91 protein-coding genes and 4 tRNA genes are annotated in these 88,973 nt (G+C 64.2%); 46 read left to right on the forward strand and 49 right to left on the reverse strand.

All coding sequences use genetic code 11. From position 1 onward, the window contains the following. Positions 1-164: 164 nt before the first annotated feature. From AC1DIX_RS14365 to AC1DIX_RS14390, 6 genes are all read right to left on the reverse strand, one after another. Entirely contained in the window at positions 165-824 is a 660-nt protein-coding gene (locus AC1DIX_RS14365) for a DUF3841 domain-containing protein (protein ID WP_477325208.1), read from the reverse strand. A 12-nt stretch (positions 825-836) separates the two neighbouring features. Further along, entirely contained in the window at positions 837-1,643 is an 807-nt protein-coding gene (locus AC1DIX_RS14370) for a LytR/AlgR family response regulator transcription factor (RefSeq protein ID WP_477325210.1), read from the reverse strand. Continuing rightward, the gene (locus AC1DIX_RS14375; protein ID WP_477325212.1) at positions 1,640-2,791 is read right to left on the reverse strand and encodes a sensor histidine kinase; all 1,152 of its coding nucleotides are present in this window, start codon (positions 2,789-2,791) and stop codon (positions 1,640-1,642) included. The genes AC1DIX_RS14370 and AC1DIX_RS14375 overlap by 4 nt, the downstream gene beginning before the upstream one ends. 48 nt (positions 2,792-2,839) lie before the next feature. Then, entirely contained in the window at positions 2,840-3,256 is a 417-nt protein-coding gene (locus AC1DIX_RS14380; RefSeq protein WP_442124843.1) for a DUF2141 domain-containing protein, read from the reverse strand. A 192-nt stretch (positions 3,257-3,448) separates the two neighbouring features. After that, complete coding sequence (locus tag AC1DIX_RS14385) at positions 3,449-3,634, reverse strand: hypothetical protein (RefSeq protein ID WP_442124614.1); 186 nt, start codon at positions 3,632-3,634, stop codon at positions 3,449-3,451. 144 nt (positions 3,635-3,778) lie between these two features. After that, a complete protein-coding gene (locus tag AC1DIX_RS14390; protein ID WP_442124615.1) occupies positions 3,779-4,426 on the reverse strand; it encodes a TetR/AcrR family transcriptional regulator in 648 nt (215 codons plus the stop codon). Between the two features lie 115 nt (positions 4,427-4,541). Here AC1DIX_RS14390 and AC1DIX_RS14395 point away from each other — a divergent pair, with 115 nt between their 5' ends. From AC1DIX_RS14395 to AC1DIX_RS14410, 4 genes are all read left to right on the forward strand, one after another. Continuing rightward, positions 4,542-5,705, forward strand: coding sequence for an HlyD family secretion protein (locus AC1DIX_RS14395; RefSeq protein WP_477325214.1), 1,164 nt, complete (start codon positions 4,542-4,544; stop codon positions 5,703-5,705). Positions 5,706-5,715: 10 nt separating this feature from the next. Beyond that, positions 5,716-7,305, forward strand: a complete 1,590-nt coding sequence (locus AC1DIX_RS14400) for a DHA2 family efflux MFS transporter permease subunit (protein ID WP_477325216.1) — start codon at positions 5,716-5,718, stop codon at positions 7,303-7,305. Between the two features lie 103 nt (positions 7,306-7,408). Continuing rightward, positions 7,409-8,896, forward strand: a complete 1,488-nt coding sequence (locus AC1DIX_RS14405) for an efflux transporter outer membrane subunit (protein WP_477325218.1) — start codon at positions 7,409-7,411, stop codon at positions 8,894-8,896. A gap of 126 nt (positions 8,897-9,022) precedes the next feature. Beyond that, positions 9,023-9,352 (forward strand): TM2 domain-containing protein, encoded by a 330-nt coding sequence (locus tag AC1DIX_RS14410; RefSeq protein WP_442124619.1) that lies wholly within the window; start codon positions 9,023-9,025, stop codon positions 9,350-9,352. Positions 9,353-9,358: 6 nt separating this feature from the next. On the opposite strand, the gene AC1DIX_RS14415 is transcribed toward AC1DIX_RS14410, so the two are convergent. Further along, entirely contained in the window at positions 9,359-9,631 is a 273-nt protein-coding gene (locus tag AC1DIX_RS14415; RefSeq protein ID WP_477325220.1) for a hypothetical protein, read from the reverse strand. Between the two features lie 108 nt (positions 9,632-9,739). Here AC1DIX_RS14415 and AC1DIX_RS14420 point away from each other — a divergent pair, with 108 nt between their 5' ends. The 7 genes from AC1DIX_RS14420 to AC1DIX_RS14450 all read left to right on the forward strand — a co-directional run bounded on the left by AC1DIX_RS14420 (position 9,740) and on the right by AC1DIX_RS14450 (position 19,076). Beyond that, positions 9,740-10,777: a WD40/YVTN/BNR-like repeat-containing protein gene (locus AC1DIX_RS14420; protein WP_477325222.1), complete on the forward strand. Its 1,038-nt coding sequence runs from the start codon at positions 9,740-9,742 to the stop codon at positions 10,775-10,777. Positions 10,778-11,123: 346 nt separating this feature from the next. Further along, positions 11,124-12,851, forward strand: coding sequence for an ABC transporter permease (locus AC1DIX_RS14425; RefSeq protein WP_442124622.1), 1,728 nt, complete (start codon positions 11,124-11,126; stop codon positions 12,849-12,851). A gap of 24 nt (positions 12,852-12,875) precedes the next feature. Next, on the forward strand, positions 12,876-14,171 hold the full coding sequence (locus AC1DIX_RS14430; protein WP_477325224.1) for an ABC transporter ATP-binding protein: 1,296 nt from the start codon (positions 12,876-12,878) through the stop codon (positions 14,169-14,171). Positions 14,172-14,257: 86 nt separating this feature from the next. Beyond that, positions 14,258-15,997, forward strand: coding sequence for a dipeptidyl-peptidase 3 family protein (locus AC1DIX_RS14435; protein WP_477325226.1), 1,740 nt, complete (start codon positions 14,258-14,260; stop codon positions 15,995-15,997). Positions 15,998-16,188: 191 nt separating this feature from the next. Continuing rightward, a complete protein-coding gene (locus AC1DIX_RS14440; protein ID WP_477325228.1) occupies positions 16,189-16,890 on the forward strand; it encodes a hypothetical protein in 702 nt (233 codons plus the stop codon). Positions 16,891-17,011: 121 nt separating this feature from the next. Continuing rightward, complete coding sequence (locus tag AC1DIX_RS14445) at positions 17,012-18,103, forward strand: BON domain-containing protein (protein WP_477325230.1); 1,092 nt, start codon at positions 17,012-17,014, stop codon at positions 18,101-18,103. 136 nt (positions 18,104-18,239) lie between these two features. Next, positions 18,240-19,076 carry an HDOD domain-containing protein gene (locus AC1DIX_RS14450; RefSeq protein WP_477325232.1) on the forward strand — a complete coding sequence of 279 codons (837 nt, stop codon included), beginning with the start codon at positions 18,240-18,242 and terminating at the stop codon, positions 19,074-19,076. On the opposite strand, the gene AC1DIX_RS14455 is transcribed toward AC1DIX_RS14450, so the two are convergent. After that, positions 19,077-19,991, reverse strand: a complete 915-nt coding sequence (locus tag AC1DIX_RS14455) for a LysR family transcriptional regulator (RefSeq protein WP_477325234.1) — start codon at positions 19,989-19,991, stop codon at positions 19,077-19,079. A gap of 96 nt (positions 19,992-20,087) precedes the next feature. Between AC1DIX_RS14455 and AC1DIX_RS14460 the strand changes: the two genes are divergently transcribed. Together AC1DIX_RS14460 and AC1DIX_RS14465 are read left to right on the forward strand one after the other, a co-directional pair. Beyond that, a complete protein-coding gene (locus AC1DIX_RS14460; RefSeq protein ID WP_477325236.1) occupies positions 20,088-20,642 on the forward strand; it encodes a cysteine hydrolase family protein in 555 nt (184 codons plus the stop codon). Between the two features lie 95 nt (positions 20,643-20,737). Then, on the forward strand, positions 20,738-21,760 hold the full coding sequence (locus AC1DIX_RS14465; RefSeq protein WP_477325238.1) for a choice-of-anchor A family protein: 1,023 nt from the start codon (positions 20,738-20,740) through the stop codon (positions 21,758-21,760). Positions 21,761-21,767: 7 nt separating this feature from the next. Here AC1DIX_RS14465 and AC1DIX_RS14470 read toward each other — a convergent pair whose 3' ends face one another. The 3 genes from AC1DIX_RS14470 to AC1DIX_RS14480 all read right to left on the reverse strand — a co-directional run bounded on the left by AC1DIX_RS14470 (position 21,768) and on the right by AC1DIX_RS14480 (position 23,831). Beyond that, the gene (locus tag AC1DIX_RS14470) at positions 21,768-22,934 is read right to left on the reverse strand and encodes an MFS transporter (RefSeq protein ID WP_477325240.1); all 1,167 of its coding nucleotides are present in this window, start codon (positions 22,932-22,934) and stop codon (positions 21,768-21,770) included. A 142-nt stretch (positions 22,935-23,076) separates the two neighbouring features. After that, positions 23,077-23,682 carry an IMPACT family protein gene (locus AC1DIX_RS14475; protein WP_477325242.1) on the reverse strand — a complete coding sequence of 202 codons (606 nt, stop codon included), beginning with the start codon at positions 23,680-23,682 and terminating at the stop codon, positions 23,077-23,079. Positions 23,683-23,755: 73 nt separating this feature from the next. Further along, a tRNA-Lys gene (locus AC1DIX_RS14480) sits at positions 23,756-23,831 on the reverse strand. 178 nt (positions 23,832-24,009) lie between these two features. Here AC1DIX_RS14480 and ilvD point away from each other — a divergent pair. Continuing rightward, a complete protein-coding gene (gene ilvD, locus AC1DIX_RS14485) occupies positions 24,010-25,872 on the forward strand; it encodes a dihydroxy-acid dehydratase (protein WP_477325244.1) in 1,863 nt (620 codons plus the stop codon). A 15-nt stretch (positions 25,873-25,887) separates the two neighbouring features. Here the strand turns inward: ilvD and AC1DIX_RS14490 are convergent, their stop codons facing one another. Continuing rightward, a complete protein-coding gene (locus AC1DIX_RS14490) occupies positions 25,888-26,280 on the reverse strand; it encodes a hypothetical protein (protein ID WP_477252989.1) in 393 nt (130 codons plus the stop codon). 64 nt (positions 26,281-26,344) lie between these two features. On the opposite strand from AC1DIX_RS14490, the gene AC1DIX_RS14495 reads away from it, so the two are divergent. After that, positions 26,345-26,420, forward strand: a tRNA-Lys gene (locus AC1DIX_RS14495). 58 nt (positions 26,421-26,478) lie between these two features. Here AC1DIX_RS14495 and AC1DIX_RS14500 read toward each other — a convergent pair. The 3 genes from AC1DIX_RS14500 to AC1DIX_RS14510 all read right to left on the reverse strand — a co-directional run bounded on the left by AC1DIX_RS14500 (position 26,479) and on the right by AC1DIX_RS14510 (position 28,602). Further along, positions 26,479-26,892: a hypothetical protein gene (locus AC1DIX_RS14500; RefSeq protein ID WP_477252987.1), complete on the reverse strand. Its 414-nt coding sequence runs from the start codon at positions 26,890-26,892 to the stop codon at positions 26,479-26,481. A 195-nt stretch (positions 26,893-27,087) separates the two neighbouring features. Continuing rightward, positions 27,088-27,822, reverse strand: a complete 735-nt coding sequence (locus tag AC1DIX_RS14505; protein ID WP_477325246.1) for a hypothetical protein — start codon at positions 27,820-27,822, stop codon at positions 27,088-27,090. A gap of 33 nt (positions 27,823-27,855) precedes the next feature. After that, entirely contained in the window at positions 27,856-28,602 is a 747-nt protein-coding gene (locus tag AC1DIX_RS14510) for a helix-turn-helix domain-containing protein (RefSeq protein ID WP_477325248.1), read from the reverse strand. Positions 28,603-28,789: 187 nt separating this feature from the next. Here AC1DIX_RS14510 and AC1DIX_RS14515 point away from each other — a divergent pair. From AC1DIX_RS14515 to AC1DIX_RS14530, 4 genes are all read left to right on the forward strand, one after another. Continuing rightward, positions 28,790-28,865, forward strand: a tRNA-Lys gene (locus AC1DIX_RS14515). 733 nt (positions 28,866-29,598) lie between these two features. After that, entirely contained in the window at positions 29,599-31,167 is a 1,569-nt protein-coding gene (locus AC1DIX_RS14520) for an RNA-directed DNA polymerase (RefSeq protein WP_477325250.1), read from the forward strand. A 232-nt stretch (positions 31,168-31,399) separates the two neighbouring features. Next, on the forward strand, positions 31,400-31,828 hold the full coding sequence (locus AC1DIX_RS14525; RefSeq protein WP_477325252.1) for an HNH endonuclease: 429 nt from the start codon (positions 31,400-31,402) through the stop codon (positions 31,826-31,828). 195 nt (positions 31,829-32,023) lie between these two features. Then, positions 32,024-33,013, forward strand: coding sequence for a DUF6896 domain-containing protein (locus AC1DIX_RS14530; protein WP_477325254.1), 990 nt, complete (start codon positions 32,024-32,026; stop codon positions 33,011-33,013). 486 nt (positions 33,014-33,499) lie between these two features. Here AC1DIX_RS14530 and AC1DIX_RS14535 read toward each other — a convergent pair whose 3' ends face one another. Then, the gene (locus AC1DIX_RS14535; RefSeq protein WP_442124638.1) at positions 33,500-33,880 is read right to left on the reverse strand and encodes a GYD domain-containing protein; all 381 of its coding nucleotides are present in this window, start codon (positions 33,878-33,880) and stop codon (positions 33,500-33,502) included. 160 nt (positions 33,881-34,040) lie between these two features. On the opposite strand from AC1DIX_RS14535, the gene AC1DIX_RS14540 reads away from it, so the two are divergent. Then, positions 34,041-34,679 (forward strand): outer membrane beta-barrel protein, encoded by a 639-nt coding sequence (locus tag AC1DIX_RS14540; protein ID WP_477325256.1) that lies wholly within the window; start codon positions 34,041-34,043, stop codon positions 34,677-34,679. Between the two features lie 22 nt (positions 34,680-34,701). Here the strand turns inward: AC1DIX_RS14540 and tfpB are convergent, their stop codons facing one another. The 3 genes from tfpB to AC1DIX_RS14555 all read right to left on the reverse strand — a co-directional run bounded on the left by tfpB (position 34,702) and on the right by AC1DIX_RS14555 (position 38,025). Continuing rightward, positions 34,702-36,516, reverse strand: a complete 1,815-nt coding sequence (tfpB, locus tag AC1DIX_RS14545; RefSeq protein WP_477325258.1) for a type IV pilus assembly ATPase TfpB — start codon at positions 36,514-36,516, stop codon at positions 34,702-34,704. A 4-nt stretch (positions 36,517-36,520) separates the two neighbouring features. Further along, positions 36,521-37,357 carry a spermine/spermidine synthase domain-containing protein gene (locus AC1DIX_RS14550; RefSeq protein WP_477325260.1) on the reverse strand — a complete coding sequence of 279 codons (837 nt, stop codon included), beginning with the start codon at positions 37,355-37,357 and terminating at the stop codon, positions 36,521-36,523. Positions 37,358-37,509: 152 nt separating this feature from the next. Continuing rightward, positions 37,510-38,025 (reverse strand): glycine zipper 2TM domain-containing protein, encoded by a 516-nt coding sequence (locus AC1DIX_RS14555; RefSeq protein WP_442124642.1) that lies wholly within the window; start codon positions 38,023-38,025, stop codon positions 37,510-37,512. 320 nt (positions 38,026-38,345) lie between these two features. Between AC1DIX_RS14555 and AC1DIX_RS14560 the strand changes: the two genes are divergently transcribed. The 7 genes from AC1DIX_RS14560 to AC1DIX_RS14590 all read left to right on the forward strand — a co-directional run bounded on the left by AC1DIX_RS14560 (position 38,346) and on the right by AC1DIX_RS14590 (position 45,156). Continuing rightward, on the forward strand, positions 38,346-38,795 hold the full coding sequence (locus AC1DIX_RS14560) for a barstar family protein (protein ID WP_442124643.1): 450 nt from the start codon (positions 38,346-38,348) through the stop codon (positions 38,793-38,795). Between the two features lie 200 nt (positions 38,796-38,995). Beyond that, the gene (gene purN, locus AC1DIX_RS14565) at positions 38,996-39,613 is read left to right on the forward strand and encodes a phosphoribosylglycinamide formyltransferase (RefSeq protein WP_442124644.1); all 618 of its coding nucleotides are present in this window, start codon (positions 38,996-38,998) and stop codon (positions 39,611-39,613) included. Positions 39,614-39,628: 15 nt separating this feature from the next. Beyond that, positions 39,629-40,939: an RsmB/NOP family class I SAM-dependent RNA methyltransferase gene (locus tag AC1DIX_RS14570; RefSeq protein ID WP_477325263.1), complete on the forward strand. Its 1,311-nt coding sequence runs from the start codon at positions 39,629-39,631 to the stop codon at positions 40,937-40,939. 5 nt (positions 40,940-40,944) lie between these two features. Further along, positions 40,945-42,276 (forward strand): mechanosensitive ion channel family protein, encoded by a 1,332-nt coding sequence (locus AC1DIX_RS14575; protein ID WP_442124646.1) that lies wholly within the window; start codon positions 40,945-40,947, stop codon positions 42,274-42,276. 118 nt (positions 42,277-42,394) lie between these two features. Next, a complete protein-coding gene (locus AC1DIX_RS14580) occupies positions 42,395-43,606 on the forward strand; it encodes a DesA family fatty acid desaturase (RefSeq protein ID WP_442124647.1) in 1,212 nt (403 codons plus the stop codon). Positions 43,607-43,805: 199 nt separating this feature from the next. Further along, positions 43,806-44,036 carry a hypothetical protein gene (locus tag AC1DIX_RS14585; RefSeq protein WP_477325266.1) on the forward strand — a complete coding sequence of 77 codons (231 nt, stop codon included), beginning with the start codon at positions 43,806-43,808 and terminating at the stop codon, positions 44,034-44,036. Positions 44,037-44,085: 49 nt separating this feature from the next. Next, entirely contained in the window at positions 44,086-45,156 is a 1,071-nt protein-coding gene (locus tag AC1DIX_RS14590; RefSeq protein WP_477325268.1) for a GGDEF domain-containing protein, read from the forward strand. A gap of 5 nt (positions 45,157-45,161) precedes the next feature. Here the strand turns inward: AC1DIX_RS14590 and AC1DIX_RS14595 are convergent, their stop codons facing one another. The 7 genes from AC1DIX_RS14595 to radC form a co-directional block, all read right to left on the reverse strand. Then, entirely contained in the window at positions 45,162-45,443 is a 282-nt protein-coding gene (locus AC1DIX_RS14595; protein ID WP_442123346.1) for a hypothetical protein, read from the reverse strand. A gap of 86 nt (positions 45,444-45,529) precedes the next feature. Continuing rightward, positions 45,530-46,648, reverse strand: a complete 1,119-nt coding sequence (locus tag AC1DIX_RS14600; protein ID WP_477325270.1) for a hypothetical protein — start codon at positions 46,646-46,648, stop codon at positions 45,530-45,532. Positions 46,649-46,815: 167 nt separating this feature from the next. Continuing rightward, positions 46,816-46,983 (reverse strand): 50S ribosomal protein L33, encoded by a 168-nt coding sequence (gene rpmG, locus AC1DIX_RS14605; RefSeq protein WP_005665735.1) that lies wholly within the window; start codon positions 46,981-46,983, stop codon positions 46,816-46,818. Positions 46,984-46,996: 13 nt separating this feature from the next. Next, positions 46,997-47,233, reverse strand: a complete 237-nt coding sequence (gene rpmB / locus AC1DIX_RS14610) for a 50S ribosomal protein L28 (protein WP_025511730.1) — start codon at positions 47,231-47,233, stop codon at positions 46,997-46,999. A 168-nt stretch (positions 47,234-47,401) separates the two neighbouring features. Beyond that, positions 47,402-47,926: an NADPH-dependent FMN reductase gene (locus AC1DIX_RS14615; protein ID WP_477252964.1), complete on the reverse strand. Its 525-nt coding sequence runs from the start codon at positions 47,924-47,926 to the stop codon at positions 47,402-47,404. Beyond that, complete coding sequence (locus AC1DIX_RS14620) at positions 47,923-48,435, reverse strand: DUF2199 domain-containing protein (RefSeq protein ID WP_477325272.1); 513 nt, start codon at positions 48,433-48,435, stop codon at positions 47,923-47,925. Before AC1DIX_RS14620 ends, AC1DIX_RS14615 begins: the two co-directional genes overlap by 4 nt. Before the next feature lie 1,273 nt (positions 48,436-49,708). Next, positions 49,709-50,383: a RadC family protein gene (radC, locus tag AC1DIX_RS14625; protein WP_477325274.1), complete on the reverse strand. Its 675-nt coding sequence runs from the start codon at positions 50,381-50,383 to the stop codon at positions 49,709-49,711. 99 nt (positions 50,384-50,482) lie between these two features. Here radC and AC1DIX_RS14630 point away from each other — a divergent pair, with 99 nt between their 5' ends. From AC1DIX_RS14630 to AC1DIX_RS14640, 3 genes are read left to right on the forward strand one after another with little or no spacing between them, the layout of a single operon-like run. Then, entirely contained in the window at positions 50,483-50,938 is a 456-nt protein-coding gene (locus AC1DIX_RS14630; protein WP_442123351.1) for an FKBP-type peptidyl-prolyl cis-trans isomerase, read from the forward strand. A 3-nt stretch (positions 50,939-50,941) separates the two neighbouring features. After that, entirely contained in the window at positions 50,942-51,901 is a 960-nt protein-coding gene (gene ispH / locus AC1DIX_RS14635; RefSeq protein WP_442123352.1) for a 4-hydroxy-3-methylbut-2-enyl diphosphate reductase, read from the forward strand. An 11-nt stretch (positions 51,902-51,912) separates the two neighbouring features. Beyond that, entirely contained in the window at positions 51,913-52,422 is a 510-nt protein-coding gene (locus AC1DIX_RS14640) for an adenine phosphoribosyltransferase (RefSeq protein ID WP_442123353.1), read from the forward strand. Between the two features lie 77 nt (positions 52,423-52,499). Here AC1DIX_RS14640 and AC1DIX_RS14645 read toward each other — a convergent pair whose 3' ends face one another. Beyond that, complete coding sequence (locus AC1DIX_RS14645; RefSeq protein ID WP_477325276.1) at positions 52,500-53,915, reverse strand: OmpP1/FadL family transporter; 1,416 nt, start codon at positions 53,913-53,915, stop codon at positions 52,500-52,502. Between the two features lie 209 nt (positions 53,916-54,124). On the opposite strand from AC1DIX_RS14645, the gene AC1DIX_RS14650 reads away from it, so the two are divergent. From AC1DIX_RS14650 to AC1DIX_RS14665, 4 genes are read left to right on the forward strand one after another with little or no spacing between them, the layout of a single operon-like run. Then, positions 54,125-55,054 carry a branched-chain amino acid ABC transporter permease gene (locus tag AC1DIX_RS14650; protein WP_442123355.1) on the forward strand — a complete coding sequence of 310 codons (930 nt, stop codon included), beginning with the start codon at positions 54,125-54,127 and terminating at the stop codon, positions 55,052-55,054. 17 nt (positions 55,055-55,071) lie between these two features. After that, positions 55,072-56,280 (forward strand): ABC transporter permease subunit, encoded by a 1,209-nt coding sequence (locus tag AC1DIX_RS14655; RefSeq protein ID WP_477325278.1) that lies wholly within the window; start codon positions 55,072-55,074, stop codon positions 56,278-56,280. 8 nt (positions 56,281-56,288) lie between these two features. Continuing rightward, positions 56,289-57,059, forward strand: a complete 771-nt coding sequence (locus AC1DIX_RS14660) for an ABC transporter ATP-binding protein (RefSeq protein WP_442123440.1) — start codon at positions 56,289-56,291, stop codon at positions 57,057-57,059. Positions 57,060-57,073: 14 nt separating this feature from the next. Continuing rightward, positions 57,074-57,796 (forward strand): ABC transporter ATP-binding protein, encoded by a 723-nt coding sequence (locus AC1DIX_RS14665; protein WP_442123357.1) that lies wholly within the window; start codon positions 57,074-57,076, stop codon positions 57,794-57,796. A gap of 117 nt (positions 57,797-57,913) precedes the next feature. On the opposite strand, the gene phaP is transcribed toward AC1DIX_RS14665, so the two are convergent. After that, complete coding sequence (gene phaP / locus AC1DIX_RS14670) at positions 57,914-58,483, reverse strand: TIGR01841 family phasin (RefSeq protein WP_442123358.1); 570 nt, start codon at positions 58,481-58,483, stop codon at positions 57,914-57,916. A gap of 291 nt (positions 58,484-58,774) precedes the next feature. Between phaP and AC1DIX_RS14675 the strand changes: the two genes are divergently transcribed. The 3 genes from AC1DIX_RS14675 (at position 58,775) to pbpG (ending at position 61,711) form a co-directional block, all read left to right on the forward strand. Next, positions 58,775-59,719: a DMT family transporter gene (locus tag AC1DIX_RS14675; protein WP_477325280.1), complete on the forward strand. Its 945-nt coding sequence runs from the start codon at positions 58,775-58,777 to the stop codon at positions 59,717-59,719. Positions 59,720-59,735: 16 nt separating this feature from the next. Then, complete coding sequence (locus tag AC1DIX_RS14680; RefSeq protein WP_477325282.1) at positions 59,736-60,431, forward strand: nitroreductase; 696 nt, start codon at positions 59,736-59,738, stop codon at positions 60,429-60,431. A 167-nt stretch (positions 60,432-60,598) separates the two neighbouring features. Continuing rightward, positions 60,599-61,711 (forward strand): D-alanyl-D-alanine endopeptidase, encoded by a 1,113-nt coding sequence (pbpG, locus tag AC1DIX_RS14685; protein WP_477325284.1) that lies wholly within the window; start codon positions 60,599-60,601, stop codon positions 61,709-61,711. 52 nt (positions 61,712-61,763) lie between these two features. Here the strand turns inward: pbpG and AC1DIX_RS14690 are convergent, their stop codons facing one another. After that, on the reverse strand, positions 61,764-62,540 hold the full coding sequence (locus AC1DIX_RS14690) for an IclR family transcriptional regulator (protein ID WP_442123362.1): 777 nt from the start codon (positions 62,538-62,540) through the stop codon (positions 61,764-61,766). A 118-nt stretch (positions 62,541-62,658) separates the two neighbouring features. Between AC1DIX_RS14690 and AC1DIX_RS14695 the strand changes: the two genes are divergently transcribed. The 7 genes from AC1DIX_RS14695 (at position 62,659) to AC1DIX_RS14725 (ending at position 68,466) form a co-directional block, all read left to right on the forward strand. Next, entirely contained in the window at positions 62,659-63,045 is a 387-nt protein-coding gene (locus tag AC1DIX_RS14695) for a diacylglycerol kinase (RefSeq protein WP_477252954.1), read from the forward strand. A 36-nt stretch (positions 63,046-63,081) separates the two neighbouring features. Continuing rightward, a complete protein-coding gene (locus AC1DIX_RS14700; RefSeq protein WP_477252952.1) occupies positions 63,082-63,720 on the forward strand; it encodes a peroxiredoxin in 639 nt (212 codons plus the stop codon). Positions 63,721-63,824: 104 nt separating this feature from the next. Further along, on the forward strand, positions 63,825-64,598 hold the full coding sequence (locus AC1DIX_RS14705) for a sulfite exporter TauE/SafE family protein (protein WP_477252950.1): 774 nt from the start codon (positions 63,825-63,827) through the stop codon (positions 64,596-64,598). A gap of 114 nt (positions 64,599-64,712) precedes the next feature. Continuing rightward, positions 64,713-65,558, forward strand: a complete 846-nt coding sequence (cysT, locus tag AC1DIX_RS14710; protein ID WP_442123366.1) for a sulfate ABC transporter permease subunit CysT — start codon at positions 64,713-64,715, stop codon at positions 65,556-65,558. Next, positions 65,559-66,467: a sulfate ABC transporter permease subunit CysW gene (gene cysW / locus AC1DIX_RS14715; RefSeq protein WP_442123367.1), complete on the forward strand. Its 909-nt coding sequence runs from the start codon at positions 65,559-65,561 to the stop codon at positions 66,465-66,467. It abuts the gene before it with no gap. Then, the gene (locus tag AC1DIX_RS14720; protein ID WP_442123368.1) at positions 66,464-67,537 is read left to right on the forward strand and encodes a sulfate/molybdate ABC transporter ATP-binding protein; all 1,074 of its coding nucleotides are present in this window, start codon (positions 66,464-66,466) and stop codon (positions 67,535-67,537) included. Before cysW ends, AC1DIX_RS14720 begins: the two co-directional genes overlap by 4 nt. Next, complete coding sequence (locus AC1DIX_RS14725) at positions 67,534-68,466, forward strand: CysB family HTH-type transcriptional regulator (protein WP_442123369.1); 933 nt, start codon at positions 67,534-67,536, stop codon at positions 68,464-68,466. The genes AC1DIX_RS14720 and AC1DIX_RS14725 overlap by 4 nt, the downstream gene beginning before the upstream one ends. A gap of 92 nt (positions 68,467-68,558) precedes the next feature. On the opposite strand, the gene AC1DIX_RS14730 is transcribed toward AC1DIX_RS14725, so the two are convergent. The 5 genes from AC1DIX_RS14730 to AC1DIX_RS14750 all read right to left on the reverse strand — a co-directional run bounded on the left by AC1DIX_RS14730 (position 68,559) and on the right by AC1DIX_RS14750 (position 72,851). Further along, a complete protein-coding gene (locus AC1DIX_RS14730) occupies positions 68,559-69,605 on the reverse strand; it encodes an aldo/keto reductase (RefSeq protein WP_442123370.1) in 1,047 nt (348 codons plus the stop codon). 10 nt (positions 69,606-69,615) lie between these two features. Further along, a complete protein-coding gene (locus AC1DIX_RS14735) occupies positions 69,616-70,680 on the reverse strand; it encodes a quinone-dependent dihydroorotate dehydrogenase (RefSeq protein WP_477325286.1) in 1,065 nt (354 codons plus the stop codon). 65 nt (positions 70,681-70,745) lie between these two features. Then, positions 70,746-71,474 (reverse strand): arginyltransferase, encoded by a 729-nt coding sequence (locus tag AC1DIX_RS14740; protein WP_477252946.1) that lies wholly within the window; start codon positions 71,472-71,474, stop codon positions 70,746-70,748. 59 nt (positions 71,475-71,533) lie between these two features. Further along, positions 71,534-72,256 (reverse strand): leucyl/phenylalanyl-tRNA--protein transferase, encoded by a 723-nt coding sequence (aat, locus tag AC1DIX_RS14745; protein ID WP_442123373.1) that lies wholly within the window; start codon positions 72,254-72,256, stop codon positions 71,534-71,536. A 13-nt stretch (positions 72,257-72,269) separates the two neighbouring features. Beyond that, positions 72,270-72,851, reverse strand: a complete 582-nt coding sequence (locus tag AC1DIX_RS14750; RefSeq protein ID WP_477325288.1) for an NUDIX hydrolase — start codon at positions 72,849-72,851, stop codon at positions 72,270-72,272. Between the two features lie 172 nt (positions 72,852-73,023). On the opposite strand from AC1DIX_RS14750, the gene AC1DIX_RS14755 reads away from it, so the two are divergent. Next, a tRNA-Met gene (locus AC1DIX_RS14755) sits at positions 73,024-73,100 on the forward strand. Positions 73,101-73,257: 157 nt separating this feature from the next. Next, a complete protein-coding gene (locus AC1DIX_RS14760; RefSeq protein WP_477325290.1) occupies positions 73,258-73,671 on the forward strand; it encodes a T6SS immunity protein Tdi1 domain-containing protein in 414 nt (137 codons plus the stop codon). Positions 73,672-73,698: 27 nt separating this feature from the next. Here the strand turns inward: AC1DIX_RS14760 and AC1DIX_RS14765 are convergent, their stop codons facing one another. The 15 genes from AC1DIX_RS14765 to AC1DIX_RS14835 all read right to left on the reverse strand — a co-directional run. Beyond that, on the reverse strand, positions 73,699-74,775 hold the full coding sequence (locus tag AC1DIX_RS14765; RefSeq protein WP_477325292.1) for a hypothetical protein: 1,077 nt from the start codon (positions 74,773-74,775) through the stop codon (positions 73,699-73,701). A 9-nt stretch (positions 74,776-74,784) separates the two neighbouring features. Continuing rightward, positions 74,785-75,795: a hypothetical protein gene (locus AC1DIX_RS14770; RefSeq protein WP_477325294.1), complete on the reverse strand. Its 1,011-nt coding sequence runs from the start codon at positions 75,793-75,795 to the stop codon at positions 74,785-74,787. A 61-nt stretch (positions 75,796-75,856) separates the two neighbouring features. Next, on the reverse strand, positions 75,857-76,732 hold the full coding sequence (locus AC1DIX_RS14775) for a DNA-3-methyladenine glycosylase 2 (RefSeq protein ID WP_477325296.1): 876 nt from the start codon (positions 76,730-76,732) through the stop codon (positions 75,857-75,859). Next, positions 76,729-77,637 (reverse strand): DMT family transporter, encoded by a 909-nt coding sequence (locus tag AC1DIX_RS14780; RefSeq protein WP_477325298.1) that lies wholly within the window; start codon positions 77,635-77,637, stop codon positions 76,729-76,731. Before AC1DIX_RS14780 ends, AC1DIX_RS14775 begins: the two co-directional genes overlap by 4 nt. Positions 77,638-77,793: 156 nt before the next feature. After that, the gene (locus tag AC1DIX_RS14785) at positions 77,794-78,870 is read right to left on the reverse strand and encodes a M48 family metallopeptidase (RefSeq protein WP_477325300.1); all 1,077 of its coding nucleotides are present in this window, start codon (positions 78,868-78,870) and stop codon (positions 77,794-77,796) included. Positions 78,871-78,888: 18 nt separating this feature from the next. Then, the gene (gene dut, locus AC1DIX_RS14790; protein ID WP_477252933.1) at positions 78,889-79,338 is read right to left on the reverse strand and encodes a dUTP diphosphatase; all 450 of its coding nucleotides are present in this window, start codon (positions 79,336-79,338) and stop codon (positions 78,889-78,891) included. Between the two features lie 39 nt (positions 79,339-79,377). Beyond that, a complete protein-coding gene (coaBC, locus tag AC1DIX_RS14795) occupies positions 79,378-80,595 on the reverse strand; it encodes a bifunctional phosphopantothenoylcysteine decarboxylase/phosphopantothenate--cysteine ligase CoaBC (protein ID WP_442123441.1) in 1,218 nt (405 codons plus the stop codon). 16 nt (positions 80,596-80,611) lie between these two features. After that, positions 80,612-81,136, reverse strand: a complete 525-nt coding sequence (lspA, locus tag AC1DIX_RS14800) for a signal peptidase II (protein WP_442123382.1) — start codon at positions 81,134-81,136, stop codon at positions 80,612-80,614. Positions 81,137-81,212: 76 nt separating this feature from the next. Then, positions 81,213-84,104 carry an isoleucine--tRNA ligase gene (gene ileS / locus AC1DIX_RS14805; protein ID WP_477325302.1) on the reverse strand — a complete coding sequence of 964 codons (2,892 nt, stop codon included), beginning with the start codon at positions 84,102-84,104 and terminating at the stop codon, positions 81,213-81,215. 89 nt (positions 84,105-84,193) lie between these two features. Next, positions 84,194-85,165, reverse strand: a complete 972-nt coding sequence (locus tag AC1DIX_RS14810; RefSeq protein ID WP_477325304.1) for a bifunctional riboflavin kinase/FAD synthetase — start codon at positions 85,163-85,165, stop codon at positions 84,194-84,196. A 159-nt stretch (positions 85,166-85,324) separates the two neighbouring features. Then, on the reverse strand, positions 85,325-86,554 hold the full coding sequence (locus AC1DIX_RS14815) for a tetratricopeptide repeat protein (protein ID WP_477252927.1): 1,230 nt from the start codon (positions 86,552-86,554) through the stop codon (positions 85,325-85,327). Positions 86,555-86,624: 70 nt separating this feature from the next. Continuing rightward, positions 86,625-87,056 (reverse strand): ExbD/TolR family protein, encoded by a 432-nt coding sequence (locus tag AC1DIX_RS14820; protein ID WP_442123386.1) that lies wholly within the window; start codon positions 87,054-87,056, stop codon positions 86,625-86,627. A gap of 65 nt (positions 87,057-87,121) precedes the next feature. After that, a complete protein-coding gene (locus tag AC1DIX_RS14825; RefSeq protein ID WP_442123387.1) occupies positions 87,122-87,550 on the reverse strand; it encodes an ExbD/TolR family protein in 429 nt (142 codons plus the stop codon). A gap of 3 nt (positions 87,551-87,553) precedes the next feature. Continuing rightward, positions 87,554-88,471 carry a MotA/TolQ/ExbB proton channel family protein gene (locus AC1DIX_RS14830; protein WP_442123388.1) on the reverse strand — a complete coding sequence of 306 codons (918 nt, stop codon included), beginning with the start codon at positions 88,469-88,471 and terminating at the stop codon, positions 87,554-87,556. Between the two features lie 86 nt (positions 88,472-88,557). Further along, positions 88,558-88,973: energy transducer TonB (locus AC1DIX_RS14835; protein WP_477325307.1), on the reverse strand; the 416-nt coding region annotated here is incomplete at its 5' end.

Raw genomic sequence — 88,973 nt, forward strand, 5'->3', positions numbered from 1 at the left:
GCGTACCCTGTCCCCGATCCTCGCCTTCGATAAAGCGCTTCATGTGGTATCCGTCTTGATGAGATACTGGCTCAACGTTTACTGGGCCGGTTCCGTTTACCTGGACCTACGTTTTTACACGGCCTGGACCCATTCCAGACGTTAAGAGACCGGCCACATATGGGTTACAAGTTGGTAGGTGCGACAAGTTTTTGTTTCGGACGATTCATCCCGAATTCGACCGCATCAACAACGTACTCCGCGCGTAACTCCCAGAATGTTGCTTGTACGGATTGTTCGTCGAGCCGGATGCGCATTTTCTTGCGTATCGCAGCGAGATCGAAAATGGTTTCCCAAGATTGTTCCAACTGCGCTAACAGGCGTGGTTCCGGGAGCGGCCGATCACCGTACAAGTCAACCCCAGCCGCTTTGCATTGGCGTTCGAATTGATCGCTTGCTTTTGACGTGCCAAGGTAGATGTGATTGAGCGGATGGTGCCAGGCGGTATAGTCATGCAGGAGGACTCGATCGTCCGGTACGTCGAGCGTGAACATCACTTGCCGTTCTGTGCTTCCGCCGGCCTTCATGGCGGCATCGCGCAGGTCCGGTTTGGGTTTGTTCGGTCCTTCATAGTGATGCCAGGCCCATACAGGATAAGCATTCGGGTGCGGCCGCGACAAACCGCGCCGCACCATCTGATGACATAGCCAGTCATATGCAAATCTTGCCAAAGGCGCGTCCTCGAAAATCCAGTTCTTGCCTGCCTCGTGTGGACGGGGGCGAAAAGACCCCTTCGATAAAAGAATGTCGTACACGAAGCGAGGCTGGGACGAATACAGTCGCATTAAATACGCACTCTACATCTGCCTGAACAGCTCGGCGTAATTGCGGCTCACCACCAGCTCTTCCGGCCGGCCCTTGAGCTTGACCAGCAGCCGCCCGCGGAAGTCGGTGCGGGTGCCGGCCACATGATGGGCGGCGACGATGACGCCGCGGTGGATCTGCCAGAACTTCTGCTCGTCGAGCTGTTCGCGCAGCTGGCGCAGCGGGGTGCGGATCAGGTGTTCGCCGTCGGCGATGAAGACGCTGGTGTATTTGTCGTTGCTCTGGAAGTAGATGACTTCGTCGACCGCGATCAGGCGCGTCTCCTGGCCTTGCGCGGCGCGGATCCATTGCAGCGGTGCCGGCGCCGCCGCTGCCGGTGCGTTGGGGACGGGCACGCCGAGCTGGCGCAGCATCGCGGCCAGCTGGGCGGCCGTCTCCGGCGCGGGTGCCGATGCGGGGGACTGCGGCGGCTGCGCCAGCGTCTCCTTCAGGCGGTCTACGGCGCGCTGCAGGCGCTCCAGGCGGATCGGCTTGAGCAGGTAGTCGAAGGCTTCGCTGTCGAAGGCCTGCAGCGCGTACTGTTCGTGGGCGGTGGTGAAGACCACGCGTGGGGACGCGCCGCCGGCGCTCAGGCGGCTGGCTAGCTGCAGCCCGTTCAGGCCGGGCATCTGGATGTCGAGGAAGACGATGTCGGGCGCCAGCTCGTCGATCAGGCGCAGGGCCTCCACGCCGTTGGGCGCACGGCCGACCACCTTCAGGTCGGGCCAGGCCAGGGCGAGCTGCTCCTCGAGATAGGACAGCAGGTGGGGTTCGTCGTCGGCGAGCAGGGCGGTGGTCACGCTTGGTCCAGTGGTCGTGGCGGTGGCAGTGGCAACAGCAGGCGCGAGGTCACGCCGCTGGGTTGATTTTCCAATAATTGTAGCTGAGCCTTGGGGCCGTGCAGGCTGCGCAGCCGCTCGCGCAGGTTCGACAGGCCGACGCCGCCACCGGACCGTGGCGGCGCGGCGCCCAGTCCCATGCCGTCGTCGCTGACCTCGACGGACAGGATGCCGGCGGCGCAGGCGGCGCGCACCAGAATCTCTCCGCCTTCCATCTTCGGCTCGATGCCGTGCATGACCGCGTTCTCGACCAGCGGCTGGATCAGCATCGGCGCGATTTTCATGTCGCGGCAGCCTTCGTCGGCCTCGATGCGCCAGCGCAGGCGCGGACCCATGCGCACCGCCAGCAGGTCGAGGTAGGCGGCGGCCAGGTCGAGCTCGGCGCCCAGAGTCGCCTGTTCGGCGCGGCTGGCGGCCAGGCTGGCGCGCAGGAAGTCGATCAGGCGTTCCAGCATGTGCCTGGCGCGATCGGGCTCGCTGCCGATCAGGCTGACCACGTTGGCCAGGGTGTTGTACAGGAAGTGCGGCTCGATCTGGGCCTGCAAGGTGCGCAGGCGGGCTTCGGCCAGCAGTTGTGCTGCCTCGGCGATCTGCTGCTGGTGCTGGGCGGCGGCGGTCTCGCGCGCCAGCCGGCGCTCGTTGGTGGCCAGGATCGCCATCGTGATGGCGGTGACCACCAGTCCCATCGGCAGGATGGGCGCCAGCGCGCCCTCGATCAGCAAGGCGCGGAATGGGTTGACGCCGCGCAGCAAGGCATCCGGCACGGTAAAGCCGAGCACGGCGCAGGATTCGATCAGCAGCACCTGGCAGGCGCGCATCGCCCACGAGCGTCGCGCGGCGGCGGCGGGGAAGGCGCGTCGCAGCAGCGCCAGCCCGCCATGGATCAGGAAGCCGATCGAATTCGAGGTCAGCAAGGTCATGCCCAGCAGCTTCGGGATGGGGACGGCGCTGCGCGCCCCCGTGAGCGCGAACAGGACCGTCAATGCGATGCCGATCAGGCTGCTCCACAGGGCCGTATAGACCAGGTTGCGCCGGGTCGACGCGGGCCAGCGCCGGAACAGGGCGAACATGTCCAGCGGGTGATTGGCACGGACGGGGTGGGTCGGCATCGTTTCTCCTTGTTGAGCAACCGGGAAGTTACCACAAGCCTTGGAACCTCAACGCAGGCTGGCGCTGACGGCGGCGCCATCGGCCGGCACCGTGAACCTGGCGGCCTCGAAGGAGGGCGGACCCATGAAGCCCTGGGCGTCCTTGCTGAAGGCCACCGCTTCGGTCGGCCGGCCCATGCGGTTGGTGTCCATGCGGCCGTTGCCGTTCGCATCGTGCAGGACCGAGAAGGCGTAGTCGCCCGGCGCCAGGTCCTTGAATACCACCGTGGTGCTGCCGGCGACGGCATCCACCGAGGTTTTGCGGACCGGCTGCTTCAGGTAGCCGGCGGCGCTGTCGTACAGCGCAACCATCAGCTGGCCGTCGTTGTTCTCGACGTTGTCGATGCGGATCGTGAGGTCGGCGGCCTGGGCGCCGGTGGCGCCGAGGATGAGGGCGAGGATGGCGCCGCGGATGGCGATGTGCATGCTGTGCTCCCTTGTTGTCGTTGTCGATGGGGGCACTCTAGGCAATCCGGCGCCCGGCCGCGGCGGCTTGCGACGAAGTGCGGCGGTATGGCGCGAAATGCAGGCAGGCGGCGCGAAATGAGAGGCAAACGCGGCAGGACATAAAAAATGCCGCCCAGCGAACTGGGCGGCATGTCGGTAGCGTGTTTCAGCTCAGTTGTAACTGGTCCAGTGTTGCGGAATCTCGATGTGGCCCGACTGGGCCGCGTCGGCGTAGGCACGCATCTCGGCAACGACGGCCTCGAGTTGTTCCTTGCCCGGATTCGCAAGGAAGCCCTTCATGCGCTCCTGCACCGCAGCCTGCTGGTCTCGCCATTCGTAACGTGACGCCTTGCTCATGCTACCCCCTTGCGGCGAACTGCCGTCTTTGTACTTATCGTGTTCATGACATCCTCCTTCTTAAGACTTTCAGGATGCCCGAACCGGGTCGAGGCGGTCCGTGCGATGCCGCACACTGACTCGGCCGGCCAGGGGCAGGGGAGCTCAGGGCCGGGCCAGCACGGCGCGGTAGAACAGCGCGAGGCGGCGGTCGAGTTCGCGGAGCGCCTGGTCCAGAGGCTGTTTTTCGGGCGGGAACACGAAACGGCACAGCTGGTCGCCGGCGATGCAGCCCATCAGGTGGCCGGGCAGCAGGTCGATGTCGATGTCGGGGTGCAACTGGGCGCGGATGTCCGGACGGGCGAAGAAACGGCCCAGCATCTCGCGGGTCTGGCGCGGACCGCCGTTCCAGAAGGCTTCCGCCAGTTCGGGATTGGTCGGCGCTTCCGCCATCACGATGCGCTGCATGTCCACCGCTTCCTGCGAGATGAGCAGTCCATACATCTGGCGCGCGAAATCGTCCACGATTTCCTTCAGCGGACGGGTGTCCGTCTGCATCGGCTGGCTGCGGAAGAAGCGGTCGCGCTTGGCCGCCAGCACCGCGTGCAGCAGGCCGGCCTTGCCGCCGAATTTCACGTAGATGGTGCGCACCGCCACGTGGGCGGCGCGGGCGATCGATTCCAGGCTGGTCTTGGTATAGCCGTTCTTGAGGAAGAGACCGCCGGCAATCTGCAGCAGCTCCTGCGTGCGTGCTTCGACCTCGGCGGCCTTGGGCCGGCCGGCGGCCTTGCAGTCGTTTACGGGTTTGTCCATGACGACACTCTAGCCCAGAAAAAAATGAAATGCAACCGTTTCATTTCTTGACTTCGCCGATTCTTTGTCGAATAATGCGATGAACCCATTTCATTTTTTCTTCGGAGTCGTATTCATGGCAGATTCGCAAACCACGGTCCAGCAGAAACCGACCGCCGCCGTTCCGCCTGCAGCGCCGGCCGCCGCCAACGGCAGCAAGGGACCGCCGAAGCGCGTGCTGATGGTGGTCGGCGTGATCGCCCTGGCCGCGCTCGCCGCCGGTGGCCGCATGTGGTACCGCAGCAGCAACTTCGTCGAAACCGAAAACGCCTACATCACCGGTCACGTGCATCCGGTCTCGGCGCGCATCCCGGGCGTCGTCACCAAGGTCATGTTCGACGACAACCAGATCGTCAAGGCCGGCGATGTGCTGGCCGAGCTGGATCCGGCCGACCAGGGCGTAAAGGTCGAGCAGATCCAGGCCCAGATCGCCAGCGTGCAGCAGCAGATCGTGCAGGCCGATGCCGCCGTCGAGCAGGCCAGGGCCCAGGCCTCGGCCGCCGGCGCCCAGGTGGTGCAGGCCCAGGCCAACCTGGTGCGCGCCAGGCAGGACGCCGAACGCTACGGCCAGCTGTACAACACCAACATGAAGGCCGTCTCGAAGGCCGAGGTCGACGCCGCCACCGCGGCCCGCGCCGGCGCCACCGCCGACGTCAACGCGCGCCGCGACAACGCCAATGCCGCCAAGGCCCAGATCGCCGCCGCCGGCTCGGCGCGCGACGTGCTGAAGGCCCAGGTCAAGGTGCTGCAGGCCCAGCTCAAGGACGCCCGGCAGCAGCTCGGCTACAACCAGATCGTGGCGCCGGTCAGCGGCCGCATCGGCAAGCGCAGCGTCGAAGTCGGCGCCCGCATCCAGCCGGGCCAGCAGCTGGCCGCCATCGTCCAGGACGACGTCTGGGTCACCGCCAACTTCAAGGAAACCCAGCTGCCGGGCCTGGTGCCGGGCCAGGAAGTCAGGATCGAAGTCGACGCCCTGAAGGACAAGGAACTGGTCGGCCGCGTTGACAGCTTCTCGCCGGCCTCGGGCAACCAGTTCGCGCTGCTGCCGGCCGATAACGCGACCGGTAACTTCACCAAGATCGTCCAGCGCGTGCCGGTCAAGATCACCTTCAGGCCGGAAGACCTGAAGAAATACGCCGGCCGCCTGGTGCCCGGCATGTCGACGGTGGTCGAGATCGACCTGCGCCAAAAGCCGGCACAAGGCGCGCAGCAGCCGGCCCGCACCGCGTCGGCCCAGTAAAGGGATCGTCATGACGAGTTCCACCCAGACGATGAGCATGCCGGCCAACGGCACGCACGTCGACGCCCGCACCTGGATCGCGGTGGCCGCCGGCCTGCTCGGCGCCTTCATGGCGGTGCTCGACATCCAGATCACCAACTCCTCGCTGCGCGACATCCTCGGTACGCTGTCGGCCACCCAGGAGGAGGGCTCGTGGATCTCGACCGCCTACCTGTGCGCCGAGATCGTGGTGATCCCGATGACCGCGCTGTTCGTGCGCGCCTTCGGCCAGCGCCGCTACCTGATGCTGACCACGGCGCTGTTCCTGGCCTTCTCGACCCTGTGCGGCGCGGCCTGGAACCTGCAGAGCATGATCGTGTTCCGCATGCTGCAGGGCTTCACCGGCGGCGCCCTGATCCCGATGGCGATGACCCTGGTGATGACCCGCCTGCCTCCCGCCAAGCGCGCGGTCGGCATGGCGATGTTCGGCCTGACCGCGACCCTGGCCCCGGCCATGGGCCCGACCCTGGGCGGCTACCTGACGGAGCTGTACGGCTGGCCCTCGATCTTTTACATCAACTGGGTGCCGGGCGTGCTGCTGATCGCCGGCATGTACTGGGGCCTGGACAAGGAGCCGCTGAACCTGAAAATGCTGGCCAAGGCCGACTGGCTGGGCATCGCCTTCATGGCGGTCGGCCTGGCCAGCCTGACCATCTTCCTGGAAGAGGGCAATTCGAAGGACTGGTTCGAGTCGAGCTTCATCATCACCTTCGCCGCGCTGGCGCTGATCGGCATCCTGGGCTGGGTGGTGATCGGCTTCTGGCGCGCCGACCCCTTCGTCAACCTGCGCCTGTACGGCCAGCGCAACTTCATGGTGGCGACCATCCTGTCGGCGGTGATCGGCATGGGCCTGTACGGCTCGTCCTACCTGCTGCCGCTGTACCTGGGCCAGATCGCCGGCTATTCGCCGATGCAGATCGGCGAGGTCATCGCCTGGATGGGCCTGCCGCAGCTGTTCGTGATGCCCTTCGTGGCGCGCCTGTCGCAGAAGATCGACAACCGCATCATGTGCATGTTCGGCCTGGGCCTGTTCGGCATCTCCTGCCTGATGAACGCCTACATGGACGCCAGCACCGGCTACGACCAGCTGATGGTCACCCAGGTCATCCGCGCGATCGGCCAGCCCTTCGTGATGCTGACCCTGTCGAACTTCGCGATGAACGGCATCGCGCCGAAGGACATGCCGTCGGCCTCGAGCCTGTTCAACATGACCCGCAACCTGGGCGGCTCGGTGGGTATCGCGCTGCTGGCGACCTCGCTGACCAACCGCGAGCACTTCCACTCGGCGCGCATCGGCGAATCGGTGTCGCTGTTCGCGTCCGCCACCCAGGCCCGCCTGGACCAGCTGACCCAGTTCTTCGTTTCGCAAGGCATCGACCCGGCCACCGCGGCCAACCAGGCGATCGCGGCGATCGACCGCATCGTGCGCCGCGAGGCTTACGTGATGGCCTACAACGACGGCTTCTTCCTCGTCGGCGTGATCCTGATCGCGGCGATCGTGCCGCTGTGGTTTGCGGACAAGGTCAAGTCGCCTGGCGGGGCTGGGAGCGGCGGCCACTAATGATTGATACGTCGTCCCCGCGAAGGCGGGAATCCAAGTTCGTGGCGAACCATGGAAACTTGGGTCCCCGCCTTCGCGGGGGCGACGGGACGGATAACTCTCAATGAAAAATACTATGTTCAAGCCTGTCATCCACACCGCTGTCGCCGCGGCCATCGCCGCGCTCCTCGCCGCCTGCGGCACCGTCGGTCCCGACTTCAAGGCCCCGCAGGACATCGCGAGCCCGGCATACCGCCACGCGCAGGCCGGCCAGCAGCAGGACGCCGCGCGCCTGCCGGCCGACTGGTGGACCGTGTTCGGCGACCAGACCCTGGACACCCTCGAGCAGCGCGCGTTGCACGATAACCCGAACGTGCGCGCCGCCGCGCAGCGCCTGGTGCAGGCACAGGCCCAGCTGGGCGTGGTGCGCGCCGGCCAGCTGCCGTCGGTGAACGTGCAGGCCGGTATCTCGAACTCGCGCACCTCGGCCGAGACCTCGCAGGGCCTGGCGCTGGGCCACCGCTCGATCGAAGGTAACAACTACTCGCTAGGTGCCGGCTTCTCGTGGGAGCTGGACCTGTGGGGCCGCGTGCGCCGCGTGGTCGAAGCGGCCGATGCCCAGGCCCTGGCGGCCCAGGACGACCGCGACGGCGTGTTGCTGATGCTGTCGGGCCAGGTCGCAACCACCTACTGGCAGCTGCGCGGCCTGGACACCGAACTGGCGATCCTGCGCAACGCGCTGGCGACCCGCCGCGAATCCCAGGAACTGATCGAGGCGCGCTTCAACGCCGGCCTGTCGAACGAACTGGACGTCTCGCGCACCCGCATCGAGCGCGCCAACGCCGAGGCCGACCTGCACGAAGCCCAGCGCCAGCGCAACACGCTGGAGCATGCGCTGTCGGTGCTGGTGGGCGCTTCGCCGAGCGAGCCGCTGGTGGCGAGCAACCAGGGCACCGCCCTGCAGGATAAGCTTTTGCCCCAGCCGCCGAGCATCCCGGTCGGCCTGCCGGCCAGCCTGTTGGGCCAGCGTCCCGACCTGGCATCGAGCGTGGCCGCCCTGAAGGCCTTCAACGCCCAGATCGGCGTGGCCGAAGGCGCCTTCTATCCGGCGCTGTCCTTGACCGGCAACTACGGCTATGCCTCGGAAAGCCTGCGCAACCTGGCCCAGGGCAGCGCGCGCCAGTTTTCCTTCGGTCCGCTGGCGTTGTCGCTGCCGGTGTTCGACGCCGGCCGCAACCGCGCCAACCTGAAGCTGGCCCAGGCCCGTTACGACGAGGCGGTCGCCAACCACGAGGGACGCCTGCTGAGCGCATTGCGCGAAGTGGAAGATGCGCTGTCCGACGTGCAGGAACGCCAGCAGCAGGGCGAGGTGCAGGTCCAGGCGCAGCAGGCGGCAGCCCGCGCGCTGCAGGTGGCCCAGGCGCGCTACGACCGCGGCGTCTCGACCTACCTGGACGTTACCGATGCCCAGCGCAGTGCGCTGGCGGCGGACCGCGCCGCGGCCCAGATCCGTACCCAGCGCCTGCTGGCGGCGGTGTCGGTGGCGCGTGCGCTGGGTGGCGGCTGGAGGCAGGGGGAGCCGGTGGCGACCATCGCCAAGGCCGGCAATTAAGCTGCGCTCCGGCCGGCCCGCATGCCGGCCGGAGAGGGCAGCAATGACGTGATTTTTGGTGATCTTCCGCGCAGGCCCTGCATGCTATGCTCGATCGATAATAATTCCATATGGGGAACCCGATCGATGAACACCGCCGTCAATTCGCAGATGATTTATTGCCGCGCCTGCGGCTCGAACATGCACTTCAGCGCACAAGCCTGCCCGGGCTGCGGCGCGCCCCAGCAGGGCCATGGCTTCAGCGCCTCGCAAAAGCGCATCCTGCCGGCGGCCATCCTGTGCTTCTTCATCGGCTTCCTCGGCGTGCACCGCTTCTATGTGGGCAAAGTCGGCACCGGCATCCTGCAGCTGCTGACCTTCGGTGGCCTCGGCATCTGGGCCTTCGTCGATTTCATCATGATCGTCATCGGGTCCTTCCGCGACAGCGACGGCAACCTGATCAATCTCTGGACCTGACGGGACCTAGCGCTTCTTGCCGCTCCCGCGCTGGTGCTGGGCGCGCTGCTGCTTTTGCTGCGTCTCCACCCGGTTCTGGCGCGCCGTGTACAAGGCCACCGCTTCCTTCTTCGCCTGCTCCAGCGTGCGCAGTTCCGGCTTGTCGTCGTGGACGACGAAGTATTCGGCGTCCTGCGCCTGCATCACCAGCTTGATGGCGGCCTCGTCCTCCATGTCGTAGATTTCGGTGAGCAGGGTCGTGACTTCGTCGAGGAAGGCTTCGTAGGTGAGGGTATTCATGGTTTTCGCTTCAAATTCCGGATAAGGCGGCCATTATCGCAAACTCGCCCCTGGCGCGGGCGGCGGTGTAATATCGGCACTCATCATTAATACGACACGCCGGACTCCATGCACCCACGCTCCCTCCTGATCGCCGCACTGCTGGCCTCCAGCGCCGCCTCCGCCCAGTCCTGGCAAGCCACCCCCAGCGGCACCAGCGCCGAACTGCGCGGCCTGTCCGTCGTCGATGCCAAGGTCGCCTGGGCCAGCGGCGCCAGGGGCACCGTGTTGCGCACCGTCGACGGCGAACACTGGCAGGCGATGCAGGTGCCGGAGGCCGACAAGATCGACTTCCGCGACATCCAGGCCTTCGATGCGAAGACCGCCGTGGTGATGGGCGCCGGCCCCGGCGCGGCTTCGCGCATCTACCGGACCGAAGACGGCGGCGCCAGCTGGCGCCTGATGACGACCAACCAGGTGGCGGACGGCTTCTGGGACGCGATGGCGTTCTGGGACAAGGACCACGGCATCCTGTTCGGCGATCCGGTCAAGGGCAGCTTCCAGGTCTACACCACCGGCGACGGCGGCGTGTCCTGGCAGCTCGTCGAGACCGAGGGACTGGAGGCGATGCCGAACGAGGGCGCCTTCGCCGCCAGCGGCACCTGCCTGACGGTGGCCGGCACCAACGATGCGTGGATCGCCACCGGCGGTTCGGCCAATTCGCGCGTGTTCCACTCGCTTGACCGCGGCAAGACCTGGCGCGCGCAAGCGACGCCGATCCCGGCCGGGGCAGCGGCCCGTGGCGTGTTCTCTGTCGCCTTCCTGGACCCGAAAGTAGGCTTTGCCGCCGGCGGCGATTACAAGGAGACGCAAATGGCCGGCATCAACGGCGCGCGCACGGAAGATGGCGGCGCGAGCTGGAGTCCGGTCCAGGTGCAGCCGGCCGGCTACATGTCGGTGGTGGTGCCGGTGCCGGGCGCGCCGCGCACCCTGGTTGCCGCCGGCCTGGCCGGCTCCGGCTTCTCGCGCGACGCCGGAAAGAGCTGGACCGTGCTGGACAAGACGCCGATGAACACGGTCGGTTTCGCCAGCCCGACGAGCGGCTGGGCGGTGGGGCCGAAGGGCCTCTTGATGAAGTACAGCGGACCGGTTCTTGTCGGCAAATAAACACATGGGCGGCGCACCCTGCGCCGGGAATCACGATCGTGGTTGACGCCCTGTAGAGCGGGCAATTACACTCGCTCTGTTTTCATTTTTTGGGTCCATTCATGGGCACTTGTTCGAGCGATAGTTGTCGCCAGATCATTTCTGGCACGTTCTCGGCAAGATAACGCAGGCTTTCCCGTCTCCTGCCGTCATCCTGCCAGGATGATGGTATCTTTTCTGTTCCGGCCGTACCGGAACATTCATATTCCAGCAACACGCACACTGGTCACCGGTGGCCGGGCCGCACTGCGGTCCGCCGCCGGCGCGCATATCAACGACGGCTTCACTCTGCGTGCAAGGAACGTGGATGTTCGAGTTCTTCAATGACCGCCGGCCGGCGGTCGACCGCGGCGGACGCGGCTTCAATCGCTGGGATTGGCTCCTGCTGCCGCTGGTGCTGGCGGTGCTGGCCGCCTGCGCCTACGGCGCCATGCAGATGGCGCGTCCCTTCGTAGTCGGCCAGGCGACCCCCATCTCGCTGGACCCCGCGGCGCTGCCTTACTACCTGCTGCGCACCATCCTGCGCATGTTCATCGCGCTCGGCTGCTCGCTGGTGTTCAGCTTCGTGTTCGCGGCCGTCGCCGCCAAGTATCGCGCTGCCGAAAAAGCGCTGATCCCGCTGCTCGACATCCTGCAGTCGGTGCCGATCCTGGGCTTCCAGGCGATCGCGATCGCGCCCTTCATCGCGCTGTTCCCGGGCAGCCTGCTGGGCGTGGAATGCGCGGCCATCTTCGCGATCTTCACCTCGCAGGCCTGGAACATGGCGTTCAGCCTGTACCAGTCGATGCGCACCGTGCCCGACGAACTGAACGAGGCGGCGCGCGTGTTCTGCCTGTCCGGCTGGCAGCGCTTCTGGCGCCTCGAGCTTCCCTACGCGACGCCGGCGCTGCTGTGGAACATGATGATGTCGATGTCGGGCGGCTGGTTCTTCCTGGTCGCCGCGGAAGCGATCTCGGTGGCCGGCCAGGACATCAAGCTGCCGGGCATCGGCGCCTTCATCGCCGTCGCCATCGAGCAGGAAAACGGCAAGGCGGTGGCGTGGGCGATCCTGGCCATGCTGGCCGGCATCGTGTTGTACGACCAGCTGTTCTTCCGCCCGCTGCTGGCCTGGGCCGACAAGTTCCGCTTCGAGGAGTCGCAGGGCGAGACCGCGCAGCGTTCCTGGCTGCTCGACTGGGGTCGCCGCAGCCTCTGGGTCAGCCGCCTGGCGCAGCGCTTCTGGGCGACCATGCGCATCACCCTGGGCTGGTTCGGCACCGCCGCCACCGCGCCGGCCCCGCAAAAGCCGGCGACCTGGCAGCGCATCCTGCCGCGCCTGTGGGACGTGCTGCTGCCGGTGGCCGTGCTGGCCGCCACGCTCAAGCTGGCCGTGTACGTGCACGCGGAAGTCGGCTGGGGCGAAGCCGGCCACGTGGTCCTGCTCGGCCTGGCGACCCTGTTGCGGGTGATGCTGTTGATCGCGCTGGCCTCGCTGTTCTGGGTCCCGGTGGCGGTGTGGATCGGTCTGAGCCCGCGCTATTCACAGCGCGTACAGGCCGTGGCCCAGTTCCTGGCGGCCTTCCCGGTCAACCTGCTGTTCCCGCTGGTGGTGTTCCTGATGGTGAGTTTCAAGCTGAACCCGGATATCTGGCTCAGCCCCCTGATGGTGTTCGGCACTCAGTGGTACATCCTGTTCAACGTGGTGGCGGGGGCCTCGACCATCCCGACCGAGCTGCGGCTGGCGGCCGACAACCTGGGCCTGCGCGGCTGGCTGAAGTGGAAACGGGTCTACCTGCCGGCGGTGTTCCCGGCCTACCTGACCGGCGCGATCACGGCCAGCGGCGGCTCCTGGAACGCCAGCATCGTGGCCGAATACGTCACCTGGGGCAAGACCACGCTGGCGGCGCAGGGCCTGGGCAGCTATATCAAGCAGATGACGGACGCCGGCGACTTCCCGCGCATCGCGCTCGGCATCGGCATCATGTGCATCTTCGTGATGCTGCTGAACCGCTTCTTCTGGCGCAAGCTGTACCTGCTCGCCGACAATCGTGGCTGAGCCGCGGACTTCGAAGGAAACGAAATGACGCAAGATATCCTGATCCATCTGGCCTCGGTGGGCAAATCCTTCAGCGGCGCCGACGGCGTGCCGCGGCGCATCCTGGACGGCGTCGACTTCACGCTGCGCCAGGGAGAAATCGTCGCGCTGCTCGGCAAGTCCGGCTCCGGCAAATCGACCCTGCTGCGCATCATGGCCGGCCTGGTGCCGTCCGACGGCGGCAACGCCAGCTACCGCGGCCAGCCGATCGCCGGCCCGGCGCCGGGCGTGGCGATGGTGTTCCAGTCCTTTGCCCTGTTCCCGTGGCTAACCGTGCAGCAGAACGTCGAGCTGGGCCTGGAGGCGCAGGGCGTATCGCCGGACGAACGCGAACGCCGCGCCGACGCCGTGCTCGAGCTGATCGGCCTGGCCGGCTTCGGCGGCGCGCTGCCGCGCGAGCTGTCGGGCGGCATGCGCCAGCGCGTCGRCATCGCGCGCGCCCTGGTCACGAACCCGGACGTGCTGCTGATGGACGAAGCCTTTTCCGCCCTCGACGTGCTGACCGGCGAGACCCTGCGCGACGACATCCTGCAGCTGTGGGAGAGCAAGCAGATCCCGACCCGCGGCATCGTGGTCGTGTCCCACAACATCGAGGAAGCGGTGATGATGGCCGACCGCATCATCATCCTGTCCAGCGATCCGGGCCGCATCGTCAGCGAAGTCCGGATCGACCAGCCGCGTCCGCGGGTTGCCGACAGCCCGCGCGTGCGCGCCCTGATCGACGAGGTGTATGGCCTGATGACGATGCGCCGCCCGGCGCCGGCGGTCGCGGTCGGGATGCCGGCCCGCCATCCGGATTTCGGCCTGCCGGACACCGACGTCAGCCGCATCGAGGCGGTGCTGGAACTGGTGGCCGAGCCGCCCTTCGACGGCCGCGCCGACCTGCCGCACCTGGCCGAGGAAGCCGAGCTGTCCGACGAGGAGCTGTTCCCGACCTTCGAGGCGCTGGCGATGCTGGGCCTGGCCCAGGTCGAAAGCGGCGACATCATGCTGACCCACCTGGGCCGCCGCTACGCCGGCGCCGAACAGGCCGAGCGCCAGGAGATCTTCGGCCGCCAGGTGCTGGAGAACGTGCCGCTGGCGGCGAAGATCCGCGCCGCGCTGGCCGAGAGCGCCGGCGGCACGCTGTCCGAAGAACCCTTCATCGAACTGCTGGAAGAGGGCATGAAGGAAAACCGCGCCCGCCGCACCCTGAATATCGCGGTGGAGTGGGGCCGCTACGGCGAACTGTACGAGTACGACTTCCACCTCAAGCGCCTGAAGCTGCCGGACATCGAGTAGCGCGTCGGGTAGCGGCAATAACGGTAAGGTAAACGCGGCGATAGTTGGATTACAATCGCCCGCATTACAACTACGCGAGAGACGCCATGAAGAATCTGTTCAGCCCACTGGTTGCCGCCCTGCTGGCTGCCGGCGCAATGTCCATCCCGGCCCTGGCCCTTGATGCCCCCGCGCCGGCCACGGTCGCCCAGCTGACCGCGATGGAGAAACGCTTTGCCCCGGTCGACCTGAACGCCGACACCAGCAAGCTGTCGAAGGGTGACCTGGTCGCCATCGAAAAGCTGGTCGAAGCGGCGAAGATCGTCGACACCCTGCAGCTGCGCCAGCGCTGGTCCGGCAACGAGGCGCTGTGGGCCGCGCTGCAGAAGGACAAGACGCCGCTGGGCAAGGCGCGCCGCGACTACTTCTGGCTGAACAAGGGACCGTGGTCCATCATCGACGGCAACCATTCCTTCATGCCGGCCGAGTATGCCGGCATTAACATCCCGGCCGAGAAGCCGGCGGGCGCGAACTTCTATCCGGAAGGCGCCAGCAAGCAGGACCTCGAAGCCTGGATGAACAGCCTGTCGCCGCAGGACAAGGAGCAGGCGCAGTGGTTCTTCACGACCATCCGGAATACCAAGGACGGCAAGGGCAAGCAGCGCTACACCATCGTCAAGTACTCGGACGAATACGCGACCGAGCTGCAGCAGCTGTCCAAATTGCTGAAGGACGCCGCGAACGCCACCGACAACGCCTCGCTGAAGAAATTCCTGAACCTGCGCGCCGAGGCCTTCCTGTCGAACGACTACCTGGCCTCCGACTTCGCCTGGATGGACCTGGATTCGCCGGTCGACGTCACGATCGGCCCCTACGAGACCTATAACGACGAACTGTTCGGCTACAAGGCCGCCTTCGAAGCCTATGTAAACGTGCGCGACGCGAAGGAAACCGAGAAGCTGAACTTCTTCGGCAAGCACATGCAGGAGCTGGAGAACAACCTGCCGCTGGATCCGAAGTACCGCAATCCGAAGGTCGGCGCGATCGCCCCGATGGTGGTCGTGAACCAGGTCTATGGCGCCGGCGACGGCAATATGGGCGTGCAGACCGCCGCCTACAACCTGCCGAACGACGAGCGCATCATCAGCCAGCGCGGCTCCAAGCGCGTGATGCTGAAGAACGTGCAGGAAGCGAAGTTCGACGCCACCCTCAAGCCGATCACGAAACTGGTGCTGAGGCCAAGCGACCAGAAGGACCTCGACTTCGATTCCTTCTTCACCCACATCCTGGCGCACGAGATCATGCACGGCCTGGGCCCGCACGCGACCACCCAGAACGGCAAGCCCTCGACCCCGCGCCAGGACCTGAAGGACAGCTACTCGACCATCGAGGAAGCCAAGGCCGACATCACCGGCCTGTGGGCGCTGAGCTACATGATGGACAAGGGCCAGCTGAAATCCTCGCTGGGACAGGGCGCTGCCGCCGAACGCAAGCTGTACAACACCTTCCTGGCATCGGCCTTCCGCACGCTGCACTTCGGCCTGACCGATTCGCACGCGCGCGGCATGGCGATCCAGGTCAACTACCTGCTCGACAAGGGCGGCTTCGTCTCGCACGGCGACGGTACTTTCTCGGTCGACTTCAGCAAGATCAAGCAGGCCGTGGCCGACCTCGACCGAGAATTCCTGACCATCGAAGCCCTAGGGGACTACGCCCGCGCCCAGGCGCTGATGAAGCAGTACGTGGTGATCCGCCCGGACGTGCAGAAGGCGCTCGACAAGATGAAGGCGGTGCCGAATGATATTCGCCCGGCGTTTACGACGGCTGCGAAGCTGACCGGCAAATAAGCTCGTTCGCAAGTAGCCGTCGTTCCCGGCGCAGGCGGGAACGACAGATGCGCGCAGGAACGACGGCGGATTTTTGTACTTCTGGTAAGTTTGCATTTCTAAACATCCAGTAAAAAATAGTCCAACGAGGGCTTCCCCAAGGGATAGAATTGCCTATAGGCATGTCATCTATCCCGCGGGGAATCCCTCTCATGTTCAAGTCCTTCCTGCTCGCCGCCGGCCTGTGCGCGGCCTCCCAGGCTGCAAGCAGCGCCAATGCGGCCGACCTCACCGCGCTCGAACAGCGCTGGATTTCTTCCGCCTATCCCGTCCTCGAGTACGCGCGCAGCGTCCAGCTGCCGATCGATATCGTGGTCCAGCCCAAGGCCGGCCCGAACGACGTGCCGCTGGCGATGGGCTTTGCCGAGGGACGCTGCAAGCTGGTGGTGTCGCTGCGCGGCAATCCGGATGCCGAGAAGCAGCTGGCCGGCGTGGCGCCGGAAGCGCAGGGCGAGCTGATCGAGGCGATGGCGGCGCACGAGATCGCGCACTGCTGGCGCTATGCCCAGGGCGCTTGGCATGCGCTGCCGGCCGGCTTCGTCGAGGTCGGCGAAGAAACCGCGGCCGATCCTTCGCTGCTGGCGGAATCGAAGGCGATGCGTGAAATGCGCCGCGAGGAAGGCTATGCCGACCTGGTGGCGCTGGCCTGGACCCGTCGCAGCCACCCCGCCGACTATGCCCGCGTGCACGATTGGCTGTCCCAGGTACGCGCCGTGCAGCCGGTGGCGCGCAGCGGCCACGATACCCGGGTATGGGTGAAGCTGGCCACCGACGGCAAGGGTTTCGGGACAGCCGCGAAGCCCTTCGAAGATGCGGCCACCCTCTGGAAAGAAGGCCTGCTCAGCGACGAGTGATAAACGACGAACAGGTCATTTATTATTTCTTCGACAAGTGTACGTTCACGCACAGATGTCCGGTCCGCCGGGGGCGTTAAATCACCGGTATCAATAATCATCGATACAAGGGACCACCGACATGAAAACGCTGATTGCGACCCTGCTCGCGACGGCCGCCGGCGCCGCGTTTGCCGCACCCACCTTCGCACTGAACCACGATCCCGCCAGCTACCGTGCCGTGACCCAGAAAGCCATGGCCGAGTACAAGGCGGCGACCGCGAAGTGCGACAGCATGAGCGGCAACGACAAGGATGTGTGCATGGCCGAAGCGAGGCTGACCCGCACCCGCACCGAAGCGAATGCCCTGTCCCAGTACAACAATACGCCCAGGGGCCGTGAAAAGGCACGCACCAACCTGGCCGACGCCGAATATGACCTGGCCAAGGCCAGGTGCGGCGCCAGGAGCGGCGCCGACAAGGACGACTGCATGAACAACGCCAAGTCGGTGCACACCGCCGCAGTGGCGGACGCCAAGGCCGGCAGCACCGCCACCGGCGCCAGCGCGGCCGGCGCCACCGCCTCGGGCGGCGACAGCCGCGAGCAGGCCAGGTCCGCCGCCGCCGTCGACAAATGCGCCCAGATGGGCGGCGACGGCAAGACCGGCTGCCTGGTGCAGACCAAGCCCTCGGCCGTGAAGGAGAACGCGGGCGAGATCGCCAACCGCAGCGAGAACGCCGCCGACCGCGCCGGCGACAAGGCCGCCGCCGCCACCTCGGCCGCCGCCGTGAAGACCAAGGAAGTCGCTTCGACGGTTGCCGAGAAGACCAGGGAAGTCGCCCACTCCGCCGTCGAGAAGACCAAAGAGGTCGCTTCGACCGTTGCCCAGAAGACCGAGAACGCCGTCGACCGTGCCGGCGACAAGACCCGCGACGGCGCCGCCGTCACCGCGCAGAAGACCGACAACGCAATGGACAAGGCCGGCGACAAGACCCGCGACGCCGCTTCCACCACCCGCGTCGCCGCCTCGGACACCGCCATCACCACCAAGGTGAAGGCCGGCCTGATCAAGGAGCCGGACCTGGAATCGCTGGGCATCCACGTCGAGACCGAGAAGGGCGTCGTGATGCTGAGCGGCTTCGTGAATTCGAAGGCCGAAGCCGACAAGGCGGTCAAGGTCGCCAAGGGTGTCGACGGCGTGGCCAGCGTGAAGAGCGCGATCAAGGTCAAGTAAGCGCTCACCCGGGTTTTCTGCCCGGTAGCGGCCGGCTTTTTGTAGCCGGCCGTATATTTTGTTCTGATACCACAGGTTGCGATCGACCTCACGGAAATTGCCTGTAGGCTAAAGTCTGCAAGGTATAATCGCCGCCGTGAACAGAATCGAAGCCTTCRGATACATTGCGGCCCAGGCGGCGCGCGGTGACATATCCTTTCCCACCAGCGTCAACGCCGTGCTGCGCCTGCAGCAGGCGCTGAACGATCCCGATTGCCACCTCGAGGAAGCGATCCGGTTGGTGCTAAGCGAGCCTCAGCTGGCGGCGCGCACGGTGGCGCTGGCGAATTCCTCGACCTTCAATGCCGGCAAGCCGCCGGTCACCAATGTGCGCGCGGCCGTCACCCGGGTCGGCTACCGCAACCTGCAGATGCTGGTGGCCAGCCTGGCGGTGCGCCAGTTCGGCAGCCGCATCCAGGATCCGGCCCTGCGCGCCAAGGCCGAACAGCTGTGGGAGCACACGGTGCAGGTGGCCGCGCTGGCCCAGGTGTTCGCGCGCCGCGTCACCTTCGTGAATCCGGATACCGCCATGTTTGCCGGCATCGTCCACGAGATCGGCGCCTTCTACCTGCTGTCGCGCGCCGATGAATTCCCCGGTCTGCTCGACGACGACGAGGAGCGCTGGGGCGAATTGTGCGAAGACGTGGTCACGCGCGAAGTGGCGCGCCGCCTGGCGCTGCCGGAACCGGTGGCCGACGCCATCTTCGAGCTGCGCGGCTGCTGGCTGAACATGCCGCCGAGCTCGCTGCTCGACACCCTGTTGCTGGGCAACCTGTACGCCAGGGTGCCGTCGCCGCTGGGCGCCGCGGCGCCGCCGCTGCCGGACCATAGCGAAAGCGCGCTCGACTACCTGGTCGACGAGGCCACCCTGCGCACGATCATCGAGGAAGCCGCCGAGCTCAGCGATTCGATGGGCCAGGCCGTGCTGGTCTGATCAGTCCCAGGCCAGTACGCCCGCCTGCCAGGCCTTCGTCGCCGCCACCATCTTCCTGCCGCGCAGGATCTTCACTACCGCCGCCACTTCCGGGCGCCGCATCGCCGCCGCGCCGCCGGCCAGCGCGAAGCTGCGCCGGGCCGGGATCGGCAGCGCCAGCAGGCGCACGCCTTCCGGTTCCGGAAACACCGCCAGCCGCGGCATGATCGAATAACCCATCCCGCGCGCGACCATGGCGGCGATGCTGGTGTCGTTCGCCAGCCGGCGTCCGGGGCGGGCGTCCAGGCCGGTGGCGCGGCAGCGTTCCAGCACCTCGTCCGCGCCCGCGCAGGCGAGCTGGATGAAGGACAGGCCGTCGAGCTGGTCCCAGGACAAGGGTTCCGACAGGGGGTGCGCGGCGGGCAGCACCAGCACGTAGTCGTCGTGCAGATAGGGCAGGGAAGCGAGGCCGCGCGCCAGCGGCAGCTGGGCGATGGCGATGTCGGCGCGTCCTGCGCGCAGGGCGGCGAGCAGGGCTTCGCGGTCGGCGTGGCCGTCGTCGATGTCGAGGGCGATGCCCGGGTGGACGGCGGACAGGGCCTCGGCCGCATAGGGCAGCAGGTGGGTGCCGAAACTGCGGAAGCAGGCCACCCGCACCTGTCCGGACAKGGTTTGCGTCTCCCTGGCGCTGGCGCGCAGGCCTTGTTCGAGCTGCAGCATCTGCCTGGCCTTCTCCAGTACCCGCAGGCCGGCGCTGGTGGGCGTCGAGCCGCCGTGGGCGCGGTCGAACAGGCGCAGCGCCAGTTCCTTTTCGAGTTCGGCGATCGCGTGGCTGATGCGCGACTGGGTGCAGGCCAGTTCGGCGGCGGCCGCGCTGAAACTGCCGTGGTCGGCGACCGCGACGAACATCCGCAATTGGCTGAGTTTGAGAGCCATCGAAATCCTTCATGTCTGGATCGTCGATTATCCGGGATTTCGGTAGCGCATGCCGGGCGGCGGCGCGAGCATGCGGTTTTCACAAGGAGAGACCACATGCAATTGCCCGCCAACGGCACCCTGATCGTGATCGACGTCCAGCAAGGCTTCCTCGATCCGCGCTGGGGCCAGCGCAACAACCCGGCTGCCGAGGAAAATATCGCCGCGCTGCTGGCTGCCTGGCGCGCCGCGCGCCGCCCGGTGATCCACGTGCGCCACGCCTCGGCGAGCCCGAACGGCGCCTTCCGCGCCGACACGCCCGGCTTCGCCTTCAAAGCCCAGGCGCGGCCGCTGGATGGCGAACCCGTCGTCACGAAGTCAGTCAACAGCGGCTTCATCGGCACCGACCTGGAACGGCGGCTGCGCGAGGGCGGCATCGATACCGTGGTGCTGTGCGGTCTCACCACCGACCACTGCGTGTCGACCACGGCGCGCATGGCCGGCAACCTGGGCTTCGACACCATCGTGGTCGGGGATGCCTGCGCCACCCACGAGCGCACCGGTCCGGATGGCCGCCACTACACGGCCGAGGCGATGCATGCCACGGCGCTGGCCAGCCTGAACGGCGAGTTCGCGCGGATCGCCTCGACGGCGGCCATGCTGGATGCATAGTTTGAGCCGGGCTCGCAGGATTATGTGAAGTTTTCGTGTAAATTGATGGAATTGATGATACTCTTGAGAATCATCAATTTCTAATTGGAAATTTCATGTTTGTCCTGCGCCGCCTCGCCATCCTCTGTTCAGCCGTCTGCGCCAGCCATGCCCACGCCGGCGTGATCAACCTGACGGCGCCGATCGGCGGCGCCAACGTCTATGCCATCCACGACTTCTCGGCCTATTCGAGCGACGTCGAGGGCGCCATCGTCGCCGGCGGCAACGTGACCCTGCAGAATTACTCGGTCAACGCGAAGAACAAGGATGCCTTCGGCGCCAGGGACATCGCGGTGGCCGCAGGCGGCAACCTGAAGCTGAGCAATGGCTCGATCAACAATGGCGTGGTGTATGCGGGCGGGACGACCTCGCTCACCTCGGCGCCGGCCGTGAGCACGACCGCGACCAGTCCCGTCGATTTCGCCGGGGCCGAGGCTTACTACAAGACGCTCGCGGCCTCGCTGGCCCAGCTCGATCCGACCGGCAGCGTGAGCGCCTTGTGGAGCGGGGTGAGGGTGAAGGGCAGCGGCGCGGGCAGCGTGGACGTGTTCAATGTGCCGGCCTCGATGTTCGCGACTTCGAGCAGCTGGACCCTGGAGAACCTGACGCCGGGCCAGACCCTGATCTTCAACGTCAGCGGTTCGGCCGGCACCTTCAATAACGGCGGCATCAGCTTCACGCCGCTGGGGAACTACAACGTGCTGTTCAACTTCTACGAAGCCAGCAGCCTGAACGTGAAGGGCGTGATCGGCAGCGTGCTGGCGCCTTATGCGACGGTGAGCGAGAACTGGGGCCAGGTCAACGGCAACGTGATCGTCGACACCTGGGCCTCGACGGTGCAGATCAACGCCAACCATTACTTTACGCCGGTCGACGTGGCCGCCTTCACCATGGGTGGCAAGAATCCCGGCACCACCCAGCCCGGCGGCGGCATCAAGCTGCCGGTCGACAATCCGGTCGATGTTCCGGGCCAGCCGCCGGTCAAGACCCCGTCCGCCGACGTGCCGGAACCGGGCAGCGTGGCGCTGCTGCTGGCCGGCCTGGCGGCCGCCGCGCTGGTACGCCGCCGCCAGGCCTGAAAGAGGATCAGGCCAGGGCGCGCACCGCGCGGCGCCCGTGGGCGAGCATCGCGCACGCCAGCACCAGACCGGCGCCGGCCAGGCCCGCCGCCACCCACTGCGGCGAGGCATAGGAGAAGCCCAGGGTCAGCGGAATGCCGCCGAGGAAGGCGCCCAGGGCATTGCCGATATTGAAGCCGGACTGGCCCAGCGAGGAGCCCAGCATCTCGGCTTCGCGCGAGTGCTCGATCAGCAGCATCTGGATCGACGGACCCAGCGCCAGCGCATTCGCACCGACCAGGAAGGCCAGCACCACCATCGCCGCTTGCGAAGACGCCAGCACGGCGTTCAGCAGCAGCAGCACGATCATCGATGCCAGCAGGATCTGGATCGCGCGCAGGGGATGCACGCGGTCGGCCAGCTTGCCGCCAAAGTGGACGCCCGCCGTCATGCCGACCCCGACCACGATCATGATCATGGGAATCATGTCGGCGTGGAAGCGGGTGACCTCGGTGAGCAGCGGCGCGATGTAGCTGAGCCAGGCGAACAGGCCGCCGGTGCCGATCGAGGTGATGCCCAGCGCCAGCCACAGCTTCGGGTTGCGGAAGATGCGCAGGTCCTGGGCCAGGCCGGCGCGCCGGCTGCCCTCGAAGTAGGGGATGATCTTGTGCGTCATGAAGGCGGTGGCCAGGCCGATCAGGGCGACGATCAGGAACACGATGCGCCAGCTCATGTGATGGCCCAGCCAGGTGCCGGCCGGCACGCCGACCACGTTGGCGATCGTCAGGCCGGAAAACATGCTGGCCAGCGCCGCCGCTTCCTTGCCCTTGTCCGCCAGGCGCGTGGCGACCACGGCGCCGACGCCGAAGAAGGCGCCATGCGGCAGGCCCGCCAGGAAGCGGAACAGCATCATCGTGTGGAAGTTGGGCGCGAAGGCCGACAGCGCATTGAAGGCCGCGAACATCAGCATGAACCAGACCAGCACGCCGCGTGGCGGACGATGGCCGAGCATGCTGACCAGGGTCGGCGCACCGACCACGACGCCGACGGCATAGGCCGAAATCAGGTAACCCGCTTGGGGAATCGAAATATTCAGGCCGGTGGCGACGTCGGGCAGGATGCCCATCATGACGAATTCCGTCATGCCGATGCCGAAACCGCCGAGGGCCAGTGGGGCCAGGCTCTTCTTGATCACGTGTTTTCGCTTTGTAATGACAGCCTGCCACGCAAAACAAGCGGCAGGCGGAACGCTGAGGAACCGGCCATTATCGCGCTACACAGTGGGAGAGTCCGCTTTCGAGTGGTGATGACCGGTATAGCCGGGCATGATAGCGATATCAACGGGGGGCGACCGGCGCGTCGTCGATCCAGGCGACGCGTCCGCTGCCCGCTTCGTTCAGGCGGGCGATCAGCGGATCGGCCTTGTCCACCGGCATCCGGAACGCGAACCCGACCTGGTCCGCGTGCTCGACCTGCTCGAGGGTCGCCCCGGCCAGCTCCAGTTCGCGCCGCACCAGTCCCTCGAGCGGGTAGGGGACGGCGCAGCGCAGCAGGCGCTGGCGGATGATGGCGATCTTGTCCGCCTTCAGCAGGGCCTGGGCAACGCTGTCGGTATAGGCGCGCACCAGTCCGCCGGCGCCCAGCTTGACGCCGCCGAAGTAGCGCACCACGGTGGCCAGCACGCCTTCGAGGTCCTGGTGGCGCAGCACGTCCAGCATCGGGCGTCCGGCGGTGCCGCTCGGCTCGCCGTCGTCGACCGCGGCCGACTGTCCGCCGGCCAGCAGCGCCCAGCACACGTGGGCGGCGCCCGGGTGTTCGGCGCGCAGGGCCGCCACCACTTTTTGCGCGCCGGCGCGGTCCGGCATCGGCTGGACGCAGGCGATGAAGCGGCTCTTCTTGATGATGAGCTCGTGGTGGACGGGGGTGTGGATGGTCTGGGGCATGGGCGTGGGGCCTGGAACGGCTGAAAACAAAAAAGCCAGCTCGAAAGCTGGCTGATCTGCTACTGCTTGTTCGTGGTAGGCCGTGCTGGGCTCGAACCAGCGACCAACGGATTAAAAGTCCGCTGCTCTACCAACTGAGCTAACGACCCGACGGCCCGCATTATAGCGGCTCGGCAGCGTCAGGCCAAGACCTTTCGTGTGGGAAATTGATTCTAGCTCGACTGTGATACGAAAAAAGAATCACACAGCAATAAATCGTGTATTGGACAAATCACAGGGCCTGCGGCACTCTGGTCGTTCATTCGATCGCCGTTCCGAGGAGACAGCATGCCGACCTACCGTTCCCGTACCACCACCCAGGGCCGCAACATGGCCGGCGCCCGTGCCCTGTGGCGCGCCACCGGCATGAAGGATGGCGACTTCGAGAAACCGATCGTTGCCGTGGTCAACTCCTTCACCCAGTTCGTGCCCGGCCACGTGCACCTGAAGGACCTCGGCCAGATGGTCGCCCGCGAGATCGAGGCGGCCGGCGGCGTGGCGAAGGAATTCAACACCATCGCCGTCGACGACGGCATCGCCATGGGCCACGGCGGCATGCTGTACTCGCTGCCTTCGCGCGACCTGATCGCCGACTCGGTCGAGTACATGGTCAACGCCCACTGCGCCGACGCCATGGTCTGCATCTCSAACTGCGACAAGATCACSCCCGGCATGCTGATGGCCGCGMTGCGCCTGAACATCCCGRTGRTSTTCGTCTCCGGCGGYCCGATGGARGCCGGCAAGGTCATCAAGACCGTCGACAACGGCCAGAAGATCATCAAGCTGGACCTGATCGACGCCATGATCAAGGCCGGCGACCCGACCCAGTCGGACGCCGACGTGCTGGAAGCCGAGCGCTCGGCCTGCCCGACCTGCGGTTCCTGCTCCGGCATGTTCACGGCCAATTCGATGAACTGCCTGGCCGAGGCTCTGGGCCTGGCGCTGCCCGGCAACGGCACCATCGTCGCCACCCACGCCGACCGCAAGGAACTGTTCCTGCGCGCCGGTCGCCTGATCGTCGACCTGGCCAAGCGCCATTATGAAGGCGACGATTACTCGATCCTGCCACGCTCGATCGCCAGCAAGGCCGCCTTCGAGAACGCGATGACCCTGGACGTGGCGATGGGCGGCTCGACCAACACCGTGCTGCACCTGCTGGCCGCGGCCCACGAGGCGCAGGTCGAATTCACGATGGCCGACATCGACCGCATCTCGCGCAAGGTGCCCTGCCTGTGCAAGGTGGCGCCGATGACCGACAAGTACCACATCGAGGACGTGCACCGCGCCGGCGGCATCTATTCCATCCTGGGCGAACTGGCGCGCGCCGGCCTGCTCGACACCTCGGTCTCCACCGTGCACAGCCCGAGCCAGGGCGAGGCGATCGAGAAATACGACATCCGCCGCAGCGACGACCCCGCCGTGCATCGATTGTTCCGCGCAGCGCCGGGCGGCGTGCCGACCCAGGTCGCGTTCTCCCAGGCCGAGCGCTTCGAGGACAACGACATCGATCGCGCCAACGGCTGCATCCGCGACCTCGCGCACGCGTATTCGAAGGATGGCGGGCTGGCGGTCCTGTACGGGAACATCGCGGAGAAGGGCTGCATCGTGAAGACGGCCGGCGTCGACGAGAGCATCCTGAAGTTCTCCGGCAAGGCGCGCGTGTTCGAGAGCCAGGACGATGCCGTCGAAGCCATCCTCGGCGACCAGGTGGCGGCCGGCGACGTCGTCATCATCCGCTACGAAGGCCCGAAGGGCGGCCCCGGCATGCAGGAGATGCTGTACCCGACTTCGTACATCAAGTCCAAGGGCCTCGGCAAAGCCTGCGCGCTGTTCACCGACGGCCGCTTCTCGGGCGGCTCGTCCGGCCTGGTGATCGGCCACGCCTCGCCGGAAGCGGCGGAAGGCGGCGCGATCGGCCTGGTGGAAGAGGGCGACATGATCGACATCGACATCCCGAACCGCACCATCGACCTGCGCGTGTCGACCGAAGAGCTGGCGCATCGCCGCGCGAAGATGGAAGACCGCGGTGCCGGCGCCTGGCAGCCGGTCAAGCGCGAGCGCGTGGTGTCGCAGGCGCTGCAGGCGTATGCGGCGCTGACGACGTCCGCCGACCGCGGCGCGGTGCGCGATCTGTCGCAGCTGAAACGCTGATTCCGCTTCAGGCGCTCAGTCCAGGAAGCCGCGCCCCGGCAGCGGGCCCGTCGAAAACATTCGAGGCGGATGCCCGCCGGGCGCGCGGTAGTATTCGACCACGAGCCTCCGGGTGTCGTCGCTCCGAGGTGGCTGGAACTGGATCGAGATGTCGCCGTCCGGGGAGGCGAAGCGATCCGGCCCGACCAGCAGCAGCTGCTTTTCCTGGCCGGCGCCGATGCGGACGTAGAGCGTGTCCTCGAGGCTGAAGAGGTGGGCACGGTAGCCGTCGCTGAGGCCGTAGAGGCCTTCGGCCTCGGCGGCTTCCTGGGCGCTCGGCCGGCGAGGATAGTCGGTAGAAGTGGCGCAGCCTGCACCGCCCAGCAGGGCGACCAGGACGGGAAGTGAGGCGCATAGGTAAGCTCGCATGATTCCCCCAAGGTAAAAACTCTGGCGTAAATCAAAACGGCCCGCTATAATGCGTGCCTTCTTCGGGTCGTTAGCTCAGTTGGTAGAGCAGCGGACTTTTAATCCGTTGGTCGCTGGTTCGAGCCCAGCACGGCCTACCAAGATTCAAGAAAACGCCAGCCTTCGGGTTGGCGTTTTTTTTCGGCTGCCGTGCCGGCGTCAGCGTTGCGCCAGGGTGGCCGTGACCACATACCTGACGGCCAGACGCTGGTCCGGCACATAGGTCATCAACATCTCGTCGCGGTTCTCGCCGCGATTGAAATCCATCGTCACATTGCCGTCACGTGAAACGAACTTGTCCGCCGAAACGGCAATCATCCGGATCGGACGCTGGCGGTCGATTTGCGCCACGATGCCGGTGGCCGCTTCGCCTACCTTCAGGCGCCAGCCGTTGGACATCGCGTAAAGGCCGGTAACCGCCTCGGTCTCGTCATCGCTGAGGCGGAATGGCGCCGTCACCTGCACCGTGGCGATCGATGCGGACGTGTCGGGTGGCGGATAATTGCTGGACTGGGCACCGACATTCGATGCCAGCAGCAGGGTGGCAGGAACTGCCAACAATGAGAGGCGCATGATCGCTCCTTCGCAAAACATCGGGGTTTACCGCGATACTGGTCTGACCAGGAGCGGTAAACCCAGTGTAGGACGATGCTCACCAGCCTCAAGCCATTTGCGAGGGCTATCACGAAACGGTCGCTATCCCGCAAAACCCAGATCAATAAGAAATGACCCAAAATTTGCGGATTTTGCTGGATTCTGTATCGTGATTCAGTCGTTCGAACCGGGCGTGATCGACTTGCTGACCTTGCCCTGCTCGTCCAGCATCCGGATCTCGGCTTTACCATCCGCGGAGACCAGCAGCAGCATGCGCGTGCGCCCTTTTGCATCCTTCAGCTGCAGGCTCGAATCCCTGTCGCGGGTATTGCCCAGCCAGATCCGGTTTTCGCTCAGCCGCCCTTCGTCGGACAGCTTTTTCCAGTAAGCGCGCTGCTCCGCTTCCGTCAGCTTGCCGCTCTCCTGGCCGAAGCGCTCGATGTCAGACATCGAGGTCACCCTGAAGTTCGGTACATCGTTGATTTTGATACCCGTCATCTGGTGCGTGGCGCTGTCATTGTTCATCAGCTGCAGCGCCTGGTCCTGGCGGAAGCGGTCGAAGGTCAGCGAGAGCCCGGAAGAGATCCTGCCGTCGGCGTCGATGCTGCCCTTCTGGATCAGGCCGCCGTTTTCCGTGCCTTCCTCATTGATGAACAACATGCCGGCAAAGGAGCGGCGATCCGGACGCGCGCCTTCCTTTCCCTGCTGGAAATCGCCGGGAAACTGGGCCTTGTTGGAGATGACGATGCGCTTGGTGCCGTCGGGCTCGACGATATTGATGCGCCCGACGGTGATCTCGTCGAAGCTTTCGTGACGGAGCGGGCTCCTGGCGCCGGTCAGGGTCACGATGGCGGCCAGGGCGGCGGCCATGGTCGTGGCGCCGGCGAAGAAGCTGCGAATCTGCGACATTGGATCTCCCTGTTCTGATGAGTGACGCTGGTTTTAGTGAAGCTTGTTTTTCAGGCGGCGCAGCCGCCATTCGATGAACAGCCCGGCAAAACCGCAGACGAACACGATCGCGCCGAGGTATTGCAGGATGCGGTTGCCTGCCGCCTGCACATATTCCGTGTGGAGCAGGTCGAAGCGGCGGCGGCCCTTGTCCACCTTGTCGACATACACGGTGCCGCGGTAGTCCGGCGATTCCACGGTGATAGGCCTGGCCCGGCTCGACTGGAATTCCTGCAGCGCCTTCGCCATTTCTTCGTAACTGATGATCCTGGCCTGCATCTTGAGCAGCAGGATTTCCTTGTGCTTCTCGAAGATGTTTTCCGCCTCGCCCGGAAGAATCACGCCGGGCGATTCATACTTGTAGAGCCTGTTCGAAAAGAAGATGCCGTCGTTCGCCGCCAGCATCAGCGCAAACCCGAGCAMCCAGGCTGCCGCCGAGCCGTACAGCCACTTCTTGGTATCGTTGACCTGTGCGACCACCGCATTGGCGCTGAACTGGCTGACGGCGGGGATATGCCGCAGCGTCGTCGCCAGAACGTCCTTGTCCACTTCCTTCAAAAAAGTCGCCTCGTCCATTCCCAGTCCGGTAAGGATGGTCGCGAACATCTCTGCCGAGGGCACGGATTTGTCGTTTTCCAGCTTGGAGAGATAGGACTGCTCGATGCCTGCCGCCTGAGCAAATTGCGGCTGGGTCAGGCCTTGTTCGGTGCGGATCTGCTTGAGTCGTTCGCCAAAATTCATGACAACCTTTCCTGAACATCGTTGGAATGGCCGTATTCTTGGCTATTCATGCAAGACTTGGAAGATGAATATGCGCGAATAGTGATGAATTTGATAAAAACCCGGTTGCAGCGCCGACCGGAGATGGGCGCTCTGACGCGAAAGGGGCTTAGCAAAATACCGCCGAGCCGCTATAATGCCGGCCTTCGGGTCGTTAGCTCAGTTGGTAGAGCAGCGGACTTTTAATCCGTTGGTCGCTGGTTCGAGCCCAGCACGGCCTACCACGAACAAACAGGGAGCCCACGAATTTCGGTTCGTGGGCTTTTTGCTTTCTGGACCCTCTGTGGTCATTCTGGGCGGCCGTCCGTCGCACTCAGCCAGCCTATCTTATACAGTCGACTTGCCCTTGACGCGTTACGCGATGCTGGCGGCAACGTAGCCGCCGTAGATGCCCCCAGCCAGAAGGCGTCGTCGTCCGCATAGTCGGGTTAGGGAAAATGCTTGGTAACGCTCCAAGCGACGGGTTGCTCGAAATCGAAATCCCGCTTGACGAATCACTGCTCGTCCTCGACAACTCCAAGTTCCTAACAGGCAAGCTCTACGACCGATCAACGAGCCGACGCCTAGAACATATCCTCTTACAGATATCGGACATTCGCCAATCTCGCGATCCCGACGAAATTTTCGTGGACGCGCTGCGCTACGAGGGGCTCGACTACGGCTTCTTTATTGATCGAGGTAGCGGGGCCCACACTAGGTGAAGGTTACATCCGCTAGGCTTTGAAATGAGTCACATTGATCAAGCCAATCTGAAAGCTACGCTAGCATTACCTGCTCGGGCACCAAGGTGATATTTCGATAGAATTCCAGTAGGAAAATCGTGCACAATGCATGATACCTTTATCGATAATGCCTAAATCGCCAATTTATAAAACCATTTCACGACAATTCACACCTCCATCTTATATTTTCTTAGCAGCAAATACCTTTTAAAATTTCTCTCTTTGCCTCTATAAAATGTTCAATCTAACCACGGCCGAATTAGAAGCATCATTCTCTGCAATAAATCATCATGGCTATAGCACAATGCTTCCGGACCCAGCCGAATGGGCCGTCGTAAAAGATAACTGGGCTGCAATTAGGACAAGTATCGAAAAAATTGACTTGGATATTTATGAGCCATATACGGTATCTAGGGTATTTGCTCCGAAAAGCCGATCAAACATTCGCGTAACACATCTGCTACACCCGCAAGACTTACTGATTTACACAGCACTTGTTTTAATTGCCTCACCAGACATTGAAGCAGCAAGGCTTTCGAGGAAGGCGAAGCGAGTGTACTCCTACCGGATAGAAGAAACGCCGGGGGTACTATATAAATCCAAAGGAACATTTGAAGCTTACCTTGAGCAGCTTAATATAAAATCGCAAAAGGAAAGCGTCAAATTCGTTGCCATGGCAGATATTGCAGATTTTTACCCAAGAATTTATCAGCATCGTCTGGAAAATGTAATTGAATCTGTAGCTAGCAATCAAAGGACGACCGATGTTGCGAGAGTTCTAGTGAGAAAAATGATTTCGAATCTGATGGGAAGGAATAGCTATGGCATCCCCGTCGGCCCGTATGCATCAAGAGTACTTGGCGAAGCCATTCTCATTGATGTCGATGCAAATTTGCAATCTCTAGAAGTTGATTTCGTACGCTGGGTGGATGATTACAATATTTTTTGTAAAACGGAATATGAAGCGCAATCCATTTTATTCACCCTCGCTGAGTGGTTATTCACTAACCATGGACTTACCCTGCAATCCGCAAAGTCAAAGATATTACCAATAAGCAAATATAAATCTGAAATTCTTATCCATCCTGGCGAAGAACTAACCGATCGGGATACTGTTGTCCAAGCACTTAGAGAATTCCGAGTGGGGTACGAAGGAGAAGAAGACGAGGAGGAACCTAGTGAAGAGGAGATTGCGGAAACCTTAGCTATACTTCAAGGCATCGACCTCAAAGGGATGCTTGAAGAATCACTTGCGGACACGGCGCTAGTAGACTACGAAGCTGTTACTTATGCATTGGTAAAGCTGCCTCGAATACCTGGCGTCGACGAAGATGTGAAACACGAAGTTCTGAATCTAGTCATCGATAACGCAGAACTTCTTTATCCTGTTGCTGAACATATTGCTAAATATATTTTATCTTTTGATAATTTGACAGCAAAGGAACAGAAAAAAATTGCTACGAAATTGTTAAAGCCATTGAAGAGCAAGAGGAATCCTCCGCCGCCTTACTATGCGATGTGGATACTTTATATTTTTTCAACATCTTCAAACTGGAATCACGTAAGCGATATCGTCTCTCTATACCGAGAGTCGAAATCAGAAATCATAAAAAGGTATGCAGCATTGGCGGTTCACATCTCAGGAAGTCGAGCCGACGCGTTAAACATGAAAGATGATTTTGTCGCGGCTTCTCCCATGCTTCGGTCGGCAATTTTGTTTGCCACAAGAAAACTCGGCGCAGATGAAAGAAAACACTGGAAGCTGTCTGTCGGAGTTAATGGATTACTGGAGAAATCGATATAGAATAATCCACTGCCGCGGGTTTTAAACTTGTGTGACCTATTCTGACTATTAGAAGCCTACGAATTTACGTTCGTGGCTTTCTGTTTTCTTGCCCTTCACTGTTCGCTATGAAGGACGCCCGATTCGGTCCAGTCGCAGCGACATCGAATTTCACTATAACTTGAAGATTTAAATCTTCGCTTAAGAGCTGTATATTAACGTTAAGGTGTATTTTTCTTCAGGAATCCCAGCTATGCAACGCGGAAAAAATGTCGTTAGCATTAAAAATGAGTTTACGTGGGAGGAAATCCCGAGCACTGACCTAAAACGCTTAGCGAAGAACCTACAAAGTCGTGCTCGCGCGGACGACGAGTTAAAATTATCGCTTCAAAAGTGTCTTGAATATACCGAACGAGTGTTGAAGGACCAAAAGGGCACTTGCCTTTTGGCCGGTGGAATTTCGAAGTACTGTTGGAACGAACCTCGTGTTTCGAAACCGCATCTGATGTTACAGTGGTCACATAAAGTTCCAGTCGCGCATACTCCGAAAAAAACTATAGAAAACTTTATTCTGCTGTGCGCACGCTGCAATAATCAGCTTCAATCTTCGCGAACACTTACACAACTTAAAGAAGAGCTTATTCATAAGCTGAAATTTCTCAACTCGTTAGCTGAAGAATGATCGATCAAAAATTCGGTTATGCGTGCGTACACGTGTCGTGGTGACTTAAGCCATACAATCATCCGTCCTTGTTAGGCACGACAGATGGTGGCGATTCAAGTAGGTGAACTGATCAGGTTAGCGACATGGATATAAAGGCACTTGTGCTTTGATGATTCCACTTTAATCTGCAAATATACAACAAATGGGGTGCGCATGGATAGAAACCTTGAACGGTTAATCACTGAATTTCAATCACGAGTACGAGACGCGGTAGTATTGATGTATAGATCTGGCATACCTGTGCCGTACAGTTCGTTCGCATGGTTACGAGCTGAGATCCCAGGGACTGGAATCCTTGGCGGCGGCGCCGAATACTTCAAGCACGGCGCCGGCTGCAAGGTGCGATTTGAAACAGGTGCGGTAGACTTCGACTTTGGCGATAACGGCGAGATCGACGGATTCGATCTTTGGCGGTTGACCAATTTTTGTAGAGACGACCTTCAATTTTTTGGCTTTGACAGCGCGGAGCAAATAGAACAATCCTTCAACGCTGCATTAGCCTGCGGCGAGCTAGAACAGTCCAGAGGCGGTCTATGCTATTTGGCAACTACTCCTCGAATGCTTGCCGTAGATATCGATTCCACTCAACCTGGCGACACGCTTCCAAGTCAAAATCACGATATGGTTATGACCCTGTATGCGCACTATTTCGAAGCGGCGGACCTGATGCGTGAAAATTTTGAAAAGCTTGATGCAAAGTTAAAGAAGAAAGGAAAGCTGAGTCGCAATGACGAAGTGCAAAATAGGATTTATTTCTTTACTTGGCTCGGATTTCTCTGGGCCACGTGTGAGGGCTTCACAAAAAATATTAATATGCGTCAATTGCTTGCGAACGAGCGGCCTCAAAAGTTTAAGGAGTTATTACCGGAATCAGATGCTTTAGGGAAATTGATCAAAGCACATTTTCACCCTCTTAGAGAGGTCAGAAACAACGTATTTCACCTTCGCGACAATCCAGAGAAAATTCGAAGCTTCTTTTCGAAAGAAGAAGATCGCCTTTCTTGGGCCCTTGAACTTCACGACGCTTTGAAACGTTTCTTCTCAAATTATCGGATTCAGTGCGCGGTCCACTACGCGATAAATGGTCGAAAAGGCGAGATAGATATCGGTCGAGGCCGCACTCGGCGCACATTTAGCGCGTAGTCGGATTTTCTTGGTTTTTGCCGTTACCGCTCGGTTACAAGCCGTTTTCAACGCCTTGTAGTGAGCGTGCAGCGCGCCATTCGTAGTGGAGTCGGGGCAGATCCCGCGTTATGCGCAGCGTGCACGCACCGCCAAGTTCGGTTCCGATCTCAACGCATCGAGCTATCGACACGGCGCGTTCTGGTCGCTCTCTGGTCGGGGCCGAATACAATAAAGTCTTGCTGAAATCTATCCAAGTTAAATCAGCCTCGAACCCGATCAGAACGATAGCATTCGACATACGCTTGGGCGAGCAAGGACATACATTATGTAATCCGATAGAATGGCGCGCAACTTATCTCGCAACCGCTGATGCTACGAGCACTTTTAATCCGTTGGTCGCTGGTTCGAGCCCAGCACGGCCTACCACGAATTCGCAGTAAAACAAGACGCCAGCCTTCGGGTTGGCGTTTTCGTTTGCACAGCCATGCCAGGCCGATTTCCGTATCACGAACCGCCCGCCAGATGCCCGCCTTCGCCTTCCCAGTTGGCGACTTCATAGGGCAGGTCCTGGCCGGGTGGACGGTAGGTGCCGGTCCTGGTCACGGCCCGGTCGATTTCCTGGGCCGTCAGCAATACCGTCGTCTTGCAGCTGGTGACGCCGGCGGCGTTCACCCTGAGCGACAGGGCCGCGGCGCTCGTGTTGTCGGGCAGTTCGCCGATGATGATGACATCCCTGTCGCCGAACACGTAATAGAAGGCTTCCACTGTGCCGCCGAGCGAGGCGAACAATTCGTCGACGGCCTCGCGCCGCCGCGTGCCGCCTTCCTTCATCAGGCCATTGATGCCTTTGCTGAGATAGTTCGCTTCCACGAGATACTTAGCCATGTCTGTCTCCATCCGGATGTCCAGCAATTGACCACTTCCCGCGCGCGGCGGCATACTATCCGCCGCATCGACGTATGTATGACGCTAACAATTCGTGACAGCTTTGGCAATAGCGAACTGTTATCCTTTTCCCGATCCAGGCAAAAGGGGGGAAGAAGACATGAAAGCGTTCGGTTTCGCATTGGCCGCGGCGGCCCTGGCCGGCGGCAGCGCCCAGGCGCAACTGGCGGATCCGGCATCCCAGGCCCGGCTGCAGTCCAGGCCTTCGCCGGAAGCCAAGGCATTCGCCAGGATCCCTGCGCCCTTCGAGCCCGCCTATGTGGTCAACGAGGGTGAGCATCCCTTTACCGGGCTGTTCGACGGCTGGCGCAGCGACCCACGCCTGGCCGCCGGCATCAACCTGAACCGCTATCTCGCGCTCGAGATGGGTTACCGCGAACGCAAGGACCGCGGCTTCCACGCGATCGACCCGCGCGATCCGCTGGATACCACCGGCGCCCTCGGCACCAAGGGTTTCCACAGCTATTTCTCGGTGAAGGCGACGGCGCCGATCACCGATAAATTGTCGGCCTACGGTAACCTGGGCATTGCCTACAGCGAGCGCCGCGGGGCCGATGCCCTCGGCAAGAACGAGCCGAACACCGACATCGGCCCCTACGCCAGGCTCGGCGCGCAGTACAAGCTGAACGACAAAGCCTCGGTGACCGTGGAAAGCCAGAACTTCGGCAACACGTCCCAGAAATGGGGCAATGACACCAATGCCAGCGGCGTGAACGCCAAGCTGAAACTCGGCTTTTGAAGCGCTGGCGAGATCTGCGGTTCTACGACAGTGCGGACGTGACCTTTAACACCTCTTCTGCCGTCGTCACCCCTTCCACCACCTTGTAAGCGCCGGCAATGCGCAGCGGTTTCATGCCATCCGCGACGCTCTGCTGGCGCAGCGCCGCCAGATCCGTCACTTCCTGGATCAGGTGGGTGAAGTTTTCCGTCACCGTCGCCAGTTCGTAGATGCCGGTGCGGCCGCGAAAGCCCGTCTGGCGGCACTCGGGACAGCCGACCGGGCGGTAGACCGTGGCCGGCTTCGGGATTTCCAGGGTCCCGACCATGCTGTTCCAGACGTCGTCGCTCAGTTCGCCGTCCGGGCTCTTGCAGTGCGCGCACAGGGTGCGCACCAGGCGCTGGGCCATGATGCCGCTCAGCGTCGAGCCCAGCAGGTACCAGGGCACGCCCAGTTCCAGCAAGCGCATCACGCTCGAGGGCGCGTCGTTGGTATGCAGGGTCGACAGCACCAGGTGGCCGGTCAGGGCCGCCTGGATCGCCATCTCGGCCGTCTCCAGGTCGCGGATCTCGCCGATCATGATGATGTCCGGGTCCTGGCGCATCAGTGCGCGCACGCCGTCGGCGAAGGACAGGTCGATGCCGGGCTGGACCTGCATCTGGTTGAAAGCCGCTTCCACCATCTCGATCGGGTCTTCGACCGTGCAGACGTTCACTTCGCTGGTGGCCAGCGCTTTCAGGGTCGTGTACAGGGTCGTGGTCTTGCCCGAGCCGGTCGGTCCCGTCACCAGGATGATGCCGTGCGGGCGCTTGGTGAGCGCGTCCCAGCGCCGCGCGTCGTCGGGCGGGAAGCCCAGTTCCGGCAGGGTTTTCACGACCACTTCCGGGTCGAAGATGCGCATGACGAGCTTTTCGCCGAAGGCGGTCGGCATCGTGGATAGACGGAGCTCGACTTCCTGCCCGGGGTTTGAACCTGAATTGGTCCTGGTCTTGATGCGGCCGTCCTGCGGGCGGCGTTTTTCAATGACGTCCATCCGGCCCAGCAGCTTGATGCGGGCGGTCATCGCGATCATCACCACGGCCGGCACCTGATACACCTGGTGCAGCACGCCGTCGATGCGGAAGCGGATCACGCCGGATTCGCGCTTCGGCTCGAGGTGGATGTCGGAGGCCCGCTGGTCGAAGGCGTAGCTCCACAGCCAGTCGACGATGTTGACGATGTGCTGGTCGTTGGCGTCGACCTGCTTGTGCGTCTTGCCCAGTTCGACCAGTTGCTCGAAGTTGTTGCGCAGCGCGAGGTCCTGGCCGCTCGACTTGTTGGCGTCGCGGATCGACTTGGCCAGGCTGAAGAACTGGGAAATGTACTGGGCGATGTCGAGCGGATTCGCCAGCACCAGTTCGATGCGCCGGCGCGAGATGCGGGCGATCTCGTCCTGCCACTCGGTGTGGAAGGGATCGGCGGTCGCCACCACCAGGGCGTCGCCCTTGAGTTCGATCGGCAGGATGTTGAAGCGCGCCGCATAGCTGGCCGACATCACGTCCGCCACCTTCGTAAAATCGATCTTCAGCGGATCGATGCGGAGAAAGGGCAGGCCGACCTTGTCCGCACACCATTCGCTCAGTACGTCCAGGGTCAGCAGCCGGTGCGGCGGCCTGGCGGAGACGATCTTGCACTGGGCGACCGCCGTGAGCGGATGCATCGAGCCCACCGCATTCTTGAGGATCCCCTGGGCCTGCGCAAAGTGCGGCTTGACCGTCGATTTCTCGACGATGCCATCGGCCAGCAGCCACGAAAAGAGGGTCTGCAGGTCGAGCGCCCTGGGCCTGGTGGACTTCGATGCGGCGGTCGGGGCGTTCATGGCGTCAGCGTTTGTCGGCGGCGAGGGCTGCCTGCAGACCCTTGACCCAGGACTTGGCCGGCAGCTTGGTGGCGGCCACGATCTGCGCGGCGCGGGCCGCCAGGCGTTCGGAGTCGAGGTCTGGCTTGTTCTTGAAGCACAGCGCGACCACGTTGCCTTCGTGGACTTCGGGCAGGCAGATCACGGTGTCGAAGGCGAAGCGCATGGCCTTGATGTTCTTTTTAAAACTCGGATGATCGCCGAACAGGTTGACGGTCATGATGCCACCCTCGGCCAGGCAGGCGTTGCAGGCCTGGTAGAACTCGGGCGTGTCCAGCACCGGGCCGCGTGCGGTGGCGTCGTAGAGGTCGCACTGCAGGATGTCGAAGGCGTCGTGGTTGGCGTCGTCCAGCACGAAGTCCATCGCATCCATTTCCAGCACCTGCAGGTGCTCGTCGTCGGAGGGCAGCTTGAACATCGACGAGCAGATCGCGATCACCGACGGATTCAGCTCGACCGCGGTGACCAGGGCTTGCGGGAACTGGCGGTAGCAGAACTTGGTCAATGTAGCGGCGCCCAGGCCCAGCTGGGCGATGGCGCGCGGCTGTTCGATGAACAGCATCCAGGCCATCATCTGCTGCGCGTATTCGAGTTCCGGCCAGTCCGGTTTGCGGATGCGCATCGCGCCCTGGACCCATTCGGTGCCGAAGTGCAGGTAGCGCACGCCGTCCTGTTCGGACAGGGTGACGGGAGCGAATTTCGGCTTGCGCGCGGCAGGTTTGGTTTTCGATGCGGCGGCGGGCGCGGAAGCGGGGCGGCGCGAGGATTCGGCCAGTTCGATGGATTTGCGTTTGATGAGCATAGGACGACCTGAAGGGAACATCCTATTATCGGGGGGAGGCTTCCCCAGTGCAAGCAACGCACCGGGGAAGGGCAGCAGGCTGATGCTGCGGAGGCACTGACGACGCGGAAGAGGAGGGGGGCCGCCGCGCCGGTAGAACTTGTTGCCGAGGCTTACTGGTACTGGTCCGGCTCGACCGACACGCGCAGGCGGACGCGGTTGCCCGGATCGCGGTTCATGACGGTGTTGAAGGTCTGGCCGCGGTAGTTGTAGGTCACGTCGTAGCCGTTGGTGCGCTGTTCGACGGATTCCACGGTACGGCAGCGCTGCACGGCCTGTTCCTGGGTGCCGGCGTAGCCGCCGCGGCCGTCGTTTTCGACGTGGTCGCCGACCATCGCACCGGCGATCGCACCGGCTGCTGCCGCGGCGACCTTGCCGTTGCCGCCGCCGACCTGGCTGCCCAGCAGGGCGCCGGCGATGCCGCCGACCACCGTGCCGCCCTGGCCGCGCTGCTGCTGGACCGGGGCTTGCACATAGTCGGTGCGGCATTCGCGGCGCGGGGTGCGGATCTGCTCGACGCGCGGCTGCACACGCACGACTTGGCCGAAATCTTCGAAGTCGCCAGCCTGGGCCAGCGGCAGGGCGCAGACGCCCACGGCGGAAAGAATCAGTTTGGCTTTGAAGTTCATGTTCATACCTCGTTTTGGTGTGCTTGTGTGCTTGGTGTTCTAAATTAGTTGGAAACTTACTGCCATGAGTGAATGTTACCGCTAGTCGACTGGATAGGGCGATCCTCGTGGCAACAAAATGTAACAGCCATGCAGATACGTCACAGAGTGGAAATCTGTGTAAAAAGCCTTAATTCAGGCTGAAAGAGCCCGACAATTCTTACAAATATGGCTTGCGCGTCCATATTCGGGTTGATCTGGATACCACAAAACGTTACCCTTACGGGACTAAGGGTTTTAACGGTGGGAAACTAGAGGGGAACTTGAGGATTGAGGGGAAAATGAGTTTGTTGATGAGAGTGCCGCCTAATCTTGTGCAGTCGATCCGTGCCTATCGTGCCACGGAACTGCAGAAGGAAGCAGGCCGCCTTGGCCATCACTTCCTCTATGCGCATTGCGCCAACGCCCTCACCAAGCAGCAAGTCTGCGCCCGCATCGGCGAGCAGTTCACCTTCCCCCGCCAGTGCAGCAAGAATTTCGAGGCGTTGCGTAATTGCATCACCAACGTGATCGCCGAAGCCGGGCCGCAGCCCGGTTTCATCGCCGTCCTCGACCAATTGCCGAATACGCAAAAATTCGACAAGGAAGCCCGCGAAACCCTGCTCGACGTTTTTCGCGACGCCGCCGAATTCTGGGCCGAGAAAAAAGTCCCGTTCCGCGTGTTTTATTCGTTTGAAGAGCCGCAGTCGCTGCAATCGGTGGGTTGGGTTGGGGCGCGGCCGTTTGAATAATTGCCGCGGCGTGTGAACGGCTGGCGGCATATAAACGTACGGCCTGCGGCATATAATCGTCGTCCCCGCGAAGGCGGGGATCCAAGTTCTGCTTGAGCTAACGAAACGCCTGCAATCTTGGGTCCCCGCCTGCGCGGGGACAACGTTTCCGGCAATGTCGGGGACGACGCGGGAGCGTCGCCGGGTTACAATGCGCGCTTATGAAAAATATCGTGATCCTTATTTCTGGCCGCGGCAGCAATATGGAAGCCATCGTGCGGGCGCGCGAAGCGCAGCAGTGGCCGGCCCGCATCGCCGCCGTGATCAGCAATAAGCCTGACGCCCAAGGTCTCGCGTTCGCGCAGGCGCACGGCATTCCGACCGCGGTGGTCGACCACAAGGCCTACGCTTCGCGCGAAGCCTTCGACGCGGCCCTGCAGCAGACCATCGACGGCTACCAGGCAGACCTGGTGGTGCTGGCCGGCTTCATGCGTATCCTGACCGGCGGCTTCGTCGAGCACTACGCCGGCCGCATGTTGAATATCCATCCTTCGCTGCTGCCGCTGTTCCCCGGACTGCACACGCACCGGCAGGCCTTGACAGCGGGCGTGGCGGAGCATGGCGCCACCGTGCATTTCGTCACCGCCGAGCTGGACCACGGCCCGAGCGTGCTGCAGGCGCGCATCCCCGTGCTGCCGGGCGACACGGAGGACAGCCTGGCGCAGCGCCTGCTGGCCGAGGAACACATCATTTATCCGCAAGCGGTGCGCCTGTTCGTCGAAGACAGGCTCAGCATCGCCGACGGCGAAGTCCGCATCGCCGAGACCACCAGTATTTAAAATTCAAGGAATTACATGAGATTGCCACCCGCGATCCTCGGCAATGCTGAAGAAGTATTGCGCGAGATCCTGCGCTTCACGTCGCCGGCCGACGTCACCCTGTCGCGCTACTTCAAGGACCATCCCCGCCTGGGCGGCCGCGAGCGCGGCGCCATCGCCGAATGCGTCTATTCCGTCCTGCGCAACAAGAACTTCTTCACCGAATTCGGCGGCTTCGGCACCGGCGCCAGCGCCACCATGCGTCGCCTGGTCCTGCTCGGCATGGCCGACGCTGTCGGCGCCGAGTCGCTGGGCGGCCTGAGCGAAGATGAAAACGCCTTCCTGGAACGCATCAAGGAAATCGACCGTTCGCTGCTGCCGCCGAAGAAGCTCGCCAACCTGCCGGACTGGCTGTACGACAAGTTCGTGGCCCAGTACGGCGAGGAAGAGACCCTGCAACTGGCCGCCGTGCTGAACACGCCGGCGCCGCTCGACCTGCGCGTCAACACCCTGAAGGCCGACCGCGAGAAAGTCATCGCCGAACTGGCGACCGCCCCGATCATCGCCGAGCCCACGCCGTATGCGCCGACTGGCCTGCGCATCCGCAAGAAGCCGGCGCTGCAGAACCTGCCGCTGTTCAAGGAAGGCGCGATCGAAGTCCAGGACGAGGGCAGCCAGGTGCTGGCCCAGCTGCTGGGCGCGCGCCGCGGCGAGATGGTGGTCGACTTCTGCGCCGGTGCCGGCGGCAAGACCCTGGCCATCGGCGCCATCATGCGCAGCTCCGGCCGCCTGTATGCCTTCGACGTCTCCGAGAAGCGTTTGAGCAAGCTGAAGCCGCGCCTGGCGCGCAGCGGCCTGTCGAACGTGCACCCGGTGGTGATCGCGCACGAGCGCGACGCCAAGGTCAAGCGCCTGGCCGGCAAGATCGACCGCGTGCTGGTCGACGCGCCGTGCTCGGGCATGGGCACGCTGCGCCGCAATCCGGACGTGAAATGGCGCCAGCAGCCGGAAGACATCGCCGAGCTGACCGCGAAGCAGATCTCGATCCTGGACGGCGCCTCGCGCCTGGTGAAGTTCGGCGGCCGCCTGGTCTATGCGACCTGCAGCCTGCTGGATGAGGAAAACGACGGCATCGTCGCGCAATTCCTGGCCAGCCATCCGGACTTCGAGCTGGTGCCGATGAACAAGGTACTGCTTGAGCAGCGCATTCCGCTGGAGATGGGCGACACGCTGAAAATGCTGCCGCACAAGCACGGCACCGACGGCTTCTTCGCCGCCGTGTTCGAGCGCAAGGCCGGCGCCAAGCCTGCCAAGGCGGACGAGGCCGCTGCCGAAGCCGACGAGTAAGCACCTTGGCGCCGTTGCAGCTCTCCAGCCTGATCGACAATCTGCTCGATGACCTCAGCCGGCCCGGCATGCCGTGGCAGGTCGGGTCGGTCGCGGCCAGCATCCTGATCGGCTGGCTGTGCACGGGGCTGCTGCAGGCCTGGTGGCGCCGGCGCCGCACCGCGCGCGGGATCACGCGCCACGAAGGCGTCGCCAGCCTGGCACGGGTGGCCGCGCCGCTGCTGGTGGTGGGGCTGCTCTACCTGTCCGCCTGGCTGCTGGACATGAACCGCTTCCACACGAATATCGTGAAGGTGGCGATTCCGGTGTTCTGGTCGCTGGTGGTGATCCGCGCCGCCTTCTTCCTGCTGCGGCGCGTGTTCGCGCGCCATGGCCAGCTGGGCGAGGCCTTCGTCACCTTCGAAAAAGTCTTCGCCCTGATCGTGTGGGCGGCGGTGGCGCTGTACATCACCGGCAAGTGGCCGGACATCATCCATTACCTGTACAGCACCACCTTGCAGTACGGCCCCAAGACCAGCAACAAGGTGCTGCTGGGCGACGTGCTGGAAGCCGTGATCTCGATCGCGGTGCTGCTGATGCTGGCACTGTGGGCCGGCGCGGCGCTGGAAGAACGCCTGATGGGCGTGCAGGCCCTGCACAGCTCGCTGCGCGTGGCGCTGGCGCGGGTCAGCCGCGCCGTGCTGATCGTCGGCGCCGTGCTGCTGAGCCTGAGCCAGGCCGGCCTCGACCTCACCGTGCTGTCGGTGTTCGGCGGCGCCCTCGGCGTCGGCCTGGGTCTGGGCCTGCAGCGCATCGCCAGCAACTATGTTTCGGGTTTCATCATCCTGCTCGAGCGCAGCCTCTCGATCGGCGACATGATCTCGGTCGACAAATACACCGGCAAGGTTACCCAGATCAATACCCGCTACACGGTGCTGCAGGGCCTGGACGGCGTGGAAACCGTGCTGCCGAACGAGATGCTGATCTCGGGGCCGGTGCTGAACCAGACGCTCAGCATGCGCGCGGTGCGGGCCTCGACCAAGCTCATGGTGGCCTACGGCTCCGACCTCGACGAGGTGATGCCGCTGCTGGCGGCCCAGGCCGTCGGCATCCCGCGGGTGCTGGCAACGCCGGCGCCGGGTGTATCGCTGAGCCGTTTCGCGCCGGAAGGCTACGAGCTCGACCTGGGCTTCTGGATCGGCGACCCGGAGAACGGGCAGGGCGGCGTGGTGGCCGCCATCAACAAGAAGATTTACGACCTGGTGCAATCCGGGCAGATCAAACTTGGCATCCCGTCACTTGATACTCGCCTCCTTGATGCGCATATAGCATCGGTTGTGGCGCGGATCCACAATTAAGCCTGAACTCCTTGCTGCAGAACGTGCCGCAGGTCACTGGATACGCGTAAAATGCGTATTTGCGTCATGCGGTTCGTATGACATCTCGGCGAACCAAGCCATCCATTGTGGAGTGTTAATGAATTTTCTGAGCAACATCTTCGAAGCTGTCCTGTCCTTCCTGGACGGTGGCTTGTCCGACCTGTCGGGTTGGCAGATGGTTGTGTACACGCTGATCGTGACCCACATTACGATCGCCGGCGTCACCATCTACCTGCATCGTCACCAGGCTCACCGGGCGCTCGACCTGCACCCGATCGTGAGCCATTTCTTCCGCTTCTGGCTGTGGCTGACCACTGGCCAGGTGACCAAGGAATGGGCCGCCGTGCACCGCAAGCACCACGCCAAGTGCGAGACCGTCGAAGATCCGCACAGCCCGGTCACCCGCGGCATCAAGAAAGTGCTGCTGGAAGGCGCCGAACTGTATCGCGCGGAGACCAAGAACAAGGAAACCCTGGAAAAATACGGCCACGGCTGCCCGAACGACTGGATCGAGAACAATCTGTACACCAAGTACAGCTGGCTGGGCGTGTCGATCCTGCTGCCGTTTAACGTGATGATGTTCGGCGTGGCCGGCATCACGATCTGGGCCGTGCAGATGCTGTGGATACCGATCACCGCGGCCGGCATCATCAACGGCCTGGGCCACTACACCGGCTACCGCAACTACGACTGCAACGATGCCGCCACCAACCTGCTGCCCTGGGGTATCCTGATCGGCGGCGAGGAACTGCACAACAACCACCACACCTTCGCGACCTCGGCCAAGCTGTCGAGCAAGTGGTACGAGTTCGACATCGGCTACGCCTACATCCGCATGATGGAAATGGTCGGCCTGGCCAAGGTCAAGAAGACCATTCCGAAGCCGAAGCTGGCCAAGAACAAGCTGGAAGCCGACCTCGACACGCTGCAGTCCGTCATCACCAACCGCTACGACGTGATGGCCAAGTACGCCAAGTCGGTCAAGGCTGCCTTCCGCGAGGAAGTCGAGCACCTGAAGCACAAGGCCGAGCTGGAATCGCGTTTCCTGAAGACCTCGCGCAAGCTGATGCAGCGCGAGCCGGCCAAGCTGCAGGCGCCGCAGCAGGCCCAGCTGAGCGAACTGTTCGAACACAGCAAGGTGCTGGAAACCATGCACCAGATGCGCGTGGAACTGGGCGCGATCTGGGAACGCTCGCACTCGACCCGCGACCAGCTGCTGCATCAGCTGCAGGACTGGTGCACGCGTGCGGAGGCTTCGGGCATCAAGGCGCTGCAGGAGTTTTCGCTGCGCTTGCGCAGTTACGCGTAAGCCTGCAACCGCTTTCCATCGAACGCCCCTGCCCAGGGGCGTTTTTCATTCCTGGCCGGCGTTATTTGAAACGCGGGCAAAAGTGCTGGTGGATCGCAGGCCAGGCGCGTATATTGGCCGGAAGCCAAAAGGCCAGGCGGGCAGGCTGTCCCTCCATGCAACTTTCGTTCCGCTTGATTGTCGGGAAAGACGCGTATTCATGAATGAGCGCCAACGACGTACCGACGAAGCCACCGCGAACGCTGTCGCACGCGGCTTGAACATCCTGGGTGTACGCAACGCCGCGCTAGCCCAGCGCTATATGCGCCACATGGGCGTGCCCGACGCGGTTATTGCCCGCGTGATTGCCGAACCGGAAGCGCGCCGCCGTGAGAGCGCCGGACAATCCGTGTCGGAAGCGATTACACCGTCGCCCGCGGGCGACCCATGAATCCCGTGCCCCCGGTACGCCGCGTATGAACGTGACAGTCAGGCCATTCATGAAACACGACACCGAATCCCAGCTCGAGCCAGGAAAATTGTATGCGCTGTTGACCATGGCGCGCGAGCTGTTGCAAACCGATGAAGCCGTGAGCGTACTTGAGTTGATAGGGCAGAACATCGCCGAGCTGTCCCATGCCAGCTCGGCCTTGCTGCTGGTATCCGCCGACGACGAGAGCATCATTGCTTTCGACCGTTTCGGAAAGCCACGCACCGCATTACATGACCACCCCTGGTACGAGGCGGCTGCCGCAATGCTGGCGGAGCCCCGCGGCGCCGGCTCCGGCCGGGCTGCCGCGATCCGGCCGGCGGCGCGGCGGCTCGGCCAGCGGGTGCTGGCGCTGGGCGTGCCGGCGCCGGCGGCGGTGGCTGCGCTGGTGGTCGGCTGGAACGAGGACGCAGGACTCCCGGTCTGGCAGGCGCGCCGGCGGGTGCTGTCGCCCATCCTGGAGCTGGCCGTGGCGGCGCTGAGCAGGCTGCAATCGCACAGCTCGCTGGAGCGCCTGGTTTACACGCAGTACGAACAGATGGCCGATACCGCCGAGGCTCACGCTGCGGAGCTGGCGCGTCGCGACGCGGCCGAAGGCGAGATGCGCAGGCTGTCGCTGACCGACGTGCTGACCGGCCTGCACAACCGTCGAGGCTTCTTCGTCCATGCGGAGCAGATGTTCAAGGTGGCCCAGCGCAAGCATGCGCGCAGCGCGGTCATCTTTGCCGATGTGGATGGACTCAAGCAGGTCAACGACGAGCTCGGCCATGAGGTGGGGGACAATCTGATCCGTGATGCGGCAGCCGTGTTCCAGGAATCGTTCCGCGACGCCGACGTCGTGGCACGCCTGGGTGGCGACGAGTTCGTCGCCTACACGCTCGACGACGGCCAGCCGGAAATCATCCTGTCGCGTCTGCATGCCAACCTGCATGCATTTAACCTGATGCAGGAGCGCCCCTATCGGGTCGCGTTTAGCGCCGGTATCGTCGGCTGCGACCCTGCCAGCGAACGGGATCTGCTGAATTACGTCGTGCTCGCCGACCAGCAGATGTACGCCCAGAAGCGCCGCCGCCTGCACTAGGACCGTCAGCGTCCCTGATGTTCCTGGCCGGAGCGGACTGCATCGTCCAGGCCGGCCTCGTCCATCGCGGTAGCGTGTTCCGCGCCCATGCAGTCATGCAGCGTCTGGCTGTCCTCATCGGCGAGTTCCGGTGGATCGAGCATATCGTGCAGCATGGCCTGCAGTTCCTGTGTGTCCCACGGGACGCCGTGGCGCGTCCGGTCGTGGATGTAGTGCTTGATTTCGCTGTCCTGTTCCGGAGTCAGGGGCAAGCCACGAAATGTGGCTCCCGGGTCGGTCTTGTTCATGATGCCCTCGCGCTGCTGCCAGCCTCTCAATCTACGCGCATTCTCCAGTCCCGGGCGCACGGCAACCGGTCACGCCAGGGACGGCATCAGCGGCAGGACGGCGCGCGCGGATAGCCGCAGGCAATCAATTCCCCCACCTCCGGATTCTCCAGATAGTCAAGGTGCGCCGCCACCGGGTCCTCGATCAGGCCCAGCCAGGTGCGGGCATTCGACACCAGCACGTCCGCCACCGCCACGTCGGGCGCCGCATAGCGGGCCGGCAGCAGGCGGTAGGACAGCAGGTCGTTCGGATCGGTGAAGGCGACCACGGCCAGGCGAGCGATCGATTCCGCGAGCGGGGCGGCGCCCTGGCGGCGGCGCAGTTCGAGGAAGCGCTGCAGCGAGTCGGGCGCCGTGGCCGAGCGGTTGTCGGGGCGGCGTTCGAGGTCCTGCTCGGCCAGGCCGAGGATGGGCAGCTGGTTGCCCGCCATGTACAGCAGGCCCAGGCGACGCGCGGCCTGCTGGCCCAGCGCCTGGGTCCGCGGCTGGCGCGATTCGAGCATGCTGCTCAGGGCATCGAAGAGGATCTTGCTGCCCAGGCTTTCCGCGACCACGGCCAGGGTATGGTCGCCGTTCGGGTTGCTTTCGATGATGCGCGACACCGATTCGACCATGGCGTCGCGGATCGCGTTGCGGCTGGCGCCTTCGTAGATCACGGCATCGGACAGGCAGTCGTTCAGCAGCCTGTCCTTGACGTAACCGTTCAGCCAGGCGCGCTTCGGCTTGCACTCGCCGCTGCCGGCCTGYGAACAATCGTTCGGGCTGCCGGTATTGTCGTAGTCGAGCTGGCGCTTGAGCGGTGCCGTCAGCGGCGACCAGATCAGGGCGTGGAAGCGCACCGGCGTGCCGCCGATCTGCTGGGTGCGCTCGACCAGCTGGATGCCGTTGGGCGCGGCCGCCGCCTGCTCGGGGACATTCGCCGACACGACGCCGGTGATGCGGTCGATGCCGTGATTCGCCCAGCTTGCGTCGTGGGTGCACATGCCGTGCACCAGGATGACGTCGAGCGGACGCTTGCTGCCGGTCTGGACCAGGTTGACGATGCCGGGGAAGGGCGCGCTGTCGCGGACGACGGCGGGTGGGCGGTAAGGGGTGGTGCAGGCGGCCAGCAGGCCAGGGGTCAACAGGGTCAGCAGCCGAAGCCAATTCGAAGGTGAATGCCGCATCGTTCTCTCCCCGGAAACGCCGGCCGGAGCGGTCGGCAGACGGGCTCGACTATAGCGAGCCTGGGGGTGGGAAGCGGGGCAATTCGATGACGGGCTGATCCGAGTCAACAGCAAAAAAGCCGCGCACTGCGAAGTGGGCGGCTTTTTTGGACCAGAAGAAAACCAGATTACTTGATCTTGGTTTCTTTGTAGATCACGTGCTTACGTGCTTTCGGGTCGAATTTGGTGATTTCCATCTTCGCCGGCATCGTGCGCTTGTTCTTGGTCGTGGTGTAGAAGTGACCGGTACCTGCGGTCGATTCCAGTTTGATCTTGTCGCGGCCAGTTTTTGCCATGATGACTCCCTATTTAGATTTTCTCGCCGCGGGCGCGCATATCGGCCAGCACAGCGTCAATGCCGAGCTTGTCGATGACGCGCAGGCCGGCGTTGGAAATACGCAGGGAGACCCAGCGGTTTTCGGATTCTACGAAGATGCGGCGGTTCTGCAGGTTCGGCAGAAAACGACGCTTGGTTTTGTTGTTGGCGTGGGAGACGTTGTTGCCAACCATCGGGCCCTTGCCAGTAACTTGGCAAACACGTGCCATAGCGCACTCCTTGAGTAAACTTCCACAATCGGAAAAACGAGAGTATAGCTTGAAAACAGCCGCGTAATCAACAACTTGCGAAAATAAATTGTTTCTCAAATCATCGCGTAAATTTAACAATCGTAAAATTACGCAAGTATTGCGCCGTAAGCTGCTGTTTACACACTGTTATCGGGGCCTGGCGAGGTGTTGCGCGACGGCCCGCAGGACCGCTTCGATGGCCGGGGCGAAGCGCTCGGAGGCCGCGATCGCATCGGGCGCGACGCCGGCACCGATCACGGGAATGCGCACGCAGGCATCGTCGATCAGCTCGGCCGACATCATTCGCAGTGTCTCTTTGATGCTCTCGTCCGCATGGTGGGACTGCCAGGACGGATTCAGCACCGCCACCGGCTTGCCGGCAAAGCCCGGGTGGCCGACCAGCCAGTCCAGGGTGTTCTTGATGGTGCCGGTGACGCCGTGCGCATACTCGGGACTGGCGATGAGGATGGCGTCAGCCGCGTCGACGGCCGCGTGGAGGGCGTGCACGCCTGGCGGCAGTTCGGCCAGTTCGGGATTGAAGAGAGGGAACTGCTTGTGCTCTTCGAACAGCAAGACCTCGATGCCGTCCGGCGCAAGGCGCCGGCAGGCGCGCAGCAGGCCGCCGCTCATCGATGCCGTGCGCTGGCTGCCGCACAGGGCCAGGAGCTTCATGCCTCACCGTGCATGACGGCCTCGGCGATTTCCTGGGCGCGCTGCACGCTGATGCCCTGGTGGAAATCGACCGCCAGCGGATGGTCGGACGCTTCCAGCACGATATAGGGACGCTGCTTGTTCGCGCGGGGACGGACCGAAGTCTTCATGCCGAGCGTGTCCGGATACCAGGGCAGGGCATTGCAGAACCAGCCGAAATAGCGGTCGCCGGTCTCCGGGGCGTCGTAGGTATCGACGTAGCGCTCGTAACTCGTTTCGCTGAGCGAAACCCATACGCCCCACAGGAAGGGATCGGCGACGCCATGGATCGGCACTTCGAGCACGACGCGGATGAAGAACTGGCGGCCGTCCTCGTCTTCATAGCGGCAGACATCGCTGCCCAGGTGGCCGGCTTCCTGCACGGCTTCCGGCTGGGCCAGCCAGGGATCCGGCGCGCGGAAGGAAAAGCTGGGCGAGCCTTCGTGGATCTCGTCGCAGGACGCGCATTTGAAGCTGAAGATGGCCGCCATTGGTTTGTCATTGCAGGAATAATTCCCAAGTGTAGCAGCGTGGAAGCTGCAACCGGCATGCCGGCACGTTTGTCCAAGTTCAAACCCATGCGCTGCGGATGCCGCAGTGTGGACACACCCCAGACACGAGGATGCCATGCATGACGATTCCCTGGCCAATGTGGAGCGCCCGGCCGGCGCCCCGCCGCGCCGCCCGGTCCGCCATCGGCGAGGGACTGGCGCCCGCTGCTGGCGCTGCTGGCCTGGTGCTGCGCCTGCCTCGCGATCCGTCTTGCCGAACACGGCACGCTCGAGCGCGACGAAGCGGAGATCGTCTATCTCACCCAGCAGCTGCGGCTCGGCTACGGCACCCAGCCGCCGCGGCGCCCTGGCCGTGACCGCCTCGCTGGCGCTGTTTCCCCAGCTCGGTTGGGAAGCGCTGCGCATCCAGACCCATTCGGTCCTGATGACCGCCCTCGCCTGCGCCACCCTGTGGCTCTATTTCGCCCTGCTGCGGCGGCCGACGCTGGCGCGCCATATCGGCTTTGGGGTGCTGTGCGGGCTCGGGCTGCAGACCAAGTACAACTATGGCGTGTTCCTGGCCGGCCTGCTGGTCTTGCCGCACGCCGCCTGGATGGCCGGGCATCCCGCGCTGGACTTCGGCGGCACCTTGCGCAAGATGCAGGACGGCGCCGCGGACGCGCCCTGGCTGGGGCGGGTGGGGCAGGGAGGCGTGGGTGTGCTGGAAGCGCTCGCCTCCTTCGTGGCGTTGCCTGTGCTGGCCTGGGCGGTGGTGTGCTGGCGCCGGCGCGCGCTGTGGCGCGGCCGCCTGCGCTTCGACCGGAGCGCGCCGGCCAGCCGCTTCTTCGCCTGCCTGTTTGGCGTCTGCGGGGTGCTGCTGGTGGCGCTCGCGCTGACGGGGGAGGTCGGCACGATCAAGGAACGCTGGATGATCCCGCTGCTGTTTTCGCTGCCGCTGGGCCTGTGCGTGATGTTTCCGGCGCTGGACAGGGAGGCGATCCATGCGGACATCCTGCGTATTGCCACGGTGGCCGCGCTGGGCCTGCTGCTTCTGCTGCCGGCGCGTACCTGGCTGGGCCCGGCCTTCGGCAAGATCATGACGCGCCGCGCTGGTGACGCATGCCCAGGACGCGCCGTCTGCGCTGGCGGTCTTCCATGCCGCCTGGCCGCAGGCGAGCCTGGCGCGGCGCGAGGTGGTGAGTTTGGCGCTGGAAGATGGCAGCGGCCGGCGCATGGACTTCATGCTGGCCTGTGTCGCAGGGGAAGCGCCGCGCTAGAGCTGGCCGTGCTCCGCAAACGAGTGCGCCAGCGGCCCGGCGATGATGAAATGGTCGAGCACGCGGATATCGACCAGGCCCAGCGCCTCGGACAGCGTGCGGGTCAGGCGCTGGTCGGCGTCGCTCGGCTCCGGCGAGCCGGACGGGTGGTTGTGGGCCAGCAGCACGCCGGCGGCATTGCAGGCCAGCGCTTCCTTGACCACTTCGCGCGGGTGGACGCTGGCGTGGCTCAGGGTTCCACGGAACATTTCTTTATCGGCAATTAGCCGATTCTTGATGTCTACAAACAACACCACGAAGGATTCGTAGGGGCGGCCGCCCAGCTTGATCCGCAGGTAGCGCTTGACCGATTCCGGCGAGGACAGCAGGTCGCCGGCCTGCAGCTGCTCGGCGATCGCGCGCCGGGCCAGTTCCATCACGGCCTGCATCTGCGCATACTTGGCCATGCCGAGCCCGTGCACCTCGGAAAAATCGGCCAGGGTCGCGCCGAACAGGCCGTGCAGGGAGCCGAAGTGCTGCAGCATGTCGCGCCCCAGGTCGACCGCACTCTTGCCGCGCACGCCCACCCGCAGCATCAGGGCCAGCAGCTCGGAATTGGACAGCGCCTGCGGCCCTTCGCGCACCAGGCGCTCGCGTGGCCTTTCCTGTTCGGACCAGTCATTGATACCCATTTAATCTCCCGAAGTGGAATAAAGAGGTCCTTTCGGGCGCGACAGGTGGGTTCGGCTTACAATAGCGGTTTGCACGTTACGCACACGCACAATCCCGCAATGTCCACCACCAACGCTCCCATCGTCACCGAATCGGCTTACCTGACTCTGCATTATCGTCTCGCCACCGCCGACGGTACTGATATCGTCACAACCTTCGGCAGCACGCCGGCCACCCTGTTGCTGGGCCAGGGCCAGCTTGCGCCCTTCCTCGAACAGCGCCTGCTGGGCCTGGCGGAAGGCACGCACACGAGCTTCGAGCTGAGCGCCGCCGAAGGTTTCGGCGAGCGCAACCCGGAACTGATCCAGGCCGTGTCGAAGAAGACGCTGGACGACAACTCGGTGCCGGACGCCGATTACCAGGTCGGCGACCTGGTCGATTTCGCGGCGCCGGGCGGCGGCCGCTTCGCCGGCGTGCTGCTGCAGATGCGCGAAAACGACGCCCTGTTCGACTTCAACCACCCGCTGGCCGGCCAGCCGCTGAAGTTTGAAGTGCAACTCATTTCCGTACTCTAAGACATGGACAACGAAATCCTGTTAGCCCAGCCGCGCGGCTTCTGTGCCGGCGTCGACCGTGCAATCGAGATCGTCGAGCGTGCCCTGCAGCAGTTCGGCGCGCCCATCTACGTGCGCCATGAGATCGTGCACAACGCCTATGTCGTCAACGACCTGCGCAACAAGGGTGCGATCTTCATCGAGGACCTCGACGACGTCCCGGCGGGCAACACCCTCGTGTTCTCGGCCCACGGCGTGTCGAAGGCGGTGCGTGACGAAGCCGAATCGCGCGGCCTGAAAGTGTTCGATGCGACCTGTCCGCTGGTCACCAAGGTCCACGTCGAAGTCGCCAAGATGCGCAAGCAGGGCGCCGAGATCGTCATGATCGGCCACGCCGGCCACCCGGAAGTCGAGGGCACCATGGGCCAGGCGGAAGAGGGCATGCACCTGGTCGAGACGGTCGAGGACGTCGAGAAGCTGCAGGTCGCCAATCCGGACCTGCTCGCCTACGTGTCGCAGACCACGCTGTCGGTCGACGACACCGCCGAGATCATCGCCGCGCTGAAGAAGCGCTTCCCGAACATCATCGAGCCGAAGAAGGGCGACATCTGCTACGCCACCACCAACCGCCAGGAAGCCGTGAAGTTCCTGGCGCCCCAGGTCGAGGTCGTGGTCGTGGTCGGCAGCCCGAACAGCTCGAACTCGAACCGCCTGCGCGAGGTGGCCGAGAAGAAGGGTACCCCGGCCTATATGGTCGACAATGCTTCCGCCATCGATCCAGGCTGGATCGCCGGCAAGAAGCGCATCGGCGTGACCGCCGGCGCCTCGGCCCCGGAAGTGCTGGTGCAGGCCGTGATCGACCGCCTGAAGGAACTCGGCGCCGCCAGCGTGCGCGCCCTCGAAGGTGTGGAAGAGCACGTCACCTTCCCGCTGCCCAAGGGCCTGACCGGCGATCCGGCGGCTGACGCGTCGGCGGCGGCCTGAGCGGAAAGACGATGGCTTTCGATTCGATTCCGCTGGAGTTCTTCAAGGACTATCCTGAGCCGGGCGTCAATTTCATCGACGTCGGCTGCATCTTCGACAATCCGGTGCACTGGCAGGTTGCCATCGACACCCTGTACGAGCGCACCGCCGAGCTGCATTTCGACTTCATCGTCGCGATGGATGCGCGCGGCTTCATGATCGCCGGCGCGCTCGCCTACAAGCGGGCGATCGGTTTTGCGATGGCGCGCAAGCCCGGCAAGCTGCCGGGCGAGGCGATCAGCATCGAATACAGGCGCGAGTACGGCAGCGCCACCATCGAGATCCAGCCGGCCCGCATCAAGGGCGAGCGCGTGCTGATCGTCGACGACGTGCTGGCCACCGGCGGCACCATCGAGGCGGCGGCCAGCCTGCTGCGCCGGATGGACAAGGAAGTGGTGGGCGCGGCGGCCCTGTTCGACATCGCCTTCTTCCAGGACAAGCGCACCCTGACCATGCCGGTCATCACCCTGCGCGACGTGTAAATCCGCGCCCTGGCGGCGAAACCAAAAAAGCCGGCGTCCCCGCGAGGAGGCGCCGGCTTCGTTCATTCAGCGGCCGCTCAGAACTTGTAGCTGTAGGCCAGGCCGATCAGCTGCATATGGGTCTTCCAGGTGCCGCGCGTGGTCTCGCCGTTGCCGGTGCAGGCGGTGGCGACCGGGTTGCAGTTATTGGTATAGCTGCCCGGCGCATCCTTGAAGTCCAGCCAGGTGTAGGCCAGGTCGAGCGACGAGGCCGGGCCCAGCTTCCAGTTGGCGCCGAAGGACAGCTGCAGGCGGTCGGCGTCGGGCAGGGCGGCGTGGCGCAGTTCGGTGCTGCGTACCGGGGCGTCGTCATGCGCGATGCCGCCGCGCAGCGTCACGTTCTCGTTCAGCTTGTAGTTGGCGCCCAGGGCCACGCGCACCGTGTTCTTCCACTGCTGGCGGATCACCTCGTCGCCTTCGCCGGTGCCGACGAATTCGATGTCGATGTTCTGCATGCGCGAGTTGCGGGTCCAGGTCACGTCCGCCATGCCGGCCCACTTTTCGTCGAACTGGTGGAAGGCGTTCAGCGACAGGGTTTCCGGGGTGCGGATCTCGACGCGGGCGGCCGAGTTGGCGCGCCGCGCGGCCGCCTGCAGCACGCCGTTGACGACCTTGTCGCCGCTCACGGTCGAGAAGTCCCACACCGCGCCGCCCTTCAGCTCATGCTTGATCGAGGAGCGGTAGGCGATGCCGAAGCGGGTGTTCTGGTCCAGCGAGAACAGGTAGCCCAGGTTGAAGCCATAGCCCCAGTCCTTGCCTTCCACGCCCGCATGGGCGTCGCCGGCCGATGCCAGCGCGGCAGGGTTGCCGCCCATGGCCGCGATCTGGCGGGCCAGCGCGGCGCCGGTACCGGCGGCCTGGGCGGCCGCGATGGTGCCCGGCACGTCGACGGCCTGGCCCAGGCGGGCCTTCATGTATTCGATGTCGATGCCGAAGCCGAAGGCGTGCCGCTCATCGAGCTTGAACGCGACCGAGGGGTTCAGGTTGACGGATTCCAGCTTGATGTTGGTGAGCGAATAGCGGCCCGCCCAGTTGCTGTCGTAGTCCAGCTTGGTGCCGTAGGGGACGAAGATACCCAGGCCGGCGCTCCACTGGCCGTCGATCTTCTGGCTGTAGTACAGCGAAGGCCCGGCGACCACGCCCGGCGCGTAATCGTCCTGCGAAGACAGGCCGCCGGTGGGCGTGCGGGTGAAGCGGGTCGAGCCGGCATCCAGATAGCTCGAGTGCGGCACGACGGCGGTCACGCCGCCCATGATCTGCCTGCCTTCCAGGCGCGACAGGCCGGCCGGGTTGGCGAAGATGGTGGAGGCGTCGGCGGCTTCGGCGCCGTTGGCTTCCGCGGTGCCCTGGGAGGACACGCTCTGGGAGCCGAAGCGGTAGCCGGAGGCGGCGGCGGTGGCGGAGGCGCCGGCCAGGGCCACGGCGACCATCAGGGTCAGGTATTTTTGTTTCAAGTAAGTCTCGCTGATTGTTGTATTGACTATGCGCGGCCCCGGCATGGGTATGGCTGAGGTCGCGAGGCGCGGAGCATACTACAGACGGCAAATTTGTGACGGCGGCATGGCATTTTTTTCATGCGTGGGTCATGGATGTAATATGATGATGTCGCTCGGAAATGTGGTCTGCCGCCGCGCGGCGCAACAAGAGAAAGAGAAAACCCACGATGGAAACTTTTATCCAGCAGATCCTGAACGGACTGGTGCTGGGCAGCATGTATGCGCTGATCGCGCTCGGCTACACCATGGTGTACGGCGTGCTGAACCTGATTAACTTTGCCCACGGCGACGTGCTGATGATCGGTGCCATGGTCGGCCTGAGCATCCTGAAATTCCTCGACGCCAGCTTCCCCGGCATGGCCGGCGGACTGCAGCTGGCGATCGCCATCGTCGGCGCGATCCCGGTGGCGATGCTGGTCAACGTGCTGATCGAACGCATCGCCTACCGCCGCCTGCGCAACGCGCCGCGCCTGGCGCCCCTGATTACCGCGATCGGCGTCTCGATCCTGCTGCAGACGATCGCGATGATGATCTGGGGCCGCAGCCCGCTGCCTTTCCCGCAGCTGCTGTCCTCGGAACCGATCATGGTCGGCGGCGCCGTCATCTCGCAGACCCAGGTGCTGCTGCTGGTGCTGGCCGCTTGCGCCATGATGGGCCTGGTGTTCCTGGTCGAGAAGACCAAGATGGGCCGCGCGATGCGCGCCGTCGCCGAGAACCCGCGCGTGGCCGGCCTGATGGGCGTGGATTCGAACCGCGTCGTCGTCACCACCTTCGCCATCGGCGCGGCCCTGGCCGCCGTCGCCGGGGTGATGTGGGGCGCCAACTATGCGTCGATCCAGTTCGCGATGGGCACGGTGCCGGGCATGAAGGCCTTCTCGGCCGCGGTGCTGGGTGGCATCGGCAATATCTATGGCGCGATGATCGGCGGGATCGTTCTCGGCATCATCGAGAGCCTGGGCGCCGGCTATATCGGCGACCTGACCGGCGGCTTCCTCGGCAGTAACTACCAGGACATCTTCGCCTTCATCGTGCTGATCCTGGTGCTGACCGTGCGCCCGTCCGGCATCATGGGCGAACGCGTGGCCGACCGCGCCTGAGGAAAGGAAACGACAACATGGCTCTCCTGACCTTCGACACCGCCGACAAACCGCGCCAGGCCTATGCCAGCATGGCCATCCTGCTGGCGGTGATGCTCGTCTTCCCCTTCGTCGCCAGCCAGTTCGGCAACTCCTGGGTGCGCATCCTCGACATGGCCCTGCTGTACATCATGCTGGCGCTGGGCCTGAACATCGTGGTCGGCTTCGCCGGCCTGCTCGACCTCGGCTACATCGCCTTCTTCGCGGTCGGCGCCTACCTCACCGGCCTGATGGCTTCGCCCCAGTTTGCCTCGCTGCTGGAATCGGTCGTCAACTATTCGCCGGCGCTGGGCGATTCGCTGACGGTGCTGTTCGGCGAGAGCATTCGCACCGACGGCATCCACCTGTCGGTGTGGGCGATCGTGCCGCTGGCGGCCCTCGTGGCGGGACTGTTCGGCGCGCTGCTCGGCGCCCCGACCCTGAAGCTGCGCGGCGACTACCTGGCCATCGTGACCCTCGGCTTCGGCGAGATCATCCGGATCTTCATGAACAACCTGAACGATCCGATCAATTTCACCAACGGTCCGCAGGGCATCAACCTGATCGATCCGATCCGCATCTTCGGCGTGTCGCTGGCGGGCAAGGCGGGCTCGCGCGCCACGGTCTATATCGGCGGGCTCAAGCTGCCGTCGGTGAACGCCTACTATTTCCTGTTCCTGCTGCTGTGCATCGTCACCATCTTCATGACCAGCCGCCTCCAGCATTCGCGCCTGGGCCGCGCCTGGGTGGCGATCCGCGAGGACGAGATCGCCGCCAAGGCGATGGGCATCAACACCCGCAACGTCAAGCTGCTGGCGTTCTCGATGGGCGCCTCCTTCGGCGGCGTGGCCGGCGCCATGTTCGCGGCCTTCCAGGGCTTCATCTCGCCGGAATCCTTCTCCTTCACCGAATCGATCGCCGTGCTGGCGATGGTGGTGCTGGGCGGTATCGGCCACATCCCCGGCGTGGTGATGGGCGGCGTGCTGCTGGCGGCGCTGCCGGAAGTGTTGCGCCACGTGGTCGAGCCGGCCCAGCGCACCCTGTTCGGCAAGGTGCTGATCGAGGCGGAAGTGCTGCGCCAGCTGCTGTACGGCCTGGCGATGGTGGTCATCATGCTGTACCGCCCGGCCGGTCTGTGGCCGTCGCCGCGCAAGGAAGACCGTCCGGCCGCGGCGCTCGCGAAAGCAGAAGCGGAGGAGGCGGCATGAGCGCGACCATGACGACTGCGCTGCTGAACATCTCCGGCGTCAACAAGCGCTTCGGCGGCCTGCAGGCCCTGACCGACGTCGGCATCCGCATCGAGCAGGGCCAGATCTATGGCCTTATCGGCCCGAACGGCGCCGGCAAGACCACCTTCTTCAACGTCATCACCGGCCTCTACCAGCCGGATACCGGCAGCTTCGAGCTGGGCGGCAAGCCCTACTCGCCGTCGGCGCCGCACGAGGTGGCGAAGGCCGGCATCGCCCGCACCTTCCAGAACATCCGCCTGTTCGGCGAGATGACGGCGCTGGAGAACGTGATGGTCGGACGCCACGTGCGCACCCGCCAGGGCGTGATCGGCGCCATCCTGCGCCACAAGGCGGCGCGTCTCGAAGAAGCGGCGATCCGCGCCAGGGCCCAGGAATTGCTGGACTTCGTCGGCATCGGCCAGTTCGCGAGCCGCACCGCGCGCTATCTGTCCTACGGCGACCAGCGCCGCCTCGAGATTGCCCGCGCGCTGGCCACCGAACCGCGCCTGCTGGCGCTGGACGAGCCGGCGGCCGGCATGAACGCGACCGAGAAGCTGGCGCTGCGCGAGCTGCTGGTGAAGATCCAGGCCGCCGGCGTCACCATCCTGCTGATCGAGCACGACGTCAAGCTCATGATGGGCCTGTGCGACCGCATCTCGGTGCTGGAATACGGCAAGCTGATCGCGGAAGGCCTGCCGGCCGAGATCCAGAAGAACAAGGCGGTGATCGAGGCTTACCTCGGCACCGGCTCAGTGTGAAAAGATAGTCATTGATGAGCGAGAACATTCTTAAAATTGCCGGCCTCAAGGTCGCCTACGGCGGCATCAAGGCCGTCAAGGGCATCGACCTCGAGGTCAATCGCGGCGAGCTGGTGACCCTGATCGGCGCCAACGGCGCGGGCAAGACCACCACCCTGAAAGCCATCACCGGCACCCTGCCGGCCTGCAAGGTCGAAGGCAGCGTGTCCTACCTCGGCCAGCCTCTCGGCAGCGCCAAGTCCTTCAAGCTGGTGCAGAACAAGCTGGCGATGGTGCCGGAAGGTCGGGGCGTGTTCACCCGCATGAGCATCCACGAAAACCTGCTGATGGGCGCCTACACCCGCGACGACAAGGCCGGGATCGAGGCCGACATCGACAAGTGGTACACGGTATTCCCGCGCCTGAAAGAGCGCGCGAACCAGCTGGCCGGCACCCTGTCCGGCGGCGAGCAGCAGATGCTGGCGATGGCGCGCGCCCTGATGTGCCATCCGACCCTGCTGCTGCTGGACGAGCCCTCGATGGGCCTGTCGCCGATCATGGTCGAGAAGATCTTCGAGGTGATCCGCAACGTGTCTTCCCAGGGCATTACCGTGCTGCTGGTGGAACAGAACGCACGGCTGGCGCTGCAGGCTGCCAGCCGTGCCTATGTGATGGAGTCGGGGGCGATTACCATGATGGGGAATGCGGCGGACATGTTGAATGATCCGCGGGTGCAGGCGGCTTACCTGGGCGAATGATCTGCTTCTACGTATAGGGAATGACGCAGCATAAGCTCGCGGGATGACGGCAGAAAAACAACGGCCCGGACCGCTCACGCAGTCCGGGCCGTTCTTTTGCCAAACGGCAAAAATTAATCAGGCAGCGTTGGCAGCGCCGTTGGCGGCCTTGCCGGCAGCCTGGGTGAACTGCGACACGGCGGCGTTCAGGTTCGACTCGATCGCTTCAGCGGCCTGCTTGGTGGTCTTGGTGAACTGCTCGTAACCGGCGTTGGCGTTGCTGATGGCGGTTTTCAGGGCTGACACATAGGTCTCGGAACCGGCCGGGGCGTTCTTGGTCACTTCGTCGACCAGCGAGATCACCTTGCGGTTGACTTCGGCGAACTGGCTTTCGGCGGCGCGCGAGAACTCGGCGCCGGTGTCGGCGGCGATGGCGGCAACCTGGCGGCTGTACGACAGGGCTTTTTCAGCGTTCGGCTGGGCCTGGGCGGCGGTCACCGAAAAGAATTCCTGCGGATCCTTGGCGGCCAGCAGCTGACGTGCGGTTGCCGACGAATTTTCCAGCGCGGTCTTGGCGGTGTTGATGTTCAGGTCCACCAGCTTTTCCATGCCCTCGAAAGTCTTGGAGGTCAGGGCCGTCAGCAGGGCGAATTGGGAATCCAGATTAGCTTTGGTCGCGTTCGAAAACTGCTCGGGGAATGCAAACATGTAGTTCTCCAGTATTGGACAAATATTGAACTTGGGYGGACCCGGATGTTGCTCGGATGCATGCTAGCAGCGTTCTGAACCTCTTTTGTGCGCCGCAACATAATTCGATTTTACCGGGTTCCGATTATGCGTCAAGCACTTTTGATGCGGCGCACAACAGAAAGTGCTTGTTTTGAGTTATATCAATGCATGCAATCGTTTGCGTGGCATTCCGTTTGCACGGATACAACAATCGAGCTTGCAACTGGGCGGCCGGCCGCGACCCGGACAGCATGCTAGACTGGCAATCCGATGACCCCCGACACCTCTTCCGATACCGCCGCCACGCCGCCCGCCCAGGCTTCAACGGTCCCGTCCGCATCGCCGGCGCGCGCCGCCTGGCTGTCGCCGGTGCCGCTGTTCTTCGTCGTCCTCTGGAGTACCGGCTTCATCGCGGCCAAGTACGGCCTGCCGTATGCGCCACCGCTGAGTTTCCTGATCCTGCGCTGCGTGGGCGCGATACTGGTCCTGCTGCCGTTGGTGCTGCTGAGCCGGGCGCCATGGCCGCACGGACGTATCCTGCACGTGGCCGTCGCCGGGCTGCTGCTGCAGGCCGGCTACCTGGGCGGGGTCTGGAGCGCGATCAAGATCGGCATGCCGGCCGGGCTGTCGGCCCTGATCGTCGGCCTGCAACCGATCCTGACCGCCTTTGCCGCGCCCCTGGTCGGCGAACGGGTTAGCGCGCGCCAGTGGCTGGGCCTGCTGCTCGGCCTGGGCGGCGTGGCCCTGGTCGTCTACGCCAAGATCAGCCTGAACGGCCTGGCGCCCACGGCCATCGGCTTCTGCGTGCTGGCGCTGCTGTCGATCACCTGCGGCACCCTGTACCAGAAACGCTTTTGCCCGCACTTCGACCTGCGCACCGGCACCCTGATCCAGTTCACGGCCAGCGCCCTGCTGCTGCTGCCGCCCGCGGTGGCGCTGGAAGGTTTCGGCCCCTCGCTCGGCAACGTGCACTGGACCCCGCAGTTCCTCGGCGCGCTGCTGTGGTCCATCTTCGCGCTGTCGATCGGCGCCATCTTCCTCTTGTTCCGCCTTATCAGCCGCAACGACGCCACCAAGGTCACCAGCCTGCTCTACCTGACCCCGCCGACCACGGCCGTGATGGCCTGGCTGATGTTCGGCGAAGCGTTGAGCCCGCTCGGACTGGTGGGCATGGCGGTCGCGGTGATGGGCGTGGCCTTCGTCGTCAAAAAATAATCCAAGGAGATTTTCCATGATCACCAGCCCACAGCAACAGGCCGTCGACGCGGCCATCACCACGCGCCGTTCGATCCGCGCCTACCTGGACACCCCGGTCGCGCGCGAAGACGTCGAAGCCATCCTCGAGGTCGCGTCGCGCGCGCCGTCCGGCACGAATACCCAGCCCTGGAAAGTCTACGTGCTGACCGGCGAAGCCAAGGAGCGCCTGGGCAACGCGATCCTCRACGCCTACCGCGACCCCCAGCAGGCGAAGGAACACTCCGAGGAATACGCCTACTATCCGCGCGAATGGGTCTCGCCCTTCATCGACCGGCGCCGCAAGGTCGGCTGGGACCTGTACTCGCTGCTGGGCCTGACGCGCGAGAACAAGGCCGGGATGGCGGCCCAGCATGGCCGCAACTACCGCTTCTTCGACGCACCGGTCGGCCTGCTGTTCACGATCGACCGCGTGATGGAGCAGGGCTCCTGGCTCGACTACGGTATGTTCCTGCAGAACATCATGGTGGCGGCGCGCGGACGCGGCCTCGACACCTGTCCGCAGGCGGCTTTTACCCAGTTCCACCGCATCATTGCCGGGCAACTGGGCTTGCCGGACAATGAAATGCTGGTCTGCGGCATGGCGCTCGGTTTCGCCGATCCGGCCAAGATCGAGAACAGCCTGGTAACGGAACGCGAGCCGGTATCCAGCTTCGTGCGCTTCATCGACTAGTTCGGTATACTGATGCGGCAAGCTGTTGAATTATCAAGAGATTTCTACAACGTGAGAAAAATTGCGTTGTAGCAAAATGAGAGCGCAGGTGTTACATTCCTTGCGCTTCACTCGTGTTTCGCTACACTGCATTGTGTGCTCTTCAGTTCGCGTTCAAGGATTTTCAGATGCTCAAGCTCGCGTTGGCTGCCGCCATTTCCATGATGTTCCTGCTTGAACCCTCGCAAGCCATGGCCGGCACCAAGCACAAGGGACACACGGTAAGCACCAAGCGGGTGAAACACCCGCCCAAGCGCACCGACCTCGCCAAGTCCATCGCCGCCGAGAACCGCGAGCAGATGGTGCGCCGGATCGAGATGGTGCACGGCAAGCGCAGGGTGGTCTACCAGCGCGTGCGCCGCGCCGCGCCGGCCATCGCCTTCCTCAGCGCCGGCGACCTGGCCGGCCTGGCCAAGACCCACGATCCGCTCGAGCTGCGCTCCTCGGTCGCCTATGTGATGGACCAGGCCAGCTCGGAAGTGCTGTTCGAAAAGAATTCCACCGTCGCCCTGCCGATCGCCTCGATCACCAAGCTGATGACCGGCCTGCTGGTAGTCCAGGCCCAGCAAAGCCTGGACGAGGTGCTGACCATCACCGATGCCGACGTCGACAAGCACAAGTTCACGACCTCGCGCCTGCCCGTCGGCACCCGCATGACGCGCGGCAACCTGCTGCACATTGCCCTGATGAGCTCGGAAAACCGCGCCGCCGCCGCACTCGGCCGCAACTATCCAGGCGGTATCAATGCCTTCGTCGATGCGATGAATGCCAAGGCGAAAGAACTCGGCATGAACGACACGCATTATGTGGATTCGAGCGGCCTGTCGAGCCAGAACGTGTCGAGCGCGCGCGACCTGGCCAAGCTGGTCATGACGGCCCACCACGAACCGCTGCTGCGCCAGTACACGACGGATCCGAACTACGTGGTCGAAGCCAGCGGCCGCCGCATGCAGTACCACAACACCAACTATCTGGTGGCCATGCCGGACTGGAACATCGGCCTGCAGAAGACCGGCTTCATCAACGAAGCGGGGCGCTGCCTGGTGATGCAGGCCATGATCCAGGGCCGCAACGTGGTCATGGTGTTCCTGGATTCGAAAGGGAAGCAGTCGCGGACCGCGGACGCGGGACGGATGCGCAAGTGGCTGGAGGCATTGAAGCCGGCGGCGATTCCGGCGTCGGCTGCGGCTGGGGTGCCGGTGACGGTGTCGGCGGTGGTGCCGGGGACGACTGCGCAGTAATGCTGACCGCTAACTTGTAAACGTCGTCCCCGCGCAGGCGGGAACGACGGGCCTATGAAACCCGATGCCCCAGCGTCGCCGAAATCTGCGCCGCCGTGTTCACCAGATCTTCCAGCCACTCATCCTGCAGCCGGTCCGCCGGCGCCGAGATCGACAGGCCCGCGACCAGCTTGCCGCTGTCGTCGTGGATGCCGGCTGCCATGCAGCGCACGCCCAGTTCCAGTTCCTCGTTGTCGCGCGCATAGCCGCGCGAGCGCACCAGCGCCAGTTCGCGTTCCAGGCGGCCGAGGTCGGTGATCGAGTTCTTGTTGTGGCCGGCGAGGCCGGTGCGGGTCGCGTAGGCGCGGATCGCCTTCGGATCGTCGATCGACAGGAACAGCTTGCCGGTCGAGGTCAGGTGCAGCGGGCCGCGGCCGCCGATGGCGCGCACCACCTGCATGCCGGAGCGCTCGGAGAAGGCGCGGTCGATGTAGACGATCTCGTCGCCCTGGCGGACCGACAGGTTGACCGTCTGGCGGGTCTTGTTGTGCAGGGCGCGCATCAGGTCGACCGCCGCTTCGCGCACCGACAGCCGGCTCTTTACCACATTGCCCAGTTCCAGCAGGCGCATGCCGAGGCGGTAGGTGCCGGGCTCGACGCGGTCGACGAAGCGCGTCACGACCATGTCGTTGAGGATCCGGTGCGCGGTCGAGGGGTGCAGGCCGGATACTTTCGACAATTCCTTCAGGCTCACGGGGTCCGTATAGCTGGCCAGGACGTCGAGCAGGGCAACCATGCGTTCGATCACCTGGATGGAAGTTTTCGCCGGTTCGAGAGTTTCCATTTTCATGTTGTGCTTGCTGCGGTGCGGTATATTTCTCTACTTTATACCATAATGTGAAAATTGTGTTTAACGCGTTGTTTCGGAGTGGGGCATAATGCCAATCCTGCAAGCAATCACGACACCCATGGATCAACCAAGCAGCGAGTTCAAGAGCAAGGGCGGACTGGCGCGGATCGCCGGCGCTTTCCGTTATTCGATCGAAGGCTTCAAGACGGCCTGGCGGCATGAGCATGCTTTCCGCCAGGAACTGATGGTGGCGGTGCCGGCGGCGATCGTCGCGCTCTTGCTGCCGGTGTCCGCCTTCCAGAAGCTGGCCCTGATCGCGGTGCTCGGACTGGTATTGCTGGTGGAGCTGATCAACGCCGCCATCGAGGCGGTGGTCGACCGTGTGTCGCTGGAGCGCCATCCGCTGTCCAAGGCCGCCAAGGACCTGGGCAGCGCGGCGGTGGCACTGGCGATCACGATGGCTGCCGCGACCTGGGCCGTGGTCTTGTACAACCGCTTTTTTTGACCGCAGTTTCAGTCCCTTAACCTGAAGGAGATCAGCATGACTTTACGCCTGGGCGACACCGCTCCCGATTTCGAGCAGGACTCCACCATTGGCCGCATCCGCTTCCACGACTGGGCGGGCGATTCCTGGGTGGTACTGTTCTCGCACCCGGCCGACTTCACGCCGGTGTGCACGACCGAGCTGGGCCTGACCGCAAAACTGAAGCCGGAATTCGACAAGCGCAACGTCAAGGCCATCGCCCTGTCGGTCGACCCGGCCGAGCAGCACAAGGCCTGGATCAAGGATATCGAGGAAACCCAGCAGACCGTGGTCGGCTTCCCGATCATCGCCGATGCGGACAAATCGGTCTCCGAGCTGTACGACATGATCCACCCGAACCAGTCGGCCACCGCCACCGTGCGCTCGCTGTTCGTGATCGACCCGGCCAAGAAAGTGCGCCTGATCATCACCTACCCGATGAGCACCGGCCGCAACTTCGACGAAGTCCTGCGCGTGATCGACGCCCTGCAGCTGACCGACGGCTACACCGTCGCGACCCCGGGCAACTGGAAGGATGGCGACGACGTCATCATCCCGCTGACCATCCAGGATCCGGAACAGCTCAAGCAGAAATACCCGAAAGGCTATTCGGCGCCGCGTCCTTACCTGCGCCTCACCCCGCAGCCGAACAAGTAATGCTCCCCGTGCCCATGCGCAAGGCTTGCATAAGCAAAGAAGTAATCTGTTGTTTGCTTTACGGTTGAGGCACTTTACCCTTGGAGCCAATCTGGGGGTAAAGCATGTCCTTAACGTATATCCTGTCGGGGTTCGCCGTCGGTTTGCTGGTCGGAATGACCGGCGTCGGCGGCGGCTCGCTGATGACGCCGCTCCTGACGCTGCTGTTCGGCGTCACGCCGTCGGTGGCCGTCGGTACCGACCTCGCCTTCGCCTCGCTCACCAAGAGCGCCGGCACCATCACCCACCGCAAGCGCGGTAACGTCCAGTGGCACATCGTCGGCCGCCTGTGCATGGGCGCGCTGCCCGCCGCACTGCTGGCCACCCTGGCCCTGCAATACCTCGGTCCCCTGAACGCCGCCATCGGCCAGGTGATCCGCTATTCGATCGCCGTCTCCGTGCTGCTGACCGTGGTGGCGATCCTGTTCCGCACCCGCATGCTGGCCTGGGTCCACGCCAGACCCGGGCGCCAGCTGCAGGGCAGGAGCCTGGCGGCCGCCACCATCGCCGCCGGCGCCATCCTCGGCACCCTGGTCACCGTGTCCTCGATCGGCGCCGGTGCGATCGGCGCCACCCTGCTGGTGATGCTGTATCCGAAGCTGAGCCCGGCGGAAGTCGCGGGCACCGACATCGCCTATGCCGTGCCGCTGACCGCGATCGCCGCCTTCGGCCACTGGTGGCTGGGCTCGATCAACTGGATGCTGCTGGTGACCCTGCTGGTCGGTTCGGTACCGGGCATCACCCTCGGTTCCTGGGCCGCGAAGGCGGTGCCGGAAGGCTTCCTGCGCGGTTTGCTGGCGATGACCCTGGCCGGGGTGGCGCTGAAGCTGATCTACTGAGGCGGCGGCCTCATACCGAAATCTTCTATACAAATAGAAAATGCTTCGTTTGTAATATGTAATTCGCGTGCAATTATGGCGCCCTATTAGAAGAAATTGTAATAAGGCCCTTCCATGAATACGCTAGTGACCAGCCGCAGCAGCGCCAACCGGGTGATTCCCGGCTTCGGGCTGTCGCTCGGCTTCACGATCTTCTACTTGGCGCTGATCGTGCTGATCCCGCTGTCGGCGATCTTCCTGAAAACCTTCACCATGAGCTGGGACGCGTTCTGGAACGCCGTCACCTCGGAACGCGTGATGGCTTCCTACCGCCTGAGCTTCGGCGCGGCCCTGATCGGCGCCGCCATCAACGTCGTATTCGGCGGCATCGTCGCCTGGGTGCTGGTGCGCTACCAGTTTCCCGGCAAGCGCTTCATCGACGCCCTGGTCGACCTGCCGTTCGCGCTGCCGACCGCGGTGGCCGGCATCACCCTGACCGCCCTCTATTCGAGCAACGGCTGGATCGGCAAATACCTGGAACCGCTCGGCATCAAGGTCGCCTTCACCCCGCTGGGCGTGGTGGTGGCGCTGACCTTCATCGGGCTGCCCTTCGTGGTGCGCACCGTGCAGCCGGTGCTGGAAGACGCCGAACGCGAGCTGGAAGAGGCCGCCGCCAGCCTGGGCGCCAGCCCCTGGCAGACCTTCACCCGCGTGATCCTGCCGGGCATCGTGCCGGCGCTGCTGACCGGCTTCGCGCTGGCCTTCGCGCGCGCCACCGGCGAATACGGCTCGGTCGTCTTCATCGCCGGCAACATGCCGATGGTCTCGGAGATCACGCCGCTGTTCATCATCACCAAGCTGGAGCAGTACGACTACACCGGCGCCACCGCGATCGCCGTGGTCATGCTGGTCGCGTCCTTCCTCCTCCTGCTGGCCATCAATCTGCTGCAGGCCTGGGCACGCAAACGGGCGGGCAAGTAAATGAGCGCAGTCCTCGACGACATCAAACCGGCCGACGCGGCCGCCGCACGGGCGCCGCGCAAGGCCACCAATACCCTTGAGCCGGGCTGGGTGCGCTACGCATTGATCACGGTGGCGCTGCTGTTCCTGACCCTGTTCCTGTTCGTGCCCCTGGTGGCCGTGTTCGCCGAAGCGCTGAAGAACGGCTGGTCCACCTACAAGGAAGCGATCCTCGATCCGGACGCGCTGTCGGCCATCAAGCTGACCCTGATCGCGGCCCTCATCTCGGTGCCGCTGAACCTGGTGTTCGGCGTGGCAGCGGCCTGGGCCATCGCCAAGTTCGACTTCCGCGGCAAGAGCATCCTGCTGACCTTGATCGACCTGCCGTTCTCGGTCTCGCCCGTGATCGCCGGCCTGATCTACGTGCTGATGTTCGGTTCCCAGGGCTGGTTCGGCCCCTGGCTGATGGACCACGACATCAAGATCCTGTTCGCGGTGCCGGGCATCGTGCTGGCGACCGTCTTCATTACCTTCCCCTTCGTGGCGCGCGAGCTGATCCCGCTGATGCAGGCCCAGGGCAGCGAGGAAGAAGAGGCGGCGCTGGTGCTGGGCGCGTCCGGCTGGGCGACCTTTCGCCGCGTGACCCTCCCCAACATCAAGTGGGGCCTGCTGTACGGCGTGATCCTGTGTAATGCCCGCGCGATGGGCGAGTTCGGCGCCGTGTCCGTGGTGTCGGGCCACATCCGCGGCGAGACCAACACCATGCCGCTGCAGGTCGAGATCCTCTACAACGAATACAACTTCACGGCGGCGTTCGCGATCGCCTCGCTGCTGGCCCTGCTGGCCCTGGTCACGCTGGCGGTGAAATCCTTTATCGAATGGCGCTTGCATCAAAGCCGCAAAGCCAACATTTCGGAGCAATCGGCATGACGATCGAAGTCCAACACATCCGCAAGCAGTTCGGCCAGTTCACGGCCCTGGATGACGTTTCCCTGCAGTTCGCGGACGGCGAGCTGACCGCGCTGCTCGGGCCTTCCGGCTGCGGCAAGACCACGCTGCTGCGCATCATCGCCGGCCTGGAGTTTCCGGACGCCGGCCGCGTGCTGCTGGACGGCGCCGATGCCTCCGCCAGCCACGTGCGCGAGCGCCAGGTCGGCTTCGTGTTCCAGCACTATGCGCTGTTCAAGCACATGACGGTGTTCGAGAACGTCGCGTTTGGCTTAAGGGTGAAACCGCGCAAGGAACGCCCGAGCGAAGCCCAGATCCGCGAGAAAGTGAAAAAGCTGCTCGAACTGGTGCAGCTCGACTGGATCGCCGACCGCTATCCGCCGCAACTGTCCGGCGGCCAGCGCCAGCGTATTGCCCTGGCCCGTGCCCTTGCCGTGGAGCCGCGCGTGCTGCTGCTCGACGAACCCTTCGGCGCGCTGGACGCCAAGGTGCGCAAGGAACTGCGCCGCTGGCTGCGCCAGCTGCACGACGAACTGCACGTGACCTCGATCTTCGTCACCCACGACCAGGAAGAAGCGCTGGAAGTGGCCGACCAGGTGGTCCTGATGAACAAGGGCCGCGTCGAACAGCTCGGTACGCCGGACGCCGTCTACAACCAGCCGGCTTCGCCCTTCGTCTACGGCTTCCTGGGCAACGTCAACCTCTTCCACGGCCGCGTCAACGACGGCGTGCTGGCCAGCGGCGATGCGAAGTTCCATGCGCCCCAGTATGCCGGCGTGCAGAACGGCGAGGGCATCGCCTATGTGCGTCCGCACGACCTCGAGGTCGAGCGCTTCGTGCCGGGCGGCGAGGGCGTGCCGGTCAAGCTGCGCCGCGCGCATGCGATCGGCCCGCTGGCCCAGCTCGATCTGGAGCGCGCCGACAATGCTCAATTGATCGAAGCAGTGATACCAAATGAGCAGTTCCGCGCGCTCAATCTGCGCGACGGCGAGACCCTGCTGGTGAAGCCGCGCCGCATGCACGTTTTCGTCGATCAGGGTGAGGGAATATGAACTTTCAGCAGCTGCGTTCGGTGCGCGAGGCGGCGCGCCGCAATTTCAACCTGACCGATGTGGCGAACGCCCTGTTCACCTCGCAGCCCGGGGTGTCGCGCCAGATCCGCGAGCTCGAGGACGAGCTGGGCGTGGTCATCTTCGAGCGCAACGGCAAGCGCCTGACCGGCATGACGGATCCCGGCAAGGGCATCCTCAAGATCATCGAGCGCCTGCTGGTCGAGGCCGAGAACCTGCAGCAGGCCAGCAGCGAGTACGCGGCCCAGGACAGCGGCACGCTCACCGTCGCCGTCACCCACACCCAGGCCCGCTATGCGCTGCCGCAGGTGGTACAGGCCTTCCGCACCAGCTTCCCCGGCGTGCGCATCGCCTTGCAGCAGAGCGCGCCGGACCACATCGCCGAATGGGTGCTCTCGGGCCGCGCCGACATCGGCATCGCCACCGAGGGCCTGTCGACCTTCCCCGACCTGGTCTCCTTCCCGTGCTACCGCTGGAGCCACCTGGTGGTGGTGCCGGACGGCCATCCGCTGCTGCAGAAAAGCCCGATCAAGCTGGCCGACCTGGCCGAGTATCCCCTGATCACCTACGACGTCGGCTTCACCGGCCGCGGCCACATCGACGCCGCCTTCGCGGCCGCCGGCGTGAATCCGGACATCGTCCTCACCGCCATGGATTCGGACGTGATCAAGCAGTATGTGTCGCTGGGGATGGGGGTCGGTATCGTCGCTTCGATGGCCTTCGACCATGGACGTGACCGCGGGCTGCGGGCGATCGAGTCCTCACACCTGTTTGCGCCGAATGTGACCCGGCTGGCGGTGCGCAAGGGGGCTTACCTGCGGGCGTATGCGTATGACTTCATCGAGCGGTTTGCCCAGGGCTTTACGCGGGCGGATATCGAGCGGGCGCTGCATCCCGTCGTGGCGGAATAGTTACCGCCGTCATTCCCGCGCAGGCGGGAATCCAGGTTCGGTGGTCGGCTGCCAACCTGGGTCCCCGCCTGCGCGGGGACGACGGTCAGAAGTTACTGGCCGGGATTTGTATACCGCCCATGAATCTCATCGATCGCCTTCATCACTTCGACCGGCAAGACGGTGCTCTCCGCATCGATGTTCTCCTTCAGCTGCGCCAGCGTGGTCGCCCCGATGATGGTCGACCCCACGAACCAGCGCGAATGGCACCACGCCAGCGACATCTGCGCAGGGCTCAATCCGTTGGCACGCGCCAGTTCCGCATATTCCTTCACTGCCGCGAACACGGCCGGACGCAAGTAGCGCGGGCTCCAGGTCGGCGGATAGATCGTGAGGCGGCCGCGTGCCTGCGGGTTGTCGACGTACTTGGCGCTCAGCTGGCCGAAGGCGAGGGGGCTGTAGGCCAGCAGGCTCACGTCTTCGCGGTAGCAGACTTCGTCCAGCAGCGTGGTTTCGAAGGCGCGCGCGGTCAGGTTGTACAGATTCTGGATGGTGGCGATGCGCGGCAGGCCCTTCATCTCGGCCTGTTTGATGTACTCGCACACGCCCCACGGGCTCTCGTTCGACACCCCGATGTGGCGGATCTTGCCTTCCTTGATGAGTTCGCCCAGCACGGCCAGCGTGTCCTCGATCGGCACACCGGCGCGTTCCTTCTTCGGCTCGAACTGGTTGGCGCCGAAGATCGGCACGTTGCGGCTCGGCCAGTGCAGCTGGTAGAGGTCGATGTAGTCGGTCTGCAGGCGCTTCAGGCTCTCGTCGACGGCGGCGCGGATGTTGTTCGCATCCAGGTTGTGCCGGCCGCCGCGGATCCAGGTCTGGTTCGCGTTCGGGCCGGCGGCCTTGGTGGCCAGCACGACCTGGCCGCGCTTGCCGGATTTCCTGAGCCAGCTGCCGATGAAGCGTTCGGTCGAGCCCTGGGTGCCGGCGCTGGGCGGTACCGGGTACATCTCGGCGGTGTCGATGAAGTTGATGCCGCGTTCGAGTGCGTAGTCGAGCTGGCTATGCGCGTCGGCTTCGGTGTTCTGTTCGCCGAAGGTCATGGTGCCGAGGCAGACGCGGGAGACGGTGAGGTCGGTGCGGCCGAGTTTGTTCGTCTTCATTCGGATCCTTTCAGCTTGCGCGGCTGAGCACCGGGTTCTGCTCCCTGAGCGCGTCCGCACACTCCTTCACCAGCCCCGGCCCACGGTAGATCAGTCCGCTGTACAACTGCACCAGCTGGGCGCCGGCCGCGATCTTGGCCTTGGCGTCGCGGCCGCTCAGGATGCCGCCCACGCCAATGATCGGGACCGCATCGCCGACTTCCTTCTTGAGCGCGCGGATCACGATGTTCGACAGGTCGAACACGGGGGCGCCGGACAGGCCGCCCTGCTGGTTGGCGTGGCGGAGGTTCTCGACGTCGCGGCGGCCGAGCGTGGTGTTGGTGGCGATCACGCCGTCGATGCCGTGGCGCAGCAGGGCCGCGCCGATGTCGCGGATCTGGTCGGCGTCGACGTCGGGCGCGATCTTCAGGGCCAGCGGCACGTAGCGGCCGTGCTCGTCGGCCAGGCGCGACTGCTCGCCCTTGAGCTGGCCCAGCAGGGCGTCGAGTTCGGAGGCGCCCTGCAACTGGCGCAGGTTCTTGGTGTTCGGCGACGAGATGTTCACCGTCACGTAGCTGGCGTAAGGGTAGACCTTGCGCAGGCAGTGCAGGTAGTCCTCGGCGGCGCGTTCGATCGGGGTGTCGGCGTTCTTGCCGATGTTCAGGCCGAGCACGCCCTGCTGCTCCAGGTAGAAGCGCGAAGCGCGCACGTTGGCGACGAAGGCGTCGACGCCGCCGTTGTTGAAGCCCATGCGGTTGATGATGGCGCGCGCGGCGGGCAGGCGGAAGATGCGCGGCTTCGGATTGCCGGCCTGCGGGCGCGGCGTCACGGTGCCGACTTCGATCGAGCCGAAGCCCAGGGCCGCCAGGCCGTCGATATAGGCGCCGTCCTTGTCGAGGCCGGCGGCCAGGCCGACCGGGTTCGGGAAGGTGATGCCCATCACGGTGCGCGGGTCGGGCCTGGGCTTCCTGACCAGGCCGGTCAGGCCGAGCGCGTGCGCGCGGCGCAAGGCGGGCAGGGTCAGGTTGTGGGCCGTTTCGGGATCGAGGGAAAACAGCAGCGGGCGGGCGAGGGCGTACAAGAGTTTGTCGGACATGGCTGGCCAAAAGTGAGTTGCCGACATTCTACCTTGTACGGGTGGGTCTGGCGCACCGCCCGGGGTCAGGGTTCCAGCACGCCCCACACGCCGTCGATGCGCGCCTCCAGCGGCCGGAAATTGATCTTGTACGCCATCTTGGGGCTCTGTTCGATCCAGTAGCCCAGGTAGACGTAGGGCAGGCCCAGCTCGCGCGCCTGCTCGATCTGCCACATCACGTTGAAGGTGCCGAAGGAAGCGCCCTCGACGTCGGGATCGAAGAAGGTATAGACCGATGACAGGCCGTCGGAGAGCACGTCGATGATCGACACCATCCGCAGCGTGCCGTCCGGCTCGCGGAACTCCACCAGGCGCGTATTCACGCGGCTCTGCAGCAGGAACTGGGCGTACTGGTCGCGGCTGTCCTGGTCCATGCCGCCGCCGACGTGGCGGGTGGTCTGGTAGCGCAGGTAGAGCGCATAGTGCTCGTCCGAGAACGACAGGTTGGCCACCATCGCGGACAGGTCCGCGTGGCGCTTCCAGGCGCGGCGCTGGCTGCGGTTGGGCGCGAAGTCGTTGACGGCCACGCGCACGGGGATGCAGGCGCGGCAGCCGTCGCAGTAGGGCCGGTAAGTAAAGATCCCGCTGCGGCGGAAACCGTTGCGCACCAGTTCCGAATACACGTCCGCGTTGATCAGGTGCGAAGGCGTGGCGACCTGCGAGCGCGCCTGGCGCGCGTCGAGGTAGCTGCACGGATAGGGCGCCGTGGTATAGAACTGCAGCGTGGAAAAGGGCAAGTCATTTAAGTGCGTCATGCAATGCTCTCGAGACGACGTGTTTGACCCATTGTAGCCAAAGACGGCGCGGCGCACCGTTAGGTGGTCAACGGTGACGTAACTTCCCACCTCTCGATGGGGGGCTCGGCGATCGCCTGCCGCAGGTGGTCGAGGAAGACCTTGCGCGGAATCGGGAAGGCGCCGAGCGAGGCCAGGTGGCCGGTCTCCTGCTGGCAGTCGAGCATGCGTACGCCATGGCTGCGCAGGAAAGCGACCAGGTAGGCCAGCGCCACCTTGGAGGCGTCGGACACGCGCGCGAACATCGACTCGCCGTAGAACATGCGGCCGATGCAGACGCCATAGGCGCCGCCGACAAGTTCGCCGTCCAGCCACACTTCCGCCGAATGCGCGTAACCCATCCGGTGAAGGCCGGTATAGCCGGCGATGATGTCTTCGGAGATCCAGGTGCCGGGCCCGTCCTTGCGCGGCGCGGCGCAGGAGCGCATCACGGATTCGAAGGCGCTGTCGAAGCGCACCACCCACGGGCCGTCCTCGCAGCGCGAACGTTCGACCTTGCGCAGGGTCTTTTTGAGGCTGTCGGAAATCTTGAAGTGGTCGGTGTACAGCACCATGCGCGGATCGGTGCTCCACCACAGGATGGGCTGGCCTTCCGAGAACCAGGGGAAGATGCCGTTGCGGTAGGCCTGCAGCAGGCGCTGGGGCGAGAGGTCGGCGCCGGCCGCGAGCAGGCCGGGCGCGTCGGTGGTCAACGCTTCGGATACGTCGGGGAACGGCGTATTTGCCTCGAGCCAGGGAATCATGGTGCGGGATGGGTCAATCGGGTTCGACGGGGGCTCGCATCGGCCTCGTGATGTCGCGGCTGTGAAAACCGTAGCTGCCGCCTTCGAGCACCTTGCGACGGTCGGCGAAGAACAGCTCCAGCGTGGTGCGGATGGTCGGGAAGGCCAGCTCGTCCCAGGGGATCTCGTGTTCGGCGTACAGCTGCACGTCCAGACTCTCGATGCCGGGCGCGAAATCCAGGTCGAGCAGGCGCGCCAGGTAGAACAGGTGGACCTGGTGCACGTGGGCGACGTTGAGCAGGGTGAACAGGTCGCCGAGTTCGACGTTGGCGCCGGCTTCCTCCTCGGTCTCGCGCACCGCGGCCTGGCCGGTGGTCTCTTCGTTTTCCATGAAGCCGGCCGGCAGCGTCCAGTAGCCGTAGCGCGGCTCGATCGCGCGCTTGCACAGCAGTACCTTGAGTTCGCCGTCCTGTTCCCAGACAGGAATCGAGCCGATCACCATCTTCGGGTTCTGGTAATGGATGGTGCCGCATTGGGTGCACACGTAGCGCGGACGGTTGTCGCCTTCGGGGATGGCCACCGTCACCGGATGGGCGCACTCGGAGCAGAATTTCATGAAAAAAGTAGGTAGTAACGTTGCCCTTACTTTACCACCGTATCGTGCCGGCTGTGCCGCAATCCGTACGCGCTGCGAGGCCCCATGCAGGCAGCTTATGCCGCCCCCGGCCCGGCAAACCGGACCGGCATTGCGCAAATGGCCGGAGCTGCGTATAATACGAACCATCAGACGCGGGGTGGAGCAGTCTGGCAGCTCGTCGGGCTCATAACCCGAAGGTCACAGGTTCAAATCCTGTCCCCGCAACCAGATTCCAAGGCCGTTGATCCTGTTCAGGATCAGCGGCCTTTTCATTTTCCCTGCCGGCCCCGGCAGCGCCTGAAGCGCCTCAATCCCCATCTCCTTCGCCGCAACCCCTGCGGCCCAGTCCGGTCGAAGACATGTCGGCCGAATGCGGAGTCTTTCGATGATAACTGTGGACGAGATTAACGAAGCCTGGGGCTGGACCGGCCTGAACGCCGTGGAAGTGCTCGGGGAGAATGCCTTCGGCAACCTGATCATCCGCGACGACGAGGACCGCTACTGGCGCCTGTCGCCGCAGGACCTGTGCTGCGAACCGGTGGCCGAAGACCGCGCCGCCCTCGATGCCCTGTCGTATAACCAGGAATTCCTGAACGACTGGTATATGCCCGAACAGGTGCGCCTGGCCGAATCCACGCTGGGTCCGCTCAGCGCCGGCCGCAAGTACTGCCTCAAGATACCGAGCGCGCTGGGCGGCCATTACGGGCGCGACAACCTGGCCACCGTGCCCTTGTCCGAACTGATCCGCTTCGCCGGCGAAGGCGCCCAGCAGTTCGACGGCCTGCCGCGCTGGAAGTGAGCAGCCGCACGGAGGCTGCGAACACACTTAGAAGTCCTTCAGGAATCCCACCTGGAACAGGTCGCGGTCGTCGGTCTGGCGGAAGGTCTTGACCCGGTTGAAGTTCGCGAACACGCGCGCGTGGCGCGACACGGCGTGCTCGGCCTGGAAGGTGATCAGCAGGTTGCCGTGGGTGATGTTGTCGTCGCGCCGGTTGCGGGCGACATAGGGGCCGAGTCCGGCGCTGATCGCGAAGCGCGGCGTGACCCGCTGCACGTAGAACAACTGGGCGGCCACGCCGCGGCGATCGACCCGGGCGCCGTCGTCGCCTTCGAACAGGAACTTGCCGGACACGGCCCAGTGCTCCATGCGCTCGCCCAGGTAGCGGCGCGCTTCCAGCACGGCGGCCAGGGCGGCGTCGGTGCCGGACATATTGGTGATCGAGTTGCCGCCCGAGATGCCGAACCAGGTCTGGCCGTCGGCGGGGTCGGTTTCGGGATCGGCTTCCGAGCGGCCGAACTGGCGGCCGATGCCGATCATCAGCGCATCGGAGCGGTGCACATTGCGCATCTGTACGTGGTTGTAGCCGATGCGCAGGTGGGTGCCTTGCGGCATGAAGTTCAGCGGCAGCCGCAGGCCCACGCTGGCCAGCGCGCCGACGTTGGCGTCGTCGATCTGGCGGCCGTCGATGACGGTCGTGTTCATGCTCAGGTAGGGGCCGATGCCCAGCTCGATGGCACTGCCCGCGCCCAGCTGGCGCACCATCAGCCATTGCACGGCGAAACCGTCGCGGTGGTTGTTGTCCGGATGGCCTTCGTTGTAATGGACGAAGTCGATTCGTTCGCTGAGCGTGTCCGGCAGGGGCGAACCGAACAGGGTGCGCTGCTGGCGTCCCGCGCGAACCTCGAAGGTGCGTCCGCGCATCCAGACGTTACCCTCGGCATTGCCGCCTTGGATGCGGCCGTTGCCGAATATCGCCGACAGGTAGGCGCCGTGGTCGTCCGGGGCATCGGTGATGTCGGTCGGTGCGTTCTGGGTACGTTGAGCGCTCTGGGCCTGGGCGGGGCTGGCGCATGCGAGCAGCATGGCGAGCAGGGAAACGGATAAGGTCGGTTTAATGTTCATGACCTAAGTTTAATACCGCTTGCGTATCCCCACCAGAAACAGATCGCGGTCGTCCATCCGGACAAAGGTTTTTACGCGTCCGAAGTCGAAAAAGACCTGGATATCGCGCGACAGGGCGCGCTCGGCCTGCAGGCTGATCAGGAGGTTGCCGCGCACCGGGGCGTCGGTCTGGTCGCGCTCGCGGCGGTTCCTGGCGAAATACGGACCGATTCCTGCGCTCATCGAAAAGCCCGACGTGACTTCCTGCACGTAGCGGAGCTGGCCCGCCAGGCCGCGCCGGTCGACGCGGCTGCCGTCGCTGCCTTCCAACAGGATCCGCGCCGACCAGGCCCAGTGCACGGCGCCGTGGTCGAGGTCGCGGCCGGCATCGAGCACGGTGACGCGGCCGGTGGCGGTGCCGGGCATGCTGGTGACCGCTGCGCCGCCCGACACGCCGAACCAGAGCGGCGTGGACGCTTCGCGGATCGGCCCCTGCGCAACCGGCCCGAACTGGCGGGCGACGCCGAGCATCAGGGCATCCGAGCGGTGCACGCCCGGCATCTGGGCATGGTTGAAGCCCAGGCGCACATACGTTCCCTCCGGCGCGGAGAACAGCCGCATGCGCAGCGCCGCGCTGAGCAGCAGGCCCCAGCGGGTATCGTCGAGCTGGCGGCCGTCGAGGAAGGTCGTGTTCATGCTCAGGTAGGGGCCGACGCCGAACTCGGCGGACATCCGCTCGCCGGCGCGCCAGACACCCGCCCATTGCAGGGCGAAGCCGTCGCGGTGATTGTTGTCGGGGTGGCCTTCGTTGTAGTAGACGACGTCGATGCGGCTGCCGGCAGCCTCGTTCAGCGGCCGGCCGATGCGCAGTTCGCCGGCGCGGCTGCGCATCCAGCGGTTGCCGACGGCCTGGCCGCCCTCGATGCGGCCGCCGCCGTGCTGCACCGAAAGATAAGTGCCGCTGTCGGCCGTCTCATCGCCGGCCTTGGCGCTGCCGGCCCAGGCCAGCAGCAGTACGCAGATGCATGCTCGTGCTTTCATTCCCGACCCCCGTAGCTGACGACCTCATCAGTCTCACCAGGCGGGATGCCGCCGCCTTGTGTTAGCTCAGGCTCGCCCACAGGTGGGCCGCGGCCATGGTGCGATGCGGGCGGCAGTTGGCGAGAAAGGCCGCGGCTTCCGCCAGGTTCGGGCGTTCCGCCGTGCCGAGCAGGCGGGCGATGGCGGTCCGCACGGCAACGTCGCCTTCGAGCGAGCAATCGGCAAAGCCATAGCCGCGCAGCAGGCCGTAATTCACGGTCCAGGGACCGATGCCCTTTACCGCCAGCAGGCGCTCGCCGACCTCGTGCAGATCGGCATCGCGGTCCAGGGGAAGCAGTCCGTCGGCCAGCAGGCGCGCCAGCCGCAGCAGGGTCTCGGCCTTGGCGCGCGAGAACTTGCGGCTGGTGAGCTGGTCGAGGTCGAGGCGGGCCGCATCCTCCGCGTCAGGATAGCACCACAGGCCGTCCGGGTGCGCGCAGCCGGCCAGCGAGATGAAGGTGCGGCGCAGGGAGATCGCGAACGCCAGGTTGATCTGCTGGCCGATGACGGCCCAGCTCAGGGCTTCGAAGACGCTGGCCGACTGGATCACGCGCAGCCCGTGCTCACGCGCCACCAGCGGCGCGAACAGGGGATCGTCCGCTACCTGCGCCTCGAACGGAGCGGGATCGATGCGCAGGCCCAGCACGTTGAGCAGCATGCCCTCCACCTGGGCCGGCAGCCGGGCGGCATCGATGTCGACCGTGCACAGGGCCCGGTCCGGATGCGTGCCCAGGTCGATGCCGAGCACCGCCGGCACGCCGTCGACCATCACGCCCTTTCGGATGGTGCGGGCGTCGATGCGCTCGGCCAGGCCTTCGGCGTCACGGCCGTGGAAGGTGAAGACGTCCTGCCGGCGGTAGTCCGGCGGCAGCGCGATGGCCAGTTCGAAGCGGCTCATTTACCTGCTGCCGGTGCAGTGGAGCGCCGCTCCGCGCCGCGGCCGAAGCGCGGCACGAAGCCCGTCACCAGGGCGGTGCCGAGCAGCACGATGGCGGAGCCGGCGATGGTGTACCAGCCGATGGTCTCGCCGAGGAAGAGGGCGCCCCACAGGATGCCGAATACCGGGTTCAGGAAGGTGACCGTCAGGGCCGACGTGGTGCCGACTTCCTCGATCAGGCGGAAGTAGAGGATGTAGGCGATGCCGCTGCACAGCACGCCCAGCGCCACGACCGCGCCGACGATGCCTGGTGTCGGCGTGCCCGTCATCGGGAAGAAGGGCAGGGCCGGCAGCACCATCAGGCTCGAGGTCCACATGGTGCCGTGGGCGTTGGCGAAGGGTTCGACGCTCTTCGCCGAGCGCGCATACTGGCTGGCGATGCCGTAGCTCAGCGCGGCCACGAGGGCGGCGGCCACGGCCAGGCCGGCGCCCGGCTTGCTGGAGACATGATCGAAGCCGACCAGCAGGGCCACGCCCGCCGTTCCCAGCAGCAGGCCGAGGGCGGTGCGCAGGCCGATCGCATGGCGGGTCCAGATCGCGCCGACGATCGCGCCCCACATCGGCGCGGTGGCGTTCAGCACCGACAGCACCGATGCCGACAGGGTGCGCGCGCCGAACGCGAACAGCAGGAAGGGCAGGGCGGAATTGAAGAAGCCGAGGATGAAGAAATGTTTCCAGTTGGCGCGCAGGTCGAGGCGCTTCTTCAGCACGAAGCCGACCGCGGCCAGGAACAGGGCGGCGAACAACACGCGGAACTCGATCAGTACCGCCGGCCCCAGCACGGGGGCGCTGATGCGCATGAAGAGGAAGGAGCCGCCCCAGATGGCGGCAAGGGAGATGAGGCGCAGCAGGTTGGCGGTGTTCATTGCGTTATTCCGTGTGAAGCGTCAGGCATGATGGCCTGATGCGGCGCCGAAGGCTCTCCGTTTCTTGCTGCCGAATTGGAAAGTGCGGCGGGGAACTGGCAATGATACAAAAAATGCTGGGCAGCTGCTGACGGCCCGGGAATGACGGTTACAGGCTTACGGCACCAAGGCCTTCTTCGCCGCCTTCTTGGCCTTGATTTCCGCCTGCGCCTTCTCGATCGCCGCCAGGCGTGCCGCGATGGCCGGGTGGTTGGCGCTGTAGCCGTTCAGCACCGTGGCCGGATGCGTTTCGTTCAGGCGCTTCCAGAAATTGTCGGCGTTGTCGATGCCGTAGCCGGCGCGGGCGGCCAGGTAGAGGCTGAGGCGGTCGGCGGCGGCATCCATCTCGGGCGGCATGGCCTTGACGCCGCCGCTGCCGATCAGCATCGAAGTGTCCGGCGTGACGCTCTTGAGGTTGTCGATGATGCTGCCGATGGTCGACACGTTGCGCTGGGCGGCGGCGTGGCCGAGCATGTTGTGGGCCATGGTCTTGGCCAGCACGTAGGCCAGTTCCTCGTCGTTGCGCGTGAAGTTGATCATGCCGCGCGTGACCAGCACGCGCGAGCCGTCGGCATAGGCGTTGACGTTGTCGGCGTTGCCCAGTTCGATCGCGAAGGCGCAGGCGCGCGTGACCGGAATCGAGAGCTGGCGCTCGCTGTCGTGGCGTTCCACCGTCATCGGCAGCGTGGCCTGGGAAGCGATGATCTTGCCGAAGATGCTGCCGGCCTGGCTCAGCGCGTGCTGGCCGGTGGGCAGCGGCTTGCCGCCGGCGGAGAGCAGCACGTCGCCGGTCTGCAGGCCGGCCTTGGCGGCGCCGCTGCCGGCCAGCACGCTGGTCACCTGCAGGCGTTCGTCCATGCCGAAGGCGACATGCGCGGCCTCGTTGTAGTCGCCCGGGTAGGACCAGCGGTTCTTGGCGGTAAAGCCGAGCAGGGCCCTGGCCTGGCCCTTGCACAGTTCGGCGTTCTGGATGAGGAGGGGAGCGGCCACCTTGTACAGGCGATTTTGCAGGTCCGCCATCTTGGTCAGGGTGTCGGCGGCGGCGGCCATCTGCGGGTTCAGTACAGGCGCCTCGGGCGTGCGTTCGACGACGCGCGGTACCGTTCCTGGCTGCTGCGGTGCCTGGGTGGCGCAGCCGGTCAACAGCAGGGCGATGGATGTGGCGAATGCAGCCGCGAAGCGATTGGCGCTCATGTGCTCCTCATGTCTGGTTTATTGTTTGCCGGTGCTGCCGAATCCTCCGGCGCCCCGGTCGCTCGATGCGAACTCCTCCACGACGTTGAAACCAACCTGAACGACGGGAACCACGACCAGCTGCGCAAGCCTGTCCATCGGCTGCAGCGTGAACGTGGACTGGCCCCGGTTCCAGGTCGATACCATCAGCTGGCCCTGGTAATCGGAGTCGATCAAGCCTACCAGATTGCCGAGAACGATGCCGTTCTTATGGCCGAGGCCACTGCGCGGCAGGATCATTGCCGCATGGCCCGGGTCGGCGATGTGGATGGCGAGGCCGGTCGGCACCAGCACCGTCTGGCCCGGTTCGAGCACGAGCGGCGCATCGATGCAGGCGCGCAGGTCCAGGCCCGCGCTGCCGCCGGTGGCGTAGGCGGGCAGGAAGTCCTTCATGCGCGGGTCGAGAATCTTGAGGTCGATCTGTTTCATGGAGAGTGATGCGTGGAGCGTGAAGCGTTGATGGGTGGATCAGGTAAGCAGCGACCGCTGTTCGAGGCGCTTGGCGATTTCCGAGACCAGCTGGCGCGCCAGCTGCAGCTTGCCCGCCTGTGGCAGCACGGTGTGGCCGCTGTCGTCGAACAGGACGATGGCATTCTCATCCTGCCCGAAGGTATGGTGGCCGATATTGCCGACCAACAAAGGGATGCCTTTCTTCTCGCGCTTGGCGGCGCCGTATTCGATCAGGTTTTCCGACTCGGCGGCAAAGCCGACGCAGTAGGGCCAGCCGCTCAGCGAGGTGGTGGCGGCGACGGTCGCGAGGATGTCCGGATTCTGCGCGAACTGCAGCTCCGGCGTGCCGCTGCCGTCCTTCTTGATCTTCTGCGCGCTGGCATTCTCGACGCGCCAGTCTGCCACCGCGGCCACGCCGACGAAGATGTGCTGGCCGGCGATGCCCGCCATGACGGCGTCCAGCATCTGCCGGGCGCTCTGCACGTCGATGCGGCGCACGCCGTGCGGCGTGTCGAGCGCGGTCGGACCCGATACCAGGGTCACCTCGGCGCCGGCTTCGCGCGCGGCGCGCGCCACCGCATAGCCCATCTTGCCGGACGACAGATTGGTGATGCCGCGCACCGGGTCGATCGCCTCGTAGGTCGGACCGGCCGTGATCAGCACGCGCTTGCCCGCCAGGACCTTGGGCTGGAACGAGGCCACCAGCTCTTCCAGCAGCTCGTGCGGCTCCAGCATGCGGCCCATGCCGGTCTCGCCGCAGGCCTGGGAGCCGGCGGCCGGACCAAAGATCTGCACGCCGTCTTCGCGCAGCTGCGCGACGTTGCGCTGGGTCGCCGGCTTTTCCCACATCTCGACGTTCATGGCCGGCGCCACCAGCAGCGGCACCTGGTGCGGGCGCGCCAGGCACAGGGTCGACAGCAGGTCGTCGGTGGCGCCGTGGGCCAGCTTGAACAGGAAGTCGGCCGAGCAGGGCGCGACCAGGATCGCATCGGCGTCGCGTGTCAGGTCGATGTGGGCCATGTTGTTGGGGACGCGGCCGTCCCACTGGTCGGTGTAGACGGTGCGGCCGGACAGGGCCTGCATCGTCACCGGACCGATGAAGTGGGTGGCGGCATCGGTCATCACGACCTGCACGCTCGCGCCTTCCTTGGCCAGGGCGCGGCACAGTTCCGCGGCCTTGTAGCAGGCCACGCCGCCGGACAGGCCGAGGACGATCTTCTTGCCCTTCAGGTCCATGCTCATGGGAAGCTCCTTAGTGCTTGTTCACCCGGCGCAGTTCGTCGAAGATGAACAGGACCGCACCGATGGTGATCGCGCTGTCGGCGATGTTAAAGGCCGGGAAGTGGCCRACGCCGGACAGGTGGAAATCGAGGAAGTCGATCACGTGGCCGTAGGCCAGGCGGTCGATCAGGTTGCCCAGCGCGCCGCCCATGATCAGGGCCAGGGCCCAGCAGAACATGCGCTGGCCGGCGTGTTTGCGCAGCAGGTAGATGATGAATACCACGGCGGCGATGGCGATGCCGGCGAAGAAGTACTTCTGCCAGCCGCCCTGGTTGGACAGGAAGCTGAAGGCGGCGCCCGGGTTATACGCCAGCACCAGGTTGAAGAAGCTGGTGATCGGCTTCTCTTCGCCGTGCATGAAGGTGCGGGTGATGGTGATCTTGCTGATCTGGTCGAGCAGGATCACGATGAAGGCAATGCCAATCCAGGGCGCGAGGCTGGCGCCGGAGCTGGATTTGACAGCGGTGAAGCTTGGTTTGGTTTTTTTTGTGGCCATGGCTTGGACGATGAGGGAGGGGGTGCCCGCCCGCGCGGCCCTGTCGGACCGCATGCGGGCGGCGGCTTCTCAATGCTTAGGCAAAGCGGCGCTGCTCACCGCTGCCGAACAGATTGCTCGTGCAGCGGCCGCACAGGCCCGGATGCGCATGGTCGTGGCCGACGTCGCGGCGGTAGTGCCAGCAGCGCTCGCACTTTTCCGCTTCGGACGGGGTCACGGTCACCGCTTCCTGGGCCGCGTCCTCGACCTTCTCGACGCCCGCCTGCGAGGTGATGAAGACGAACTTCAGGTCGTCTTCCAGGCTGGCCAGCGCGTCGTACTTCTCGCCGGCGGCCTTGAGCGCCAGTTCCGCCTGCAGCGAGGAGCCGATCGCGCCGGATGCGCGCACTTCCTCGAGCTGCTTCGTGACGTCGGCACGCACCGCGCGCAGCAGGGCGTACTTGGCCACCAGGGCGTCGCGGCCGGCGATCTCCGGGAAGTTCCAGAGGGTCTGGGTAAAGATCGTCTCGTCGCTTTCCGCATAGGCTTTCTCGCCGGCGAACACGGCCCAGGCTTCCTCGGTGGTGAAGGACAGGATCGGCGCCATGATGCGCAGCAGGGCGTGCGCGATATGCCACAGCGCGGTCTGCGCCGAACGGCGGGAGAGCGAGTCGACGCCGGTCGTGTACAGGCGGTCCTTCAGGATGTCGAGGTAGAAGCCACCCAGGTCTTCCGAGCAGAAGTTCTGCAGGCGGGCGACCACCGGGTGGAACTCGTAGCGTTCGAAATGGGCTGCGATGTCGGCTTGCAGCTTCTCGGTCTCGGCCAGCGCGTAGCGGTCGATCTCCAGCATCTCGGCCACTGGCACGGCGTTCCTGGCCGGATCGAAGTCCGAGGTGTTCGCCAGCAGGAAGCGCAGGGTGTTGCGGATGCGGCGGTAGGACTCGGTCACGCGCTTGAGGATCTCTTCGCCGATCGACAGCTCGCCGGTATAGTCGGTCGAGGCCACCCACAGGCGCAGGATGTCGGCGCCCAGCGTATCCGAGATCTTCTGCGGCGCCAGCGTGTTACCCAGCGACTTCGACATCTTCTTGCCGTTTTCGTCGACGGTGAAACCGTGGGTCAGCAGCGCCTTGTACGGCGGACGGCCGTTCAGCATCGACGAGGTCAGCAGCGAGGAGTGGAACCAGCCGCGGTGCTGGTCCGAGCCTTCCAGGTAGAGGTCGGCCGGGAAGGCCAGCTGTTCCTTGTGCGAGCCGCGCAGCACGGTCTGGTGGGTGGTGCCGGAATCGAACCAGACGTCCAGGGTGTCGCGGTTCTTCTCAAAGATCTCGGCGTCATCGCCCAGCAGCTCGCGCGGGTCGAGCTGGTGCCAGGCGTCGATGCCGTTCGCTTCGATCAGCTTGGCCACCTGCTCCAGCAGTTCCGGGGTGCGCGGGTGCAGCGCGCCGGTCTCCTTGTGGATGAAGAAGGCCATCGGCACGCCCCACTGGCGCTGGCGCGACAGGGTCCAGTCCGGACGGTTGGCGATCATGCCGTGCAGGCGCGCCTGGCCCCAGTCCGGGAAGAATTTGGTGGCGTCGATGCCGGCCAGCGCGGTCTCGCGCAGGGTCGGGCCGCCGTCCGCAGGTAGAACGTCCATGCCGGCGAACCACTGGCTGGTGGCGCGGTAGACGATCGGGGTCTTGTGGCGCCAGCAGTGCATGTAGCTGTGGTCGAACATCTTCAGCTCGAACAGGGCGCGCGCTTCGGTCAGGGCGGAGCAGATCGGTTTGCTGGCTTCCCAGATCGTCATGCCGCCGAACAGCGGCAGGGTCGAGGCGAAGCGGCCGTCGCCCATCACCGGTTTCAGGATTTCGTCATCCTTCATGCCGTGCGCCTTGCAGGACTGGAAGTCTTCCAGGCCGTAGGCCGGGGCCGAGTGGACCACGCCGGTGCCGCTGTCGGTGGTGACGTAATCGGCCAGGTAGACCGGCGAAGTGCGGTCGTAGAAGGGATCGGCCTTGTGCAACGGGTGCTTGAAGCGGATGCCTTCCAGCTTGGCGCCTTCGGTGGTCGCGACGATCTCGCCTTCCAGCTTGTAGCGCTGCAGGACGGATTCCGCCAGGTCTTTCGCGATGATCAGCAGGACCGGCTTGCCGTCCTTCTCGGTCTTCACCAGCGCATACGTCACTTCCGGGTGCACGTTCAGCGCCTGGTTCGACGGGATGGTCCACGGGGTGGTGGTCCAGATCACGATGAAGCCGTCGCCTGCCGGCAGTTCGGCCAGGCCGAAAGCGGCGGCCAGCTTTTGCGGTTCCGCGAACGGGAAGCCGACGTCGATCGCCGGATCGCGCTTGTCCTGGTATTCCACCTCTGCCTCGGCCAGCGCCGAGCCGCAGTCGAAGCACCAGTTCACCGGCTTCAGGCCGCGGTAGACGTAACCCTTTTCCAGCAGCGTGCCGAGGGCGCGCAGTTCGTCGGCCTCGTTACCGTAGGCCATGGTCATGTAGGGATTGTCCCATTCGCCCAGCACGCCCAGGCGGATGAAGCCGGCGCGCTGGCGGTCGATCTGCTCGAGGGCGTAGGCGCGGGCTTTCTGAAGAACTTCGGCAGTCGGTAGATTTTTGCCGTACAGTTTTTCGATCTGGATCTCGATCGGCATGCCGTGGCAGTCCCAGCCCGGCACATAGGGCGCGTCGAAACCGGCCATGGTGCGCGATTTGACGACCATGTCCTTCAGGATCTTGTTGACGGCGTGGCCCAGGTGGATGTCACCGTTGGCGTAGGGCGGACCGTCGTGCAGCACGAACTTCGGACGGCCGGCAGCCGCCTTGCGGACGCGCTCGTAAATCTTTTTCTCTTGCCATTGCTTGACCCAGCCCGGTTCGCGCTTGGCGAGGTCGCCGCGCATCGGGAAGGCGGTATCGGTCATGTTGACCGGATATTTGCTGTCGGGCTTGTTGCCCCCTTGTTTGGCGCCTTTCGGGCCGTTCTTCGTATCGGACATAGGATTTTTCTAAAGTGGACTGCTGTTGTGCGTGAAGCGTGTAGAGCGGACCACGCCGCGTCAGGCGGCATGGCCGGGGTCGTTCACGTTCAAATTCGGTCGGTGGCGGTGAGGGCAGCGCGGCGCTGGGCGAACCAGGCCCGTGCCTGCTGGGCGTCACGGTCGATTGCCGCGGTCAGGGTCGGCAGGTCGACGTATTTTTCTTCGTCGCGCAGTTTCTTCAGGAATTCGACGCGCACCAGCTTGCCGTAGCAGGGCTGGTTCCAGTCGAACACATGGACTTCGAGCAGCATGCGGCCCGCATCCTCGACGGTCGGGCGCACGCCCAGGCTGGCGACGGCCGGCAGCGGCTGATCCGCCAGGCCATGTACCTGCACCACGAAGATGCCGGCCAGGGCCGGGCGGTGGGCGACACGCAGGTTCAGGGTCGGGAAGCCCAGCGTACGGCCGAGCTTGGCGCCATGGATCACGTGGCCGGACATCGAATAGGGATGGCCGAGCAGGGCGCGGGTGGCGTCGAAATCGCCGGCCGCCAGCGCGGCGCGCACGGCCGAGGACGAGATCCGGGTGGCGTCGTGCAGCACGGCGGGCAGGCTGTGCACCTCGAAGCCGTATTCCTTGCCGGCTTCAAGCAACTGGGCGACATTGCCGGCGCGGCGGGCGCCGTAGCAGAAGTCCTCGCCGACCATCAGCCACTTCACGTGCAGGCCTTCGACCAGCACCTTTTCCGTGAATTCCCTCGGTGACATCGAGGCGAAGTGCTCATTGAAATGCTCGACGATGACGCGGTCGACGCCTGCCTCGGATAGCGATTCCAGCTTGTCGCGCAGGTTGGCGATGCGGGCCGGCGCCTTCGACAGGTCGTTTGCCCGGCGGGCGAAATATTCGCGCGGATGCGGCTCGAAGGTCATCACGGCGGATTCCAGTCCAAGGCGCCGTGCGGCCGCGGTCACGTGCGCCAACAACGCCTGATGTCCGCGGTGGACACCGTCGAAGTTGCCGATCGTGAGTGCGCAAGGGGCGCGCGCCCTGTCGTTGGGAAGTCCGCGAAATACCTTCATTGGATGATTCGTGCTCCGAGGCGAAATACCAGATTATACGGCAAAGGACATGTTGCACAGCGCAATGCCCTCAATGCCCTATATGACCATGGGAAAGAAAAAAGCGCCGCCTGCAGGGCAGGGCGGCGCTTTTCAGCGATGCGGGAAGAAAGTCGGGGCTCAGGCCGCCGGCTTGTTGATCGCCATGATGAAGTAACGGGCCAGGTCGGCCGTGCCATCCTTGCCGCCCACGGTTTTGAACGTGTTGATGGCCTGCTGCTTCTTGCCGGCGGCAGCATAGGCCTCGCCCAGGTGCAGCTTGGCATCTTCCGGATACTTCAGCTTGCCCGACTTGATGGCGGCTTCCATCATTTTCAGGCCCTTGTCGGCCTGGCCGGCCTGCACCAGGGCGTAGCCCAGGGCCAGCAGGCCGTCCTCGTCGCCCAGCTTGGTCAGGTCGGCTTCGGTGGTGGCCAGGTTCTTGTTCTGCTCTGCCAGGTTCTTCTCGGCCAGGTCCTTCAGGCGCTGGTGACGATCGGCATCCGGACCCGTGCCCAGGGCGCCGGCCTTGTAGCCCTTGTCGACGACCTTCACGGCTTCAGCCGGCGCTTTCGATTGCAGAACGAGCTGGGCCATTTCCATGAACTCGCTCGGCTTCTTCATCAGGTTGTTGGCCAGTTTCAGGCGGTAGACGTCCACCGACAGGCGGCTCGCGAAGCCCGGCTTGCTCTGCACGCGGTTCAGCAGGTCGGTCCAGTACTGGGCTTTCGGATAGTTGGCTGCCAGTTTTTCGATGGTGTTGACGTAGCCGGCCTTGTCGTTCTTCTTGAGCTGGATGTTGGCCAGCATGCCCAGCTGGTCTTCGCTCAGCGAACCACGCTTCTCGGCGGCGCGCAGCTCGTTTTCCAGCGCGGCGACGTTGCCCTGCTTGTAGTAGTTCTGCAGCAGGTAGGCGCGTAGTTTCGGATCGTCACGCTCTTTCAGCTGCTTCTCGATCGCGGCATTCGCCTTGTTCAGGTCGCCGGCACGCATGTAGATGCCGATCAGGCCTTCGGAAACCTGCGATTTTTGGGCGGCGGACAGCTTGCCGGAGGCGAGCAGGGTCTCGGAGGCCTTGGCGGCGGTGTCGTAGTCACCGGCCTGCACGGCGGCGCCGAGACGGGTCATTTCGATCAGATAGGTTTCGTTGGCGGATTTGCCGCTGACGCTGTCGAGCTGGCGCAGTGTCGCCAGAGCTTCCTTGTTCTTGCCCGACTTCATCTGTTGCTGGGCTTGCTGCAGCGGTTTGCCGATTTCCGGACGGACCGTTTCGGCGGCGTAAGCCGGAGCCAGGCCAACCACGGGAGCGGCAGCGGTGAATCCGAGTGCGGCCAGTGCGAGGCCGAGATGTGCGAGGCGGAACTTGGACATTGTTAGATTTCTTCCTTCAAAATAGACACGGCAGGGAATCCCTGCCGTGTTCATTATAGCCAAAGTGACTTTACTGGAACTGTTCGTTACCGACCATACCGATCTTGGTAACGCCCAGGCGCTGCGCCGTCGCCATGACGCCAGCAACCGCCTTGTACTCAACCAGCTTGTTCGGACGCAGATGCACTTCCGGCTGGTTAGGCATTGCAGCGATGCTGTTCATCTTGGCTTCCAGAGTTGCACGATCAGGAATCGCTTGGCCATCCCAGAGGATGGTGCCGTCGAAGTCCACGTCGATCGTGACCACTTGCGGTTTTTCCGTCTGCGGCGGCGGGGTGCCAACCGGCATGTTCAGATTGACCGAGTGGTTTTGCTTCGGAATCGTGATGATCATCATAACGATGAGAACGAGCAGGACGTCGATCAGCGGCGTCATGTTCATTTCCATCATTGCTTCCGGCTCTGCGTTCCTGGCGGAGCCGCCACCTACGTTCATACCCATGGTGTTTCCTTTCAAATGTCGGGGCACGGCGGTGGCGCCGGGCTAGCCCGGCGCCACCGAGGGGTTTAGCCCTTGTCAGGCGGTTCGATGATGAAACCGACCTTCTGTACCCCAGCACGCTGTGCCGTATAGATCACCCGGCCGATCGCTTCGTAGCGGGTGGTCTGGTCGCCGCGAATCTTGACTGCAGGCTGCGGCACCTTCACCGACTGTTCCGCGAAGAACTTGAACAGTTCATCCGTGTTAGCGATGTGTTTCTGATTCCAGTACATCTCGCCTTCGGAGGTCACAGTGATGTTGATGTCTTCCGGCTTGGTCTTGGTGACCTGGTTCGCTTCAATCGGCAGGTGGACATTCTTCAACTTCAGGACCACCGGGCTGGTGACAAGGAAGATGATCAGGAGAACCAACATGATGTCGACGAGCGGCGTCGTGTTGATCTCTGACATCACGGTATCTTCATCTCCGGAATCGGAGCCGACACTCATTGCCATAATTTATCCCACTTTCTTGGCGCTCGCTGCCGCGCGACCAGCTTCCGAGGTCGACATTGCGCCCGAGATCAGGACCGAGTGAACGTCGGCGCTGAACGAACGGATGTCTTCCATGGCTGCCTTGTTGCGGCGAACCAGCCAGTTGTAACCCAGAACTGCCGGAACTGCGACGAACAGACCGAATGCAGTCATGATCAGTGCTTCACCGACCGGACCTGCAACCTTGTCGATCGAGGCGTTACCCGACATACCGATAGCGGTCAGTGCGTTGTAGATGCCCCAGACGGTACCGAACAGACCGATGAACGGCGAGGTCGAACCGACGGTTGCCAGGAACGACAGGCCATCCTGCAGACGCGACTGGACTTTGTCCACGGCGCGCTGGATCTGCATGGTCACCCAGGTCGACAGGTCGATCTGCTCGAGCAGGGCGCCGTCGTGGTGCTGGGTTGCCTTGGTGCCGGTTTCAGCGATGAAGCGGAACGGCGAGCCATCCTTCAGTTGTGCCGAGCCGGCAGCGATCGACGGAGCTTTCCAGAACTTCTGGGTGGTTTCCTTCGACTGACGCATCACTTTGGCCTGGTCCAGCAGCTTGGTGATGATGATGTACCACGAACCGATCGACATCAGCGACAGGATGATGATGGTGCCCTTGTTGACGAAGTCGCCTTCTGCCCACATTTTTGCGGGACCGTACGGGTTCTCGACCTTTTCCTTGGTGCCTTCGGCGGCCGGAGCGGCAGCCGGAGCTGCTGCGTCGGCAGCCGGAGCTGCTGCGTCGGCGGCCGGTGCGCTTGCCGCCGGAGCTGCGGCGCCTGCTGGTGCGTCAGCGAAGGCCGGTGCAGACACCAGGGCCGATGCTGCCGTTACCGAGAACAGGACTGCCGCCAGGAGAGCGGACAAACGGGTATTCTTAAACATGCTTCCTCCAAAAATTTAAAATGAACAGTTCGCTGAACAAATGACAACGAAATTTAAAACTTGAGACTTTCTTACGAGCGTCTCTCTTATTCAAGCGTCCAGACGTACTGCACCGGCTGCCATGCTTGCACGGGCACGCCATTCTCCGTTGCTGCCTTGAAGCGGCACTTACCCAGAGCTGCCTGAGCTGCCTTGTCCAGGTCACGGAAGCCGCTCGACTTCGTGATCTTGGAATCCATCACCCGACCGTCGGCACCGATCAGGAACGAAATAGTGGAGATACCAGTTTCCTCGTTACGCAGCGACGATTTCGGGTATTCCGGCTTCGCGCAGGTATTGAAGTCGGCCACTGCCTCGGTACGGCTCGGACCCTTGGACGGCGGAGCCGAAGGAGCCGGGTTTGCCGGAGGAGCGGGCGGAGCCAGGTCCCGGGACGGCGGAGGCGTGTTGGTCGCAGCCGAGATGGTGTTCTGCGGCGGCGGCGGTTGCTGCACCTGCACCT

Source organism: Massilia sp. 05N420 (assembly GCF_056397205.1).

Bases quoted from the DNA above. Each gene is read 5' to 3' on its own strand.
- AC1DIX_RS14365 (WP_477325208.1), bottom strand. From the start codon at position 824: ATGCGACTGTATTCGTCCCAGCCTCGCTTCGTGTACGACATTCTTTTA.
- AC1DIX_RS14375 (WP_477325212.1), bottom strand. From the start codon at position 2,791: ATGCCGACCCACCCCGTCCGTGCCAATCACCCGCTGGACATGTTCGCC.
- AC1DIX_RS14380 (WP_442124843.1), bottom strand. From the start codon at position 3,256: ATGCACATCGCCATCCGCGGCGCCATCCTCGCCCTCATCCTCGGCGCC.
- AC1DIX_RS14385 (WP_442124614.1), bottom strand. From the start codon at position 3,634: ATGAGCAAGGCGTCACGTTACGAATGGCGAGACCAGCAGGCTGCGGTG.
- AC1DIX_RS14390 (WP_442124615.1), bottom strand. From the start codon at position 4,426: ATGGACAAACCCGTAAACGACTGCAAGGCCGCCGGCCGGCCCAAGGCC.
- AC1DIX_RS14395 (WP_477325214.1), top strand. From the start codon at position 4,542: ATGGCAGATTCGCAAACCACGGTCCAGCAGAAACCGACCGCCGCCGTT.
- AC1DIX_RS14400 (WP_477325216.1), top strand. From the start codon at position 5,716: ATGACGAGTTCCACCCAGACGATGAGCATGCCGGCCAACGGCACGCAC.
- AC1DIX_RS14405 (WP_477325218.1), top strand. From the start codon at position 7,409: ATGAAAAATACTATGTTCAAGCCTGTCATCCACACCGCTGTCGCCGCG.
- AC1DIX_RS14410 (WP_442124619.1), top strand. From the start codon at position 9,023: ATGAACACCGCCGTCAATTCGCAGATGATTTATTGCCGCGCCTGCGGC.
- AC1DIX_RS14415 (WP_477325220.1), bottom strand. From the start codon at position 9,631: ATGAATACCCTCACCTACGAAGCCTTCCTCGACGAAGTCACGACCCTG.
- AC1DIX_RS14420 (WP_477325222.1), top strand. From the start codon at position 9,740: ATGCACCCACGCTCCCTCCTGATCGCCGCACTGCTGGCCTCCAGCGCC.
- AC1DIX_RS14425 (WP_442124622.1), top strand. From the start codon at position 11,124: ATGTTCGAGTTCTTCAATGACCGCCGGCCGGCGGTCGACCGCGGCGGA.
- AC1DIX_RS14435 (WP_477325226.1), top strand. From the start codon at position 14,258: ATGAAGAATCTGTTCAGCCCACTGGTTGCCGCCCTGCTGGCTGCCGGC.
- AC1DIX_RS14440 (WP_477325228.1), top strand. From the start codon at position 16,189: ATGTTCAAGTCCTTCCTGCTCGCCGCCGGCCTGTGCGCGGCCTCCCAG.
- AC1DIX_RS14445 (WP_477325230.1), top strand. From the start codon at position 17,012: ATGAAAACGCTGATTGCGACCCTGCTCGCGACGGCCGCCGGCGCCGCG.
- AC1DIX_RS14460 (WP_477325236.1), top strand. From the start codon at position 20,088: ATGCAATTGCCCGCCAACGGCACCCTGATCGTGATCGACGTCCAGCAA.
- AC1DIX_RS14465 (WP_477325238.1), top strand. From the start codon at position 20,738: ATGTTTGTCCTGCGCCGCCTCGCCATCCTCTGTTCAGCCGTCTGCGCC.
- AC1DIX_RS14475 (WP_477325242.1), bottom strand. From the start codon at position 23,682: ATGCCCCAGACCATCCACACCCCCGTCCACCACGAGCTCATCATCAAG.
- AC1DIX_RS14490 (WP_477252989.1), bottom strand. From the start codon at position 26,280: ATGCGAGCTTACCTATGCGCCTCACTTCCCGTCCTGGTCGCCCTGCTG.
- AC1DIX_RS14500 (WP_477252987.1), bottom strand. From the start codon at position 26,892: ATGCGCCTCTCATTGTTGGCAGTTCCTGCCACCCTGCTGCTGGCATCG.
- AC1DIX_RS14505 (WP_477325246.1), bottom strand. From the start codon at position 27,822: ATGTCGCAGATTCGCAGCTTCTTCGCCGGCGCCACGACCATGGCCGCC.
- AC1DIX_RS14520 (WP_477325250.1), top strand. From the start codon at position 29,599: ATGTTCAATCTAACCACGGCCGAATTAGAAGCATCATTCTCTGCAATA.
- AC1DIX_RS14525 (WP_477325252.1), top strand. From the start codon at position 31,400: ATGCAACGCGGAAAAAATGTCGTTAGCATTAAAAATGAGTTTACGTGG.
- AC1DIX_RS14530 (WP_477325254.1), top strand. From the start codon at position 32,024: ATGGATAGAAACCTTGAACGGTTAATCACTGAATTTCAATCACGAGTA.
- AC1DIX_RS14535 (WP_442124638.1), bottom strand. From the start codon at position 33,880: ATGGCTAAGTATCTCGTGGAAGCGAACTATCTCAGCAAAGGCATCAAT.
- AC1DIX_RS14540 (WP_477325256.1), top strand. From the start codon at position 34,041: ATGAAAGCGTTCGGTTTCGCATTGGCCGCGGCGGCCCTGGCCGGCGGC.
- tfpB (WP_477325258.1), bottom strand. From the start codon at position 36,516: ATGAACGCCCCGACCGCCGCATCGAAGTCCACCAGGCCCAGGGCGCTC.
- AC1DIX_RS14550 (WP_477325260.1), bottom strand. From the start codon at position 37,357: ATGCTCATCAAACGCAAATCCATCGAACTGGCCGAATCCTCGCGCCGC.
- AC1DIX_RS14555 (WP_442124642.1), bottom strand. From the start codon at position 38,025: ATGAACTTCAAAGCCAAACTGATTCTTTCCGCCGTGGGCGTCTGCGCC.
- AC1DIX_RS14560 (WP_442124643.1), top strand. From the start codon at position 38,346: ATGAGTTTGTTGATGAGAGTGCCGCCTAATCTTGTGCAGTCGATCCGT.
- purN (WP_442124644.1), top strand. From the start codon at position 38,996: ATGAAAAATATCGTGATCCTTATTTCTGGCCGCGGCAGCAATATGGAA.
- AC1DIX_RS14570 (WP_477325263.1), top strand. From the start codon at position 39,629: ATGAGATTGCCACCCGCGATCCTCGGCAATGCTGAAGAAGTATTGCGC.
- AC1DIX_RS14580 (WP_442124647.1), top strand. From the start codon at position 42,395: ATGAATTTTCTGAGCAACATCTTCGAAGCTGTCCTGTCCTTCCTGGAC.
- AC1DIX_RS14585 (WP_477325266.1), top strand. From the start codon at position 43,806: ATGAATGAGCGCCAACGACGTACCGACGAAGCCACCGCGAACGCTGTC.
- AC1DIX_RS14590 (WP_477325268.1), top strand. From the start codon at position 44,086: ATGAAACACGACACCGAATCCCAGCTCGAGCCAGGAAAATTGTATGCG.
- AC1DIX_RS14595 (WP_442123346.1), bottom strand. From the start codon at position 45,443: ATGAACAAGACCGACCCGGGAGCCACATTTCGTGGCTTGCCCCTGACT.
- rpmG (WP_005665735.1), bottom strand. From the start codon at position 46,983: ATGGCAAAAACTGGCCGCGACAAGATCAAACTGGAATCGACCGCAGGT.
- rpmB (WP_025511730.1), bottom strand. From the start codon at position 47,233: ATGGCACGTGTTTGCCAAGTTACTGGCAAGGGCCCGATGGTTGGCAAC.
- AC1DIX_RS14615 (WP_477252964.1), bottom strand. From the start codon at position 47,926: ATGAAGCTCCTGGCCCTGTGCGGCAGCCAGCGCACGGCATCGATGAGC.
- AC1DIX_RS14620 (WP_477325272.1), bottom strand. From the start codon at position 48,435: ATGGCGGCCATCTTCAGCTTCAAATGCGCGTCCTGCGACGAGATCCAC.
- radC (WP_477325274.1), bottom strand. From the start codon at position 50,383: ATGGGTATCAATGACTGGTCCGAACAGGAAAGGCCACGCGAGCGCCTG.
- AC1DIX_RS14630 (WP_442123351.1), top strand. From the start codon at position 50,483: ATGTCCACCACCAACGCTCCCATCGTCACCGAATCGGCTTACCTGACT.
- ispH (WP_442123352.1), top strand. From the start codon at position 50,942: ATGGACAACGAAATCCTGTTAGCCCAGCCGCGCGGCTTCTGTGCCGGC.
- AC1DIX_RS14640 (WP_442123353.1), top strand. From the start codon at position 51,913: ATGGCTTTCGATTCGATTCCGCTGGAGTTCTTCAAGGACTATCCTGAG.
- AC1DIX_RS14650 (WP_442123355.1), top strand. From the start codon at position 54,125: ATGGAAACTTTTATCCAGCAGATCCTGAACGGACTGGTGCTGGGCAGC.
- AC1DIX_RS14655 (WP_477325278.1), top strand. From the start codon at position 55,072: ATGGCTCTCCTGACCTTCGACACCGCCGACAAACCGCGCCAGGCCTAT.
- AC1DIX_RS14660 (WP_442123440.1), top strand. From the start codon at position 56,289: ATGACGACTGCGCTGCTGAACATCTCCGGCGTCAACAAGCGCTTCGGC.
- AC1DIX_RS14665 (WP_442123357.1), top strand. From the start codon at position 57,074: ATGAGCGAGAACATTCTTAAAATTGCCGGCCTCAAGGTCGCCTACGGC.
- phaP (WP_442123358.1), bottom strand. From the start codon at position 58,483: ATGTTTGCATTCCCCGAGCAGTTTTCGAACGCGACCAAAGCTAATCTG.
- AC1DIX_RS14675 (WP_477325280.1), top strand. From the start codon at position 58,775: ATGACCCCCGACACCTCTTCCGATACCGCCGCCACGCCGCCCGCCCAG.
- pbpG (WP_477325284.1), top strand. From the start codon at position 60,599: ATGCTCAAGCTCGCGTTGGCTGCCGCCATTTCCATGATGTTCCTGCTT.
- AC1DIX_RS14690 (WP_442123362.1), bottom strand. From the start codon at position 62,540: ATGAAAATGGAAACTCTCGAACCGGCGAAAACTTCCATCCAGGTGATC.
- AC1DIX_RS14695 (WP_477252954.1), top strand. From the start codon at position 62,659: ATGGATCAACCAAGCAGCGAGTTCAAGAGCAAGGGCGGACTGGCGCGG.
- AC1DIX_RS14700 (WP_477252952.1), top strand. From the start codon at position 63,082: ATGACTTTACGCCTGGGCGACACCGCTCCCGATTTCGAGCAGGACTCC.
- AC1DIX_RS14705 (WP_477252950.1), top strand. From the start codon at position 63,825: ATGTCCTTAACGTATATCCTGTCGGGGTTCGCCGTCGGTTTGCTGGTC.
- cysT (WP_442123366.1), top strand. From the start codon at position 64,713: ATGAATACGCTAGTGACCAGCCGCAGCAGCGCCAACCGGGTGATTCCC.
- cysW (WP_442123367.1), top strand. From the start codon at position 65,559: ATGAGCGCAGTCCTCGACGACATCAAACCGGCCGACGCGGCCGCCGCA.
- AC1DIX_RS14720 (WP_442123368.1), top strand. From the start codon at position 66,464: ATGACGATCGAAGTCCAACACATCCGCAAGCAGTTCGGCCAGTTCACG.
- AC1DIX_RS14725 (WP_442123369.1), top strand. From the start codon at position 67,534: ATGAACTTTCAGCAGCTGCGTTCGGTGCGCGAGGCGGCGCGCCGCAAT.
- AC1DIX_RS14730 (WP_442123370.1), bottom strand. From the start codon at position 69,605: ATGAAGACGAACAAACTCGGCCGCACCGACCTCACCGTCTCCCGCGTC.
- AC1DIX_RS14735 (WP_477325286.1), bottom strand. From the start codon at position 70,680: ATGTCCGACAAACTCTTGTACGCCCTCGCCCGCCCGCTGCTGTTTTCC.
- AC1DIX_RS14740 (WP_477252946.1), bottom strand. From the start codon at position 71,474: ATGACGCACTTAAATGACTTGCCCTTTTCCACGCTGCAGTTCTATACC.
- aat (WP_442123373.1), bottom strand. From the start codon at position 72,256: ATGATTCCCTGGCTCGAGGCAAATACGCCGTTCCCCGACGTATCCGAA.
- AC1DIX_RS14750 (WP_477325288.1), bottom strand. From the start codon at position 72,851: ATGAAATTCTGCTCCGAGTGCGCCCATCCGGTGACGGTGGCCATCCCC.
- AC1DIX_RS14760 (WP_477325290.1), top strand. From the start codon at position 73,258: ATGATAACTGTGGACGAGATTAACGAAGCCTGGGGCTGGACCGGCCTG.
- AC1DIX_RS14765 (WP_477325292.1), bottom strand. From the start codon at position 74,775: ATGAACATTAAACCGACCTTATCCGTTTCCCTGCTCGCCATGCTGCTC.
- AC1DIX_RS14770 (WP_477325294.1), bottom strand. From the start codon at position 75,795: ATGAAAGCACGAGCATGCATCTGCGTACTGCTGCTGGCCTGGGCCGGC.
- AC1DIX_RS14775 (WP_477325296.1), bottom strand. From the start codon at position 76,732: ATGAGCCGCTTCGAACTGGCCATCGCGCTGCCGCCGGACTACCGCCGG.
- AC1DIX_RS14780 (WP_477325298.1), bottom strand. From the start codon at position 77,637: ATGAACACCGCCAACCTGCTGCGCCTCATCTCCCTTGCCGCCATCTGG.
- AC1DIX_RS14785 (WP_477325300.1), bottom strand. From the start codon at position 78,870: ATGAGCGCCAATCGCTTCGCGGCTGCATTCGCCACATCCATCGCCCTG.
- dut (WP_477252933.1), bottom strand. From the start codon at position 79,338: ATGAAACAGATCGACCTCAAGATTCTCGACCCGCGCATGAAGGACTTC.
- coaBC (WP_442123441.1), bottom strand. From the start codon at position 80,595: ATGGACCTGAAGGGCAAGAAGATCGTCCTCGGCCTGTCCGGCGGCGTG.
- ileS (WP_477325302.1), bottom strand. From the start codon at position 84,104: ATGTCCGATACGAAGAACGGCCCGAAAGGCGCCAAACAAGGGGGCAAC.
- AC1DIX_RS14810 (WP_477325304.1), bottom strand. From the start codon at position 85,165: ATGAAGGTATTTCGCGGACTTCCCAACGACAGGGCGCGCGCCCCTTGC.
- AC1DIX_RS14815 (WP_477252927.1), bottom strand. From the start codon at position 86,554: ATGTCCAAGTTCCGCCTCGCACATCTCGGCCTCGCACTGGCCGCACTC.
- AC1DIX_RS14820 (WP_442123386.1), bottom strand. From the start codon at position 87,056: ATGGGTATGAACGTAGGTGGCGGCTCCGCCAGGAACGCAGAGCCGGAA.
- AC1DIX_RS14825 (WP_442123387.1), bottom strand. From the start codon at position 87,550: ATGGCAATGAGTGTCGGCTCCGATTCCGGAGATGAAGATACCGTGATG.
- AC1DIX_RS14830 (WP_442123388.1), bottom strand. From the start codon at position 88,471: ATGTTTAAGAATACCCGTTTGTCCGCTCTCCTGGCGGCAGTCCTGTTC.